This window comes from Stenotrophomonas sp. G106K1, from assembly GCF_037969685.1.
In the GTDB taxonomy this organism is placed as follows: Bacteria; Pseudomonadota; Gammaproteobacteria; order Xanthomonadales; family Xanthomonadaceae; genus Stenotrophomonas; species Stenotrophomonas lactitubi.
Map to the genome: position 1 here is coordinate 1 of NZ_JBBPFR010000016.1, position 105,843 is coordinate 105,843.

General features: G+C 66.0%; 108 protein-coding genes, 13 tRNA genes and 1 other RNA gene. 70 read left to right on the forward strand and 52 right to left on the reverse strand.

Features of this window, described 5'->3' with window-relative positions; all coding sequences use genetic code 11:
- Positions 1 to 506: 506 nt before the first annotated feature.
- The 4 genes from ppk1 to WKB25_RS14300 form a co-directional block, all read right to left on the reverse strand.
- Entirely contained in the window at positions 507 to 2,594 is a 2,088-nt protein-coding gene (ppk1, locus tag WKB25_RS14285; RefSeq protein ID WP_099819168.1) for a polyphosphate kinase 1, read from the reverse strand.
- Between the two features lie 4 nt (positions 2,595 to 2,598).
- The gene (gene phoR / locus WKB25_RS14290) at positions 2,599 to 3,930 is read right to left on the reverse strand and encodes a phosphate regulon sensor histidine kinase PhoR (protein WP_340571328.1); all 1,332 of its coding nucleotides are present in this window, start codon (positions 3,928 to 3,930) and stop codon (positions 2,599 to 2,601) included.
- Between the two features lie 105 nt (positions 3,931 to 4,035).
- Positions 4,036 to 4,725 carry a phosphate regulon transcriptional regulator PhoB gene (phoB, locus tag WKB25_RS14295; RefSeq protein ID WP_089239076.1) on the reverse strand — a complete coding sequence of 230 codons (690 nt, stop codon included), beginning with the start codon at positions 4,723 to 4,725 and terminating at the stop codon, positions 4,036 to 4,038.
- Positions 4,726 to 4,841: 116 nt separating this feature from the next.
- Complete coding sequence (locus WKB25_RS14300; RefSeq protein WP_340571331.1) at positions 4,842 to 6,542, reverse strand: M48 family metalloprotease; 1,701 nt, start codon at positions 6,540 to 6,542, stop codon at positions 4,842 to 4,844.
- 92 nt (positions 6,543 to 6,634) lie between these two features.
- Here WKB25_RS14300 and grxC point away from each other — a divergent pair, with 92 nt between their 5' ends.
- The 6 genes from grxC (at position 6,635) to WKB25_RS14330 (ending at position 11,345) form a co-directional block, all read left to right on the forward strand.
- Entirely contained in the window at positions 6,635 to 6,925 is a 291-nt protein-coding gene (gene grxC / locus WKB25_RS14305; RefSeq protein WP_025878124.1) for a glutaredoxin 3, read from the forward strand.
- On the forward strand, positions 6,922 to 7,314 hold the full coding sequence (locus WKB25_RS14310; RefSeq protein WP_340571333.1) for a carboxymuconolactone decarboxylase family protein: 393 nt from the start codon (positions 6,922 to 6,924) through the stop codon (positions 7,312 to 7,314). Before grxC ends, WKB25_RS14310 begins: the two co-directional genes overlap by 4 nt.
- Before the next feature lie 350 nt (positions 7,315 to 7,664).
- Positions 7,665 to 8,669 (forward strand): isocitrate dehydrogenase, encoded by a 1,005-nt coding sequence (locus tag WKB25_RS14315; RefSeq protein WP_099819170.1) that lies wholly within the window; start codon positions 7,665 to 7,667, stop codon positions 8,667 to 8,669.
- A gap of 182 nt (positions 8,670 to 8,851) precedes the next feature.
- Positions 8,852 to 9,595, forward strand: a complete 744-nt coding sequence (locus WKB25_RS14320) for a cysteine hydrolase (RefSeq protein ID WP_340571335.1) — start codon at positions 8,852 to 8,854, stop codon at positions 9,593 to 9,595.
- A gap of 53 nt (positions 9,596 to 9,648) precedes the next feature.
- The gene (locus WKB25_RS14325) at positions 9,649 to 10,557 is read left to right on the forward strand and encodes a LysR family transcriptional regulator (protein WP_340571336.1); all 909 of its coding nucleotides are present in this window, start codon (positions 9,649 to 9,651) and stop codon (positions 10,555 to 10,557) included.
- A 26-nt stretch (positions 10,558 to 10,583) separates the two neighbouring features.
- Positions 10,584 to 11,345: a sulfite exporter TauE/SafE family protein gene (locus WKB25_RS14330; protein WP_340571337.1), complete on the forward strand. Its 762-nt coding sequence runs from the start codon at positions 10,584 to 10,586 to the stop codon at positions 11,343 to 11,345.
- Between the two features lie 4 nt (positions 11,346 to 11,349).
- On the opposite strand, the gene WKB25_RS14335 is transcribed toward WKB25_RS14330, so the two are convergent.
- On the reverse strand, positions 11,350 to 11,982 hold the full coding sequence (locus WKB25_RS14335) for a flavin reductase family protein (protein WP_340571338.1): 633 nt from the start codon (positions 11,980 to 11,982) through the stop codon (positions 11,350 to 11,352).
- Between the two features lie 95 nt (positions 11,983 to 12,077).
- Positions 12,078 to 12,836, reverse strand: coding sequence for a Bax inhibitor-1/YccA family protein (locus WKB25_RS14340; RefSeq protein WP_089239090.1), 759 nt, complete (start codon positions 12,834 to 12,836; stop codon positions 12,078 to 12,080).
- A 180-nt stretch (positions 12,837 to 13,016) separates the two neighbouring features.
- Between WKB25_RS14340 and WKB25_RS14345 the strand changes: the two genes are divergently transcribed.
- The 17 genes from WKB25_RS14345 to WKB25_RS14425 all read left to right on the forward strand — a co-directional run bounded on the left by WKB25_RS14345 (position 13,017) and on the right by WKB25_RS14425 (position 24,233).
- Positions 13,017 to 13,093 (forward strand) — tRNA-Pro (locus WKB25_RS14345).
- Between the two features lie 38 nt (positions 13,094 to 13,131).
- Positions 13,132 to 13,208, forward strand: a tRNA-Arg gene (locus tag WKB25_RS14350).
- A gap of 177 nt (positions 13,209 to 13,385) precedes the next feature.
- Positions 13,386 to 13,462 (forward strand) — tRNA-His (locus tag WKB25_RS14355).
- Between the two features lie 78 nt (positions 13,463 to 13,540).
- A tRNA-Lys gene (locus WKB25_RS14360) sits at positions 13,541 to 13,616 on the forward strand.
- Positions 13,617 to 13,767: 151 nt separating this feature from the next.
- A tRNA-Lys gene (locus WKB25_RS14365) sits at positions 13,768 to 13,843 on the forward strand.
- A gap of 478 nt (positions 13,844 to 14,321) precedes the next feature.
- Positions 14,322 to 14,654: a hypothetical protein gene (locus WKB25_RS14370; protein ID WP_340571340.1), complete on the forward strand. Its 333-nt coding sequence runs from the start codon at positions 14,322 to 14,324 to the stop codon at positions 14,652 to 14,654.
- Positions 14,655 to 14,777: 123 nt separating this feature from the next.
- Positions 14,778 to 14,862, forward strand: a tRNA-Leu gene (locus tag WKB25_RS14375).
- A gap of 191 nt (positions 14,863 to 15,053) precedes the next feature.
- Positions 15,054 to 16,349 (forward strand): trigger factor, encoded by a 1,296-nt coding sequence (tig, locus tag WKB25_RS14380; protein WP_340571343.1) that lies wholly within the window; start codon positions 15,054 to 15,056, stop codon positions 16,347 to 16,349.
- A 76-nt stretch (positions 16,350 to 16,425) separates the two neighbouring features.
- The gene (gene clpP, locus WKB25_RS14385; RefSeq protein WP_025878142.1) at positions 16,426 to 17,052 is read left to right on the forward strand and encodes an ATP-dependent Clp endopeptidase proteolytic subunit ClpP; all 627 of its coding nucleotides are present in this window, start codon (positions 16,426 to 16,428) and stop codon (positions 17,050 to 17,052) included.
- Between the two features lie 126 nt (positions 17,053 to 17,178).
- Positions 17,179 to 18,468, forward strand: a complete 1,290-nt coding sequence (clpX, locus tag WKB25_RS14390; RefSeq protein ID WP_099819177.1) for an ATP-dependent Clp protease ATP-binding subunit ClpX — start codon at positions 17,179 to 17,181, stop codon at positions 18,466 to 18,468.
- A 142-nt stretch (positions 18,469 to 18,610) separates the two neighbouring features.
- Complete coding sequence (gene lon, locus WKB25_RS14395; RefSeq protein ID WP_340571345.1) at positions 18,611 to 21,064, forward strand: endopeptidase La; 2,454 nt, start codon at positions 18,611 to 18,613, stop codon at positions 21,062 to 21,064.
- A gap of 218 nt (positions 21,065 to 21,282) precedes the next feature.
- Positions 21,283 to 21,555 (forward strand): HU family DNA-binding protein, encoded by a 273-nt coding sequence (locus tag WKB25_RS14400; RefSeq protein ID WP_004146343.1) that lies wholly within the window; start codon positions 21,283 to 21,285, stop codon positions 21,553 to 21,555.
- Between the two features lie 11 nt (positions 21,556 to 21,566).
- A tRNA-Val gene (locus tag WKB25_RS14405) sits at positions 21,567 to 21,641 on the forward strand.
- Between the two features lie 25 nt (positions 21,642 to 21,666).
- A tRNA-Asp gene (locus WKB25_RS14410) sits at positions 21,667 to 21,743 on the forward strand.
- An 89-nt stretch (positions 21,744 to 21,832) separates the two neighbouring features.
- Positions 21,833 to 21,909 (forward strand) — tRNA-Asp (locus WKB25_RS14415).
- Positions 21,910 to 22,016: 107 nt separating this feature from the next.
- Positions 22,017 to 22,093, forward strand: a tRNA-Asp gene (locus WKB25_RS14420).
- A gap of 184 nt (positions 22,094 to 22,277) precedes the next feature.
- On the forward strand, positions 22,278 to 24,233 hold the full coding sequence (locus WKB25_RS14425; RefSeq protein WP_340571348.1) for a peptidyl-prolyl cis-trans isomerase: 1,956 nt from the start codon (positions 22,278 to 22,280) through the stop codon (positions 24,231 to 24,233).
- 364 nt (positions 24,234 to 24,597) lie between these two features.
- Here WKB25_RS14425 and WKB25_RS14430 read toward each other — a convergent pair whose 3' ends face one another.
- Both WKB25_RS14430 and gloB read right to left on the reverse strand, forming a co-directional pair.
- The gene (locus tag WKB25_RS14430; RefSeq protein WP_340571349.1) at positions 24,598 to 25,800 is read right to left on the reverse strand and encodes a transglycosylase SLT domain-containing protein; all 1,203 of its coding nucleotides are present in this window, start codon (positions 25,798 to 25,800) and stop codon (positions 24,598 to 24,600) included.
- Positions 25,797 to 26,561: a hydroxyacylglutathione hydrolase gene (gene gloB / locus WKB25_RS14435; protein WP_340571350.1), complete on the reverse strand. Its 765-nt coding sequence runs from the start codon at positions 26,559 to 26,561 to the stop codon at positions 25,797 to 25,799. Before gloB ends, WKB25_RS14430 begins: the two co-directional genes overlap by 4 nt.
- An 11-nt stretch (positions 26,562 to 26,572) precedes the next feature.
- On the opposite strand from gloB, the gene WKB25_RS14440 reads away from it, so the two are divergent.
- From WKB25_RS14440 to dnaQ, 3 genes are read left to right on the forward strand one after another with little or no spacing between them, the layout of a single operon-like run.
- Positions 26,573 to 27,217 carry a hypothetical protein gene (locus WKB25_RS14440; RefSeq protein WP_340571352.1) on the forward strand — a complete coding sequence of 215 codons (645 nt, stop codon included), beginning with the start codon at positions 26,573 to 26,575 and terminating at the stop codon, positions 27,215 to 27,217.
- Between the two features lie 12 nt (positions 27,218 to 27,229).
- Positions 27,230 to 27,682 (forward strand): ribonuclease HI, encoded by a 453-nt coding sequence (gene rnhA / locus WKB25_RS14445; protein WP_025878155.1) that lies wholly within the window; start codon positions 27,230 to 27,232, stop codon positions 27,680 to 27,682.
- Between the two features lie 4 nt (positions 27,683 to 27,686).
- Positions 27,687 to 28,415 (forward strand): DNA polymerase III subunit epsilon, encoded by a 729-nt coding sequence (gene dnaQ / locus WKB25_RS14450; RefSeq protein WP_340571354.1) that lies wholly within the window; start codon positions 27,687 to 27,689, stop codon positions 28,413 to 28,415.
- Positions 28,416 to 28,515: 100 nt separating this feature from the next.
- On the opposite strand, the gene WKB25_RS14455 is transcribed toward dnaQ, so the two are convergent.
- Entirely contained in the window at positions 28,516 to 29,220 is a 705-nt protein-coding gene (locus WKB25_RS14455; protein ID WP_099819184.1) for a protein phosphatase 2C domain-containing protein, read from the reverse strand.
- A 168-nt stretch (positions 29,221 to 29,388) separates the two neighbouring features.
- Here WKB25_RS14455 and WKB25_RS14460 point away from each other — a divergent pair.
- Positions 29,389 to 29,479 (forward strand) — tRNA-Ser (locus WKB25_RS14460).
- Between the two features lie 222 nt (positions 29,480 to 29,701).
- Complete coding sequence (locus WKB25_RS14465) at positions 29,702 to 30,106, forward strand: DUF6165 family protein (RefSeq protein ID WP_032977378.1); 405 nt, start codon at positions 29,702 to 29,704, stop codon at positions 30,104 to 30,106.
- A gap of 110 nt (positions 30,107 to 30,216) precedes the next feature.
- Here WKB25_RS14465 and WKB25_RS14470 read toward each other — a convergent pair whose 3' ends face one another.
- Positions 30,217 to 31,263, reverse strand: coding sequence for a glycosyltransferase family 9 protein (locus WKB25_RS14470; RefSeq protein ID WP_340571356.1), 1,047 nt, complete (start codon positions 31,261 to 31,263; stop codon positions 30,217 to 30,219).
- Between the two features lie 20 nt (positions 31,264 to 31,283).
- On the opposite strand from WKB25_RS14470, the gene WKB25_RS14475 reads away from it, so the two are divergent.
- From WKB25_RS14475 to WKB25_RS14485, 3 genes are read left to right on the forward strand one after another with little or no spacing between them, the layout of a single operon-like run.
- Positions 31,284 to 32,033 carry a 3-deoxy-D-manno-octulosonic acid kinase gene (locus WKB25_RS14475; RefSeq protein ID WP_089239126.1) on the forward strand — a complete coding sequence of 250 codons (750 nt, stop codon included), beginning with the start codon at positions 31,284 to 31,286 and terminating at the stop codon, positions 32,031 to 32,033.
- Entirely contained in the window at positions 32,033 to 32,800 is a 768-nt protein-coding gene (locus WKB25_RS14480) for an MBL fold metallo-hydrolase (protein ID WP_340571358.1), read from the forward strand. The genes WKB25_RS14475 and WKB25_RS14480 overlap by 1 nt, the downstream gene beginning before the upstream one ends.
- Positions 32,797 to 33,186, forward strand: coding sequence for a nuclear transport factor 2 family protein (locus WKB25_RS14485; protein WP_340571359.1), 390 nt, complete (start codon positions 32,797 to 32,799; stop codon positions 33,184 to 33,186). Before WKB25_RS14480 ends, WKB25_RS14485 begins: the two co-directional genes overlap by 4 nt.
- Before the next feature lie 78 nt (positions 33,187 to 33,264).
- Here WKB25_RS14485 and ffs read toward each other — a convergent pair.
- Positions 33,265 to 33,361: signal recognition particle sRNA small type (gene ffs, locus WKB25_RS14490), an RNA gene on the reverse strand.
- A gap of 299 nt (positions 33,362 to 33,660) precedes the next feature.
- On the opposite strand from ffs, the gene sugE reads away from it, so the two are divergent.
- Complete coding sequence (gene sugE, locus WKB25_RS14495; RefSeq protein WP_208082509.1) at positions 33,661 to 33,978, forward strand: quaternary ammonium compound efflux SMR transporter SugE; 318 nt, start codon at positions 33,661 to 33,663, stop codon at positions 33,976 to 33,978.
- A gap of 25 nt (positions 33,979 to 34,003) precedes the next feature.
- Here sugE and WKB25_RS14500 read toward each other — a convergent pair whose 3' ends face one another.
- Positions 34,004 to 34,447 carry a GNAT family N-acetyltransferase gene (locus WKB25_RS14500; RefSeq protein WP_340571360.1) on the reverse strand — a complete coding sequence of 148 codons (444 nt, stop codon included), beginning with the start codon at positions 34,445 to 34,447 and terminating at the stop codon, positions 34,004 to 34,006.
- 123 nt (positions 34,448 to 34,570) lie between these two features.
- Here WKB25_RS14500 and WKB25_RS14505 point away from each other — a divergent pair, with 123 nt between their 5' ends.
- Complete coding sequence (locus tag WKB25_RS14505; protein WP_340571362.1) at positions 34,571 to 35,365, forward strand: isocitrate lyase/phosphoenolpyruvate mutase family protein; 795 nt, start codon at positions 34,571 to 34,573, stop codon at positions 35,363 to 35,365.
- Positions 35,366 to 35,774: 409 nt separating this feature from the next.
- On the opposite strand, the gene WKB25_RS14510 is transcribed toward WKB25_RS14505, so the two are convergent.
- Positions 35,775 to 35,867 (reverse strand) — tRNA-Ser (locus tag WKB25_RS14510).
- Between the two features lie 122 nt (positions 35,868 to 35,989).
- On the opposite strand from WKB25_RS14510, the gene dnaX reads away from it, so the two are divergent.
- From dnaX to WKB25_RS14530, 4 genes are all read left to right on the forward strand, one after another.
- A complete protein-coding gene (gene dnaX / locus WKB25_RS14515; protein ID WP_340571363.1) occupies positions 35,990 to 38,116 on the forward strand; it encodes a DNA polymerase III subunit gamma/tau in 2,127 nt (708 codons plus the stop codon).
- 6 nt (positions 38,117 to 38,122) lie between these two features.
- Positions 38,123 to 38,443, forward strand: coding sequence for a YbaB/EbfC family nucleoid-associated protein (locus WKB25_RS14520; protein WP_025879376.1), 321 nt, complete (start codon positions 38,123 to 38,125; stop codon positions 38,441 to 38,443).
- A gap of 111 nt (positions 38,444 to 38,554) precedes the next feature.
- Positions 38,555 to 39,154 carry a recombination mediator RecR gene (gene recR, locus WKB25_RS14525; protein ID WP_089239142.1) on the forward strand — a complete coding sequence of 200 codons (600 nt, stop codon included), beginning with the start codon at positions 38,555 to 38,557 and terminating at the stop codon, positions 39,152 to 39,154.
- 65 nt (positions 39,155 to 39,219) lie between these two features.
- A complete protein-coding gene (locus WKB25_RS14530; protein WP_340571366.1) occupies positions 39,220 to 39,579 on the forward strand; it encodes a histidine triad nucleotide-binding protein in 360 nt (119 codons plus the stop codon).
- 175 nt (positions 39,580 to 39,754) lie between these two features.
- Here the strand turns inward: WKB25_RS14530 and WKB25_RS14535 are convergent, their stop codons facing one another.
- The 4 genes from WKB25_RS14535 to WKB25_RS14550 are packed head-to-tail and all read right to left on the reverse strand — an operon-like array spanning position 39,755 to position 44,121.
- Positions 39,755 to 40,282, reverse strand: a complete 528-nt coding sequence (locus tag WKB25_RS14535; protein WP_100551691.1) for a Slp family lipoprotein — start codon at positions 40,280 to 40,282, stop codon at positions 39,755 to 39,757.
- Positions 40,279 to 42,228: a DUF3488 and transglutaminase-like domain-containing protein gene (locus WKB25_RS14540; RefSeq protein WP_340571369.1), complete on the reverse strand. Its 1,950-nt coding sequence runs from the start codon at positions 42,226 to 42,228 to the stop codon at positions 40,279 to 40,281. Before WKB25_RS14540 ends, WKB25_RS14535 begins: the two co-directional genes overlap by 4 nt.
- Positions 42,221 to 43,165 (reverse strand): DUF58 domain-containing protein, encoded by a 945-nt coding sequence (locus WKB25_RS14545; RefSeq protein ID WP_340571370.1) that lies wholly within the window; start codon positions 43,163 to 43,165, stop codon positions 42,221 to 42,223. Before WKB25_RS14545 ends, WKB25_RS14540 begins: the two co-directional genes overlap by 8 nt.
- Positions 43,166 to 43,167: 2 nt before the next feature.
- Entirely contained in the window at positions 43,168 to 44,121 is a 954-nt protein-coding gene (locus WKB25_RS14550; protein WP_340571372.1) for a MoxR family ATPase, read from the reverse strand.
- A 44-nt stretch (positions 44,122 to 44,165) separates the two neighbouring features.
- Here WKB25_RS14550 and WKB25_RS14555 point away from each other — a divergent pair, with 44 nt between their 5' ends.
- On the forward strand, positions 44,166 to 46,007 hold the full coding sequence (locus WKB25_RS14555) for a glycosyltransferase family 39 protein (protein ID WP_340571374.1): 1,842 nt from the start codon (positions 44,166 to 44,168) through the stop codon (positions 46,005 to 46,007).
- Positions 46,008 to 46,036: 29 nt separating this feature from the next.
- Here WKB25_RS14555 and WKB25_RS14560 read toward each other — a convergent pair whose 3' ends face one another.
- On the reverse strand, positions 46,037 to 46,609 hold the full coding sequence (locus tag WKB25_RS14560; RefSeq protein ID WP_340571377.1) for a Maf family nucleotide pyrophosphatase: 573 nt from the start codon (positions 46,607 to 46,609) through the stop codon (positions 46,037 to 46,039).
- A 114-nt stretch (positions 46,610 to 46,723) separates the two neighbouring features.
- On the opposite strand from WKB25_RS14560, the gene WKB25_RS14565 reads away from it, so the two are divergent.
- From WKB25_RS14565 to WKB25_RS14630, 14 genes are all read left to right on the forward strand, one after another.
- Entirely contained in the window at positions 46,724 to 47,233 is a 510-nt protein-coding gene (locus WKB25_RS14565) for a YceD family protein (RefSeq protein ID WP_340571476.1), read from the forward strand.
- 107 nt (positions 47,234 to 47,340) lie between these two features.
- Positions 47,341 to 47,535 carry a 50S ribosomal protein L32 gene (gene rpmF, locus WKB25_RS14570; protein WP_025879386.1) on the forward strand — a complete coding sequence of 65 codons (195 nt, stop codon included), beginning with the start codon at positions 47,341 to 47,343 and terminating at the stop codon, positions 47,533 to 47,535.
- 91 nt (positions 47,536 to 47,626) lie between these two features.
- Positions 47,627 to 48,604, forward strand: coding sequence for a beta-ketoacyl-ACP synthase III (locus WKB25_RS14575; protein ID WP_340571379.1), 978 nt, complete (start codon positions 47,627 to 47,629; stop codon positions 48,602 to 48,604).
- 73 nt (positions 48,605 to 48,677) lie between these two features.
- Entirely contained in the window at positions 48,678 to 49,460 is a 783-nt protein-coding gene (locus WKB25_RS14580) for a serine/threonine protein phosphatase (RefSeq protein WP_340571382.1), read from the forward strand.
- A gap of 164 nt (positions 49,461 to 49,624) precedes the next feature.
- Positions 49,625 to 50,569 (forward strand): ACP S-malonyltransferase, encoded by a 945-nt coding sequence (gene fabD, locus WKB25_RS14585; RefSeq protein ID WP_340571384.1) that lies wholly within the window; start codon positions 49,625 to 49,627, stop codon positions 50,567 to 50,569.
- Between the two features lie 82 nt (positions 50,570 to 50,651).
- Complete coding sequence (gene fabG, locus WKB25_RS14590; RefSeq protein WP_025874078.1) at positions 50,652 to 51,395, forward strand: 3-oxoacyl-ACP reductase FabG; 744 nt, start codon at positions 50,652 to 50,654, stop codon at positions 51,393 to 51,395.
- 152 nt (positions 51,396 to 51,547) lie between these two features.
- Positions 51,548 to 51,787: an acyl carrier protein gene (acpP, locus tag WKB25_RS14595; protein ID WP_025874077.1), complete on the forward strand. Its 240-nt coding sequence runs from the start codon at positions 51,548 to 51,550 to the stop codon at positions 51,785 to 51,787.
- A 145-nt stretch (positions 51,788 to 51,932) separates the two neighbouring features.
- The gene (fabF, locus tag WKB25_RS14600; protein ID WP_099819202.1) at positions 51,933 to 53,195 is read left to right on the forward strand and encodes a beta-ketoacyl-ACP synthase II; all 1,263 of its coding nucleotides are present in this window, start codon (positions 51,933 to 51,935) and stop codon (positions 53,193 to 53,195) included.
- A 93-nt stretch (positions 53,196 to 53,288) separates the two neighbouring features.
- Positions 53,289 to 54,653 (forward strand): aminodeoxychorismate synthase component I, encoded by a 1,365-nt coding sequence (locus WKB25_RS14605; RefSeq protein WP_340571389.1) that lies wholly within the window; start codon positions 53,289 to 53,291, stop codon positions 54,651 to 54,653.
- A gap of 252 nt (positions 54,654 to 54,905) precedes the next feature.
- The gene (gene mltG, locus WKB25_RS14610) at positions 54,906 to 55,967 is read left to right on the forward strand and encodes an endolytic transglycosylase MltG (RefSeq protein WP_340571391.1); all 1,062 of its coding nucleotides are present in this window, start codon (positions 54,906 to 54,908) and stop codon (positions 55,965 to 55,967) included.
- Positions 55,964 to 56,629, forward strand: coding sequence for a dTMP kinase (gene tmk, locus WKB25_RS14615; protein WP_049467276.1), 666 nt, complete (start codon positions 55,964 to 55,966; stop codon positions 56,627 to 56,629). The genes mltG and tmk overlap by 4 nt, the downstream gene beginning before the upstream one ends.
- Positions 56,626 to 57,582 (forward strand): DNA polymerase III subunit delta', encoded by a 957-nt coding sequence (locus WKB25_RS14620; RefSeq protein WP_340571394.1) that lies wholly within the window; start codon positions 56,626 to 56,628, stop codon positions 57,580 to 57,582. Before tmk ends, WKB25_RS14620 begins: the two co-directional genes overlap by 4 nt.
- Positions 57,579 to 57,932, forward strand: coding sequence for a PilZ domain-containing protein (locus WKB25_RS14625; RefSeq protein ID WP_099819207.1), 354 nt, complete (start codon positions 57,579 to 57,581; stop codon positions 57,930 to 57,932). The genes WKB25_RS14620 and WKB25_RS14625 overlap by 4 nt, the downstream gene beginning before the upstream one ends.
- A 133-nt stretch (positions 57,933 to 58,065) precedes the next feature.
- Positions 58,066 to 58,140, forward strand: a tRNA-Val gene (locus tag WKB25_RS14630).
- 54 nt (positions 58,141 to 58,194) lie between these two features.
- Here the strand turns inward: WKB25_RS14630 and WKB25_RS14635 are convergent.
- Positions 58,195 to 58,623 (reverse strand): hypothetical protein, encoded by a 429-nt coding sequence (locus tag WKB25_RS14635; RefSeq protein ID WP_340571396.1) that lies wholly within the window; start codon positions 58,621 to 58,623, stop codon positions 58,195 to 58,197.
- A 566-nt stretch (positions 58,624 to 59,189) separates the two neighbouring features.
- On the opposite strand from WKB25_RS14635, the gene WKB25_RS14640 reads away from it, so the two are divergent.
- A complete protein-coding gene (locus tag WKB25_RS14640; RefSeq protein WP_340571397.1) occupies positions 59,190 to 59,570 on the forward strand; it encodes a tautomerase family protein in 381 nt (126 codons plus the stop codon).
- A 31-nt stretch (positions 59,571 to 59,601) separates the two neighbouring features.
- Here WKB25_RS14640 and WKB25_RS14645 read toward each other — a convergent pair whose 3' ends face one another.
- The 24 genes from WKB25_RS14645 to WKB25_RS14760 form a co-directional block, all read right to left on the reverse strand.
- Positions 59,602 to 60,675 (reverse strand): contractile injection system protein, VgrG/Pvc8 family, encoded by a 1,074-nt coding sequence (locus WKB25_RS14645; RefSeq protein WP_340571399.1) that lies wholly within the window; start codon positions 60,673 to 60,675, stop codon positions 59,602 to 59,604.
- Entirely contained in the window at positions 60,666 to 60,881 is a 216-nt protein-coding gene (locus WKB25_RS14650; RefSeq protein WP_340571400.1) for a tail protein X, read from the reverse strand. The genes WKB25_RS14645 and WKB25_RS14650 overlap by 10 nt, the downstream gene beginning before the upstream one ends.
- A complete protein-coding gene (locus tag WKB25_RS14655; RefSeq protein WP_340571402.1) occupies positions 60,865 to 61,332 on the reverse strand; it encodes a phage tail protein in 468 nt (155 codons plus the stop codon). The genes WKB25_RS14650 and WKB25_RS14655 overlap by 17 nt, the downstream gene beginning before the upstream one ends.
- Positions 61,333 to 61,334: 2 nt before the next feature.
- Positions 61,335 to 63,776 carry a phage tail tape measure protein gene (locus WKB25_RS14660; protein WP_340571403.1) on the reverse strand — a complete coding sequence of 814 codons (2,442 nt, stop codon included), beginning with the start codon at positions 63,774 to 63,776 and terminating at the stop codon, positions 61,335 to 61,337.
- A 120-nt stretch (positions 63,777 to 63,896) separates the two neighbouring features.
- A complete protein-coding gene (locus WKB25_RS14665) occupies positions 63,897 to 64,187 on the reverse strand; it encodes a phage tail assembly protein (RefSeq protein WP_340571405.1) in 291 nt (96 codons plus the stop codon).
- Between the two features lie 83 nt (positions 64,188 to 64,270).
- Positions 64,271 to 64,774, reverse strand: coding sequence for a phage major tail tube protein (locus WKB25_RS14670; RefSeq protein ID WP_093817501.1), 504 nt, complete (start codon positions 64,772 to 64,774; stop codon positions 64,271 to 64,273).
- A 2-nt stretch (positions 64,775 to 64,776) separates the two neighbouring features.
- Complete coding sequence (locus tag WKB25_RS14675; RefSeq protein ID WP_340571409.1) at positions 64,777 to 65,979, reverse strand: phage tail sheath C-terminal domain-containing protein; 1,203 nt, start codon at positions 65,977 to 65,979, stop codon at positions 64,777 to 64,779.
- Positions 65,980 to 66,085: 106 nt separating this feature from the next.
- A complete protein-coding gene (locus WKB25_RS14680; RefSeq protein ID WP_340571411.1) occupies positions 66,086 to 66,745 on the reverse strand; it encodes a hypothetical protein in 660 nt (219 codons plus the stop codon).
- 1 nt (position 66,746) lies between these two features.
- Complete coding sequence (locus WKB25_RS14685) at positions 66,747 to 68,945, reverse strand: tail fiber domain-containing protein (protein ID WP_340571412.1); 2,199 nt, start codon at positions 68,943 to 68,945, stop codon at positions 66,747 to 66,749.
- A 7-nt stretch (positions 68,946 to 68,952) separates the two neighbouring features.
- On the reverse strand, positions 68,953 to 69,732 hold the full coding sequence (locus WKB25_RS14690; RefSeq protein WP_340571415.1) for a phage tail protein I: 780 nt from the start codon (positions 69,730 to 69,732) through the stop codon (positions 68,953 to 68,955).
- Positions 69,725 to 70,621, reverse strand: a complete 897-nt coding sequence (locus WKB25_RS14695) for a baseplate J/gp47 family protein (protein WP_340571416.1) — start codon at positions 70,619 to 70,621, stop codon at positions 69,725 to 69,727. Before WKB25_RS14695 ends, WKB25_RS14690 begins: the two co-directional genes overlap by 8 nt.
- Positions 70,622 to 70,623: 2 nt before the next feature.
- Positions 70,624 to 70,962 carry a GPW/gp25 family protein gene (locus WKB25_RS14700; RefSeq protein WP_089239202.1) on the reverse strand — a complete coding sequence of 113 codons (339 nt, stop codon included), beginning with the start codon at positions 70,960 to 70,962 and terminating at the stop codon, positions 70,624 to 70,626.
- Between the two features lie 51 nt (positions 70,963 to 71,013).
- Entirely contained in the window at positions 71,014 to 71,604 is a 591-nt protein-coding gene (locus tag WKB25_RS14705; protein WP_340571419.1) for a phage baseplate assembly protein V, read from the reverse strand.
- Positions 71,601 to 72,155: a hypothetical protein gene (locus WKB25_RS14710; protein ID WP_340571421.1), complete on the reverse strand. Its 555-nt coding sequence runs from the start codon at positions 72,153 to 72,155 to the stop codon at positions 71,601 to 71,603. The genes WKB25_RS14705 and WKB25_RS14710 overlap by 4 nt, the downstream gene beginning before the upstream one ends.
- Positions 72,156 to 72,274: 119 nt before the next feature.
- Positions 72,275 to 72,553: a hypothetical protein gene (locus WKB25_RS14715; protein WP_340571423.1), complete on the reverse strand. Its 279-nt coding sequence runs from the start codon at positions 72,551 to 72,553 to the stop codon at positions 72,275 to 72,277.
- Positions 72,528 to 72,902: a hypothetical protein gene (locus WKB25_RS14720; protein ID WP_340571425.1), complete on the reverse strand. Its 375-nt coding sequence runs from the start codon at positions 72,900 to 72,902 to the stop codon at positions 72,528 to 72,530. Before WKB25_RS14720 ends, WKB25_RS14715 begins: the two co-directional genes overlap by 26 nt.
- Entirely contained in the window at positions 72,902 to 73,387 is a 486-nt protein-coding gene (locus tag WKB25_RS14725; RefSeq protein ID WP_340571427.1) for a glycoside hydrolase family 104 protein, read from the reverse strand. Before WKB25_RS14725 ends, WKB25_RS14720 begins: the two co-directional genes overlap by 1 nt.
- On the reverse strand, positions 73,384 to 73,734 hold the full coding sequence (locus tag WKB25_RS14730; protein WP_099819223.1) for a hypothetical protein: 351 nt from the start codon (positions 73,732 to 73,734) through the stop codon (positions 73,384 to 73,386). The genes WKB25_RS14725 and WKB25_RS14730 overlap by 4 nt, the downstream gene beginning before the upstream one ends.
- Positions 73,731 to 74,159 carry a Mor transcription activator family protein gene (locus WKB25_RS14735; protein WP_340571430.1) on the reverse strand — a complete coding sequence of 143 codons (429 nt, stop codon included), beginning with the start codon at positions 74,157 to 74,159 and terminating at the stop codon, positions 73,731 to 73,733. Before WKB25_RS14735 ends, WKB25_RS14730 begins: the two co-directional genes overlap by 4 nt.
- Positions 74,160 to 74,520: 361 nt before the next feature.
- Positions 74,521 to 74,904, reverse strand: a complete 384-nt coding sequence (locus WKB25_RS14740) for a hypothetical protein (RefSeq protein WP_340571433.1) — start codon at positions 74,902 to 74,904, stop codon at positions 74,521 to 74,523.
- A 168-nt stretch (positions 74,905 to 75,072) separates the two neighbouring features.
- Positions 75,073 to 75,609 (reverse strand): hypothetical protein, encoded by a 537-nt coding sequence (locus WKB25_RS14745; protein WP_340571435.1) that lies wholly within the window; start codon positions 75,607 to 75,609, stop codon positions 75,073 to 75,075.
- Between the two features lie 41 nt (positions 75,610 to 75,650).
- A complete protein-coding gene (locus tag WKB25_RS14750; RefSeq protein WP_099819227.1) occupies positions 75,651 to 75,878 on the reverse strand; it encodes a hypothetical protein in 228 nt (75 codons plus the stop codon).
- 62 nt (positions 75,879 to 75,940) lie between these two features.
- Positions 75,941 to 76,225 carry a hypothetical protein gene (locus WKB25_RS14755; protein WP_340571437.1) on the reverse strand — a complete coding sequence of 95 codons (285 nt, stop codon included), beginning with the start codon at positions 76,223 to 76,225 and terminating at the stop codon, positions 75,941 to 75,943.
- The gene (locus WKB25_RS14760; RefSeq protein ID WP_340571438.1) at positions 76,225 to 78,561 is read right to left on the reverse strand and encodes a VapE domain-containing protein; all 2,337 of its coding nucleotides are present in this window, start codon (positions 78,559 to 78,561) and stop codon (positions 76,225 to 76,227) included. The genes WKB25_RS14755 and WKB25_RS14760 overlap by 1 nt, the downstream gene beginning before the upstream one ends.
- A 486-nt stretch (positions 78,562 to 79,047) precedes the next feature.
- Between WKB25_RS14760 and WKB25_RS14765 the strand changes: the two genes are divergently transcribed.
- The 6 genes from WKB25_RS14765 to smqnr all read left to right on the forward strand — a co-directional run bounded on the left by WKB25_RS14765 (position 79,048) and on the right by smqnr (position 84,840).
- Positions 79,048 to 79,272: a hypothetical protein gene (locus tag WKB25_RS14765; RefSeq protein ID WP_340571440.1), complete on the forward strand. Its 225-nt coding sequence runs from the start codon at positions 79,048 to 79,050 to the stop codon at positions 79,270 to 79,272.
- Positions 79,273 to 79,283: 11 nt separating this feature from the next.
- On the forward strand, positions 79,284 to 79,538 hold the full coding sequence (locus WKB25_RS14770; RefSeq protein WP_089239227.1) for a hypothetical protein: 255 nt from the start codon (positions 79,284 to 79,286) through the stop codon (positions 79,536 to 79,538).
- Positions 79,539 to 79,767: 229 nt separating this feature from the next.
- Positions 79,768 to 80,154 carry a DUF2946 domain-containing protein gene (locus tag WKB25_RS14775; protein ID WP_340571442.1) on the forward strand — a complete coding sequence of 129 codons (387 nt, stop codon included), beginning with the start codon at positions 79,768 to 79,770 and terminating at the stop codon, positions 80,152 to 80,154.
- 120 nt (positions 80,155 to 80,274) lie between these two features.
- Entirely contained in the window at positions 80,275 to 82,413 is a 2,139-nt protein-coding gene (locus tag WKB25_RS14780) for a TonB-dependent receptor (protein WP_340571443.1), read from the forward strand.
- A gap of 11 nt (positions 82,414 to 82,424) precedes the next feature.
- Positions 82,425 to 83,978, forward strand: a complete 1,554-nt coding sequence (locus WKB25_RS14785) for a PepSY-associated TM helix domain-containing protein (protein WP_340571445.1) — start codon at positions 82,425 to 82,427, stop codon at positions 83,976 to 83,978.
- Between the two features lie 214 nt (positions 83,979 to 84,192).
- Positions 84,193 to 84,840 (forward strand): SmQnr family pentapeptide repeat protein, encoded by a 648-nt coding sequence (gene smqnr / locus WKB25_RS14790; protein WP_100551708.1) that lies wholly within the window; start codon positions 84,193 to 84,195, stop codon positions 84,838 to 84,840.
- 15 nt (positions 84,841 to 84,855) lie between these two features.
- On the opposite strand, the gene WKB25_RS14795 is transcribed toward smqnr, so the two are convergent.
- Entirely contained in the window at positions 84,856 to 85,539 is a 684-nt protein-coding gene (locus WKB25_RS14795; protein WP_340571447.1) for a class I SAM-dependent methyltransferase, read from the reverse strand.
- A gap of 19 nt (positions 85,540 to 85,558) precedes the next feature.
- On the opposite strand from WKB25_RS14795, the gene WKB25_RS14800 reads away from it, so the two are divergent.
- Positions 85,559 to 86,131 carry a hypothetical protein gene (locus WKB25_RS14800; RefSeq protein WP_340571448.1) on the forward strand — a complete coding sequence of 191 codons (573 nt, stop codon included), beginning with the start codon at positions 85,559 to 85,561 and terminating at the stop codon, positions 86,129 to 86,131.
- Between the two features lie 33 nt (positions 86,132 to 86,164).
- Here WKB25_RS14800 and WKB25_RS14805 read toward each other — a convergent pair whose 3' ends face one another.
- Complete coding sequence (locus tag WKB25_RS14805) at positions 86,165 to 87,556, reverse strand: PLP-dependent aminotransferase family protein (RefSeq protein ID WP_340571450.1); 1,392 nt, start codon at positions 87,554 to 87,556, stop codon at positions 86,165 to 86,167.
- Positions 87,557 to 87,689: 133 nt separating this feature from the next.
- Here WKB25_RS14805 and WKB25_RS14810 point away from each other — a divergent pair, with 133 nt between their 5' ends.
- The 3 genes from WKB25_RS14810 to WKB25_RS14820 all read left to right on the forward strand — a co-directional run bounded on the left by WKB25_RS14810 (position 87,690) and on the right by WKB25_RS14820 (position 90,458).
- A complete protein-coding gene (locus tag WKB25_RS14810) occupies positions 87,690 to 88,553 on the forward strand; it encodes a DMT family transporter (protein WP_099819238.1) in 864 nt (287 codons plus the stop codon).
- A 96-nt stretch (positions 88,554 to 88,649) separates the two neighbouring features.
- Entirely contained in the window at positions 88,650 to 89,531 is an 882-nt protein-coding gene (locus WKB25_RS14815; protein ID WP_340571453.1) for an SDR family oxidoreductase, read from the forward strand.
- Between the two features lie 39 nt (positions 89,532 to 89,570).
- A complete protein-coding gene (locus tag WKB25_RS14820) occupies positions 89,571 to 90,458 on the forward strand; it encodes a LysR family transcriptional regulator (protein WP_340571455.1) in 888 nt (295 codons plus the stop codon).
- Positions 90,459 to 91,280: 822 nt separating this feature from the next.
- On the opposite strand, the gene WKB25_RS14825 is transcribed toward WKB25_RS14820, so the two are convergent.
- Both WKB25_RS14825 and WKB25_RS14830 read right to left on the reverse strand, forming a co-directional pair.
- Positions 91,281 to 92,045: a hypothetical protein gene (locus tag WKB25_RS14825; protein WP_340571458.1), complete on the reverse strand. Its 765-nt coding sequence runs from the start codon at positions 92,043 to 92,045 to the stop codon at positions 91,281 to 91,283.
- A gap of 373 nt (positions 92,046 to 92,418) precedes the next feature.
- On the reverse strand, positions 92,419 to 92,823 hold the full coding sequence (locus WKB25_RS14830; protein ID WP_340571460.1) for a GFA family protein: 405 nt from the start codon (positions 92,821 to 92,823) through the stop codon (positions 92,419 to 92,421).
- A 165-nt stretch (positions 92,824 to 92,988) separates the two neighbouring features.
- Between WKB25_RS14830 and WKB25_RS14835 the strand changes: the two genes are divergently transcribed.
- Both WKB25_RS14835 and WKB25_RS14840 read left to right on the forward strand, forming a co-directional pair.
- Positions 92,989 to 93,966: a DUF4105 domain-containing protein gene (locus WKB25_RS14835; RefSeq protein WP_340571479.1), complete on the forward strand. Its 978-nt coding sequence runs from the start codon at positions 92,989 to 92,991 to the stop codon at positions 93,964 to 93,966.
- Positions 93,963 to 96,005: an alpha/beta hydrolase gene (locus WKB25_RS14840; RefSeq protein ID WP_340571462.1), complete on the forward strand. Its 2,043-nt coding sequence runs from the start codon at positions 93,963 to 93,965 to the stop codon at positions 96,003 to 96,005. Before WKB25_RS14835 ends, WKB25_RS14840 begins: the two co-directional genes overlap by 4 nt.
- Positions 96,006 to 96,051: 46 nt before the next feature.
- Here the strand turns inward: WKB25_RS14840 and WKB25_RS14845 are convergent, their stop codons facing one another.
- On the reverse strand, positions 96,052 to 97,473 hold the full coding sequence (locus WKB25_RS14845; RefSeq protein ID WP_340571464.1) for an MFS transporter: 1,422 nt from the start codon (positions 97,471 to 97,473) through the stop codon (positions 96,052 to 96,054).
- A 29-nt stretch (positions 97,474 to 97,502) separates the two neighbouring features.
- On the opposite strand from WKB25_RS14845, the gene soxR reads away from it, so the two are divergent.
- Positions 97,503 to 97,937 carry a redox-sensitive transcriptional activator SoxR gene (soxR, locus tag WKB25_RS14850; RefSeq protein ID WP_230109663.1) on the forward strand — a complete coding sequence of 145 codons (435 nt, stop codon included), beginning with the start codon at positions 97,503 to 97,505 and terminating at the stop codon, positions 97,935 to 97,937.
- Between the two features lie 37 nt (positions 97,938 to 97,974).
- Here the strand turns inward: soxR and WKB25_RS14855 are convergent, their stop codons facing one another.
- Positions 97,975 to 98,577, reverse strand: coding sequence for a short chain dehydrogenase (locus WKB25_RS14855; RefSeq protein WP_340571467.1), 603 nt, complete (start codon positions 98,575 to 98,577; stop codon positions 97,975 to 97,977).
- Between the two features lie 98 nt (positions 98,578 to 98,675).
- On the opposite strand from WKB25_RS14855, the gene WKB25_RS14860 reads away from it, so the two are divergent.
- Positions 98,676 to 99,551: a LysR family transcriptional regulator gene (locus WKB25_RS14860; RefSeq protein WP_340571469.1), complete on the forward strand. Its 876-nt coding sequence runs from the start codon at positions 98,676 to 98,678 to the stop codon at positions 99,549 to 99,551.
- Between the two features lie 55 nt (positions 99,552 to 99,606).
- On the opposite strand, the gene proC is transcribed toward WKB25_RS14860, so the two are convergent.
- Together proC and WKB25_RS14870 are read right to left on the reverse strand one after the other, a co-directional pair.
- Entirely contained in the window at positions 99,607 to 100,428 is an 822-nt protein-coding gene (proC, locus tag WKB25_RS14865; RefSeq protein WP_340571471.1) for a pyrroline-5-carboxylate reductase, read from the reverse strand.
- 16 nt (positions 100,429 to 100,444) lie between these two features.
- Positions 100,445 to 101,122, reverse strand: a complete 678-nt coding sequence (locus WKB25_RS14870; RefSeq protein ID WP_340571472.1) for a YggS family pyridoxal phosphate-dependent enzyme — start codon at positions 101,120 to 101,122, stop codon at positions 100,445 to 100,447.
- Between the two features lie 87 nt (positions 101,123 to 101,209).
- On the opposite strand from WKB25_RS14870, the gene WKB25_RS14875 reads away from it, so the two are divergent.
- The 3 genes from WKB25_RS14875 (at position 101,210) to WKB25_RS14885 (ending at position 104,615) form a co-directional block, all read left to right on the forward strand.
- Positions 101,210 to 102,247, forward strand: coding sequence for a type IV pilus twitching motility protein PilT (locus WKB25_RS14875; protein ID WP_004147099.1), 1,038 nt, complete (start codon positions 101,210 to 101,212; stop codon positions 102,245 to 102,247).
- A 79-nt stretch (positions 102,248 to 102,326) separates the two neighbouring features.
- Complete coding sequence (locus tag WKB25_RS14880; RefSeq protein ID WP_049467229.1) at positions 102,327 to 103,490, forward strand: PilT/PilU family type 4a pilus ATPase; 1,164 nt, start codon at positions 102,327 to 102,329, stop codon at positions 103,488 to 103,490.
- A 141-nt stretch (positions 103,491 to 103,631) separates the two neighbouring features.
- Positions 103,632 to 104,615 (forward strand): aldo/keto reductase, encoded by a 984-nt coding sequence (locus WKB25_RS14885; protein ID WP_340571474.1) that lies wholly within the window; start codon positions 103,632 to 103,634, stop codon positions 104,613 to 104,615.
- Between the two features lie 73 nt (positions 104,616 to 104,688).
- On the opposite strand, the gene WKB25_RS14890 is transcribed toward WKB25_RS14885, so the two are convergent.
- Positions 104,689 to 105,588, reverse strand: a complete 900-nt coding sequence (locus tag WKB25_RS14890) for a LysR family transcriptional regulator (protein ID WP_340571475.1) — start codon at positions 105,586 to 105,588, stop codon at positions 104,689 to 104,691.
- Positions 105,589 to 105,843: the final 255 nt, after the last annotated feature.

The window sequence follows — 105,843 nt, forward strand, 5'->3', positions numbered from 1 at the left end:
CTGCAAGTACGTCCTTGTAAGCTTGGCCGCGGCATCCATGCCGCGGACACCCCCGCAACCGGACCCACCCCGCCTTCGACAGGTCTCCGCGATCTGTCGGAATGGCATTGCCTGCCCCTGGTGGGTGTCGACCTTGGTCGACACAGTAGATCCACGCCATGCGTGGATGAATCCAAACGCGCCGACCAAGGTCGGCACCTGCCGGGTCAGAGTCCCCCCGGCAACCGGACCCACCCTGCCTTCGACAGTTTTCCGCGATCTGCCGGAATGGCATGGCCTGCTCTTGGTAGGTGTCGACCTTGGTCGACACGGTAGATCCACGCCATGCGTGGATGCATCCAAACGTGCCGACCAAGGTCGGCACCTACCGGATCAAAGACCCTGCATCTGTCGACCTTCGACAGGTCGCCGCGGCTGTTGGTAGGTGTCGACCTTGGTCGACACGGTAGATCCACGCCATGCGTGGATGAATCCAAACGTGCCGACCAAGGTCGGCACCTACCAGGTCAGAGTCCCTGCATCAACGCCATCTGTGCCGAATGCGGGGCTTCGTCGTGGGCCGGGGCGCGCTTGTGGTAGATGCCCTCGGCATCCAGCTCCCAGGCGTTGAGGTTGTCGTCCAGGTAGTTCTGCAGCACCTCGCGATAGACCCGCTTGGCCAGTTCCGGGTCGAGGATCGGGAAGCAGGTTTCCACCCGCCGCAGCAGGTTGCGTTCCAGCCAGTCGGCGCTGGCACAGTACAGCTCCGGTGCGCCGTCGTTGCCGAACCAGTAGACCCGGCTGTGTTCCAGGAAGCGGCCGACGATCGAGCGCACGCGGATGTTGTCCGACACGCCGGGTACGCCAGGGCGCAAGGTACAGGCGCCACGGATGATCAGGTCGATCTGCACCCCCGCCTGCGAGGCGGCGTACAGCGCACGGATCACCTGCGCTTCGTTGAGGGCGTTCATCTTGGCGATGATCCGCGCCGGTCGCCCGGCGGCAGCGATGCGCGTCTCGCGCTCGATCCTCGCCAGGATCCCGGTGTGCAGGGTGAAGGGCGACTGCAACAGGCGCTTGAGCTTCATCTTCGAGGCCAGCCCGGACAACTGCTGGAACAGCAGGTGCACGTCGTTGCCGATGTCGGCATCGGCGGTGATCAGGCTCAGGTCGGTGTACGCGCGGGCGGTGCCGCTGTGGTAGTTGCCGGTGCCCAGGTGCACGTAGCGGCGCAGCTTGCGGCCTTCGCGGCGCACGATCAGCAGCATCTTGGCGTGGGTCTTGTAGCCGACCACGCCGTACACCACCTGCACGCCGGCTTCCTGCAGCCGATCGGCCAGGCCGAGGTTGGCTTCTTCATCGAACCGCGCGCGCAGTTCGACCACTACGGTCACGTCCTTGCCGGCACGTGCCGCCTGGATCAGGGCATCGACGATCAAGGAGTCCTTGCCGGTGCGGTACAGGGTCTGCTTGATCGCCAGCACGTTCGGATCCAGCGCGGCCTGGCGGATCAGGTCCAGCACTGCAGCGAACGCGTCGAAGGGGTGGTGCAGCAGCAGATCCTTGCGCGCGGTGGTCTCGAAGATGCCGTCGCTGTCGCGCAGGGTGCGCGGGGTCATCGGCGGATACTTCAGGTCCGGCTGCGCGATCAGGTCGTACAGCTGGATGATGCGGTTGAGATTGACCGGTCCATCGATGCGGTACACCGCGTTCTCGGTCAGGCCGAAGTTCTGCAGCAGGGTGCGCACGATGTCGCGCGGCATGTCGTGGGCGATTTCCAGGCGCACCGCAGGACGGTAGCCACGGTCCACCAGCTCGTCGCGCAGGGCCAGCGCCAGGTTTTCCACTTCCTCCTCGTCCACCACCAGCTCGGAGTTGCGGGTGACACGGAACTGATAGGCGCCCAGCACTTCCAGGCCCGGGAACAACTCGTCCACGAAGGTGGACAGCACCGAGGACAGGAACACGAAGTTCTGCGGGCCGCCGAGTTTTTCCGGCAGCTGGATGATCCGCGGCAGCGAACGCGGTGCGCGCACGATGGCCAGGTGGCCGCTGCGGCCGAACGCATCGGTGCCCTTCAGCACCACCACGATGTTCAGCGACTTGTTGAGGATCTTCGGGAACGGATGCACCGGATCCAGGCCCAGCGGCGACAGCACCGGCATGATCTCGTTGCGGAAGTAGGCACGCAGCCAGCGCTTCTGGCGGTGGGTCCAGGAGTTGCGGCCGAGCACGCCGATGCCGGCCTCCATCAGCGCCGGACGCAGCGTCTGGTTCCAGCAGCGGTACTGCTGGTCCACCAGCTCGGCGGCGCGTTCGTGGATGGCATTGAGAATGGCCTGCGGGCTCATGCCGTCCGGGGCCGGCGGCAGGCCGAACTCCTGCGCATGGCGGACCGCAGCGGCACGGATTTCGAAGAATTCATCCAGGTTGGTGCAGGAGATGCACATGAAGCGCAGGCGCTCCAGCAGCGGCACCTGCGGGTCCATCGCCTGCGCCAGCACGCGGAAGTTGAAATCCAGCTGCGACAGTTCGCGGTTGATGTACAGCGCCGGGTCGCGCAACGGATCGCTGTCCGTGCTCACGGGGAGGGGGAGGGATCCGAGGCTGCTCATGGCGTCATTCTTCGAAGGAGGTCAGGGGGGCGGACTCACGCGGTCGCACGTGGTCGGCATCGAAATGGCAGGCGAACACCGAGCCCTTGCCGACCTCGCTGTCGATTTCCAGGCGTGCGTGGTGCAGACCAAGGATGTGCTTGACGATCGACAGGCCCAGGCCGGTGCCGCCGCTTTCGCGCGAACGGCTGCTGGAGACACGGTAGAAACGTTCGGTCAGCCGCGGCAGGTGCGTGGCGGGAATACCGTAGCCGGTGTCACGCACCGCCAGCACCACGCCGTCGCCCTCGCGGCGGAACTCCACCGCGATGCGGCCACCGGCCGGGGTGTAGCGCACCGCGTTGGTGACCAAGTTGGAGAAGGCGCTGTGCAGTTCCTTGGTCGAGCCCTGCAGGTCCACGCCGGCCAGGTCGTCGATGCTGATCTGGTGCCGGCCCTGGCTGTGCGCTTCGGCTTCGCGGCGCAGGGTGGCCAGCATGGGCTGCATCGCCACCGTCTCGGCCTCGCTGTGTTCCTGCGATTCCAGCCGCGACAGGGTCAGCAGGTCCTCCACCAACTGGGCCATGCGCTGGCTCTGCTTGCGCATTTCATCCAGCATCGGTCCGGTTCCCGGGAAATCCTCCGGGTCCATCATGTCCAGGTAGCCGTGGACCACGGTGAGCGGGGTGCGCAGCTCATGTGAAACGTTGGCCACGAAGTCGCGGCGTACCTGTTCCAGGCGCAGCAGCTTGCTGACGTCGCGGGCGATCAGCAGCCAGTAGTCGGACGAATAGGGAATCAGGCGCAGGTTCAGGCGGATCGCAGGATCGACCGGCGAAGCCACGTCCAGGATCGGTTCGGCGTTGCGGCCACCGGCCAGCCAGTGGGCAAGCGGCATCGGCTGCAGGCGTTCGACCAGGGCCTCACCCAGATCGCCGGGATGGTGCAGGCCGAGCAGCGCCGTGGCCGCTTCGTTGAACCACTGCACGCGCTGGCTGTTGCGGTCCAGCACCACCACGGCGTCGGGCAGCGCGGCGGCGGCGGCGCGATAGCTGCGCAGCATGTCCAGCAGGCGCCGCTTGCGCACGCGCATCTCGACCTGGTTGCGGTACAGCAGGCGGTCCAGTTCGTTCCAGACGCCGGTGCCCTCGGCGGCGGTGTCCCAGCGCTGGCGCGCGGTCAGCCGGCGCAGCACGCGGCGCAGCCGCCAGTAGTGCCAGACCAGCGTCGCCAGTGCCGCCAGCGCGATGCACAGCCACAGGTGGCCAGTGAACCATCCGACCAGACCGGCCAACAGCAACACGGTGGCCACGGTGGCCAGTGTCTTCAACCAGGCAGAGCGGATGTGGCGGGGCATTGCGGTCTCGTCGTGGGTTGCGGCGGTTCACGCAGGTGAACCGAGGGTTATAGCAGAGTTGCCGACGCCGGCACCGTGGGGTGCAAGGCGTCGGCACGACGAGGCTCAGGTTGCGGTGGAGAAGCGGTAACCGGCGCCGCGCACGGTCTGCACCATGTTCTCGGCGTTGAACGGTTCCAGCGTCTTGCGCAGGCGGCGGATATGCACGTCGATGGTGCGTTCTTCCACATACACGCTGCCGCCCCACACATGGTCCAGCAGCTGCGCACGGGTATACACGCGCTCGGGGTGGGTCATGAAGAAGTGCAGCAGGCGGTATTCGGTCGGGCCGATCGGCACCGGCTGGTCGTTGGCGAACACGCGATGGGCGGCGCCATCGATGCGGATCGAGCCGACCGCTACGCTGCCGTCCTCGTCATCGTCGCGGGCGCGGCGCATGACCGCACGGATACGGGCCAGCAGTTCGCGCGCCGAGAACGGCTTGACCACGTAGTCGTCCACACCGGCTTCGAGGCCGCCGACGCGGTCATTCTCTTCGCCGCGTGCGGTCAGCATGATGATCGGCACTTCGCGGGTCAGGGTTTCCTTGCGCCAGCGCCGGGCCAGGTCCAGGCCGCTGGTGCCGGGCAGCATCCAGTCCAGCAGGATCAGGTCGGGGACGCGGTCGGCGATGGCGGTCTGGGCCTCACGGGCGTCACCGGCGTGGACAGGTTCGTAATCGCCCTTGCGAAGGGCGAAGGCGACCATTTCGCGGATCGCGGGCTCGTCATCGACGATCAGGATGCGTTTCTGCACGATGGCACCGTAGGGCTCAGTTACTGAAGTGGTGCCAGTAGACTACGGTTTGATGACATGTTTGTGACTGCCTGGCCGGCATCTGGCATTGCTGCCATCTGCCGGTCATGCCGTGCTCAGCGGCGGTCCAGGTCCGGGTCCTGTATACCCTGCCGGCGCAGCTCGAGCACGGTGGGCGTGATCGATTCGATCCGCGCATCCACGCGGGCCCGGCCGACGTAGTCCAGGGCGGGGTTGCGCTTGAGTGCCTGCAGCTGCATCAGGGCCTGTTCCGGGCGCCCGCCCAGGAACGCTGCCTCGGCATAGGCCTCGCTGGCGCGGACACTATCGCCGGCCAGTTCACTGGCGCGGGCGTAGCGCTGCTGGAAGACCGGATCGTTACCGCTTTGCGACAGCAGCGGACGCAGCATCGCCTGTGCGCGCTGCCCTGCAGCCTGGCCGCCCTGCTCATTCAGGATTTCGGCATAGGTCAGCGCCACCGGCCGGCTGTTGGGGTGCTCGTGCAGCAGTTGCTCGAAGCGCGCATTGGCCTGGGTGGATTGGCCGGTGCGCGATTCCGCCTCGGCCAGGGCCAAGGCGACCCAGAGGCTGTCCGGGTGGGTTTTCAGCAGCTCGGTCAACGTCTGCCGGGCCTCGCTGGCACCGCTACGGCCGCCGCGCATGCTGGCCAGGGCCTGGCCGTAACGCTGGGCGTCGTCCAGGCCGTCCTTCTGCCGCCGCGCAAGATCGGCGTACTCGCGCTGCAGTTCAGCCGGGCTGTCGGCGCTGAGTACGCGCAGGCGTTCGCGGGCCCAGTTGAAATCACCACTGGCGCCGCGGCTGAGCTGGCCGATCGGCACCCGCAGCACGCTGCCGGGCAACAGCGGGTTGATGCCGCGCAGCAGCGGATCGCCCAGGGTCGGGTCGGTCGGATCCACCCGTTCCCTGCGCTCGCCGCTGGGCGTGCGCGTGGTCAGCAGCACCGTGTCCTTCTTCATCTGTTCGGCGCGGGCCTTGGCCTCGCTGATGCGGGTGGTGTTGACCGGGTGGGTGCGCAGGAAGTCGGGAACGCTGTAACCGCCGTCGTTGCCGCGCATCGCCGAGGACATGCGCTCGAAGAAGCCGGCCATCGCGTCCACGTCGTAGCCGCTGCGCGACAGCGTGCGGATGCCCAGCCGGTCGGCCTCCGATTCATTGGAACGGGTGTAGTCGATCTGCCGTTGCTGCATCAGGCCCATGCCCGAGCTGATTGCTGCCATTGTGGCGTTGCCCGAGGAGGAGCTGTTGCTGGCCTGGGCGGCAACCACCGCCGCCAGCATGCCGAGCAGGATCGGGATCTGGTCGCGCTGGGCGCGCTCGACCCCGCGCAGCACGTGCTGCTGGGTGACGTGGGCGATTTCGTGCGACAGCACCGCCGCCACTTCGTCCTCGCGCTCGGCCGTCAGCACCAGGCCGGCATTGACGCCGATGTAGCCGCCGAGGGTGGCGAAGGCGTTGATCTGGCGGTCCTTCATCACGAAGAAAGTGTAGGGCTGGCGTGGCTGGTCGCTGTTGGAACCGAGGCGGGTGCCCATGGTCTGCAGCCAGTCGTTGACCAGTGGATCGTCCAGCAGGTAGCCGTAGTTGCGCAGCTCGCGCAGCATCATCGCGCCGTACTCGGCCTGGCGGGCCGGGGTCAGCAGTTCGCCCGCCGAGGAGCCGATGTCCGGCAGCTTCTCCTGGGCCTGCGCCAGCGGGGCGGCCAGGGCCAGGGTCAGGGCAGCGGTGAGCAGCAGGGGTCGCAAGCGGTCGGTCCTCGGGCAGAGTCTGCCCAGCGTGGCAGGGCAGGGGGCAACCATTCGTTAATCAATCCACAGTGTTGCGGGCGTGGCGTGGAAATTCCAGCGCACCGGTACCATATATGGACCGTCGATCCATCGTGGAGTTTCCCGTGACAGCCCAGTCCGCCGGCGCTACCCCCGCCATCACCATCTATTCCACCGCCGTCTGCCCGTACTGCGTGGCCGCCAAGAACTTCCTCAAGAGCAAGGGCCAGCAATGGACCGAGGTCCGCATCGACCTGGACCCGGTCGAGCGCGAGAAGATGATGGCCAAGACCCGCCGTACCAGCGTGCCGCAGATCTTCGTGGGCGACGTCCACGTGGGCGGCTACGACGACATGATGGCCCTGCACCGTGAAGGCAAGCTCGAGCCGCTGCTGGCCGGGCAGGGCCAGGCATGAGCGCGGCCGACGACGCCAGCAAGGACCGGATCGCCGAGTTCACCGATTTCCGCAAGCGCATGAATGAACGCATCCTGGGCGAGCCGAACCAGGTGGTGCGCCGCTTCTTCGCGCTGGACACGCAGACCTACCAGGCCGGCGCGCTGGACGTGAAGACCAAGGAGCTGCTGGGCCTGGTGGCCTCGATGGTGCTGCGCTGCGACGACTGCATCAGCTACCACGTGGCCCAGTGCAAGGACGTCGGCGTTACCCGTGAAGAGTTCTTCGAGACCTTCTCGGTCGGCCTGGTGGTCGGCGGCTCGATCGTGATCCCGCACCTGCGCCGCGCCGTGGACTTCCTCGACCAGCTGGAAGGTGGCGCCGCCGCCCCGGCCGCGCACGAGCACTGAGCCCGGCCGCTACCGCGAACCAGGCTCTCTGGTAATGCCGGCCGCTGGCCGGCATCCAGTGGACCCGAATTGGCAGAGGTTGCCGGCCAGCGGCCGGCATTACCCGGGCATGCGCCGGGCCTTTCCCGCAACCCAACAGCCCAGGAGCCCCCTTGTTGTTCAAGGGGGCGCGCCGAAGGCGTGGGGATAAGGTGGGATGCGCGGGCAATTCTGCCTTACCCGGCTCGGACTAATTGCCTATTTGGGGTCTCCGAGCCGGGTAAGGCATAATTGCGGGTGAAACTTCCTTTGCGCCGGCGTTTCCGGGCACGTCCGGACGGCGTTTTTCCCCCTGTTCGGAACATCGATCAATGACGCAGAAAATTACGGTCATCCGCGGCGACGGCATTGGCCCGGAAATCATGGACGCCACCCTGTTCGTGCTCGACCAGCTCAAGACTGGCCTGGAGTACGAAGACGCCGACGCCGGCCTGGTGGCCCTGGAGAAGCACGGCGATCTGATGCCGGCGGTGACCCTGGAATCGATCGCGCGCAACAAGGTCGCGCTGAAGAGCCCGCTGACCACGCCGGTCGGTGGTGGCTTCACCTCGATCAACGTCAGCCTGCGCCGCCACTTCGACCTGTACGCCAATGTGCGTCCGGCCCACACCTTCCCGAACACCAAGTCGCGTTTCGAGAACGTCGACCTGATCACCGTTCGTGAGAACACCGAAGGTGCGTACCTGGCCGAAGGCCAGGAAGTGTCGGCCGACGGCGAGACCGCCTTCTCCGGCACGCGCATCACCCGCAAGGGCTCCGAGCGCATCGTGCGTTACGCCTTCGAGCTGGCCAAGAGCACCGGCCGCAAGAAGGTCACCGCCGTGCACAAGGCCAACATCATCAAGTCGACCTCGGGCCTGTTCCTGGCCGTGGCGCGCGAAGTCGCCGCGCAGTACCCGGACATCGAGTTCCAGGAAATGATCGTCGACAACGCCTGCATGCAGCTGGTGATGCGTCCGGAACAGTTCGACATCATCGTCACCACCAACCTGTTCGGCGACATCATTTCCGACCTGTGCGCCGGTCTGGTCGGTGGCCTCGGCCTGGCCCCGGGTGCCAACATCGGCAAGGACGCGGCGATCTTCGAAGCCGTGCACGGCACCGCACCGGACATTGCCGGCCAAGGCAAGGCCAATCCGTGCGCCCTGCTGCTGGCAGCGGCACAGATGCTGGACCATGTCGGCCAGCCGGAAAATGCCGAGCGCCTGCGCAAGGCCATCGTGGCCACGCTGGAAGCCAAGGATTCGCTGACCGGCGACCTCGGCGGCACCGGCAACACGATGGGCTTCGCCAAGGCGATCGCCAGCCGCCTGTAAGCAGCGGCTCGACCCCGGTCGGATCCACAGCGGGGCGCCTTCGGGCGCCCCGTTGCGTTTCACCACCTCCACAAAAATTGATCTGTGCGCGTTTCGCACAGATCATGTGCTCCGATGCAGCTGGTTCGTGCGTTCAATGCTCCTCATCCTGTGCCGACTTTCCCTCGCACAGGAGCTTGACCATGAACCTCGCTGCTTTCGGCCTGGCCAGCCTGATCGGCATGGCGGCCACCACCCCGGCGGCCGCCGCCGAGTCGTCCCATCCCACCATCCGACATATGGTCGGCGCCCCGGCTGCCACCTCGCTCGACGCAGCGAAGACGGCCGTGCTGGTGATCGACTTCCAGAACGAGTATTTCGATGCCAAGGCCGCAGCTGGTTTCGCCGGCGGTCGCATGGTCATTCCCGATGGCATGGCGGCCCTGCGGCAGACGCGCCGCGTGGTCGACTTCGCCGATGCCAACGGCATCCGCGTGATCCATGTCCAGCACGTGTTGCCGCTCGGCGCGCAGCTGTTCGCAGAGGGCAGCGTCAATGCCGCCTTCCACCGTGACATGCAGCCGCGCAAGGGCGAGACTGTGGTGCAGAAGGACAACGTCAGCGTGTTCGCCGGTGCCTCGGCAGCGGTATTGGACAAGGCGCTGAAGGATGCCGGTATCGACACCCTGATCGTCACCGGCCTGCAGACCCATGCCTGCGTTGCCGGTGCTGCACGCGATGCCGCTGCAGCGCCGCGCGGCTATCGGGTGATCGTGGCCTCCGATGCCTCTGCCAGCCGCGATCTGAATCTGGCCAATGGCGGGGCCATCGGCCATCGCGCGTTGCATGAAGCGTCGCTGGCACAGATCGAGGATGCCTTTGGCGAGGTCATGACCACCTCGGCGATCCTGGCGCTGCCGGTGCGCAGGGCCGGCGACGACGCTTGATAAGCTGGCGGGGTCCGCAGCTTGCGGGCCCCGCCCACTGGAGCGCGCTGCCGATGGATCATTTCGCCGCCCTGCGAGCCCTGCGCGTGATCGTCGAGGCCGGCAGTTTCACCGCTGCCGCCGAGCGGGTGGGTACCACCCATTCGGCGATGTCGCGGCAGCTGCGTCAACTTGAAGAGCACCTGCAGGTGCGGCTGCTGGATCGCAACAGCCGGCGGTTGTCGCTGACCGAGGCCGGGCGCGACTACTACCGCGAGGCGGTGGCGCTGCTTGACCGGCTGGAGGCCGCCGATGACCGCGCGCGGGCCGGCCAGGCCCAGCCCAGCGGGCGCGTGCGGGTCAGCGTGCCGCAGGTGGTCGCCAGCCAGGAGTTGCCGCATTGGTTGCCTGGCTTCCTGGCGCGCTATCCGCAGGTGGCACTGGAACTGTCGGCCGACGATCAGCTGGTCGATGTGGTCGGCGGTGGCTTCGATCTCGCCCTGCGCATCGCACCGTCCTTGCCTGACAGCCAACTGGTCGCCCGTGAACTGGCGCGATGCCCGCGCATCCTGGTTGCGGCACCGGCCTACCTCGCCCGGCACGGACTGCCTCGACAGGTGGCCGATCTGCACAGCCACACGCTGTTGGCATTCAACCCGGTTGCGGCGATGACGCCGTGGCAGCTGCACGGGCCGCGTGGTGCCGTCGTCAGCGTGGAAGCAGGCCAACGACTGCGCGTGGACGCTACGCCGGCACTGTATGCGGCCGTGCTGGCCGGCATGGGCATCAGTCTGTTCACCGCGCTCACGGTGCAGGAAGACCTGCGCGCCGGCCGGTTGATCCGCGTGCTGCCCAGCTGGCACGGTGGCACGCGCTGCTATTTCGCGCTGTATCCCCATGCGCGTGCGCTGGCGCCGAAAGTGCGCGCGCTGGTCGATCATCTTGCCGCGCATTACGCTGCAGCGTCGGGTGCGGCAGGGTAATCGCACGGCAGTGGTGAGGAATGGGGATGGAGTCGGTGTATCTGCTGGTCGCGCTGGGCGCGATCGTCGCGGGGTTCGTGCAGGGCCTGTCGGGATTCGCGTTCGGCATGGTCGCGATGTCGTTCTGGGCGTGGGGGCTGGATCCCCGGCTTGCGGCGACGCTGTCGGTGTTCGGCGCGCTGGTCGGCCAGTTGTTGGCGGTGTTCACCGTGCGCCGTGGCTTCAACCTGCGCCTGCTGCTGCCGTTCGTGCTCGGCGGGTTGGCGGGCATTCCGCTGGGCGTGCTGGTGCTGCCACAGCTGGACATGGTGTGGTTCAAGGCGCTGCTGGGAGGATTCCTGGCGCTGTGGTGCCCGGTGATGCTGATGGCGCGTTCGTTGCCGCCGGTCACCGTTGGCGGTCGGTTCGGTGACGCGCTGGCCGGCATGGCTGGCGGTGTGTTCAGCGGCATCGGTGGCTTCGCCGGGCCGGTGCCGACGCTGTGGAGCACGTTGCGTGGCTTCGGCAAGGACGAGCAGCGCGCGGTCATCCAGAACTTCAACCTGGCGATGCTGGCGGTGACCATGGCTACCTATGTCGGTACCGGCATGGTGACCCGGCAGATGCTGCCGTACTTTGCCATCGTCGCGCCGGCAATGCTGGTGCCAACGCTGCTGGGGGCGAAGCTGTATATCGGCATCAGTGAAGCGCGTTTCCGGCAGATCGTGCTGGGTCTGTTGACGGCCTCCGGCGTTGCCATGCTGGCCTCTTCGTTGCCGTTGCTGCTGTCCCGTGGGGTGGCGGGATGAGGGCTCAGGCGGGCCGCAGCATGCGGAAGCGTTGCTCGGCGGTGATCCGGAAATAGTCGGCCGGTCCGCCGCCGCGCAGGATGGTGTCGCTCGCTGCAGTGTCGTAGATGCCGTCGACGAGCAGCCGCGTATCGATATGCACGGCGACCACTTCTCCCAGTACCAGCCAGCCATTGGTGTCGTTACCGGTCGCGTCGCGCAGGCGTACGATCTGCGTGCAGCGGCACTCCATGCTCACCGGGCTCTGCGCCACGCGCGGCGGTGCAACCTGCTCCGAGGCCAGCGGTGTCAGCCCCGCCAGTGCGAACTCGTCCACTTCGGGCGCGACTGCGCGGCAGCTTTCGTTCATTGCCTGGGCCAGATCGAATGTGGCGAGGTTCCAGACGAACTCGCCGGTGGCTTCGATGTTGCGCAGCGAGTCCTTGCGCCCCTGGCTGCTGAAACCAATGATCGGCGGCGTGTAGTTGAAGGCGTTGAAGAAGCTGTAGGGCGCCAGGTTCACATTGCTGTCGGCATCACGACTGGAGATCCAGCCGATGGGGCGCGGGCCGATGATGGCGTTGAACGGATCGTGCGGCAGGCGATGGCCGTCGGCCGGGCGATAGCTGTGGAAGCGGGGAGGGATGGTATCTGCCATGGGTGTGTTTCCGGGGGAGGCGAGCGTGCTCGACGCTACAAAAAAGGCCGCGATCCCGACGGATCGCGGCCTTGTCGTTTACAGCATGGATTGGATCAGCGCTGCTGGATCTTCGACAGCAGGCGCAGGAACTCCACATACAGCCAGACCAGGGTCACCATCAGGCCGAATGCGCCATACCATTCCATGTACTTCGGTGCGCGCTGGGCTGCGCCGGTTTCGATGAAATCGAAGTCCAGCACCAGGTTCAGCGCAGCAACCACCACCACGAACAGGCTGAAGGCGATGCCCCAGCCGCTTGAGGAATGGATCAGCGGCACCTGGATGTTGAAGAACGACAACACGAACGAAGCCAGGTACAGCAGGGCGATGCCGCCTGTGGCAGCGACCACGCCGAGCTTGAAGTTCTCGGTGGCCTTGATCACGCCGCTGCGGTAGGCGATCAGCAATGCGAACAGGGTGCCGAAGGTCAGCAGCACCGCCTGGAAAACGATACCCGGGAAGCGCAGTTCGAACAGCGCGGAAATCGCACCCAGGAACAGGCCTTCGACCAGCGCATACATCGGCGCGGTGACCGGCGACCACTCCTTCTTGAAGATGGTGATCAGGGCCAGGACCAGGCCACCGATCGCGCCGCCCATGGCGTACAGCTTGGCGCCGGCCATCACCTGGCCATAGTCGTCCACGCTCTGGTTCCAGGCGAAGGCGGCGGTCAGCACGGTCAACAGCAGCAGGAGGCCGGTCTTGTTGACGGTGCCGTTGATGGTCATGGCCTGGTCGGGGCTGGTCACCACCGAGCCACTGGCCAGATCGAGGAAGGTCGACTCGGAAAGAGCCGGGTTACCGCTGCGCATGCGAGGTCTCCGTGCGAAAAGGGGGCGATTCGGCCATCCGGCCGATGGCTGCGAGCATAGCCGATGGCTGCGTAATCTGTGGTCATGGCGGGGCGGGCAGGGATTGCGCGTTGACAGTTCGCACGGCGCTTGGCCACAATGGTCAGCTCCCCGGGTTCACGCCCGAGGGGATTGCAACACCGGGGTATAGCGCAGTCTGGTAGCGCGCCTGCTTTGGGAGCAGGATGTCGGGGGTTCGAATCCCTCTACCCCGACCAATCCACATCACGTCGGATTGGACGCCGTTCCGGTTCGGGCGCCCGTAGCTCAACTGGATAGAGCACCGGCCTTCTAAGCCGGCGGTTACAGGTTCGATTCCTGTCGGGCGCGCCATTGGTTGGTGCGACACCGGAACGTAGCTGGCGGATGTGAAGAAGTGCTTGCAAAAGCCTGTCGACTCCACCAGAATGTCGGACTCGCTTCGGCGGACCGGAACTTCGGTGACAGTCCACGGGCAACGTATCAAGCTTCAGCGTCGGCAGCATCGACGGTGAAGCGAAAGTTTCAGTGGTGGCTGTAGCTCAGTTGGTTAGAGTACCGGATTGTGATTCCGGTGGTCGGGGGTTCGAATCCCCTCAGCCACCCCACTGATTCAACCGCATCGGCAACGCCGAAACGGTATTGCAATAAACAGGTCGCCGGCTATAATGTGCGCCTGAGTTTCAGGGCTGTTAGCTCAGTTGGTAGAGCAGTTGACTCTTAATCAATAGGTCCAAGGTTCGAATCCTTGACAGCCCACCAAGACAGAAGCCATCGGGTCCGCCCGGTGGCTTTTTTCTTCAAGATGTAACCCTTCGCGATGGATCGCTGGTTGCAGTGCTTGTTTCAACCAGGTTGAAGAAAGTACTTGCAACGCCCTCGCGGATCGGGGCATAATTTGCCCCCCGATTTCGGGCTGTTAGCTCAGTTGGTAGAGCAGTTGACTCTTAATCAATAGGTCCAAGGTTCGAATCCTTGACAGCCCACCAGACGAAAGCCACTTGGTCCGCCAAGTGGCTTTTTTCTTTATGTCTCCGCTGGCGTGGAGCCGGCTGGAGGATAGCCCCCTTGAGTCAAGGGGGCGCGGCGAAGCCGGGGGGATGTGGGTGTTGGTGAGAGGGGCCCGCGCGGTGCGCAGCAGCGCGTGGGGCGGCAGCGCGAATGCGCAGCCGCGTCCCCAAGGTTCGAATCCTTGACAGCCCACCAGACGAAAGCCACTTGGTCCGTCAAGGGGCTTTTTTCTTGCCTTCGGCAGCATCTGTGGATCCCCGTCATCGTCATGGGTGGATGACGCACGCAGTGATGGATTCATCCACGCACGGCGTGGATCTACTGAAGCGCGGCTGAAATCAGCGTCAAATGCGTCATCGGCATGTTCAATGCTGTGAGCTGCTTCTCACCGGTTGCCGCCGGCATCGCTCCCAATAGGTGTTCCGCGCCGAAGGCGCATGCATGAGGAGTGCTTCGATGGCAGTCAGCAAGAGCGTGGGCGTGATCCTGTCCAGCGTGGTGGTGATCGCCCTGTCGGGCTGCAGGGCGGACGACGCCGCCACTGCCGGGGCCGCACCGGATCACGCGCAGACGGTGGAGCGTGCTGCGGATGTCGAGCATGTTCCCGCGAAACCGGTGGTCGACGCCGCGATGGTGATGCGTCCGGCCCAGGCGACGGGGGAGGGGGCGTCTGCGGATGCGGATGAAATGAAGCGCTCTGAAGACGGCGCGACGCTTGAGGCCCGCAAGCGCGATGCGGCGATGGGCAGCGATGGTGCGGCGTCGGAGCAGGTACAGCCCGCACATTGATCCGATGACCCGGGTCGGCACCCACCGCCCGGGCCGCTTTCCCTATCAAATGGCGTATTAAGCTTTGTGGAAGCCTTCCGCTTTCCGCCCCCGCCTGCAACAATGAACACCTGAGCCGGCCACGCGAAAGTGGCGGAATTGGTAGACGCCCTGGATTTAGGTTCCAGTGCCGCAAGGCGTGGGGGTTCGAGTCCCCCCTTTCGCACCAGGCCGGCCCGTCCCCCGCCCAGTCGGGCATTCCGCGTCAACCCCTGCGCCCGGCCATGCTGGCGGCGCCGCCCGAATTGGGCGAAACTAAAGGGCTGCGGCAAGCAGGCGCGTCATCGACGTCGTGTCCTTACAACCGTTTCATCCATCATCGAGCCGGGGGCCAGGGCGCCACCGGTGGCAGGAGTCAACATGCAAGCTTCGATCGAAACCATCGGCAACCTGGAACGCCGCCTGAGCTTCTCGCTGCCGGAAGACCGTCTGCAGAGCCACATCAACGGCCGCCTGGGCGAAATCGCCCGCACCACCCGCATCAAGGGTTTCCGTCCGGGCAAGGTGCCGGCCAAGGTGATCGAGCAGCGCTTCGGCGCGCAGGTCCGTGGCGAGGCGCTGGACGGCCTGCTGCGCGAAACCTTCGACGCCGCCGTGCGCGAGCATGACCTGCGCATCGTCGGCAGCCCGCGCATCGACAAGGGTGACGAGGGTGAATTCTCCTTCGTGGCCACTGTCGAAGTGGTGCCGGACTTCGGTGACATCGACGTCAGCAAGCTGACCGTCGTGCGCCACACCGCCGAGATCACCGATGCCGACATCGACCAGATGATCGAGAACCTGCAGACCCAGCGTCGCAGCTGGTCGCCGGTCACCCGTGCCGCGCAGGACGGCGACCTGGTCGCACTGGAAACCTGGTCGCAGGCCGGTGACGAGCGCCTGCCCGCGGAAGGCACCGAGAAGGGCAGCATCGTGCTCGGTCAGGGCATGATGTTCGAGGCCATCGAGCAGGGCCTGGTCGGCATGGCCAAGGACGAAGAGAAGGCCCTGGACGTCGAGTTCCCGGCTGACTGGCGCGTGCCGGCGCTGGCGGGCAAGACCGTGCAGGTCACCGTCAAGGTCACCGACATCTCCGAGCCGGTCGTGCCGGCGGTCGATGAAGCCTTCATCAAGAGCTTCGGCGTGAAGGGCGGCGACGTCGAGCAGTTCCGCAGCGACATCCGTGCCAACCTCGAGCGCGAGCTGAAGGGCGCGCTGATGAACCGCCTGCGTCGTGAAGTCGGCGAGCAGCTGATCGCGGCGTACGCTTCGGTGGAAATGCCGCCGCGCCTGGTCGAAAACGAAGCCCGCGCCATGCTGGCCCAGCAGGTCGAGCAGATCCGCCGCAGTGGCCGCAACCCGGGCGAGATCCCGGCCGACGCCCACGAAGGCTTCAAGGACGCTGCTGCCAAGCGCGTGCTGGTCGGCCTGGTGGTCGGCGAAGTGGCCCGCAGCAACGACCTGCGCCTGGAGCCGAAGCGTCTGAATGAAACGATGCGTCTGATCGCTTCGACCTACGAAGAGCCGGAGCAGGTCATTGAGATGTACCGCAACGACCCCCAGCTGATGTCTGGCCTGCAGAACCGCGTGATGGAAGAGCAGGTGATCGACTGGATCGCCGAGCGCGCCCAGCACACTGAAGAAAAGCTGTCGTTCCAGGACGCGATCCGCCAGTAATCCCTGGCCGATTGCCGGATACCCCGCGCCAGCCCTGGCGCGGGGGTGTTTCCCCCCAAGATAGGTACCTCACGAAATGGACAACCGAACCAAAGCCCTGAACATGGTTCCCATGGTGGTCGAGCAGACCAGCCGCGGCGAGCGTGCCTACGACATCTATTCGCGCCTGTTGAAGGAGCGCCTGATCTTCCTGGTTGGCCCGATCGACGATCACATGGCCAACGTGGTGGTGGCGCAGCTGCTGTTCCTGGAAGCGGAAAACCCGGAAAAGGACATCAGCATCTACATCAACTCGCCGGGTGGCGTGGTCACCGCCGGCATGGCGATCTACGACACCATGCAGTACATCAAGCCGGACGTGAGCACCATCTGCGTCGGCCAGGCCGCCTCGATGGGCGCGCTGCTGCTGGCGTCCGGTGCAGCCGGCAAGCGCTATGCGCTGCCGAACTCGCGGGTGATGATCCACCAGCCGCTGGGCGGCTTCCAGGGCCAGGCCACCGACATCGACATCCACGCACGCGAGATCCTGACCCTGCGTGCGCGCCTGAACGAAGTGCTGGCCAAGCACACCGGCCAGTCTCTGGAGACCATCGCGCGCGATACCGAGCGCGACAACTTCAAGAGCGCGGTCGATGCGGTCGCCTACGGCCTGGTCGACCAGGTCCTGGAGCGTCGTCCGGAAGAGTCGATCCAGGCCGGCTGACCGGCACTCACGGGGCCATGGCAGGCCCCGTTCCTGCAGGGTCGGGTGGACTGATGTCCTTCCGGCCCTGTGTTATTCTCGAATCGAACCCCCGTTCAGCGGGTGGCGTAACTGGGTAAGCGAAGCATGAGCGAAGACCGCCAAGGTCGTTCCACGGACACCGGCAAGATCCTCTACTGCTCTTTCTGCGGCAAGAGCCAGCATGAAGTGCGCAAGCTGATTGCCGGTCCGAGCGTGTTCATCTGCGATGAGTGCGTGGAGCTGTGCAACGACATCATCCGTGAGGAGCTTGAGGAAAAGGCGCAGTCGGCGCGCAGTTCGCTGCCCAAGCCGCGCGAGATCCTCGAGGTGCTCGACCAGTACGTGATCGGCCAGAACCGCGCGAAGCGGACCTTGGCCGTGGCCGTGTACAACCACTACAAGCGCATCGAGAGCCGCCAGAAGAACGACGAAGTCGAGCTGGCGAAGTCGAACATCCTGCTGGTCGGTCCGACCGGTTCGGGCAAGACCCTGCTGGCCGAGACCCTGGCCCGCCTGCTCAACGTGCCGTTCACCATGGCCGACGCCACCACGCTGACCGAAGCCGGTTACGTGGGCGAGGACGTAGAGAACATCATCCAGAAGCTGCTGCAGAAGTGCGACTACGACGTCGAGAAGGCACAGCAGGGCATCGTCTACATCGATGAAATCGACAAGATCTCGCGCAAGAGCGAGAACCCGTCGATCACCCGCGATGTGTCCGGCGAAGGCGTGCAGCAGGCCCTGTTGAAGCTGATCGAAGGCACCGTGGCCAGCGTTCCGCCGCAGGGTGGGCGCAAGCATCCGCAGCAGGAATTCCTGCAGGTGGACACCAAGAACATCCTGTTCATCTGCGGCGGCGCGTTCGCCGGGCTGGACAAGGTGATCCAGCAGCGTTCCAACGACGCTGGCGGCATTGGTTTCGGCGCCAAGGTGAAGAGCAGCGAGCGCAAGCAGGAAGTGGGCAAGGTGCTGGCCGAAGTGGAGCCGGAAGACCTGATCAAGTTCGGCCTGATTCCCGAGTTCGTTGGCCGCCTGCCGGTGGTCGCGACCCTGGAGGAGCTGGACGAGCCGGCCCTGATCCGCATCCTGACCGAGCCGAAGAACGCCATCACCAAGCAGTTCAAGAAGCTGTTCGAGATGGAGAACGTCGAGCTGGAGTTCCGTCCGGACGCGTTGTCGGCCATCGCCAAGAAGGCGCTCAAGCGCAAGACCGGCGCCCGTGGCCTGCGTACCATCGTCGAATCGGTCCTGCTGGACACCATGTACGACCTGCCGTCGCAGGAAAACGTCAGCAAGGTTGTCGTGGATGAATCGGTGATCGAGCACAAGTCCGAGCCATACCTGATCTACCAGACCCCGCCGGCCCCTGAACAGAAGGCCGCTGGCGCCGAATGATTCTTCCAACTTGTTGAATAGAAAGAATTTTCTCGGAACGTCTTGCATCTGAAAGCCGATGGCCCCATAACGGGGCCATCGGCTTTTTTTGTCTCCGGAAGATGCCCTCCCGGAGACGGTTTTCCCCTTCCCTGGAGCCCCCATGGCCCGTTCCCCAAGTGAGACCCTCGACCTGCCGGTCCTGCCGCTGCGCGACGTAGTGGTATTCCCGCACATGGTCATCCCCCTGTTCGTCGGCCGCGACAAGTCCATGCATGCGCTGGAACAGGCAATGGAAGCGGACAAGCGCATCCTGCTGCTGGCGCAGAAGTCGGCCGAGACCGATGACCCGCAGGCCGCCGACCTCTATCAGGTCGGCACCCTGGCGCAGGTCCTGCAACTGCTGAAGCTGCCCGACGGCACCATCAAGGTGCTGGTCGAAGGCCTGTCGCGCGTGCAGGTGACCAGCGTCAGCGAACGTGATGGCTCGCTGCACGGCCAGGCCGTCGAAATCGAGGTCACCGACGCACGCGAGCCGCGCGAGATCGAGGCCATCGCCCGCTCGCTGATGTCGCTGTTCGAGCAGTACGTCAAGACCAACCGCAAGCTGCCGCCGGAGCTGCTGCAGACCCTGGCCGGCATCGACGAGCCGACGCGCCTGGCTGACACCATCGCCGCGCATATCAGCGTGCGCTTGTCGGACAAGCAGCGCCTGCTGGAAACGCTGGCCGTGGGCGAACGCCTGGAGATGCTGGTCGGTCTGGTCGATGGCGAGATCGACGTGCAGCAGATGGAAAAGCGCATCCGCGGCCGCGTGAAGTCGCAGATGGAAAAGAGCCAGCGCGAGTACTACCTCAACGAACAGATGAAGGCCATCCAGAAGGAACTGGGTGACCTCGACGACGCGCCGGGCGAACTGGAAGAGCTGGCCCGCAAGATCGCCGAAGCGGGCATGCCCAAGCCGGTGGAAACCAAGGCACGCAACGAGCTCAACAAGCTCAAGCAGATGTCGCCGATGTCTGCCGAAGCGGCGGTCGTGCGCAACTATCTGGAGTGGCTGCTGGGCGTGCCGTGGAAGAAGCGCAGCAAGGTGCGCAAGGACCTGAAGGCCGCGCAGGACACCCTCGATGCCGATCACTACGGCCTGGAGAAGGTCAAGGAACGCATCCTTGAATACCTGGCGGTGCAGTCGCGGGTGAAGCAGATGAAGGGCCCGATCCTGTGCCTGGTCGGGCCGCCGGGCGTGGGCAAGACCTCGCTGGGCCAGTCCATCGCCAAGGCGACCAACCGCAAGTTCGTGCGCATGTCACTGGGTGGCGTGCGCGACGAAGCCGAGATCCGTGGCCACCGTCGCACGTACGTCGGTTCGATGCCGGGCCGCATCGTGCAGAACCTCAACAAGGTCGGCAGCAAGAACCCGCTGTTCGTGCTGGACGAGATCGACAAGATGTCGATGGACTTCCGCGGCGATCCGTCTTCGGCGTTGCTGGAAGTGCTCGACCCCGAGCAGAACAACGCATTCAACGACCACTACCTGGAAGTGGACCTGGACCTGTCCGAAGTGATGTTCGTGGCCACCTCGAACTCGCTCAACATTCCGGGCCCGCTGCTGGACCGCATGGAAGTGATCCGCATCCCCGGCTACACCGAGGATGAGAAGCTCAACATCGCCACCCGTTACCTGGCTCCCAAGCAGATCAAGGCCAACGGCCTGAAGCCGGAAGAGCTGGAGATCGGCAGCGATGCGATCCAGGACATCGTGCGCTACTACACGCGCGAATCCGGCGTGCGCAACCTGGAGCGCGAGATCGCCAAGATCTGCCGCAAGGTAGTGAAGGAGATCGCGCTGGGTGGACCGCAGCCAGTGGCAAAGGTGAAGAAGAGCGCGCGCAAGTCCAAGGCGCTGGTGAGCGTGTCGAGCAAGAACCTGGACAAGTACCTGGGCGTGCGTCGCTTCGACTTCGGCCGTGCCGAAGAAGAGAACGAAATCGGCCTGGTCACGGGCCTGGCGTGGACCGAAGTCGGTGGCGATCTGCTGCAGATCGAATCGACGCTGGTACCGGGCAAGGGCCAGCTGATCCTGACCGGCCAGCTCGGCAACGTGATGAAGGAGTCGGCGTCGGCGGCGTTGTCGGTGGTGCGTTCGCGTGCGGTCGGCTTCGGTATCGATCCGGAGTTCCTGCAGAAGCACGACGTGCATCTGCATGTACCCGATGGTGCGACGCCGAAGGATGGCCCCAGTGCCGGTGCGGCAATGGTGACCTCGCTGGTGTCGATGTTGACCAAGGTGGCCGTGCGCGCCGATGTGGCGATGACCGGCGAAATCACCCTGCGTGGTCGCGTCACTGCGATCGGCGGCCTGAAGGAGAAGTTGTTGGCGGCACTGCGCGGCGGAATCCGCACGGTGATCATCCCCGATGAGAACCGCAAGGATCTTGCCGACATTCCCGCCAACGTCACCCGCGATCTGGAGATCGTGCCGGTGAAGTACATCGAGGAAGTGCTTGATCTGGCCCTGGAACGTCCGCTGGCACCGAAGAAGACGCGCAAGAGTGCGCAGCGCGTCACGGTGCGCAGCAAGGTCAAACCGAGTGGAAACGCCCGCGTCAAGCATTGATGCGTCCTGTCGAAATGCCTGAAACCCGCGTCGTTGCTGGCTTTCCAGCTTGCGTGGGGGTAGGGCCGCTGGTATAAAAGCAGCACTCGCGAATGAGTGATCGCAGTCAGCGCTCACTGAATTCGGCGAACCGTTTCCACATGGCAACCGCATGCAGACGTCGTGCGGTTGCTTCCCTGTCGAATACGCGGAACCCACCGCCAAAGGAGTTGTAAAGAATGAACAAGACCGAATTGATCGATGCCGTTGCTGAAGCTGCCGACCTGACCAAGGCCGAGTCCAGCCGCGCTGTCGATGCCGTCGTTGCTGCCGTCACCAAGGCGCTGAAGGACGGCGATGCGGTCACCCTGGTCGGCTTCGGTACCTTCCAGGTCCGCGACCGTGCTGCCCGCACCGGCCGCAACCCGAAGACCGGCGACACCATCAAGATCGCTGCTTCGAAGAATCCGTCGTTCAAGGCTGGTAAGGCCCTGAAGGATGCTGTAAACTAAGCGGCTCGCTGGGGTGCTTAGCTCAGCGGTAGAGCGTCTCCTTTACACGGAGAGGGTCGGGGGTTCGAAACCCTCAGCACCCACCACAGCACCGCGGTAAGTTTGAAATGTGGAGCGGTAGTTCAGCTGGTTAGAATGCTGGCCTGTCACGCCGGAGGTCGCGGGTTCGAGTCCCGTCCGCTCCGCCATTTTCAACGAGGCCCCCGGCCGAAAAGCTGGGGGCCTTGTTTTCTCTCCAGCCACCCGGTTGCAGAGAAAACAAAGAGGTCTGCAATACGGAGCGGTAGTTCAGCTGGTTAGAATGCTGGCCTGTCACGCCGGAGGTCGCGGGTTCGAGTCCCGTCCGCTCCGCCATTGCATAACTCTTAAATCCTCGTGAAAAAACTTTGAAAAAAGTGTTCAGCGGGGTAGGTTTTCAGGAAGTCTTCGGATATACTGAGCGCCTGCAAAGTTTCAAGCGCGGAGCGGTAGTTCAGCTGGTTAGAATGCTGGCCTGTCACGCCGGAGGTCGCGGGTTCGAGTCCCGTCCGCTCCGCCAACTCTAAGAGCCCTCGACGCAAGTCGGGGGCTTTTTCTTTGCGTCGTTTTCATCTTTTGATGGGCGCGTTCGTGTCGATCGCCTGGCCAGAATGGCGCCAGACCCCGTCGCCACTGCTTTTGGTCCACGCCGCGAAGCGGGTTACACTGCCGGGCTCGCCAATCAAGCCTTGTGATTCCTCACCATGCTGCAGAAACTCCGCGACAAGACCTCAGGCTGGATCGTCACCGTGATCCTGGGGCTGCTGATGATTCCGTTCCTGTTCGTCATCGACAACAGCTACCTCGGTGGCGTCGGCGCACAGAACGTCGCCAAGGTTTCGGCACCGCCGACCTGGTGGCGCTCGGCACCGTCCTGGTGGCCGGTGCGCATGATGTGGCAGCACCATGAGATCAGCGCACAGGACTTCCGCACCCGTTTCGAGCAGGAACGCATGCGCGAACGCCAGCAGCAGGGCGAGAACTTCGACCCGCGCGCGTTCGAAAGCACCGAGAACAAACTGGCCGTGCTCGACCAGTTGATCGACGAGCAGGTCGTGCGCCTGGTCGGTGAGCAGGCCGGTGTCGTGATTGGCGACGGCGCTGTGCGCGAGTACATCACCACCATTCCGGACTTCCTGGGCACCGACGGCAAGTTCAGCGAAAGCAATTACCGCCTGGCCCTGGCCGGTGGCAATCCGCCGCGCACGCCGACCCAGTTCCAGGAACTGGTGCGTGAGAGCCTGCAGCAGTCGGTGATCCCGTCAGGCCTGCAGAATTCCGGCTTTGTCACCCAGGCCGAGACCGAGCGTCTGTTGAAGCTGCTGGGCGAAACCCGCGATGTGGAACTGGCCGCGCTGCCGGAAGTCCCGGCTGATACCGCGCCGGTGACCGACGCGCAGATCAAGCAGTGGTACGACAGCCATGGCAAGGATTTCCGCCAGGCCGAATCGGTGTCGCTTGAATATGTCGAGCTCAATGGTGCGAACCTGCCGGCGCCGACCGCGGCCGACGAGGCGACCCTGCGCAAGCGCTATGAAGACGAGAAGGCCAAGTTCACCACGCCGGAACAGCGCCAGGCGGCGCACATCCTGATCACCGGCGAAGGCGCCGAAGCCAAGGCCGCCAAGCTGGCTGTCGAAGCAAAGGCCGCTGGTGCCGACTTTGCCGCGCTGGCCAAGGCGAACTCGGAGGATCCCGGTTCCAAGGCACAGGGCGGTGACCTGGGTTGGGTCGAACGTGGCGCGATGGTCAAGCCGTTTGAAGACGCACTGTTTGCCGCCAAGGCGGGTGAGGTGATCGGCCCGGTCAAGACCGACTTCGGTTACCACATCATCAAGGTTGCTGCGGTTCGTGGCGGCGAGGGCAAGTCGTTCGAAGAAGTGCGTGACACCCTGGCAGCCGAGCAACTGAAGGCCGACGGTGAGCGTGGCTTCAATGATCTGGCAGGCCGCTTGGTCGATGCCATCAACAAGAGCCCGAGCGACCTGGCCGCAGCCGCCAAGGCGGTCGGCCTGTCGATGCAGACGCTGGGCCCGATCACGCGCACCACCGCCACCGGCATTGCCGCTGATCCGGCCGTGCTGCGTGCTGCCTTCTCCGACGTCCTGGTGCAGGACGGTACCGCCAGCGATCCGATCGCCCTGGGTGGCAGCAGCAACCACAGCGTGGTCATCCGTGTTGCCGCGCATACCCCGGAGCAGGCGCTGCCGCTGGACAAGGCGCGTGAGCAGGTGATCGCCGCGATCCGTGCCGACCGCCAGCGCCAGGCCGGTGACAAGGCTGCTGATGCCCTGCTGGCCAAGCTGAAGGCGGGCGCGACCCTGCAGTCGCTGGCCGCCAGCGAGAAGCTGCAGCTGAGCCCGATGCCGGGCCTGCCGCGCAGCCAGCCGGTGCCGACCCCGGAGATCAACCGCGCGATTTTCAGCGCGCCGCTGCCTGCCGAAGGCAAGCCGAGCTACGGCAAGGTCGATGTCAACGGCCATGCGCTGGTCTTCGCGGTGAACAAGGTCAACCCGGGCGACATCAAGGAAGTGACCGCCGAACAGCAGAAGCAGCTGAAGGACCAGCTGAGCCAGATCGACGGCATGGCTGCGGCCAAGGCCTACATCGAGGCGATGCGCAAGAAGTTCTTGATCCAGACCACCGAAGCGAACCTGTAAGCCCTCTGGCGAGCAGGAACGAAAAGGCCCGGCGTTGCCGGGCCTTTTTTGTTGTCGCAACCTCGATCAAACCGTGACCCGAGCAATGAGTGCCGACCAAGGTCGGCCGCTACCAGAAGCGAAGCAACCCGCGCCTGCTCCCGCTCTTCATCTTCTGATCCGTGGGGGGCCACCGGAAACTGTCTGCGGCCGGGCAGGTGGGCTGCGCAGGGGCGTGAGCCGCATGGATGCGGCGACAGAGCTTGCAGGGATGTACTTGCAGCGGCCCCTGCGCAGCTCATCTGCCTGACCGCACACAAGCGATCCAGGCACCGCGAGGGGCTCCGCCGTTGGCCGGAAACCGCGCGGCAGCGCCGCGCCGGACTCAGTCTTCGACGCGTAGTACCGCGCCTGGCTTCAGCACGCTGCTGCCGCTCAAGCCGTTCAGCGACAACAGTGCCTTCACCGGCATGCCGTAGCGACGGGCGATGGTCCATGCCGATTCGCCGTTGCGCACGGTGTGGCGACGGTTGCGTGGGCGATCAGCAGCCGACGCGACCACCTTTGCCACCTGCGGGCTCGGCGCCGCGCTGGTGGTGCTGGCCAGTGCGGTGGCAACGGCCGTGCTGGCGATGTCGGCAACGTTCGCGTTGGACGCTGAGACCGGGGCCAGTACACGGGCCGTGCCCGACGGACGGTTGCCGGCGGCCAGTGCCGGATTCAAGCGGGCGATCTTCGCCGGGTCCAGGGCGCGCTGTGCGGCCCACTGCTGGACGCTGGTGCCCGCCGGCAGGGTGTGGTCCTTCAGCACCGGTACGGTGCGGTCCAGCGAGGCCATCACGCCCGGCTGGTCTTCCACGTCTTCCAGTACGCAGGCCAGGGCATGCAGCTTTTCGACGTAGGCGTGGGTGACCGGCGACAGCCCGGGCAGGCCGGCCGGCTTGGCGTTCTGCGCGTTCATGCCGGCCTTGCGCATGGACTGCAGCACGCGGTACTCGCCGGCGTTGTAGGCCATGGTGGCCAGGCGCCAGTCACCGCCGAACATGCCATGCAGGGTCTTCAGGTAGCGCACGGCGGCCTGGGTGGACTCCACTGCAGACAGCCGGCCGTCGTAGTTGTTGCTCATCGGCACGCGATGGTTGCGTGCGGTAGTGGCGATGAACTGCCACAGGCCGGTCGGACCGCTGCCGTTGCGGGCATTGGGCCGGTAGCCGCTTTCGACGAACGGAATCAGGGCGAACTCGGTGGGCAGGTTGGCCTTGCGCAGCTCTTCGACCACATAGCCGAACAGCACCAGCGCGTCGTCATCCTGGTTGGCCAGCCGCGAAGGGGCATGGGCGAACTGCTTCTGCCAGCGCGGGCTGGTCGCCTCGGCGTCGCAGGTCGGTTCAGCCAGTCCGTCGCGGAAGCTGGAGAAGATCTCCTGGCCGTTGCGTACCGATGCGGCCGGCAGCGTCGACGGATCCAACGGCAGGGCCGAGGCGGCGGTCAGGTTCTGGCTGATGCCGGCGCCCAGCGATTGTGCGCCGGCAGTTCCGGCCAACCCCAGGACGAGACCCAAGGCCAGCGGCAGACTTCGGCGACTCATGCGCGGAAGCCGTCTTTCCAGTGCCGGAGACCGGCCATGACGTCGACGTCGTCCACGACCTCGCGCCCCAGGTGCGCCGACACGGCCGCGCGGATGGGCGCAGTGTGGGTACGCAGGAACGGATTACAGGCAATTTCATCGGCCAGGGATACTGGCAGGGTGGAACGGTCATCGCGGCGCATGGCCAAAGCCTCCTCTTGGCGCTGCAACAAGGCAGCGTTGGCGGGGTCGACATGCCGCGCGAAGACGGCATTTGACACGGTGTACTCGTGAGCGCAACACAGCATCAGTTGCGCGGGCAGGGCACCCAGCTTGCGCATCGATGCCAGCAGCTGGGACGGCGTACCTTCGAACAGGCGTCCACAGCCCAGGCTGAACAACGAATCTCCGCTGAAAAGCTGTTCAGCGGTGTGAAACGCGATGTGGCTGCGGGTGTGCCCGGGGACGGATAGTACGTGGAACATCTGGCCCAGTGCCTGAACACGTTCACCTTCGCCGACCCGCTCGGTGGCCATCGGGATGCGCTCATCGACTGGGGCGACTACGCGCACGCCGGGGAAACGCGACTGCAGCGACGGTACCCCACCGATGTGATCGTCGTGGTGATGGGTGAGCAGGATGGTGTCCACGCGCACGCCTTGGGCGGCCAGCGCCAGTACCGGCGCAGCATCGCCGGGATCGACGACCACGGCAGCACCGTCGTCGGCGATCAGCATCCAGATGTAATTGTCCGCAAATGCGGGCAGGGCAGTCAGTCGCATAGAATTGGACCATGCCCGCGCTGCAGAGCACCCGTCAAGCGAGCCAGGCCCCGTGGTTCGACAGCGAACCGGCGGAGGCCTTGCGCGTGCTCGAACGGCAACTGCTGCTGCCACAGCTGTCGCTGCTGCCGGCCCGGCCCTGGTTGTGGATCGCTCCCAGCGCCGCCTGGCTGGCTGATGCGCAGCTGGGTGGGCGTGGCCTGCGCCTGCACCGCCAGGGCAATGGTTACGCCGGCGATACCCGCTGCGCACTGCCGTTGCCGCTGCCCAACGAGAGCGTCAACGCCATCGTGCTGCAGCATGTGACCGTCGGTGATGCCGACCATCTGCTGGACGAATGCGAACGCGTGTTGATGCCCGGCGGCCATCTGTGGCTGACCAGCCTCAATCCGTTCAGCCCGTTCCGCACGCGCTGGCGCCAGCACGGGCTGGCGGTGCGCACGCCGCAGCGGATCCGCCAGCTGCTTGAGCGCCATGGGCTGGAATGCGAGGACACGCGTTACCTGGGGCCGATGTGGCAGGGTGCCGGCAGCCGCCGTCGCGGCGGCTGGGCCCCCCTGCGCGCGGCCTGCCTGTTCCACGCCGAAAAACGCACGCTGGCCCTGCCCGGGCCGACCCCGTTGCCCGTGCGCTGGCACGGCACCGTTGCTACCTGATCTGGAGTTGTATTGAAAACCATCGAAATCCACACCGACGGTTCCTGCCTCGGCAATCCTGGCCCCGGTGGCTGGGCGGCGCTGCTGCGCTACAAGGGGCACGAGCGCGAACTGAGCGGTGGTGAAGCGCATACCACCAACAATCGGATGGAGCTGATGGCGGCCATTTCCGGCCTGGAGTCGTTGACCGAGCCCTGCGAGATCGTCCTCTACACCGATTCGCAGTACGTACGGCAGGGCCTGACCCAGTGGCTGCCGGGCTGGATCCGCAAGAACTGGAAGACCGCCGGCGGTGACCCGGTGAAGAACCGTGAACTGTGGGAGCGCCTGCAGGCAGCCACGCTGCGGCACCAGATCGATTGGCGCTGGGTGAAAGGCCATTCCGGCGATCCGGACAATGAACGCGTGGATACCCTGGCCCGCAACGCCGCGATCCAGATCCGCGACGGCAGCCCGGTAAACTGAGCCCATGCGTCAGATCATCCTTGATACCGAAACCACCGGCCTGGAGTGGAAGAAGGGCAACCGCGTCGTCGAAATCGGCTGCGTCGAGTTGTTCAAGCGCCGCCCGACCGGCAACACCTATCACCAGTACCTGAAGCCGGACTGCGAATTCGAACAGGGCGCGCAGGAAGTCACCGGCCTGACCTTGGAATTCCTGGCCGACAAGCCGGAGTTCGCGCAGGTGGTGGAGGAGTTCCTGGCCTTCATCAATGGCGCCGAGCTGATCATCCACAACGCCGCGTTCGATCTGGGCTTCCTCGACAACGAGCTGTCCCTGCTCGGCGAGCAGTACGGCAAGATCACCGATCGCTGCACGGTGATCGATACCCTGGCGCTGGCGCGCGAGCGTTTCCCGGGCCAACGCAACTCGCTCGATGCGCTGTGCAAGCGGCTGGGCGTGGACAACTCGCACCGCGCCCTGCATGGCGGTCTGCTGGATGCGCAGATCCTGGGCGATGTGTACATCGCGCTGACCTCGGGCCAGGAGGAGATCGGCTTTGGGCTGGGCGATGAGGATGCCGGTGGCGCTGCGGCGTTGCAGGCGTTCGATGCATCCAAGCTGCTGCCGCGCCCGCGCGTGGTGGCCACGCCGTCGGAACAGGAAGCGCATGCGGCGCGCCTGGAGCGGCTGCGCAAGAAGGCCGGCCACGCATTGTGGGACGGCCCGAAGGTGGAAGAAGCCGCGAGCGCGTAAGCGACCGCGGCAGCAACGCATGGCGTGGTGATACGGGTGAAATGCAGCCACGCATGGCGTGGCTCTACTGTAGATCCACGCCATGCGTGGATGCTGCTGCTTAGTGGCAACGCACCAGGATCACGGTGATGTTGTCCGAACCACCGCCGTCGAGGGCGGTGGCGACCAGGCTGTCCACGCATTCCTGGGCGCTGGCATCGTCGAAGGCGAGGGTGCGGGCGATGCCGCGGTCATCCACTTCCTCGGTCAGGCCATCACTGCACAGCAGCAACTGCATGCCTGGCCGCAGCTCGCCGCTGGTGGTTGCCACGTTCAGGTGTGCCGGGTCGGTAACGCCCAGTGCCTGGGTGACCACGTTGCGGTGCGGATGGGCGCGCGCCTGCTCGGCGGTCAGGTTGCCCTGCGCGACCAGCTCCTGCACCACGCTGTGGTCCTGGCTGAGCTGGGCAAGTTGGCCGTCGCGCCACAGATAGGCGCGGCTGTCGCCGACCCAGGCCACTTCGTAGCGGTTGCCCTGCACCCGTGCAGCGACCACGGTGGTGCCCATCGGCAGGCTGTCGTTGCGCCGGCGCGAGGCGCGGATGATCTCTTCGTCGGCCGTGCGGATCGCCTGCGCCAACGGCGCGCCACGGCGGATCTCGCGGACGATGGTCTCGCGCGCCAGCGCGCTGGCTACCTCGCCGCAGGCGTGCCCGCCCATGCCGTCGGCCACCAGCCACAGGGCCAGCTCGCCGTCACCGTAATAGGTGTCCTCGTTGAGCTCGCGGCGCAGGCCGGGGTGGGTGAGATGTCCGAATTCGATCATGGTGGCTGCTGGGAACGGGGTAATGCCGGGGAGAACGGCATCATCACGGCCAAGCGGACATCCGGCAAGCCATGCAGTCAGGAAAATTTCACTTCATCGGGCGTAATGACTTGTCGTCAGCCGCGCTTCCTCGTATGATGCGCGTCCCCGGTTCGCCGGGGAACATCTGGAGAGGTGGCAGAGCGGTTGAATGTACCTGACTCGAAATCAGGCAGGCGTTTATAGCGCCTCGGGGGTTCGAATCCCCCCCTCTCCGCCAGATTAAAAAAGAAGGGCTGCCGAAAGGCAGCCCTTCTTTTTTAATCTGGCGCTGGGATGCGACGATGCTGCGCGCGTCGCCCCAAACGTTGCGATGCAACGTTCGGGCCCCTCCCTTTGCCGGGTTCTCCCCGCGGATGCTCCAGTAGATCCACGCCATGCGTGGATGCCGTTCGCATGCGGCGGGTTACCATGTATGTCATCACCTGCTGGAGCTCTCACGATGACCGCTGAAATCCTCGTCCCCGTTTCATTCGGCGAACTGCTGGACAAGATCTCGATCCTGCAGATCAAGTCCGAGCGCATCAGTGACGAAGGCAAGCTGGCCAACGTGCGCAAGGAGCTGTCCGCGCTGGAAACCACCTGGATGGCGCACCCGGCGGCAGTGAAGGACATCGCCAAGCTGCGTGCCGAGCTGAAGGCGGTCAACGAGCAGCTGTGGGAGATCGAGGACGACATCCGCCTGAAGGACAAGGCGCAGGCCTTCGATCAGGGGTTCATCGACCTGGCGCGCAGCGTGTACCTGCGCAACGACGAACGCGCGCGGATCAAGAAGGCGATCAACCTGGCGCTGGGCTCGGCCTATGTGGAAGAGAAGTCCTACCAGGACTACACGCAGCGCGCGTAATCCCAGGCAGCCCGATGCAGTCGATCCACGCCATGCGTGGATGGAGCCACCGGGCTGCGGGACGGTGCGGACCAGGTGCCGCACCCACCAGGTACCGCCCGGTCCGCCACTCAGCCCAGCTGGTCGGCCACGTAGCGTTCGAACGCGGCAATGCCGTCCTCGACGGTGATCAGCTCCATCACGTCGTCGAATTCGATCTTGGTGCCCCACTTCAGGTCGGCGGCCTGCTTGCCCAGGTACTTGCGCGCCGCGTCGTCGTAGCGGTCCGCGCAGTAGCGGCGGTCCGAGTACGGGCCGCTGCGGTTCGGGTTGCTGGCCGCATGCAGGCCCAGCACCTTGGTGCCCATCGCATTGGCGATGTGCATCGGGCCAGAGTCCGGCGTCATCACCAGGTTGGCGCGGGCCAGCAATGCCGGCAACTGCTTGAGCGTGTCCTTGCCGACCAGATCCAGCGCCGGAACATCCAGCTGGGCCAGGATGGCGTCGGCCATGCTGCGCTCCAGTTCGCTGCGGCCGCCGCACAGCACGATCCGCCAACCGCGAGCGACGGCATGGTTGGCGACCTCGGCATAGCGGTCGGCGTACCAGTTGCGGCGCACGTGGCTGGAGCAGGGCGAGATCATCAGCACCGGCCGGCCATCGTCCTGCCATTGCGCAGCGGCCCAGTCATAGGCTGCCTGCGGCACGGCCAGGTCCCAGCTGACGTCGGTCTGGCGCAGGCCCAGCGGCTCGCAGAAGCTGCCGATGGCATCGAGCACATGGATGCCCGGGCGATCAGCGATACGTTCGTTGATGAAGAGGCCGTGCAGGTCCTTGGAGCGGCTGCGGTCGTAACCGATGCGGCGCTCGGCGGGAATGAAGGCGGACAGCACGTTCGCGCGGAACGCCACCTGCATCTGCAACAGCGCCTCGAAACGCCCGGGCGGCAGCTGCTTGCGCAGTTCCTTCACCCCGGCCATGCCGGTCTTCTTGTCGTAGGCATGGAAGGTGACGCCCGGCAGGCCATCAAGCAGCTTCTGCCCGACCTTGTCGATGATCCAGTGGATCGGCGTGTCCGGGCGCGCGGCCTGCAGGGTGCGCACCAGCGGCACTACGTGGGTCACATCGCCAAGAGCGGACAGGCGCAGAAGACACAAGGAGGAGGACGCTGATGCCATGTGTTGTTAGACTCAAAGGAATGGTCGCATTCGACGCCAATGAAGCGCTGACGCCATGCCGCGAGGGTCGCGGCATCGGGGCCATTCTGTTCGACCGCGAGCGGCTGCGGCAAGCCGACATCGGTCTGTTCTCGCCACAGCACTGGGCCGGCAAGGCCCGGCCGGTGGGTGAGGGCGGCCGCGGCAGTGCCTGGTTCGTGGATGCGCCGTTCGGTCCCAGCGTGCTGCGGCACTACCTGCGCGGGGGGCTGGCGGCCCGGATCAGCCACGACCAGTACATCTGGCGGGGGGCGGACCGGACCCGCAGTTTTGCCGAATTCCGGCTGATGCGCGCACTGCGCGAGAAGAAACTGCCGGTGCCCAGGCCGATTGCCGCCTTCTACATGCGTGAGGGGCTGCGCTACCGCGCCGCGATCCTGATGGAACGGATCGAAGGGGTACGCTCGCTGGCCGACCGCGCACTGGTGGCCGGGCGTGGTGCGCCGTGGGAGGAGACCGGGCGGATGATCGCGCGCTTCCACCGTGCCGGGCTGGACCATGCAGATCTCAATGCACACAACATCCTGTTCGACGGCAACGGCCATGGCTGGCTGATCGACTTCGATCGCGGGGTGATCCGCATCCCGGCCACGGCCTGGCGCGAGCGCAATCTCAAGCGCCTGCTGCGCTCGCTGATCAAGCTGCGCGGCGAACGCAGCGTGGAAGACGTTGAAAAAGACTACGCGCGCCTGCGTCGCGCCTATGACATGGCCTGGAACCGGGGCACCTGATGGACTGGTCGTTGCGTTTCCTCGGCGTCGGCAATGCGTCGGCGGTCGAGCTGGGTTCGCCGATGTCGGTGATCGAGCGTGGTGGACGGCCGTGGCTGACCATCGACTGTGGTGGTGAAGGCCTGACAGCGTTCAAGGCGCACTACGGGCATATGCCGCAGGCGCTGTTCGTCACCCATGTGCACCTGGACCACGTGGCGGGTTTCGAGCGCCTGTTCGTGGACACCTTCTTCAGCGCGCAGCGGCGCGGCAAGGTGCGCCTGTATGTGCCGGCCACGGTGGTGCCGCTGCTGCACAAGCGCATCGGCGATTACCCGAACGTGCTGGCCGAGGGCGGCGCCAACTTCTGGGATGCCTTCCAGCTGATCGTGGTGGGCGATGCGTTCTGGCACGAGGGCGTCCGCCTGGAAGTGTTCCCGGTGCGCCACCACTGGCCGGAGACGGCCTATGGCCTGCGCCTGCAGGGCGCGCTGGCCTGGAGTGGTGATACCCGGCCGATTCCGGAAATGCTGGCGCGCTTTGCCAACGACAATGAACTGATCGCCCACGATTGCGGATTGCATGGCAATCCTTCGCACACCGGGGTGGATGACCTGGAGCGCGAGTACAGCGCCGAGCTGCAGGCAAGGATGATGTTGTACCACTACGCCAGCGTGGCCGATGGCCAGGCTCTTGCCGAACGCGGGCACCGGGTCGCACAGCCGGGCCAGTGCGTTGTGCTGGCCACGCCGACTGCCCCGCACGTACTGGTGCAGGATCCGCCGTGAGCAACGCTGGCCACGCCGCAAGGCCGGCGCTGGCTGCCGAGCTGGAGCGGCTGGAACGCGCACTGCACTCCCCGCAGGTGCGCGCAGATCATCAGCGCCTGGCGGCATTGCTGGATGAGGATTTCAGCGAGATCGGCAGCTCCGGCCAGTGCTACGGCCGTGAAGCCGCGCTGGAAGAGATCCCGCTGGAGCGTGCGCAGGTGGTGATCGAGTCGGATCAGTACACCGTGTGGATGCTGGCAGAGGGCCTGGCCCAGGTGCGTTACCGCAGTCGCTATCACGTCGATGGCCAACCACAGCGCTGGGTGCTGCGCAGCTCGCTGTGGCGTCTGCATCCAACGGGCTGGCGGCTGCTGTTCCATCAGGGGACGCCCGAGCCACGGTAGCGCCGGGCCACACCCGGCGAAGGGCGCCAACCAGGGTTGGCATCCATCAGGGGCGGGGTATCGCCTGAAAAGGCGGTGGCCCCGCCGGCTGACCTCGGCGCCCGCGTCGATCGATACCGTTGCTGCCTTCCGGCCCTGGCGGAGTTTTCGACCTAGCGTCGCGAGGGGCCGACGGGGCCACCATAGAGACGTTGGCCGCCCGGAGGCGGCCGATTCACGGATCAGGGGAAGCAGCGCGTCGTGCGCCGGAAACCACGGCCGGACTGCGCATCAGTTGACCGATGGCAGGCGCACATTCTAGCGCAGGCATGGGTGCTGACGCCAGCTTCACGCGCTGAATCCGATGTAACCCGTTGGCTGCGGCATCGGCCCGGGGCTGCCGCCGTTGCTAGAATCCGGGCGCAGGAGGAACGACCTCCCCCACATCGGGATTGAATGACCAGGACGGCCTGGCCCTACCATCGGAGGGCTGTCATGGCCTGGATCTATCTGTTGTTTGCCGGCCTGCTGGAAATCGTCTGGGCCGTGTCGATGAAGCAGTCTGAAGGCTTCACCAAACTCACCCCCACCGCCATCACCATCGTCGGCATGATCGCCAGCTTCTGGTTGCTGGCCGTCGCCATGCGCAGCCTGCCGCTGGGCACCGCCTACACGATCTGGACCGGCATCGGTGCGGTCGGCGCCTTCGTGGTCGGCATCGTGTTCCTGGGCGAGCAGGTCAGCCCGATGCGGATTGGCGCAGCGGTGCTTATCGTCGCCGGCCTGGTGCTGATGAAACTCTCCAGCAGTTGAGGCCGGGCATGGGTGCGGCGGGAGGCTACAGCACCCGCTCCATCTCCACGGCGTCGATCCCGGCGCCGTGGCCGTCGGCCACCACGCGTACCACCCGGAAGCCGAGGCCGGCATAGAAGCCCTGTGTGTGCTGGCTGGTGCTGAGCGTGATGCGCTGGATCGACGGGTCTGCTGCAGCCTGGTGCAAGCGGGCCACTGCCAGCGCGCGTCCCAGCCCCTGTCTGTGGCGACCTCGTTCAACCATGCCCCAGCAGAAGCTGGCGCGGCCTTCGCCGCAGTTCCAGAGGCCGCCACAGGCCACCACCTGGCCCTCGACTTCGATCACCTGGAATGCGCACTGCGCGGCGTGTTCTTGCAGGAAGCGCTCGAAGTCACCTCGCTCCTGGGGGGCGAAGTAGGTGGGCACGTTGCTGTCGAAGATCGACAGGCAGGCGGTGATATCGCTGCAGCGGTAGGCACGGGGTGTCATGAAGGAACGTCATCGTGGTGGCGCACTCATTGTGCGCGACGTCCGCATCATTGATGTCCGAACATGGCGAGCCCGGAAACCGGTTCGGGCGCAGACTGCAGGTTCCCGTCACCAGGAGGTTCCATGTCGAATGCTCATGCCAGTTTTGTACAGCTCCACCAAGGCGCCGGTCTTTACGTGCTGCCCAACGTATGGGATGCCGGTGGCGCCCGCCTGGTCCAGCAGCAGGGGGCGCTCGCGGTCGGAACATCGAGTGCTGCGATGGCGTGGTCCTGCGGCCATGCCGATGGCGGTGCGCTGCCTGATACCGCGCTGCTGCAGCGGGTTTCCGAAATCGTTGGTGTGACCTCGTTGCCGGTCACGGTCGATATCGAAGACGGCTACAGCGATGCCCCCGACGTGGTCGCTGCGCGGGTGTTGCGCCTGGCCGATGCGGGTGTGGTCGGGATCAACATCGAAGACGGCGCAGGCAGCCCTGCGGTGCTGGTGGCGAAGATCAGCGCCATCCGTTCTGCGCTTGGCGGGCGAGCACTGTTCATCAATGCGCGCACCGATGTGTATCTGCGCAGCCTGGCCGAAGGCGATGAGGCGGTCAGGATGAGCATCGATCGGCTGCAGGCCTATGCACGTGCCGGTGCCGACGGCGGCTTTGTGCCGGGACTGCGTGCGCTGGACGAGGCTGCGGCCGTTGCCAGCGCTGTATCGCTGCCTCTCAACCTGATGTGGCTGCCGGGGATGGCGTCGTTTGCTGCGCTGTCGCAGGCCGGCGTGCGGCGGCTGAGCGCTGGGCCGGCGTTGTTCATGCACGCATGGACGGCGATGGCTGCGGCGACCACGGATTTTCTCGGCGACGTGATGGCGATGCCAGAGGGGGCACCAGGGTATGCGGCCTTGAACCAGCTGTTCAGCGAAAGGTGAGGGGGCTTGGGTCGGGGGGGCGGATGGCTGGGGCATGGCTGGGTAGTCGACTTACCGGGCACAGGCATCCACGCATGGCGTGGATCTGCTGATGCAGCTGGAGGAAACATTGGCTCTGTTGAGGGTTGCCCCGCCAGTTAAATAAAAGAGGCCGCTGTCGGGTTCCACTCCTGCAGAACCGTCGAACCCCGATGGGGCACGGCGCCAACGCTCATCCACGCATGGCGTGGCTGGAGGAACAAGCCCCTCTGTTGAGGGGCTGCCCCGACAGGGGCGGGGAGAGGCAGGCAAAGGGAGGGGCCCAAACCTTGCGTAGCAACGTTTGGGGCGAAGCGCGCGCAGCGCACTTCGCGTCCCGCGCCAGATAACTGAAAAAGGCTGCCCTTTCGGGCAGCCTTTTTCAGTTATCTGGCGGAGAGAGGGGGATTCGAACCCCCGAAGCGCGGTTTAGACGCTTACACACTTTCCAGGCGTGCTCCTTCAACCACTCGGACACCTCTCCGGATCCCTGCCATCGGCAAACGCCTCAGCAGGGGCGCAGATTCTAGCGGGCGCAGCGGCAGGACACAAGCACTGGTTTGCAGGGCGAGAGGGCTGGACAGGCGTGGCACAATGGAACATCCGATGGAAGACGGTGGCCTGATGTCCTATCTCGTCCTTGCCCGCAAGTGGCGTCCGAAGCGTTTTGCCGAGCTGGTGGGCCAGGAACACGTGGTCCGTGCGCTCAGCAATGCGCTCGACAGCGGCCGGGTACACCATGCGTTCCTGTTCACCGGTACCCGCGGCGTGGGCAAGACCACGATCGCGCGCATCTTCGCCAAATCGCTGAACTGCGAGCAGGGCACCAGTGCCGATCCCTGCGGCCAGTGTGCGGCTTGCCTGGACATCGACGCCGGTCGTTACATCGACCTGCTGGAAATCGATGCCGCGTCCAATACCGGCGTGGACGATGTGCGCGAGGTGATCGAGAACGCCCAGTACATGCCCTCGCGTGGCAAGTACAAGGTGTACCTGATCGACGAAGTGCACATGCTGTCCAAGGCCGCGTTCAATGCGCTGCTGAAGACGCTGGAAGAACCGCCGGAACATGTGAAGTTCCTGCTGGCCACCACCGACCCGCAGAAGCTGCCGGTCACCGTGCTCAGCCGCTGCCTGCAGTTCAACCTCAAGCGCCTGGACGAAGATCAGATCCAGGGGCAGATGACCCGCATCCTCACCGCCGAGGAGATCGAGTCGGACCCGACCGCCATCGTGCAGCTGGCCAAGGCCGCCGACGGCAGCCTTCGTGACGGCCTGTCGCTGCTCGACCAGGCCATTGCCTACGCCGGCGGTGCGCTGCGTGAGGACGTGGTGCGCACCATGCTGGGGACGGTCGACCGCACCCAGGTGGCGGCCATGCTCGATGCCCTGGCCGAGGGCGATGGCCCGCGTCTGCTGCAGGTCGTTGCGGCTCTGGCCGAGTTCTCGCCGGATTGGAGCGGGGTGCTTGATGCGCTGGCCGAGGGCCTGCACCGCATCCAGGTGCAGCAACTGGTGCCGGGCGCGTCCGCCGCTGCCGAAGGACTGGATGCCAGCGTATTCGCCGAGCGCCTGCGTCCGGAAGTCGTCCAGCTCTGGTATCAGATGGCCTTGAACGGTCGTCGTGATCTGCCATTGGCGCCCAGCCCGCGCGCCGGCTTTGAAATGGCCGTGCTGCGCATGCTGGCGTTCCGGCCAGCGGCTGCCGTGCCGTCGGTGCCGCGTACCCCGGAATCCTCCGGTGGCAGCGCACCGACCGGTACGGGCCAGACCGGGGGCGGCGTTGCTGGCAGCCACGAAGGTGCTGCCCCGGTGGCGGCTGCGGCGCCAGAAGCCGCAGCAGAAGCCACAGCAGAAGCCACAGCGGTCACCCAGGCCATTGCGGCACCGGTGCTCGCAGAGGCCATCGCACAGACGCCGACCCCGGCACCACAGCGCGAACCCGAACCCGAACCAGAACCCGAGCAGGCTCCGGAACCGGATCCGACCCCTGAGCCTGAACCAGTTCCGGTCGAGGAACCCGGGTCACCACTGCCGATGAAGACCCAGCTGGCTCCCGAGGCAGCCACGCCAAAGGCACCCGCCGAAGCAGACGATCTGCCGCCGTGGGCGACCGACGAGGCTGGCGCGCGCGAAGAAGCGCTGGCGGCCGAAATGGCGACGCCCGACGCGGCCATGGTCGCCCCGTGGCACGAGCCGCCAGTGCCGGCGCCGCAGCCGGTTGCAGAGGCTGTTGTGGTGTCGGAGCATCCGTTCCGTGCCGAAGGCATCCCGATCGCCCCGGCCGTCGCCGTTGTCGCTTCCGACCGCGCTGCGGCGGGCAGCATCAGCGAATTGGCCTGCGCCGAGGACTGGCTCGACCTGGTTGCCAACAGCGGCCTGAGCGGTCCATCGCGACAGCTTGCAGCCAATGCGGCCTTCATCAGTTGCCAGCAGGGGGTCTTGAAACTGGGCCTTTCGCCCGGATTTGAATACCTGCGCTCCGAGCGCGCGCTGGCAGCGCTGGGCGAGGTGCTGGAAAATTCCCTCGGCCACGCGCTGAAGATCGTGGTCGAAACCGTGGAAACCGAGCAGGTCCCGGCCGAGACCCTGCACCAGCGCGCCGACCGCCAGCGTGGCGAGCGGCAGCAGGCTGCCGAGGCCATTTTCATGGACGATCCGGAAGTCCAGCTGCTGATCCAGCAGCACGGCGCCCGGGTTGTTTCCGATTCCATCCGTTCTTTTGACGAGTAAGACGACATGCGCGGCAATATCGCCCAACTGATGCAGCAGGCCCAGAAGATGCAGGAAAACCTGCAGAAGGCCCAGGAAGAAATCGCCAAGATCGAAGTGACCGGCAGCGCCGGTGGCGGCATGGTCAGCGTCACCCTGACCGGCGCCAAGGAGTGCCGCAAGGTGCGCATCGATCCGTCGCTGGCCAGCGATCCGGAAATGCTGGAAGACCTGATCGCCGCCGCCTTCAACGATGCGTCCAACAAGATCGACGCCGAGTCGAAGTCGAAGATGGGTTCGGCCACCGCCGGCATGCAGCTGCCTCCGGGCATGAAGATGCCGTTCTGATGTCCAGCGTGGCGCCCGCACTGCCGGGTGCCACGCACTGTGTAGCGTCGAGCGTGCTCGACTGCCCGCAATTTCCAGTCGAGCACGCTCGGCTCTACAGAACACACCGACGTGTCCGCACCGCTGCTTGAACAACTGATCGATGCACTGCGGGTGTTGCCTGGCGTAGGCCAGAAGACGGCACAGCGCATGGCCTACCACCTGCTCGAACGCGAGCGCGAAGGTGGCAAACGCCTTGCCGGCACGCTGGCAGAGGCGGTCGAACGCATCGGTCACTGTGCGCAGTGCCGCGACTTCAGCGAAACCGAGCTGTGCCCGACCTGCGCCAATGGCAGCCGCGAGCGCAGCCAGTTGTGCGTGGTGGAATCGCCGGCTGACCGCCTGGCGATCGAGAACGCCACCGGCTATCGCGGCGTCTACTTCGTGCTGCAGGGGCGCCTGTCGCCGCTGGATGGCATCGGTCCGCGCGAGCTGGGTCTGGAGCAGCTGGAGCAGCGTCTGGCCGAAGCGGAAGTGCAGGAGCTGATCATCGCCACCAGTGCCACCGTCGAAGGCGAAGCCACCGCGCACTACCTCGCGCAGTTGGCGCGCGCCCGCCAAGTGCGGCCGAGTCGACTGGCCCAGGGCCTGCCCCTCGGCGGTGAGCTCGAGTACGTCGATCGCGGCACGCTGTCGCACGCGTTCGGCACCCGCAGCGAAGTGCGCGATTGAGTCGATGCCGGGCATGCACCGGCGTTACCGGCCTACAATGCGGTGACACCCCGCCGAGGCCGACCATGAGCAGCGAAACCCTCTTCAGCAAGATCATCCGTCGCGAGATCCCGGCCACCATCGTCTATGAAGACGAGGACGTGCTGGCGTTCAAGGACATCGCGCCGCAGGCGCCGGTGCACGTGCTGTTCATTCCGAAGAACGAGATCATTCCGACCCTGGATGACCTGCAGCCATCGCAGGCGCACCTGATCGGCAAGCTGGCCCTGGCCGCCGCCGGGTACGCGCGGCAGGAAGGCTTCGCGCAGGACGGCTACCGCATCGTGATGAACTGCCGCGAAGATGCCGGGCAGACCGTGTTCCATATCCACATGCATCTGCTGGCTGGCGCGCCGCTGGGTCACTTCGGTACGCCGGGGCGTTGAGGCAGTCATCCGCGCATGGCGTGGATCTACAACGTACACCAACAGCAGTAGATCCACGCCATGCGTGGATAAAAAACGTCGCAGTGCAGCATCGCCCCGAGCAGACCCACGCCATGCATGGATGAAAAAGGCCGCCCCATGGGCGGCCTTCTGCTTCATGCATACCGGGCCTGGACTACCACCAGCCCCAGCCGCGGTAACCGCCCCAGTACGGGCCATATGGGCCCGGGCCCCACGGTCCGTAGGGGTAGGGCACCACATCGACCTGGCGCTGCTCCGGCCACAGGTAGATCACGTCGGCCGCCAGCTTCGGCAGTCGGTAGTCGTAATCACCGATACGGGTGTTGGCGTAGCCATCGATCTTGCCGATGAAGGTCACGTCGCGGCCGGCTTCGAACACGGCCGGATCGTAGAAGCCGGCGCGGCAGGCAATGAAGCGGCCGTCACTGGCATCGGAGGAGGTCGTGTTCGGGCGGCCGCTACCGTTGAGCGGGCGCGAGATGATCTGGAAACAGGTCTCGCCCTGAGCGGGCTTGGTTTCGATGATCCGGCCACCCCAGCGCACCGGCGTGCCGACCTGCTGGGTGGCAACCGAGTCGCGCGGGGAAACCAGGCTGAACTGTCCCTGCAGCGGCTTGGGAGCCGTGGCGCAGGCCGACAGGGCCAGGGCGGCCACGGCGGTGAGGAGGAACTTGGTATTCATGGGGAGGCTCCGGAAGTCGGGCGATGCCTGCGCAGGTCCCGCAATAATGGGGCGAGCTCGGTACAAGTGCCAGCGTAGCGTGCATCAGCGAAACGCTGGCTGAGTGTGATGAGGCCCGGGTCGGGACGCTGCGCGTTGACCCGGCGCGCCCAGTGCAGGGCGGGTTCGTGCGGTTCGCGGCCCAGCCCAACCCGCGCATAGCGCTGCCCCAGCCGGTGCCAGGCGCGCAGCAGCGGGTCGCGCTCGCGTTCGCCACGGGCCAGCAGCCATGCCATCCACGTCAGCGCCAGCAACGCGGCCATCACGAAGCCGGCCAGCAGCTGTCCCGGCTGCAGGTCGTCCAGCCCGAACGGTTGCAGCAGTTGCTGCTGGCGGCGCGCGTCGAAGGACAGCACCAGTTCGTTCCAGCCCCTGCGCATCCAGTCGCGGACCTGGCCCAACTGCAGCCAGCGCTGCTGTAGGCCGGTATCGGCCCCGGCCTGCAGACGGTCGTCGAGCGTGTCCAGGATGCGCTCGGGTGCTACTGCCGCTGTCGGGTCGATGCGCACCCAGCCGCGTTGCGGCAGCCACACCTCGGCCCAGGCGTGGGCGTCCATCCGCCGCAGTATCCAGTAGTCGCCGATCCGGTTGCGGGTGCCGCCGGCGAACCCGGTGACCACCCGCGCCGGAATGCCAGCGTTGCGCATCAGCACCACGAAGGCAGAGCTGAAATGCTGGCAGTAGCCGGCCTTGTAGTCGAACAGGAATGCATCGACGGGATCGCGGCCGGCGGCCGGTGTCTCCAGCGTGTACGAGAAGTCTGCGGTTATCCACGCGAGGGCGCGATGGACCACGGCGGCGTCATCGTTTCCTGCGTCCTGCCGCCACTGTCGGGCCAGGGTTGCCGTGCGGGGGTTGAAGCCTTCCGGCAACTGCAGCGCAGCGCGGCGCTGATACGACGACAAGTCGGCATCAAAGCGCAGCGGCGGGGCCGAGTGCAGGCGCCACCGGCTCAGCGCGGACAAGGTGCGGTCGCTGCTCAGGCTCAGGGCTGCATCAAGCCGGCTGCCTTCCGGTGCGGCGGTCGGGAGATCCAGCGTGACCAGCTGGCGACGGTCGGTGGGCTCGTAGTCGATCTGGTAATCCCAGCCCTCCGTGCCGTGCTCGACCACTGCGGGCAGCAAACGCTCGGTACGGCGGTCGCGTCGCCAGACATGCCCGTCGAACTGCGTCAGCACCGGCCCGCGCCAGTAGCGCTGTGCCGGCTCCGGAACCGCGCCGAAGAACTGCGCCCGCAGGGCCGGGGTGTCATCGGCCATCAGATCCAGCCACTTGTCCGGCTCCATCGTGTCCGATAGCCCGGGTGTGCCGACGGCGCGATCGGGAATGCCCCACAGCGGCGTGGCCAATCGTGGGAACAGCCAGAAGCAGGCCAGCGCCAGCGGCAGGCCGATCAGCAGCAGGCGACCGACGCCGCGAAGCTGCGCGGACAGCGGTGGTGGCGTACTACGGCCTTCACCCTGTGCCAGTCGCTGCAGTGCAATCAGGGTGCTGATGCCTGCCAGCACGGCGAGCACGGTGGTCAGTGGCCCCTGGTCGAGCAGGAAGGCAGCGAACGGTGAAAACAGGGCAAAGCCGAGCAGGCTGCGTGCATCGCGCAGGGTGCGCAGCTCGCTGGACTTGATCGCCAGCATCGCCGCCAGCAGTGCACAACCGGTATCCCGGCCCGGGCGCACCGCTCCCATCTGCCAGACGATGGCGGCCAGCATGCCCAGCACCAGCAGTACGCGCACCGGCATCGGCAGCATGCCGCGTTGCGACAGTGCTGCAGTGACCAGCGCTGCCACGGCGATCAATGCGGCCAGCGTGGTGGGCAGCTGCAGCAGCAGCGGCAACAGGGCCAGTGCGGCGCTGGCCAGCGTCCACGTGCGGGAGTTGCGGTCCAGCAGCAGGGCAGACTCAGTCATGGGGAAGCAACGCCAGCGCGCGCAGGCACAGATGGTGGTGGCTGGCACCCTGGCCGGGGCCGATCGGTGGGTGCATCGGCAGCAGCAGCGTGTAGCGGCGGCCTTCGCGCTCGGCGCTGTCCACCCAGCGTGCCAGCCGCGCGATGCGGGCCTCCTGGCCCAAGGGTGCCAGCGCGCGCCAGTCCAGCACCACTTCGATGCCTATCGGCTTCTCGTATTCGCGTACCAGCAGCGTGTCGCGGCGCGCGGAGTGTTTCCAGGCAATGCTGCGCGGTGGATCTCCAGCGCGATACGGGCGCAGCTGATGCAGTTCCTCGCCGTTGGCGTGGGCGCGGGTGTGCAGTGGATCGCTGCCCTGCTGTGGCAACGGCGACGCCTTCGCTTCGGCCAGCGGGTAGACCAGCAGGGGTTCTTCCGGCCACACCCATGACCACGCCCTGACCAGGCCAAGTGGTTGTGTGGTGGACAGGCGGATCCGCGGCAGTTCCAGCCAGCCACGGCGTTCGCTGGGCACTTCCAGCTCGGCTTCACCGCGGCCGTGTGCGGCCAGGTCGAGCCACGCCTCGCTGTCGCCCAGTTGCAGGTGCAGGCCATGGCGCGCTCGCGGGTCGCGCAGCGACAGGTCCACGCGCAGGCGCAATGGTTGCCCGGCCGGCAGCGGTTCGGCGGAGATCGCGTCGATCTGCACACCCGACAACTGCAGGTGCGCGGCGATGGCGCTGGCGATCGCTGCCGCGGCCAGCAGCAGTGCCAGCAACAGCGCAGGGTTGTTGTTGTAGTTCAGCGCGCCCAGCAACATCGCGACCAGCAGGCAGGCCACAAACAGGCCGAAGCGGGTGGGCAGCACATAGATGCGCCGTCGGTCCAGCCGCTGCGGCAACGACTCCGGCGTGCGCGGGCGCGCCAGCTGCAACAGTCGCCGGGCATGCGATGCCATCTTCAATCGACCGCGACGGTCTGCAGGATCGCGCGAGCCAGCGCCGGCCCCGAGCTCGACTCGGCTTCACCCACCAGGCGATGGCCAGCCACCGCTACGAACAGCGTCTGCACGTCTTCGGGTACCACGTGGCCACGGCCGAGCAGCAGTGCATGTGCCTTGGCTGCGCGCAGCAGGGCCAGGCCGGCGCGCGGCGACAATCCCACGCGCACGCCGGCGTGCTGGCGGCTGCGGGTCAGCAGTGCCTGCACGTAGTCCACCAGCGCGTCGCTGACATGCACCTGGCCGACGGCCCCGCGCAGTGCACGTACCTGGGTGTCGTCCAGCTGGGGCAGCGCGCGGGCGATCAGGTCGCGACGATCGGTGCCGCGCAGCAGCTCACGTTCCGCCTGCGCGCTGGGGTAGCCCATCGCCAGCCGCAGCAGGAAACGATCCAGCTGCGAATCGGGCAGTGGGAACGTGCCTGACAGATCCACCGGGTTCTGCGTGGCGATCACGAAGAACGGATCGGGCAGGGCATGGGTTTGACCGTCGAGGGTGACCTGCTGCTCGGCCATCGCTTCCAGCAGGGCGCTCTGCGTGCGCGGCGGCGCCCGGTTGATTTCGTCGGCCAGCAGCACGTGGCTGAAGACCGGCCCGGGATGGAACTGGAACTGGCGGCTGCCAGCGTCATACACCGATACGCCGAGTACGTCGGCCGGCAGCAGGTCGGAGGTGAACTGCACGCGCTGGAAGCTCAGCCCCAGGCTGCTGGCCAGGGCATGGGCCAATGTGGTCTTGCCGAGACCGGGCAGGTCTTCGATCAGCAGATGGCCGCCAGAGAGCAGGGCCACAAAGGCCAGTCGAACCTCCTGCACCTTGCCCAGCACCAGTGCATTGACCTGGTCCTGCGCGTTGCGCAGGGACTGACGCAGTTGATCGGTTAGCATGCTGGGCATGGGGGACGAAGCTGTCATGGTCGTCTCAAGTTCGGTAACCGGTCGATTCTATCCATAGAGCAATGCAGGGCGAACAACGCGCACGTACGATTTTTCTCTGGTTATGGACGCTCGTCACAGCGGCCAAGCTGGTCGTGGCCGCACGCCTGCCGTTGTTCGTCGATGAGGCGTTCTACTGGCAGGAGGGCCAGCATCTGGCTGCGGCCTATTCGGATCTGCCAGGGCTGACGGCCTGGTTGACCCGGTTGGGTGTGGAGCTTGGCGGCCAGCACGTGCTGGCGCTGCGCCTGCCATTCCTGGCCATCGGGGCACTGCTGCCGCTGCTGGTATCGCGCATTGCGGCGCGCTGGTTCGGCAACGTTGCAGGTTGGCAGGCCGGCAGCTTGACGCTGTTGATGCCGTTGTCGGCCACGCTGGGTCTGCTGGCCGTGCCCGATGTGCCGATGGCACTGGCGGCAGTGCTGTGCCTGGACGCCGGCGCACGCCTGCTGCGCAACGTAGATGCATCCTCGGCGGTGAAACTGGCGCTGGGCCTGCTGATCGGCGCGCTCAGCCACTATCGCTTCATCGGTGTCATCGGCGTCGGCTTCATCGCTTTGCTGGCGCTGCCGCCGGGCCGGCGCATGCTGGCCGATCCGCGCGTCTGGGTGGCCCTGGCCGTTGGCGTACTGGCATGGCTGCCGCTGCTGGCCTGGAATGCCGACAATCACGATGCCGGTCTGAAGTTCCAGGTGGTCGAGCGTCATCCGTGGGCATTCGAGTGGCGCGGACTGTGGTTCCTGGTGATCCAGCCGATGCTGGTCACGCCCATCCTGTGCATCGCGATGTGGAAGGTGGCGCTGGCGGGTACCCGCAGTGGCGGCGGTGCGCGCGTGCAGTGGCGTTATTTCGGTCTGGTCGGCGGTGTGTCGACATTGGGCATCTTCGCACTGGGCTTCTTCACCGACGTCGAGCGCATCAGCTTCCATTGGCCGCTGCCGGGCTACCTGGCCCTGCTGGTGGCGGTGCCGGTGATCCTCAACGGCTGGCCGCGCTGGTTGCGGCGTACCGGCTGGTGGCTGGCCGGGCTGGGCATGGTGCTGGCCTTCGGCTATTACCTGATGGCGTCCTCGTCATCGCTGCGCGAGCAGTTGGCCGGCGACAAGTACTACCCGCGCAACTTCGCCGGCTGGCAGCCGCTGGCTGCTGCGGTCCGCGAAGAACTGCAGCAGATGCCTGAAGGCAGCCGTGTACTGGCCGGCAACTTCAAGGTGGGCGCCGAGCTGGGCTTCCAGCTGGGCCGCGGTGACATCGACGTGCTGCCGCATCCGCTCAACGACAAGCACGGCCGCACCGCGCAGCTGGCGCAATGGAATCAGGTGCATGAGGGCGAGCGCGACGTGCCGATGCTGCTGGTGCTGTCGCCCAGCGATCAGCGTTTCCGCGATCTGCTCACCCGCTATCACGCCCTCTGCGAACAGGTCGGGCCACTGCCGCCGCCGCGCGTGGTCAGCAACGATCATGGATTCCAGCGCTTCCTGCTGTTCCGCCTGCCGGTGCAGCGCGCGCAGGGTCCATGCGTAGCCCCCGCACTGGCCTGGCTGGACACCCCTTCCAACGGCGACGTGGTGAGCGGCACGCTGGCGATCAAGGGCTGGGCGTTCAAGGAAGGTGTTGGCCTGTCGCGGGTTGAAGTGCTGGTGGATGGTCGTTCGATCGGCGACGCCAGCTACGGGCGGGTGTTCGATATCCGACATGCCTGGCCAGACAGTACCGACCCGCAACATCCTGCTGTCGGTTTCGATGCAACGCTCGATACGGGTACGTTGTCACCGGGAAAACACTGGTTGGGCCTGCGTCTGCATGGTCGCGATGGCAGCGTGGAGCAGTGGCAGGAACAGCCATTTGTGGTGAAGAAGCGCTGAGGTGTCGTGCCTCGTGTCACGGGCCGGGGTCAGGGCACCGAGAATCCGGCCCTGCGCAGCAATCCGCACAGTGCGATCAGCGGCAGCCCGATCAGCGCCGTAGGGTCGTGATTGTCGATGGCGTCGAACAGGCTGATGCCCAGGCCCTCGCACTTGAAGCTGCCAGCGCAGTCCAGCGGTTGTTCGATGGCCACGTAGCGGGCGATCTCCGGCGCCTGCAGCGCGCGGAAGCGCACCTGGGTCAGATCCATTGCCGTGAAAGATTCTCCGTCACGGGTGAGACGGATCGCAGTGTGGAAGCGCACCGTCTGCCCGGACATGGCCGCCAGCTGCGCGCACGCCGCCTCGACCGTACCCGGCTTGCCCAGCGGCTGACCGTTCAGATCCGCCACCTGGTCCGAGCCGATCACCCAGCTGCCGGGATGGCGGGCGGCCACGTCGGCCGCCTTGGCGCTGGCCAGGCGTGCCGCCAGCGCCAGTGGGGCCTCGTTGGCTTGCGGGGTCTCATCCACCTCCGGGCGTGCGCAGCCGAAGGGCAACCCCAGCCGTTCCAGCAGGTCGCGGCGGTAGCGGGAGGTGGAGGCCAGGACCAGGGCAGGCATGCGGGAATTCCGGGGGCGGGGCGCGGCAGTCTGGCCCGGCACAGCCAGCCACAGCAAGCCTTTCGTGGCAGTCATTTGACACGCGACCTGCCGATCCTTAATATTCGGCGGCTTATGTCCGCGAACGTACCCGAAACGCTGGATGCCTGGCGGATGGTCGTGGCGCGAAGGCGCTTCGACGGTCAGGTCTCCCTGGCTGAATTGACTCGCCTGCAGGGGCTTGTCGCAGATACCGAAGGCGAGTGTAATTACTCGCTCGAGTTCGGTCGCGACGAGATCTTGCGGGTATCCTATGTGGAACTCAGCATCGATACCGCGTTGCCGCTGACCTGTCAGCGCAGCATGCAGCGCTTCCTGCTGCCGGTGAAGATGACCCAGAGGCTTGGCCTGATCCGCGACGAAGACGAAGAATCGTCTTTGCCGGAGGAATACGAGCCGTTGCTGGTGCCGGAAGATGGCCAGCTGCGTCCGTTGGACCTGGTCGAGGACGAACTGGTGCTGGCGGTACCGGTGGTACCCCTGTCGCCGGATGGTGAGGCAGTCGACAAGGACTGGGCACCGACCGAAGCAGAAATTGAAAAGGCCAACCCGTTTGCGGCGTTGGCGGCATTGAAGAAACAATAGCAGCCGGTTGTCGTCGGCGGCTGCGGCGAAAGTGAAAAGTGTGCTGGACGCTGGCGTCCTGTGCGACGAAACGACGAAGCAAAACGAACCGAGTTTGGAGCAATCCCATGGCTGTCCAGAAATCCCGTGTTACCCCGTCCCGTCGTGGCCAGCGTCGTTCGCATGACGCCCTGAGCGCCAAGCAGCTGTCGACCGACCCGACCACCGGCGAAGTGCATCTGCGTCACCACATCACTGCTGACGGTTTCTACCGCGGCAAGAAGGTCATCCAGACCAAGTCTTCGGCTGTCCAGGAAGACTGATGTGCCGGAAGGTCGCTGCCCTATGGGCAGCGGCCTTCGCCTTCTTTCCCGGGCACGCCGGTGAACGGCGGCTCGTGCAACAGGAAACATGATGAGCAAGCGGATCTACTCGAGGATCGCGGGCACCGGCAGCTATTTGCCGGAAAAAGTCCTGACCAACGCCGACCTGGAAAAAATGGTCGAGACCTCGGACGAGTGGATCCAGACGCGCACCGGTATCCGTGAACGGCACATCGCTGCCGAAGGCGAAACCACCAGCGATCTCGGCTACCAGGCCGCGCTGCGTGCGATCGAAGCGGCCGGTATCGACGCCTCACAGCTCGACATGATCGTGGTCGGCACGACCACTCCTGATCTGATCTTTCCCTCCACCGCGTGCCTGATCCAGGCCAAGCTCGGTGTGAGCGGCTGCCCCGCTTTCGACGTCAACGCGGCCTGTTCGGGCTTCGTGTTCGCGCTCAGCGTGGCTGACAAATTCATCCGTTCCGGTGATGCCCGCCATGTGCTGGTGATCGGCGCGGAAACCCTGACCCGCATCGTCGACTGGGAAGACCGCACCACCTGCGTGCTGTTCGGCGATGGCGCGGGTGCGGTCGTGCTCAAGGCCGACGAAGAAACCGGCATCCTCAGCACCCACCTGCATTCGGATGGCAGCAAGAAAGAGCTGCTGTGGAATCCAGTTGGCGTTTCGGTCGGTTTCGGTGAAGGCAACAACGGCGGCGGCACCATCAACATGAAGGGCAACGACGTGTTCAAGTACGCCGTCAAGGCGCTGGACTCGGTCGTGGACGAAACCCTGGAGGCCAATGGCCTGACCAAGTCCGACCTGGACTGGCTGATCCCGCACCAGGCCAACCTGCGCATCATCGAAGCCACCGCCAAGCGGCTGGACATGTCGATGGACCAGGTCGTGGTCACTGTCGACAAGCATGGCAATACCTCGTCCGCCTCGGTGCCGCTGGCGCTGGATGCGGCTGTGCGTTCCGGCAGGGTGGAGCGCGGCCAGCTGCTGCTGCTGGAAGCTTTCGGTGGTGGCTTCACGTGGGGTTCGGCACTGCTGCGCTATTGATAGTGCCAGTTACGACAACGTGAAACCGTCGTTACGGCCCCTCTGGGGCCGTAATGCGTTAAAGGAGACTGTCATGGTTGAGCCCATCGTCATCGAAGGGCAGCGCGCCTGGCTGAAGCAGTACGGCGAAGGAAGCCGAGCAGTGGCCCTGGGCCTGCTCAATTTTGTTGCCCGCCGGTTCCATCTGGACGCCCTGCGCCCGCCGCCGCACCGCGGTGGCGACGCCGCGCGCGAAACCGAAGCCCGCCGTCTGGCGGAACTGCAGGCGCAGGGCGTGAACGTGCCCGCGGTGATCGGCAGTGGTCATGCCGCGCTGGTGATCGGCGACAACGGCAGCTCGTTCAATACCTGCCTGCGCGAGGCCGACGATTCCGGCCGCGATCGCCTCGTGGCTGCGGCGATGCAGGCCATTGCCGAAGCGCACGCGCGTGGCGCCTATTTCGGCCAGCCGCTGCCGCGCAACCTCACCTGGGATGGGCAGAATGTCGGTTTCATCGACTTCGAAGAAGATCCGCTGGAAGTCATGGACCTGGCCGAGGCACAGGCGCGTGACTGGCTGATGTTCGGCTACGGCGTGGCCAAGTACTACGCCGACCGCCCCGAATGCCTGCAGGCGATGATGGCCGAGGCGATGAACGGGGTGCAGGCACCGGTGCGTGCGCACGTACATGCCGTCAGTGGCCGTCTGCAGCGCCTGGCGCGAGTGTGCATGAAGCTGGGGCGCTCGGCGCGTGCGCTGGCCCACTCCATCTTCATCACCCACGGTGCCACCACGCTGGGCCTGCTGATGGTGGTCGGCCTGTGCATGGACTGGTTTGCCGACGGCGAGCTGGACATCCTGCAGCTGCTCTGCTGACAGCGGGGCAGCTTGCAGCATCGGTAGTGCCGGCCGCTGGCCGGCATCACCCGGTGGCGGACCCGGCAGGCCGCCTCCATACGCGTGCATACGCGCACGTACAGACGACACGGCATGTTCCCCCTTATCATGGCCCGCTTCGATTGCAACAAGCGGATGACCGCGTGACCCTATCCACCCTCGCTTTTGTCTTCCCCGGTCAGGGCTCGCAGTCTGTGGGCATGCTGGCCGAGCTGGCCGAACTGCACCCGCAGGTGCGTGAGGCCTTCACCGAGGCATCCGATGGTGCCGGCGTCGACCTGTGGGCGTTGTCCCAGGGTGGCCCGGAGGAAATGCTCAACCGTACCGAATACACCCAGCCGGCCCTGCTGGCCGCCAGCATCGGCGCGTGGCGCGCCTGGAACGCCGTTGGCGGTCCGCGTCCGTCGGTTCTGGCTGGCCACAGCCTGGGCGAGTACACCGCCCTGGTCGCCGCTGGCGCCCTCAGCCTGCACGACGGTGCGCACCTGGTGCGCCTGCGCGGGCAGCTGATGCAGGACGCCGCTCCGGCGGGTGTCGGCGCCATGGCCGCCGTACTCGGTGCCGACGACCAGCTGGTGCTGGACGTCTGTGCGGAAGCCGCCGGCAGCCAAGTGGTCGTTCCGGCCAACTTCAATTCGCCGGGCCAGATCGTGATCGGCGGCGACGCTGCCGCGGTCGACCGTGCGCTGGCGCTGCTGGCCGAGAAGGGCGTGCGCAAGGCGGTCAAGCTGGCCGTCAGCGTGCCCTCGCATACCCCGCTGATGCGCGAAGCCGCCAACCGTCTGGCCGAAGTGATGGCCGGCCTGTCCTGGCAGCTGCCGCAGCTGCCGGTGGTGCAGAACGTCGACGCCAAGGTGCACGACGGCGTGGACGCGATCCGCACCGCGCTGGTGCAGCAGCTGTACCAGCCCGTGCAGTGGACCGGCTGCGTGCAGGCGCTGGCCGCCCGTGGCGTCACCCGGATTGCCGAGTGCGGTCCGGGCAAGGTGCTGACCGGCCTGGTCAAGCGCATCGACAAGGCCATCGACGGCCGTTCCCTGGCCACCCCGGGCGACTTCGAAACCGCCCGCGAGACGTGGTCGGCCTGATTGCCCCTGTTCCTGCCGACCGTGCCGGTGGCCGCTGCAAGCGGCACGGGTGCGGCGGCCGCCCAAGCCTGAGGAAAACATCATGAGCAAGCCCCTGCAGGGTGAAATCGCACTGGTCACCGGTGCAAGCCGTGGCATTGGTGCCGCCATCGCCGATCTGCTGGCCGCCCAGGGCGCCACCGTCATCGGCACCGCCACCACCGATTCCGGCGCTGCCGCGATCGGCGAGCGCCTGGCCGCCCACGGCGGTCACGGCCGCGCGCTGAACGTCACCGACGCTGCCGCGCTCGACGCCGTGCTTGACGGCATCGCCAAGGAATTCGGCCCGATCTCGATCCTGGTCAACAACGCCGGCATCACCCGCGACAACCTGCTGATGCGCATGAAGGAAGACGATTGGGCGTCGATCATCGACACCAACCTGACCAGCGTGTTCCGCACCAGCAAGGCCGTCATGCGCGGCATGATGAAGGCGCGCAAGGGCCGCATCATCAACATCGCCTCGGTGGTGGGCGTGACCGGCAACGCCGGCCAGGCCAACTACGCCGCTGCCAAGGCCGGCATCATCGGTTTCTCCAAGTCGCTGGCCAAGGAAATCGGCTCGCGCGGCGTCACCGTCAACGTGGTCGCGCCGGGCTTCATCGACACCGACATGACCAAGGCGCTGCCGGAAGAAGCGCGTACCGCGCTGATCGGCGACATCGCCCTCGAACGCCTGGGTTCGCCGGAGGACATCGCCCACGCGGTGGCCTTCCTGGCCAGCCCGGCTGCCGGCTACATCACCGGCGAAACTCTCCATGTGAACGGCGGCATGTACATGCCGTAAGCAAGGGGCGCAGGGATCGCGCCGCAAGTGGTTGATCTGCGAGGATTTTTGCTGCAATGCAAGGTCACGCCGGTTTCCACTACACTATCCCACGGCCATCGCCTTTGATGGCGACCACTTTTGAACCACTACTCCATCTGGAGCGATATCCCATGAGCACCATCGAAGAACGCGTCAAGAAAATCGTCATCGAACAGCTTGGCGTCAAGGAAGAAGAAGTCACCAACAGCGCATCGTTCGTCGATGACCTGGGCGCTGACTCGCTGGACACCGTCGAGCTGGTGATGGCGCTGGAAGAAGAATTCGAGTGCGAGATCCCGGACGAAGAAGCCGAGAAGATCAGCACCGTGCAGGCTGCGATCACCTACATCACGGCCCACGTCAAGGCCTGATGCAGGACGTCAGTGCGCGCGCGGGCGTTGAGCTCGCCGCGCACGACACCCCATGGGGCCGCTGTTTGCGGCCCCGTGTGTTTGCGTACCACACCGAAGTAAACCGCGTTACCCGCAAAGAACGTTCGGGTCAGGAGAATCAGCAATGAAGCGTCGCGTCGTCGTAACCGGCCTGGGTATGGTCTCGCCGTTGGGCAATGATCTGGCCAGCAGCTGGGAAGGCATCACCCACGGTCGTTCGGGCATCGGTCCGCTGACCAACGTTTCTGATGCCTACCTGGAACGGTTCACCACCAAGATCGCAGGTGAGGTCAAAGGCTTTGACATCACCGCCGACAACGAACTGTTCGGCAAGTACCGGGTCAGCGGCAAGGATGCCAAGAAGATGGACCCGTTCATCCATTACGGCCTCGGTGCCGCCTTCATGGCCCTGCATGATTCCGGCCTGGAGATCACCGATGCCAACGCCGACCGCATTGGCGCCATTGTTGGCGCCGGCATCGGCGGCCTGCTCGGTATCGAAGAGCAGACCATCGAGTTCCACGAAGGCAAGAAGATTTCTCCCTTCTACGTGCCCAAGACCATCATCAACATGCTGCCGGGCCAGCTGAGCATCATCAGCGGCCTGAAGGGCCCGTCGTTCTCGGCGGTCTCGGCGTGCGCCACCTCCAACCATTCCATCGGCACTGCCATGCGCATGATCCAGTACGGCGATGCGGACGTGATGGTGGCCGGCGGTGCCGAACGCGGTTCCTCGCCGACGGCGCTGGGCGGCTTCTGCGCGATGAAGGCGATGAGCACCCGCAACGACGCTCCGGAACAGGCCTCGCGCCCGTGGGACAAGGACCGTGACGGCTTCGTGCTGGGCGACGGCGCAGGCATCCTGATCCTGGAAGAGTACGAGCACGCCAAGGCCCGTGGCGCGAAGATCTACTGCGAGCTGGCCGGTTTCGGCGCCAGCTCCGACGCGTACCACATGACCGCGCCGAGCGAGAACGGCGAAGGCGCTGCACGCTGCATGGCCATGGCCATGAAGGATGCGGGTGTCACCCCCGAGCAGGTCGGCTACCTCAACGCGCATGGCACCTCGACCCCGCTGGGCGACCTCGGTGAGACCATGGCGATGAAGACCGCCTTCGGCGACCACGCCTACAAGATGATGGTCAGCTCCACCAAGTCGATGACCGGCCACCTGCTCGGCGCTGCCGGCGGCGTGGAAGCGATCTTCTCGGTGCTGGCAATGCGCGACAACGTGATTCCGCCAACCATCAACCTGCAGCAGCCGGGCGAAGGCTGCGATCTGGACTACGTGCCCAACGAAGCACGCCAGGCCAAGGTCGACGTGGTGATGTCCAATGGCTTCGGCTTCGGCGGCACCAACGGCACGCTGATCTTCAAGCGCGTCTGATCGCACCGGTAGCGTCGAGCCAGGCTCGACTCCGCCAACCACGAGGCCGCCGCAAGGCGGCTTCCGTGTATCCGTCTCCCAGAACTGGCCGCCATGACCCACGCCCCGCTGATCCACCCGCTGCCGCACCCGATCGACCTGCTGGCCCTGCAGCAGCGCGACCCGGCGCGTTTTCCGCTGCTGATGGAGTCCACCGCCTCGGGTACCGCCCAGGGCCGCTGGAGCCTGCTGCTGGCCGCGCAGGGCGACACCCTGCAGCTGGACGCCGATGGCCAGGTGCGCGACCGGCACGGTGCGCCGCAGCCCGGCAGTTTCCTGCAGGCGCTGGACCGCGCATGGCAGGCGCAGCGGCTGCCGCATGACGGCGGCCACGCGCTGCCGTTCCGGGGTGGCTGGGCGCTGATGCTGGATTACGAAGTGGCCAGCCAGGTCGAACCGGTGCTGCCGGCGCGCGCGCGCGATGACGGTCATCCGACCGCGCTCGCCCTGCGCTGCCCGGCCGCCGTGCTGCATGACCACCAGGCCGACACCAGTTTCCTCATTGCCGAGGCGGGCGAGCAGGCATTGCTGGACACACTGGTCGCCTTGGTGGCCGGCGAACTGCCGCAGGCCGGGCAGGGCTGGCAACCGCCGCAGTCGGTCAGCGAAGACGAGCCACAGCGCTTCACCGAGGGTGTGCGCCGGGTGATCGAGTACCTGCGCGCCGGCGACGTGTTCCAGGTGAACCTGTCGCGGCGCTGGAGCGCGCAGTTCGCAGCACCGGTCAGCCCGCAGGCGCTGTATGCGCAGCTGCGGTGCGCCAATCCGGCGCCGTTTGCCGGCCTGTTCAGTGCGCACGGCCGGCATGTGGTCAGTTCGTCGCCGGAACGGCTGGTGTCGGTGCATGGCGGCCACGCGCAGACCCGCCCGATCGCCGGCACCCGCCCGCGCTTCGAGGGCGACGACGATGCCGCACGCATCCAGGAGCTGGTCGGCCATCCCAAGGAGCGCGCCGAGCACGTGATGCTGATCGACCTGGAGCGCAACGACCTGGGCCGCATCTGCCTGCCCGGCACAGTCGTCGTGGACGAGCTGATGACCGTGGAAAGCTACGCGCACGTGCACCACATCGTCAGCAACGTCAGTGGCCACCTGCGCGCGGACGTGACCCCGGGCGAAGTGATCGCCGCCACCTTCCCCGGCGGCACCATCACCGGCTGCCCGAAGGTGCGCTGCATGCAGATCATCAGCGAGCTGGAGCAGGTGCCACGTGGCGCGTATACCGGTGCGTTCGGCTGGCTGAACCGCGATGGCGACCTGGACCTGAACATCCTGATCCGCACTGCCGAAGTGGATGGCAACGAGGTCAGCTTCCGTACCGGTGCCGGCATCGTGGTCGACTCGGACCCGGACAAGGAACTGGACGAAACCCGGGCCAAGGCCCGCGGCCTGCTGCGGGCGCTGGGGCAGCAGGGGTAGCGCCGGCCGCTGCCAGGGCCGTTCATCCACGCATGGCGTGGATCTACTGGTGATGGTGGGTGGGTGCCGACCGTTGGTCGGTACGGATGCTCTCTATGGTTGTTCATCCACGCATGGCGTGGATCTACTGGGCATGGTCGGCCCCGGCAGTAGATCCACGCCATGCGTGGATGCTCGCCCGGTGGCCCCGGTCATGACCCCACACCGGCGGCACGGTATCCTGCACGACGGAATCGAGTTCAGAGGTAGTCCATGGCGGGAGCCAAGCGCGGGTGTCTGTGGGTGGTAACGCTGCTGCTGGTGCTGGTCGCCATCGTGGCCGGCGCGGGCGCGTGGTTCTTCTACAAGCAAAGCCAGTTTGCCGACGTACCGTTGACCCCCAGTGCGGACAGCATGGTCATCGCCAGCGGCGATGGCATGAACAGCGTGCTGCGCAAGCTGCGCGAGGCCGGCGTGGACGAGGGCCAGGACACCCAGTGGCAGCTGCTGGCGCGCCAGCTGGACGCGGCCGGCAAACTGAAGGTGGGCGAGTACGCACTGAGCAAGGACCTGACCCCCCGCGAACTGCTGCTGCGCATGCGCGCCGGCAAGGTGCTGCAGCACCGTGTAACCATCATCGAAGGCTGGAACATCCGCCAGCTGCGCGCCGCGCTCAAGCGTGCCGATCCGCTGCTGCATACCACCGACACCCTCGATGACGCAGCGCTGATGGACCGCCTCGGTTTCGCCGGCCAGCATCCGGAAGGCCGCTTCCTGCCAGAAACCTATGTCTACCAGCGCGGTGACAGCGACCTGGACGTGCTCAAGCGTGCCCACGGCGCGATGGAGAAGGCGCTGGACGAAGCCTGGGAAAGCCGCGCCCCGGATCTGCCGATCAATACGCCGTACGAGCTGCTGACGATGGCGTCGATCATCGAAAAGGAAACCGCGCTGGCCAGCGAGCGACCGCAGATTGCCGGCGTGTTCATGCGCCGCCTGAAGATCGGCATGCGCCTGCAGACCGATCCGACCGTGATCTACGGCATCGGTGCGGCGTACGACGGCAACATCCGCCGCCGTGACCTGACCACCGATACGCCCTACAACACCTACACCCGGTCTGGCCTGACCCCGACCCCGATCGCCATGCCCAGCCGTGACGCGCTGATGGCTGCCGCGCAACCTGCACCGGGCGATGCGCTGTACTTCGTCGCCGTCGGCGATGGCAGCGGCGCACACGTGTTCTCGCCCAGCCTGGACAAACACAACGCCGCCGTAGCCCGCTACCTCCAGCAGCTGCGCCAGCAACGCACCCAGGAGACCCCGGCGCAATGAGTTCCGCGCTGCTTCGCCATCCCCGTTTCGTCAGCCTGGAAGGCGGCGAGGGCGCGGGCAAGACCACGGCCATCAACGCCATCCGCGAGTGCCTGCGCCGCCACGGCCATGAGGTCGTACTGACCCGCGAACCCGGTGGCACGCCGCTGGCCGAGCGCATCCGCGGCCTGGTGCTGAAGCCCGATGCCGAGATCGCTGCCGAACCGCTCAGTGCCGAGGCCGAACTGCTGCTGGTGTTCGCCGCGCGTGCGCAGCATGTGCGCCAGGTGATCCAGCCGGCGCTGCAGCGCGGCGCCTATGTGCTCAGCGATCGCTTCACCGATTCCAGTTACGCCTACCAGGGCGGTGGCCGCGGCCTGGACCCGCAGTGGATTGCCGACCTGGAGCGCCGCGCCGTCGGCCTGCTGCCCGGCCTGACCTTGCTGCTGGACGTGGACGTGGCCGTTGGCCGTGCGCGTGCCAATGGCCGCGATCTGTGGCCGGACCGCATCGAAAGCGAGCAGGACGATTTCTTCCAGCGCGTGCGCGAGGTGTTCCGCAGCCGCGCACAGCAGGACCCGCAGCGCTTCGCGCTGGTCGATGCCGGCCAGGTGCAGGAACGCGTGGCGGCTGATGTGGTCGCGCGTGTCGAGCGCTGGCTGCAGCAGGGGGAGGGCGCGTGAGTACGTTTTCGCCCTGGCAGCAGCGTGCGTTCGACCAGACCGTGGCCGCGCTGGATGCGGATCGGCTGGGCCACGGCCTGCTGATCTGTGGCCCGGCCGGGCTGGGCAAGCGGGAGGTGGCGCTCGCGCTGGCCGACCATGTGCTGGCACGTGGTGATGCCGTGCATGCCACCCGCACCCGGCAGCTGATTGCTGCTGGCACGCATCCCGACCTGCAGCTGATCAGCTTCATTCCGAACAAGAGCGGCGACAAGCTGCGCACCGAGATCGTGATCGAGCAGGTGCGCGAGATCACCAACAAGCTGGCGCTGACCCCGCAGTACGGCGTGGCGCAGGTGGTGATCGTCGACCCGGCCGATGCCATCAACCGTTCGGCCGCCAACGCGCTGCTGAAGACGCTGGAAGAACCGCAACCCGGCCGCTACCTGTGGTTGATCAGCAGTGACCCGGCGCGCCTGCCGCAGACCGTACGCAGCCGCTGCCAGCGCCTGGAATTCAAGCTGCCGCCGCGCGAGGAAGCGCTGGCCTGGCTGCAGCAGCAGGGGCACAGCGAGGCGGCCGCGCGCGAGGCGCTGGATGCAGCCCGTGGCCATCCCGGGCAGGCCGACAACTGGCTGCGCGAAGATGGCCTGAGCCTGCGTCGCGATGTTGGCCGCGAGCTGGAACAGTTGGCCGCTGGCAAGACCGGTGCGGTGGAACTGGCGCAGAAGTGGTGCGCCGATGACAACGCGGCGCTGCGCCTGCGCTTCGCCGCCGACCTGGCGCTGGCCCAGGCCAGCACCGATGCCTTGACCACGCCGGAGCGATTGCACAAGCTTGCAGCTTGGTTCGATGCGGCCAACCGCACCCGCGACCTGCTGCGCACCACCGTGCGCGCAGACCTTGCGGTGGTCGAGTTGCTGCTGGCCTGGAACAAGGTGAACGAGCGGCCTGCCGCAAGGGGAAATCGATGAGTGCCAGCAACGCCCGCCAGGGCATCCTGTCCCTGGCTGTGAAGGACAAGGCCGCGCTGTACAGCGCGTACATGCCGTTCGTGAAGAATGGCGGCATCTTCGTGCCCACGCCCAAGCGTTACTTCCTGGGCGATGAGGTGTTCCTGCTGCTGACCCTGCCCGATTCCAGCGAGCGCCTGCCGGTGGCCGGCAAGGTGATCTGGGTGACCCCGGCCGGCGCGCAGGGCAACCGCGCGGCCGGCATCGGCGTGCAGCTGGCAGACGGACAGGAAGGCGAGACCGTGCGGCACAAGATCGAGACGATCCTCGCCGGCCTGACCGGTTCGGACAAGCCGACGCATACGATGTGAGGGGTGCGAATTGCCCTCCTGGTAGAGCCAGGCCATGCCTGGCTGATTCGGGGAAATGCGCCGGGAAACACGATGTGAAAAGGTGTTGACGCCCTGAAAAACCGCCCTATAATGAGCGGCTCAGCAACACACCGGGCGGTTAGCTCAGCGGTAGAGCATTGCCTTCACACGGCAAGGGTCACAGGTTCGATCCCTGTACCGCCCACCATGTTGCAGAACGAAAAGAGCCTCCAGCGATGGGGGCTTTTTTGTTGCCCGTGATTCAACCGGGCTTCTTTTCCACGGCTGTGATCGCCTCGCCGAGGCCTGTCTGCGCGGCATGCGCGATCTGGCGTGCGGCCAGCAGCAGCCCGTTTCGATGGAAGTCGCCAATCTGCTCGTCGGTACCTCCGTCCACGCGCGTGTGCTCTGCCGCGTGCAGAAGATCGAGCACGGCATTCAGTGCGGACAGTGAACGGCCGAGGGAGGCGAGGGTGTGCGGGGTGAGGATCTGCGTGGTGCAGGGCTGGCCGTCTTCGCCATCTCCCCTGCGTATCGCATCAAGGAAGGTGAAGAACATCGGCTGTGAGGGCGGGAGCTGCTGCTCCTTGAGCGCGCACTCGATCTCGCGTGCGAGGTCTTCGGGAACATCGGTGGCGATGTCGCCGATCAGGGCGTGCAGGTGGGGATGGATGGCGGTGCGGTCGGTCATGGCGGAACCCTCACTGGCGTAGGGCAACCCTTCAAAGAGAGGGTGGCGGACGGTGCGGGTTGGCGTGCCGGGGCAAACACAACGGAGTGAGAAATCACCCGGCGGATCGAGTGATCCCCACGCACCGCCCGCCATTGAGGGCCGTCGGTGCATTCTTGCGGCTACGCACTGCTGCGCAACCAATCCGTCAGGTTTGCTTTTTCGAGACGCCAATCCCGGCCAAGGCAACTTGCCTCGGCCCGGCGATCATCACGTCGAACAATCACGTCGGTCTGTAAGGAAAGTTCTCAACTGCCCCTAAGCAGGCCAAGCGTGTTCTGTTCTGTGCCGTCGAGCACCAGCCCGCTGGGCAGCCCATCACTGATGGCGTAAATCGCCGCCCCTGCCAGGCGCGCACATGACGACTCCGCAGGAACGCCACCACGGCGATCGCGTCACCTCGCGCAGTTCTGGCGGGAACATGTCACGGATGGAGGCAGAGGGTTCCATCTAAGCGCTGTTCCGGCGCCCTTGGCGGGCGTAATCTCGGGCCATTGTTGTGTCCCTCCCATCCTTGGAATGCCACCATGCCGCTCGCCCGCATCGATCTTCGCAAAGGTAAATCCGTGGAGTACCGCCAGCGTGTCGGCGAGGCGATCTACCAGGCCATGCGCGCGGTGGGCGTGCCGGAGAACGATCGCTTCCAGATCTTCCAGGAGCACGACGCCAGCACGCTCGTGTACGACCCGGGCTACCTGGGCATCGCCCGCAGCGAGGACTTCATCTGTATCCAGATCACCTGGAATGAAGGGCGCACGCTGGAGCAGAAGAAGGCGCTGTATGCCGGTATTGCCGACGGCCTGCATGCGACGGTGGGGATCCGTCGCGAGGATGTGTTCATCAATCTGGTGGAAGTGAAGAAGGAGAACTGGTCGTTCGGTAACGGCCAGGCGCAGTACGTGAGTTGATGCGCGAAGCGCATCCACGCGTGGCGTGGATCTACACTTCGCTGCCCACCTGCGGGGTCTGCTTCACCGCTGCGCTGCTGGCGGCCTTCACTGATTCGGCGCTGTTGGGCTGTTCGCACTCGATGCTGGTGCGGTAACCGTCGCTGCCGATGCTGTGCTCGGCGCGCTTGACCAGCCACTCGCCGTCCACGCCATCGCGGAAGCCCTGCATCACCACCGTGGCTTCGGCCATCAGTGACTCGCGCCCTGGAAGGCTGTAGCTCAGCGTGCGCGTCTGCCGCGCCTGCTCGCGATGCTTGGCGCGCGCGGCGGCTTCGGCGGTTTCGCGGTCGGCATAGGCCATGCGCAGGCGCACGATCGGCTCGCCGCTGCCCACCTTCACTTCCTGGCGCTGCGCGCCACGCACATCGCGGTAGTAGGCGATGGTGGTGCCGGCATCGTCGCGGGCGGCGATGGTGACGCGGTAGCTGCTGCCATCGGCCGGGGTGAGGGTCACGTCCGGAATGCGTTCGCCGCTGGCGGTGGTCGATTCACCACGCTTGACCAGCACCAGTCGACCGCCGCCCGGTTTGGCGATGGCGTCGTGCTGCTTGGCCAGGCGCAGCAGCAGGTTCATGTCCGATTCCTGTGACTGCACGGTCAGCGGCAGCACGATGGATGCCAGCGACGCACTCACCGCCGCGGTCAGTCCATGCTCGGCCGCCATCCGCTGGACCATGTCGCCGATCGTCGTGCCCTTCTTCCAGCTGCGCGTTTTCTGCGTCTGCAGATCGTTCTTGCCGCCTTTGCTGGTTTCGAACGGCGCGGCGCGGGCGCGCAGGGTCATGCTGCCGGGATAGCCGGAAATCTCCACCTCATCGCAGATGTACAGGCCCATGCGCCGCACTTCGCCGTCGTAGCCGATGAAGGCCTCCAGCTCCGCGCCCACCGGCGGCAGCTGGATCGGATCGTTCGGATCATGGTCGGCCAGCTGCAGCTCCAGCGTGTCGGCGCTGTTGCCGGTCTCGTCGGTGATGCGCAACGACTTGAAGCGCGACATGATCTTGTCGGTGATGTCCTGGCTGTTGGCCACCACGCGGAATGCGGGTGCGATGTTCAATCCCACAGCGATACTCCCTTGCGTTCATTGGCAGGACGCTGCACGTCCGGCAGGACAATCGCCACGCCTGCAGTGAGCACAGGCCCGCGCGCGGCTAGGCCGGGGTTGGCATCGAGCACCGCGCGCAGGATCGCCGGTGACTGTTCGCCATAGTGCGCGTAGGCAATACGGTCGACGACGTCGCCGTCGCGGGTGTTATACGTTCGTGCCATCGCTGTATTTCCGCAGAGTGAGTGTGAAGTCCTGCTTCTGGATCTGGCTGTCGACGGTGAATTCGCTGGAGGTGACGTCGATTTTCTCGATGACCCACAGACCCAGGTTGCCGCCCTTGCCGGTCAGCAGACGCTGCGGCTTTCCCTGGCTGGCCAGCTTGCGCAGTTGCGACATCTCGTTGCCGGCGCCACGGAACAGCGGGTAGACAACGCCTGGCAGTGTCATGGTGGCCGAGCCCGGGCCGGTGTACTGCAGTGCAGCCATCTGCCCGACGCGATCCTGTGCCTGCCAGCGGAAATCGTTGGACTGCTGGATCTGCTGGAATACAGCCGTGTTGAGGCTGAACTTGAATCCACCCAGCATCAGCAGTACCGGTGCGTTGCCGGAATCGTTGCTCTTGAATTGCGACAGCAGCTTGTCCACTGCGCCGGTTACGAACTCGCGCTTCATGCTTAGTTCCTGTCTCCCAGGGTGGCGCGGGCCTGCACGGCCTGCTGGTGCTGCAGCGCGTTGGCGGTCCGCCGTGCCAAAGCCTCGCTGGATTCACCCGGTTGCTGGTGGATGGTGATGTTGTTGGTCTGTTGCTGTTGCACGGTGGTGGGTGTGCGTGCGGTGGAAGAGGAGGGCATCGGCGGTGCAGTGCGGCCCTGGGACGGCGCGGGCAATCCAGGTGTACGTCGCTCCACCACGCCGCTGTGCAAGCCGCCTACGGTAAAGCGCACGGGCGGCATCGCGACCTTGCCATCCCTGACGGCGGCGTAGCCGGCGGCCGCGCCGTTGGCTGCACCCACTGCGATGCGAGCACCATCCACGGCTTTGTCTTTGGCCATTCCAAGTGCGCTGCCGACCTTGTCCATCACCCCGCCGACGAAGTTCATCAGCGGAGCCAGCTCGGCCATGATGTAGCCGATAGCTGCAGTGGCCTTCTCGGAGATCCAGTCCCATACGCCGCCCAACGTGACGGAGATGAATCCAGCGACCGTACCGATGACATCACCGAGGAGGGAGATGGCTTCAACCACAACCCCGACGACCTGGATGACCAGACGGAAATTGGCCAGCAATGCCGTGCCCACCAGCGAGCCGATCTCCGCGACGCGCGAAAGTTCGTTGCCGGTGTACTGCGCGGGAGCGAGCATTTTGGAAAGCCAGTCCCACGCCTGGCTCAGCAGTCCACCGACTGCTTCCCATGCCGGGCGCAGCGGCTCGACGGCGCGCATAAGTTCGCCCATGGCGGCGGTTCCGGCGCCGCTGAGGCCATCCCAGACGCCACCGAGGAAGGCCTTGATCGGCTCCCAGTACTTGCGCACCAGCAGTGCACCGGCGGTGATGGCGGCGACCGCGATGGCGATGGGACCACCACCGATGGCACCCACGGCGGTCGCGACCACGCGGAAGCCCGATGCCAGGCGCATGGCGGTGGGGCCGAACTGCCCCATCTGCGCAAGCAGGCTGCCGCCGCGGAACAGCTCGAAGGCCTTCTGCACCGCCAGGATCGGGCCCTGCAGGAATGTCCAGGCGTAGCGCACGCCGAGCACAGCGGTACGCATGCCCATCAGGCCGACCACAACCTGGGTGGTATTGGCGATCAGCTTCGGGTTTTCCTGCACGAACGACGCAACGCCGTTCAGCAGTTCGGTCAGCTTCACTGCCGCTTCGCCAACGGCTGGCAGCAGTGCGGCACCGAAGGCCTTGGACAGGTTGTCCACGGCGATCTTCGCGCCTTCGATCTTCTCCGGGTCGGTCTGCAGTTTGGCCGCAAAGCCACTGTCGGTGGTGCCTGCTGACGTGTTCAGTGCCTTGTCGCGGATGCGGATGTACTCATCCCAGTCCTGGATCATCGGGCGTACGAAGTTCTGCGCCTGTGCATCGCCGAACAGCTTGCCGATCTTCGTCTGGTCACCGGCGGTGGCCTGGATGATCGCCTGCATGGCGGCGTCGAACGGATTGCCGCCGCTGCTCTGTGCTTCGCTGATGATCCTGCGCAGATCCAGCTTGAAGCCCTTCTTGGCACGGGCTTGCAGGTCGGGCGAGAGGATGCTGGCCATGAAGCGCTGCATGTTGCCGGCCGCCTCGTCCGCGCCGCCGGCCCCTTGCCGCGCGACATCCAGGGCAGCGCCCATGGTGGCCGCGGCCGCATTGCCGTGCATCTGCAGCGACTGGAATGCGCTGCCGAGCACCGGGAGTGCACCGGCCATGTCCTTCAGGCCCAGGCCGCCGTTTTTGCCTGCCACGACCAGCACATCCAGTGCCGACTGCAGGCCGGCCGGGTTGATCTTCAATGCCTGCTGCAGGCCCGACGCCGCCAACGTGACGTCGTCGATGCTCTCGCCGGTAGCGGTGGTGGTGCGGCCGATCGCGCCCAGGCTGGACTGCGCGGTCTGCGCATCCAGGCCTGCAGCGACCAGCCGGCCGACCGCACGCTGCAGTTCGCCCGCGCCCTGGTGAGTGCGGCCGGACTCGGCAAGGATGGTCTGGCCCAGTGCCGCGACCTGCGCGCGGGTCAGGTTGGCGGCGTTGCCGATGGCCTGGTTCTCGCGCGCGAAGCTGGCGGCGTTCTCCACCGGTTTTGCCAGCGTGGTGATGGCGCTGCCGAGCATGCCGCGTGCAGCGCCGAACGCCGAACCCAGCTTCTCGCGCTTCTCCAGATTCGCGGTGCGCTTGTCTTCGATCCGCTGCAACGCTTCCTGTGAAGCACGCAGTGCATCGGCTTCGGAGCGCATGCGGGTGAACGCGTTGCTCTGCCTGCCCATCACGCTCAGCTTGCGCTCGAGCTTGTCAGCTTCATCGCCGAGGCGTTTCAGGCCATCGTTGCTGAAGGACAGTGCGTCCTGCAACGACCGGGAAACCGAGCCGCCGATCGTGATCGTTGTCGTTTGAACGTTACTCGCCATGTACCGGCAATCCCTGTATCCACCAGATGAACTTCGACACCCGCAGCGTCATGATCTCGCGCAGGCCCCAGCCGGTGTGGCCGGCCAAGGCGAGCGCTCCCTGCCTGATCTGCGGCAGGGTCAGGTGGTAAAAAGCGCGACGCCGGCCTGCAGGCGGGCGTAGTCGCGCAGCGGCATCTTGCGCACGTCATCCGGTGCGATCTCGCACAGGTTGGCGATCATGCGCACTTCGCGCTGGGCGTCAGTACCCTTGTCGTCCTGGTAGCGCTCCATGTCTTCCACGGTCGGTTCGCGCATGCGCAGCACGGCGGTGTCCACGCCGTTGACCTGGCGCGGGCGGGAGAGGATGATTTCGGCATAGCCGTCGCGTTCGATGACGGTGTCGGCGCTGGGCTTGGTCTTGCTGGACATGGATGTGTTCCCGGATGTCGATGGAGATGCGGTGGATCCGGGGGCGCTGTGCGCCCCCGTGTACGTCGAGGCGGTGGCGAGGATCAGATGCCCAGGGCGCCGCGGATGCCGGCGAGTGCGTCCACGCCGCCCTGGCGGGCGATCATGTTGGTCACGTCGATCTCCTGCACGACCTGCACGCCATGGGTCAGCTTGTAGTAGCTCAGCGCCAGGGAGACCTTGACCGTGCCCTTTTCGCCGACCTTGGTCTCGCCGCGGTCGAGGGTCTTCACCTTGCCGCGCATGTTGTGCACGACCGAAGTGACCGAGCCATCGTCGGCTTCCAGCGCCTCGCGGGCGGTGAAGCCGTACTCCTTGCTCTCGATGACGTGGAACTTGGACATGATCTCCGCGTCATCGGAGGCGAAGGTGACCTCGGCGGTCAGCTTGTCGTGGCCCAGCACGATCTCCGTCGGGGCAAGCATGCCGCCGGCCTGGAAGTCCTCGGTCTTCAGCGACAGCTTGGGGGCGGTGAAGGACATCACGCTGCCGGCAAAACCCTTGCCGTCGACGTAGAAGTTGAAGTTCTTGCGGATCTTGCGCGCCATGCTTAGAAGATCTCCGAGACGTAGTTGTTGTTCATGTGCATGCGGAAGGTCAGCTGCTCACCCGGGTAGGTCGGGGTGAAGTCGAAGTCCCAGTAGAAGCGGCCCTGGGCTACGCTGTCCGCTGCGTTCAGTTCGGGGTCGATCCAGCAGTTGCCGCCGAGGATCGCGCCCTGCGTCTTCAGGCCGCGCAGGAAGGCATTGACGCCCTCGCGCACGTCATCGACGTAGGTCTTGCTGATGCCGCGGTCGACGGCCCACAGATGGGCAGCCTCCAGGCTGTCGGCGATGATGTCGGCGGTGCGCACCACGCACAGGAACTGCCACTTCGGATCGATGCTGGCGGTGCGGTTGCCCCACAGGCGGAAGCCACCTTCGCGGATGATCGTCGCCACGTTGGCCTGGTTCAGCAGGTTCGCGCGGCTGGTCGCATCGGACAGGCCGAAATCGATCGCACGCGCAGTGCCGACGATGCCGTACAGCTCCTGGTTGGACGGCGACGCCCACCAGCCGCGTTCGTTGTCGCTTCGGGCGATGGCGCCGGCCACGGCACCGGAGGCATAGCGGCTGACGATCGCTTCACCCTGCTGCACCAGCACGGCCGGGTCGACCACGTAGACACGCTTGGAACCGGTCAGTGCGGTGGTGGTCTTGGCTGCATCGTCGTTGCTGTTCGGGCCATCCTTGATGATGATCGCGCGCAGCTTGTCGGCGATGCCGAGCAGTTCGGCCACGACCGGGTTGGCCAGCACGGTATCCGGGCTGGCCGGGTCGGCGGGATGCACATGGGTGAAGCCCGGTGCCACCAGGATGCGCGGCTTCACACCGACGATGGACTTGGCGGCGAGCAGTGCGTGCACGCCAGAGTAAGCGCCGGTCTGTGCGTTCACGCCGCCCAGGACATTGGCCAGGGTGGCACTGTCGGAGGCGCCGCTCTCGACACGGATCACGACCACGACGGCCGACGACTGGTCGAAGATCGCGTCCAGTGCGCCTGGCAGGGTGCCGGCTTCGGTGCCGGCCTTGGCCGACAGCTTGGCCGCCTGCGACGGCGAGGTCACCAGGACGGGAGTGTTGATGGGGAATGCATCGGCGTCAGCCAGCGGTGCGGTGCCGACGATGCCGATCACGCTGGTGGAGGCGACGGCGATCGAGCGGGCACCGGTGTCGATGTTGACGACCTGTACGCCATGGAGAAATTCGGTCATTCGGAGAGGTTCCTCGGTGTGGTGGTGTGCCTGCAGATGCAGGCGACGTGTATATCTTCGGGAAAGGCGGCGGCGGCGATAATTGCAGCCGTGGCCCGGTGATCGATCAGACCCAGCCGGAGGCGCTGACGCTTGCGCTGAAGCTGGAGACCTGCGGGTTGCCGCCGGCACGACGCAGGTGGACGTTGATGCTGGTGGAGGCGCTTTCAAAACTGGTGGACCTGGCGGGCACGCTGATGGAGACGCCTGCAGATTGCGAAGATGCCAGCGAGGCGAACGACGGTGCGCTGTTGCTGAAGTACGCGGCTCCCTGGTTGCTTACGCTGAACTGCACGTCGTACTCGGAGGCGCTGGCGCCTGCCGGAAGCCAACGACCGGAGGCAACGACCGTGTTGCTGTTGTTGCCACCGCCGGTGACACTTCGACGGATGCTGTAGTTGCCATCGGACAGCATGTCGATCGAGACCGATGCCGATGCCGAGCCGGTCGAGTTGGTCTTGGCACCGTTGCTTGCCGAATAGCCCTGGCCATGGAACGGCAGGCGATAGCTGGCGCTGCCACGCGCAGCCCACAGGTTGGATACGTCCATGCCGCCAACGCGATAGCCGACGTCACCGCGTTTGCTGCCGTACTGGATGTGGGCGTAGCGGCGGCTGAGGTCGGTGCCGCCTACACGCAGGCCGCAATCCTGCGCGACGGGGCCCTCCACGTAGGGATCGAACAGGTCGTCGAAGTCGACGCCTGCCGAGCGGTATCCGCTGGCCATGTCAGCGCTCCGCCTTCAGCGCGCGCACTTCGGCGGCCAGTTCCTGGATGGCTTTGGCCATGACCGGAAGCAGCTGGTCGAGCTTGATCGAGGCAACGCGTTCGCCGTTGAACTCGACGCCTTCCAGGTTGACGGCTTCGGGCACCAGCTCCGCGAGCTGCTCGGCGACGAAGAACAGGCGGCGACGGCCGTCGCTGTTGTACTCCGGTTTGTAATGGCCCGTAGCCAGTTCCATGCGCTCGACGGCGGCCAGGCCGTAGGGCACGGGGCCATCGATATCCTTCAGTTTGCGCGAGGAGCCGAAGTCAAAACCGCCACCTGCGGTACAACTGCCCTTGATCGTGGCGTTGCCCCAGGTCTTGTTGATCTGGAACAGCCACTGGTTGAGACCTTCCTGCCACCATCCGATGTTGCCGGATGACTGATTGACTACCAGTCGAATCGTCTCTGTGCCTGGCCACTCGTATCGAATCTGGTTGTCGATGCCTTGAAGAATCAATCCGCCGGGAAGTTCCAGGAACGAGTCATCGCGCAAGCGCATCGTCCGCCGATGGTTCGTGCCCTGGCTGGAGTAGAAGACATGACCGCCAGTACCGCCGCCTTTGAAGTTGTAGTACTCCGAACAGCCGTAGCCGTTCTCACCGCCGTTCTGGTTCCAGGCTATGCGAGCGCCATCAGCGTTGTGCGGGATATGCAGGCTGGTCGGGCGGAACTCGCCAGAGCCGTTCATGGCCGCGCAGATAGCGCCGGTCTTGTTGGCCCATGTGAACGCATCAGCCCGCATACGCATGTGTGCGTCTGGGTTCTGCGAACTGTTCAGGCGCGCATCCATGTAGACCACATCCGGGCCCGTGCCGATCCAACCGTTGGCATTGCTGCCATTCTTCAACCACAGTTCGGTAGTCGTCAGAGAGCCGGACATCACGTCGCCGGCCTTGTTTACCTTCGCCGCGGGATCGAAGTTGCCGCTGGTCCAGATCGAGCCCCCAGCATTCAACGTGGCGGTGTAACCACCCGCCGAATTGGCGAAGGTGAAGTTCGGGCCGTTCTTGAACAGGTACGAACTGGTGTCGCCCAGGACCAACACGCCATCATTGGCGACACCAGCCCAGCCATACGAGCGCAGCGAGTTTCCGTTCACTGCGACGTGGCCGGTAAACGTGCCTCCGGTCTTGTCCATTTTGGTGTCGGGCGCAAAGTTGCCGGCATGCCACATCGCCGAGCCATTCCAGCGAGGCGCGTCGTTGTGCTTGATGGTCAATTCAGCGTTGGCAGTGCGGTCGGTGTTGTAGACGCGCCAGATGCCGGTGTTGGCCCATCCACCGATAAACGATTGTTCCGCGCCCGCTGAGCCGAAGCCTATCAGGGGCGCGCTACCACCCACGAACTGTTGGTCGGTGAAACTGTTGGTTCCCTTGACCGCCTTCGCATCCAACACCCCCTGCAGCCCGGTCACATCTGCGATGACATGCTTGTGGCCGACCGTAGCGAAGTCACCCGCCAGGGCGAACGCGGATGCGTGCTTGCCGTCCAGGGTATCGGCATCCAGGCCATTGCCATGACCGGTGTCCTTCAGCGCGGCCCCCTTCAGCTCCAACGCGGTGCGTGCGGCGGCCGTGGTTGCGGCAGACAGCAGGGTCCTGGCCAGTGCCGTCGGTGCGGCCGCGCCAAAGCGCTTGTCGGTGAATGCACGCACGCCGCGCGGGGTCACCGCGCGCTGGGTGTCGGCCGCGTCTTCCGCCTCGGTGTTGGTGGCCAGCTCGACCACGCCCAGCACCTCGGTGGTGGCCGGCGGGTAGATGAATTCGGCGTTGCCGAACTGGATCTGGGTGATGTCCACGTCGGTGAAGCGTGCATCCGTGGCCAGCAACAGCATCGAGGCCGCCGTCTTTTCCATGATCGGATCGGTCTGGCCGTAAGTGGCGAACAGCGTGCCATCGGCCAGGTACAGGCCGAAGCCGCGCAGCGAATAGGCGGTCGTGCTGTCGTCGCGGATGGTCACGTGCAGCGTGTCATCGCCCACGGCCTGGCCACCGAAGGTGGCGACCCGCTTGATCTCGCCTGGCAGCGCGGTCAGGCCGGCCGAAGGGGTGAACGCAGTGGACGTCAGTCCGATCTGGGTAACCAGAACGGCATTGGTGCCGGTGTTCGGCGGATTGACCAGCTTGGCGAAGCCGGCGTCGGTGATTTTCAAGCGCATGCGGGGTTTACTCTCCGATCAGTTGGATGCGGCGGAAGGCCGTGGCGTGTGCGGCTGCAAGCGCGCCGATTGCTGCGTCGGCCTGCATGCCCTGGGTGAAGGTGAAGTGCGAGCGCACCGGCTTGGTGCGGGTGATCTCGCCGATGACGTCCTCGACGAACATCGCGGTGGCTGGGGTGCCGACCTGGTTGGCAATGGTCATCACCGCTTCGAAGGTGTGCGGCGGTCCCTTCGGCTGCAGCTGCCACCATTCGCGGATCAGTACCGAACCCCCAAATGCAGCGACCACGTCGCGCACGCTGCCGGCCGTGCCCTTGCGCCGCTGGATGGCGATCGCTGCGCGTACCCGCGCGCGTTTCACCGGTTCGGGCCAGTAGGCCTTCCATTCGTCCACCGAGAGCGCCCATGCCAGCCAAGGCAGCAACGCGGCCGGACAGCGATCGGCATCCCACAGGGCGGTGATGTCCACCGGCAGCGGGCGGGCAACGATCACCCGCGACAGTGCGCGCTCGGCATGGGTGGCATTGGGCGGCAGCAGGTTGGCTGACGACGGCACCCGGACCTGTGCGTCGGCGTCGATGGTCACACCGGGCACAGGCGCGGCTGCGAGGGTGACCACGCTGCCGATGATGGACACATCGTTCAGGCGTCGGCGTCCCTGCGGATCCGTGCGATACACGGCCTGCACCGTTGCCAGCACGCCGCCGGGATGGCGGAACACCTGGTTCTTCCCATCAATCGCGCCACGCAGGCGCGCATTGACCAGGCGCATGGTGGCCTCACTCATCGTTGCCACCGTGGGCCAGCGTCACGGCGGTGCAGTACGTGGCCTGGGTGCGGTCCACCACCACGTCCGCGGCGGGGCTGTCGATCACCACGCGCTGTACGCCTTCGGCATGCAATGCAGCGAACAACCCGGAACGGGTCACGTCGCGGCCGAGGCGATGCGATTCGACGATGTAGCGGTCCAGACGCATGCGCGCTTCGGCCAGCACAACCTGCGAGTCGGGGCCAGCGAAGGTGTACAGCATGGCGGTGACGGCGTAGTTGATGATGCTCGCCGGTTTCACCAGCACGTGATCGGTCAACGGGCGCACATCATCCGCGCTCAGCTTCGCCTCGACCGCATCGAGCAGGGCCTGGCTGGCGGTGCCATCGGCTTCACGCGACAGCACCGACACCACCACTTCGCCAGGCGTGCTGCTGGTGGCACTGGCGTCCAGCACGCGCGGATCCGCGCTCAGCGCATGGAAGACGTAGGCGCCTTCGGGGCCGGCGACGCTGAAGCCCTCCGGCCCCAGCTGGATGCGGCGACGGAAGTCGTCGTCGTTTTCATAGCGGGGAAGGATGCCCTCCTGCGGCTTGCCCGGATCGAGTACCAGGCGTGCAATGCCGAAGATCGCCGCCAGCTGATCCAGGTCGCTGCCCATCGCATAGGCGAGCATCACACCGCGCGCGGCATCGTTGACGCGCTGTCGGTCGAGCAGGCGCAGGTAGGTGCAGACTTCAAGGATCTTGAAGGCGGGATCCGACGGCAGCAGCGCGTCGAACGTGGGGTCCAGCGCCTGCAATGCAGTCAGCGACTCATCGAACATGGCTTCGAAATCGAGCACTTCGATGACCGCCGGGGCCGGCAGCTGGGAGAGATTGACACTGGTGAACGAGCCGGATGCCACGGTTAGCGAACCTCGATTCCTTCGATGGTGATGGCCTCGCCGTCCGGAAGGTGGATCCCGGTTACTGCCAGGATCATCACGCCGGGGGCGGGGAGGGAAACGTCGACGTTCTCGACGTGAAGCCGCGGTTCCCATCGTGCGAGTGCGTCGACGGTGGCCGCGATCAGGTCCATGCGCAGCGAGCGGTTGGTTGGCGCATCGATCAGTTCGAAGATGCGCGAGCCGTACTCGCGACGCAGGACCCGGGAGCCAAGGGGCGTGGTGAGAACGTCACGCACGGACTGGTGCAGATGGGCCAGCCCATCCAGTGATTTGCCGGTGTTGGCGTCGATTCCTCGCATGTCTCTATCGTCGTGGAGTACGGGTTTTCAGGGCATTGCAGCGATGGCCCATCACGGCTGTGCCGGCGTGGTCGGAGCGGTCGGGCCCTGGGCGGTGTGTTTGTGTGACTTCAGGCTGATGGCACCGGCCTTGACGTCTGCCGACGTACTGATGTCCTTGCCCGCGGTGATCGCACCCGCGACGTCCAGATCACCGGTGGCCTTGATCGCCGGCGTGTCGAGCAGTACCGATTCACTGGCATGCACTTCTGCATTGGCGCAGTTGACGATGACCTTGCCGGTGCCGACGCTGATGGTCAGCGTGGTGGTTTGGCGGTCGTACTCGACGAGGCTGCCGTCGGCGTACTGCGTGCGCTGCAGCAGGCGTGCATCGGCCGGTGCGGGAAAGCGATCCTGGTACAGGCTGCCGAGCACCAACGCCTGGCCTGGGTCGCCATATGGGCACGCCAGCACCACCTGTTCGCCGGGCTCCGGTGCGCACCAGCTGCGCATGCCCGGTCCAGCACGGCGTTCCAGCCAGGGAATCCAGTCGGTGAGCATGCCGTCGGCATCGACGCGCACGCGGCTGCCGGCTTCATCGAGCTCGCGCACGACGCCGATCATCAACAGGTTGCCGATCAACCGGGCATGTTCAGCGCTCATGGTGCGTCCTCCGCGAGCGGTTGGTAGTGCGACTCATGGGCCCGACCGATCTCCGGTGCGAAGCTGTAGGACGCCTGCGGTACCACGCCATCGGCGTCCTCCCAGGCATTGCAGCCCAGCGCGATGGGCACTGACCATTCGACGATCCACGTGCGCAGATCGGGTTGTGCCGCCGCGGCATCCTCGGGCAGTGCGGCGATCACCTCGATCGCGCCGCTGGGCGCACCGGGAAAGCGGCCGAGCTGATGCAGCCAGGTAGCCAGGGTTACGGCGGCCCTGCGCAGCTGCAGTGCAGAGCCGGCTGCCGCGGACTGCATGGAGATGCGTGCTTCAAAGCGCAGCAATGCCTGCAGTTGGCCGCTGCCATTATCGCTGTCCTTGCCACGGTCACAGCGGGTCATCGCCAACAGGCACGCGGGTGTGGCCAGGCTGCCGCTGTTGGCGTCGCGATAGAACTGGACGGTGGCGAAGTCGGCGAAGCGTGCCCGGATCACTGCTTCAATGGCAGCGTGCAGCGCATCGAGGGTGGAGGAGGGAGTGTCGGTTGCCATGTCAGCTCATGCGATGAATGGAGGGAAGAACGCGGCTGGCCGCGGCACGCGCTTTCTGCGTGCAGTGTTGCCATTGGCAGGGGCGCGGGGCATTGCACGCGTGGCCGTGACTGGCTCGATCAGGGCCGGTGCGGTCCGTGAGCGCTGGCATTGCCATCGGGGATGCAGCCCGCAGGCATCCGTGGTGGTGCACCATTGACGGTGAAACCTTGCTGGCTGCCGAGGCTGCACAGCAGCGCGCGCATCTGGTCGGCCAGTTCGTGGTACTGGCGCGCCACGGCAACGTGGTTGCGCAGCAGCGCATCGTCATCGGCGGCCTGCAGATCGGGCAGTTCCTGCGGCGCGCGCAGTTGTGCCGGTGCAATACTGATATCAGGGATGACGAGGGCGGCCGGCATTGGCTTCGCGCCAGATGCGCACGAACTCAGCATCAGCATCGCCGCGGTCGCGGCCAGGAGTCTTGGCATGGGTGTCGATGTCCTGTTGCAGTGTGTTGAACTGGCGGGTGCGCGCGGACTGCGTGGCCAGGCGCTGTGATTCGGCCTGTGCACCGGCCTGCGTGTTGGTGTGGTCCTGCTGGCGCGCGACCAGCGCGGTGTCGGCACGTGTGGTCTGCTGCGCGACCTGTGCACTGGCGGCTGTGAGATCCGCGCTGCGGTCACGCAGCTCCCAGCCCAGCCAGGTGCAACAGACATGGCTGGCAACCAGGCCCAGCAGCACGATGCGCAGCCTCAGCGGTATCGGCATCACTGCAGGTGCCCCCCAGCAGCGCGATAGGCGGCGCGCAGCGTTTCCAGCGCCTGTTCTTTCTGCCCGTAACCGGCGCCCGGCAGCGATGCCCAGATGCGGCGGGCGGCAGCTACTGCGGCATCGAAGCGGCCCAGGCGGATCAGGTCGTAGGCACCGCATTGTTTGAGCAGCGCTACTGCCGCGCGATCCTGCGAGACCGGGCCGAAGTCCGGCAGGTCCAGGCGTGCACGCAGGTTGTCCCAGGTGCTGCGCAGGAACTGGTAGCGGCCGGCGGCGCTGGACTTGATGCCGTAGCGCGGTAGCGACACCAGTACGCGCGGATGGTCGCGGGAATCGTTGAAACGCTGGCCGCCGACGATCACGTCGTAGCCGCGATTGCGGGAGCGCTGGCCGGGAATATCGGTGCCTTCGGATACGGCCAGCATGTCCAGGAACGCGGCCACGTTGGCGCCACCGAGGGCGCTGGCTGCGGCGGCGGTCATGCAGTCGCTCCCGAACGCTTGCGCACCAGGTCCAGCAGCGCATCGATCTGCACGCTCTGCTGGGCGATCTGCGCGCGCAGGGCGCTGACTTCACCGCGAAGCTGGCCAATCTCCTGGGCCATGGCCTCGCGTTCGTGCATCAGTCCATCGGCGCGTGTGCGTTCGGCGGCCAGCTGTTCCTGCAGGGTGCGCAGGGTGTTGCTGGTGGCTTCATCGGCGGTGCGGTCGACCTTGGCCGACGACAGCCATTGCCGCAGCCACAACGACACTGCGATCAGTACCCCGGAGGTGCCGCCCAGGTATTTGGCCCAGTCCGGCACACCGGCCAGCAGGTCGCTCTCGTTCATGCGCGTGCGTACCCCTTCAGCAGGGCCGGATGGACGGCAGGGGGCGGCGCAGCGCGGGCACCGCGGAGGGCGCGCTTGATGGTGGTCTGCGATACACCGAATTCCTGCGCGACGTGCTCGCGGGGCATGCCGCTGGCCACCGCGCGTGCGATCTGCTCGCGACGCTCATGCGCGCTGGCGGCGAAGCAGGACGCCAGGAACAGCAGTTCACCGCCGAAGTGGGCGACCAGGCGCTGGGCCATCTCCAGGCCAAGAATGTCGATCAGTCGATGCTGATCGGGCAGGGTGGAGGGGACGTAGACGATGACTCGGTGGCGTCCGGTGGTGTTGGAGGTGGTCGGCGGCCATGCACGCACCAGCGTGAGGGCTGCGGGTTCGCCGATGACCTCGGCAAGGGTCTGGATGCTGTCGGGCAGGGCGTTCATGGCGGGGTTGGTCAGTGGCATTGGTATCCACTGTTGCCATCCCGCCGATCACGTCAACACCTTTCATCTACTTTAGAAGCTGGCGACTGAAGGCGTTCAGATGCGTGCGCGAGGATCGCCGAGGACCTGCATGCGCAGGTTTGCGAGTCGCCATGCTTTGCCGTCCAGCCTTGCCTGCCCTTTTTGCTGGTTCTGTAGTACTCCTTGTCCTCATGTGCTGAAAACAGACGCAGGACAAGGGAAGGTGGCAGGTACAGGGTGAGGACGGCCACAGGGTAGGTCCTCGTGCCGGGCGCGCCGGGCCCTGAAACGAAAAAGCCCCGGACGATGCCGGGGCTTCAGGACTGCAGGTGGCGCTGGGTCAAAGGTCGAACACCAGGTTGCCGCCGGTCTTGCGCGGGATATGGCCGGCATCTCGCAGCCAGCGGGCTGCATTGACCTGGTCCATGCGCTTGACCGGGAAACGGTTGGCGAACATCAGGAAGCGTGCCACGGTGATCGACTCGCCCTTGCCCTTGAGCGCGGCCAGCGTCTCGATGAACCACGGCGCGGGCGGCTGCTGGTTGCCGGGGCGGGCGGCGGTACGCGCCTGTTTGGCGGCAGCGGCCTCGGGCTGGGCGCCGGCCAGCGAGCACAGCGAAATGAAGATCGCATCCAGACTCACGATGTCCTTGCCACCCTTGGGCTGCGACTTGAACAACGCGATGGCCTTCTGGCGTGTCGACGTGAACTGTTCGACCTCCATGACATTTCCTCTCTGCGAAAGCGGTTGGGGATGCAGGGTGACGGCAGGTGCCGTCATTGATGGGGGACGACCTTACATCATTTTCGCCGATGATGCGCCGCAACCTGCGTTCTGGATGAAGTACGGACCGGTCATGTCCGGCGGACGGGGGCGGTTCCGGCAGGATGTTCAGACCACGCCACGGCCCATCAGCCGGTCCAGTGCCGTGCGCACCAGATCGGCCGCGCTGCGGTCGTTGTGCAGCTCGATATCGATCAGCGCGGCGGGCAGCGGCTGACCGCCGGCATGCAGGTCCACGCTGTCGTGGCCGGGGCGGGTGATGCGGATGACAACGCCGCCCTGGCGACGGATGGCGCGTGCCTCGTCATCGAAATGGACATCGGGAACCAGGCCACCTGTGGGCAGGCGTGAGAACAGTGAGCGTACCCACAGCTCCGGATGAACGTGTTCGCGGCCCCTTTCGGCGCCGGTGCTTTGCCGTAGCCGGGAAGCGAATGTGTCACAGGGCAGTGCCAGCGCAGAGGCCAGCCCGTTGGCGAGGGTGTCCTTGCCAACGCCCTTGCCACCGGCGATGCCGATGTAGAGCGGTGGCCGCGTCAACGGGACCGAGTGCAGCGGCACGCTGGTAAAGGCGGAGCCGCAGCGGAATGCGGCCAGTGTGTCGGCGATCATGCGCTGGCTGCTGTCGAGCGAGGCGGGGATCATGCGGTGTCTACTCCTGGGGGAATGCACAGGTGCGGCGGCAGTCAGCAATCGCTGCCGGTGCTGCTGCGGGCGCGCAGGATGCGCTGGGTGATGCGGCCACCGCGTGCTGCGGCGGCGATCGGGTCGAAGCACAGCATCGCCGTGGACGTGCGGCGGCCGGCGGCGAGGTGGTCGCGGATGGTCCGTTGCGACAGAACCGGTACGCGTTGATGGATCTGCTGCACGGTCAACTGTTCGCCTTCAAAGGCGTGCAGGCGGGCGCGAGGCATGGCTGGGCTCCTGGAAGGTGGCGTGGCCGTTGCCGGTATCTTGCCTTTGCCTACCTTTCAAGTCAACACCTTTCATCCACTTGCATCCAGTCTTCGGCGCGCGGGGCTGTTGCGTCCCATATCCGCAGCGCGGCCGCTGCCAGCCGATCGCGCTCGGCATGGCCGCGTGCCACCTGCACGCGCTGGAGGTACTGCCGGCGATGTCGGCGCGGACCGATCCTGATCCTGCGTCCGCGCGCATCGATGCAGTGGTAGCCGTCCAGCCCCAGCAAGTGCCGTGCCTCGCAGTCCAAACGCCACTCGACGCTGCCGCTGCAGACATCATGTTCGTCGTGGGTTCGCGGCATCAGAACGGTCCGGCGGCGTGCTCGGCGATGCTGCGGCTGCGCGGTGGCATCAGCCACACCTTCGCCCGTTCCTTGCCGATCAGCCTGGTGCGCACGCCATGGCGCTTGACCACGTAGGCTGCTGCCTCGTTGACGTCTCGGCGGTTGGGCTTGTCGATGCCCACTGCAATGGCGATCTCGGTAGCACGATAGGGCGTGCTCCGGAGCTCGGCGGGCAATGACCAGTCGAAGTGACGGTCGATCAGCTCGGCAATCGGCGAGATCGGTTCGTGTTCGCTGTTGGTGGCGTTCAACGCGTCCAGCTCATCGCTGGCCAGATGCCAGGTTTCGCCGCTGCAATAGAGCGCATGGGCCTCGGCCCAGACCTGCTGCATGTTGATCCGTGCCGGTTCGCCCAGCGCTACCGCGTGCACGGTCCACCAGCGTGTATTGCCGGTGGCATCGCGCAGGAAGCGTTCGTCGTTGACACTGGCAAACAGGATCGTGCGCCGCGCGTAGCGTGATTCGGTGCGCGCATAGGGGCGCCGGATCTCATCATGGCTGCGGGAGATGAACGATTTCAACGCGGCGATATCGGTGCGGCGGAACGTGGCATCGACCTCGCCCAGCTCGACGATCCACTTGGAGATGACCTGCTTGACGCTGTCCTTGTTGGCGGGATCGAGCACCACGCCATCGGCGATCAGCTGCAGCTCGGCCGGCGCCAGCTGCCGCGCCCAGCGCGTCTTGCCCAGGTTCTGCTTCGACACGAAGGTCAGTACGCCGCGGGCGACCACGCCATCAGGCTCGAATGCGGCGGCGACGCCGGAGATCAACCAGCGTCGCATCAGGATCTCCTTCAGCACGCGGCCGTCGGCCATGCGTGTGGGCTGGGCTTCCTGCACCGTATCGAAGAACGCCTGCAGGCGTGATTGCCCATCCCACGGCCGTGAGGTTATCCAGCTGGCGACCGGGTTGTACGGATTGGCTTCGGCCACCTGGCACAGGTTGGTCTCGAAGCTGGCGACGGCCATGCCGGCACGGTGCATGCAGTCCATCACTTCGCCGGCGGCCACCTCCTTGGCGTTATCCACCGTGGTCTGCAGGCCGGGAACGAGGATTTCCAGATCCTTGCGGATGACGTTGTAGCGCACGGTCACGCCGGTGCGGCGGCACAGCTCGGCCAGGTTGCGTGCGGTCGGCAACGGCCGGCCACGTGCGCTGCAGTCGGGGAACGGGGTGAAGGTGTCGAAGGCGCAGAGGTTGCCAGGCACCAGATAGCGCGCGGCGGCCGTTGCCGGTGCGTCATCCTCTGTGGCGGCTTCATCCCCGGTGGCGGCAGCGGCGGGCATCAACTGCGCACGCAGAACTTCCAATCCTTCGCGCAGATGCAGGTCGTTGAAGTCGGTGGGGCGGTCATTCTCGTCGTGCAGAACGGCGAACTCGGGCCATACCACGCGTGCGTCGATGTCCGCAGCGGCATGCGTCGCCTGGGTGACGCCGGGATTGTCCAGCGGCTGCCGGGTCCATTGGTCGTTGTCGGCACAGATCACGAAGCTTGCCTCGGGCATGGCGGTTCGCCATGCACGGGCGACCGAGGCCAGGTTGCCGGCGTCCCAGGCCACCACCACGCACCAGCCGGTCGCCTGATGGATGGATTCCGCCGTGGCATAGCCCTCGGCGATGGCGATGGGCTGGCTGGACAGCGGCTTGCCGAGCACATGGAAGCAGCCCTGTTTGCGGCCGCCAGCCAGGAAGTCCTTGTCGCGACCAAGCGCCAGATCCATGCGTGGAAAGATCGCCTGTAGCGAGACGATGCGGCCTGTGGCATTCATCACCGGCACCAGCAGTGTGTTGTCGATGTGCCGAAACACCAGGCCATCGCCGTTGCGCACCGGCCACGCCGCCACGCGCAGCCCGTGCGGCTGGATGCCCTTGCGCACAAGATACGGATGGCTGGCATCGGCAGGCACGGCACGGTTCCACAGGACATTGGCCGCCTTGGCTGCCACGTCCTCGCGCTCGCGCTGCAGTCTTTCCCGGTCGGCGCGGGCCGTTTCCTGGCGCTGCCGGATCGCACGCTGCTCGGCGGCGGTCAACGAGGTTGGCGATTTCGCGCACCACCCATGGCGCAGGCCGGTACGCCAGCTGCCGAACTCGCCGGCCGGCACGTCGTCGCCGAACAGCACGGCCCAGCCATTGCGGGTGCCGCGCCGATCCCCCTCGACGTGGAAGCGCACCAGCGTGCCGTCCGCATTGAGTGCATCGCGGCCACGCGCATCAGGCACGATGCCGTGTGCGTGCATGGCCTGCAGGAATGCCGGAACGATGTCCTGCACTGGGTGCGGTGTCTGCATTCGGCGGGGCCCCCTTGAAGCATGGTTCGGTTCACCGCGGCCGGTTGCGGCCATGGTGCTGTCTGCTGCCCGCAGTACGCGGGACATACGGCGGCGGACCGACGCAACGTGGTCAGCGGGTGATGGAAGGTGGTGACGCCGCCATGGTGTCGGAATGAACTTGCTTTTGCAACACCTTTTAACACCTTGCATCCCTGGCTTTGCAGCGCGTGTTTGTCCGCGAGGGATCTGCGATGTCAGTCGCAGATCGCGGTCATTGCGACGATGCGTCGCAGCCGGCGAGAACGCATTTTCCGATGATGTCGGTGCCGTTCGACACGGCCTTCGCTCTCTCTCATTGCCCGGCCCGGGCGCCATGCACAAGGAGTCCGCATGCCTGAAAACGAACCCGATGAAATACGCCTGTCCGACGCCGCGCTCATGCCGCGCATGATCGTCGCGACGTTCTCAATCGGTGCGACCACCTCCCGATAAAATACGACTGGCATGACGGACACCATCGACGAAGCGCAGGAACTGGAAGCGCGCCACCTGCAACGCGCCTTGGCCCAGCACGCAGTGCGGGCCAGCAACGTTGCCCCTCTCACAGCCATTGGGGAGTGCCACAACCCGGACTGCAGCGAAGACTTCGAAAACGATCCGGCCAGACTGTTCTGTGGGCCTGCCTGCGCCGAGCGCTTCGAAGCCATCCATCAACACCGCAACGCATAGGAACAGGGGACATGTCTCTGAACAGCAACGACGCTGGCTTCACCGAACGCATCGCCGGAGTATCGGCCGAGCTCGCCGTATTGATGAGCCTGGTGGAGCACCATATCCATCTGCAGTTGGCCGACCTGGCTGACTCCGGGGATGTGGATGCACAGGAGCGATTCGCGGTAGCCGATCCGGAGCGCTGGTTGGAGAACGCCCGCAACAGCCTGCAGGCGGGCGTCATGTTCCTGGAACGTGCTGTGCAGCAACCGGCGCGGTTCTAGCGTTGCCGCCAAGGGACGGAAGGGGTCAGTCACACCAAGCGCCCGTCCGTCCCTTTCCGGCGATATCGGCGCATGGCGTGGATCTACACGAGGAGAGCCCTGCGTCACGATGTCGCAGGGTCGAAATGGAAACCCTGAGCGTGGTCCAAGGTTGGCCTCACCCTCGTAGAATGGCCGAGTGCGTCGCTCTGTTCTCCACCGCCGGTTCCAGACCCTGGCATGGCTTGCCATGCTGTTGATGCTGCTTGCCCCACTGGTGAGCCGCTGGCTGGCGCATGCGCACGTTGCTGTTGCTGCACCGGTGGCGGTCATGGATCACACCCTGCACGCGCAGCACGCGATGGAAGGGCACCACGACCACCACGCGATGGCAATGCAGCATGGCGAAGCGGCACCGAAGCCGCTGGCCGATCCACATGCCGACCACGAGATGGGCGTGGACTGCGACTACTGCCTGATTTCCGCACGGCTGATCACCCTGCTGGTGGCGGCGCTGCTGTTGATGATGCCGCTGGCACCGGTATGCCGCGCGCTGTGTGGTGCGGTGCAGACCTTGCCGCAACGGATCAGCGGCACGTTGGGCGCGCGTGGGCCACCGGCGGCATTCGCTGGCTGAGCCGCGCACGCGGCCATTCATTCAATGTGGTTGAAGCCGCCAGGCATGGCCTGGCGCTACTGCGTGCGCTTTTCTTCCTGCTACCCCGCAATGCGGGGCGGCCTTGCATGCCGTGAACACATGAAAACCACCCCCAACTTCGCCCCGCTGCGCTGGGCGACGCTGCCTGCGCTGTGCGCATCCTTCCTGCAGGCGACGCCTGCGCTTGCCGCAGATGCCCTGCTGCCGACCACCCTGGATACCGTCCGCGTGGTGGATACCCGCAGCGGTGCGCTGTCCTCCACCGCCAGCACCGGCTCGGCCCTCGGCCTGAGCGTGCTGCAGACCCCGGCCAGCCTGACCGTGATTTCGCGCGCGCAGTTGGAGCAGCGCGGTGATTCCACTCTCAACGATGCGATCACCCGCGCCGGCGCGATCAGTGCAATGCCGCATCCGGGCAACGGCCTGAGTGCATTGTCCAGCCGTGGCTTCACCGATGGCGCTTCGGTGATGCGCCTGTACGACGGCCTGCGCCAGTACGGCGGTGTGGGCATCACCTTTCCGTTCGATACCTGGTCGATCGAGCGCATCGAGGTGCTGCGTGGGCCGGCCTCGGTAATCCATGGTGATGGCGCCATCGGCGGCGTGGTCAACATCGTGCCGAAGAAGCCTTCGCGCGGTGCCATCGAGAACGAGGTCAGCGTGACCCTGGGCAGCGAAGACACCGCGCGACTCGGATTCGGCAGCGGCGGTGCGCTCACGCCGGCGCTGGCCTACCGCGTGGACGTCAGCGGCAACTACAGCAGCGGGTGGGTCGATCGCGGCTACAACGGCGATGCCACGTTTTCCGGTGCGCTGCTATGGCAGCCACGGTCGGATCTGCAGTTCACGCTGACCCATGCGCAGGGCTACCAGAAGCCGATGCGCTATTTCGGTACGCCGTTGATCGATGGCAGGCAGCTGGATGCACTGCGCCACGAGAACTACAACGTGGCCGACAGCGTGATCCGATTCCGCGATCGCTGGACCCAGCTCGATGCGCTGTGGACGCCGAACGAGAACGTGGAGTGGCGCACGCGCGTCTACCAGATCGACAGCCAGCGCGACTGGCGCAATGCCGAGGCCTACGTCTACAACGACCGCACCGGTCTGGTCGACCGCTCCGGCAACACCCAGATCACCCACAACCAGGACCAGACCGGCCTGACCTCCACGCTGCGCCTGCTGGGGAATGCGGGTGGTCTGCCCAACAGTTTCGCCGTCGGCCTCGATGCCAACCGTGCGCATTTCAAGCACACCAACAACACCTATGCGGGCAGCTCCGGGCCGGTGGATCCCTTCAACCCGGTGCCTGGTGGGTTCATCAGCGATGCACCCAACCTGCCGCGCTACCGTAACAGCGCAGAGCAGGTCGCGCTGTTCGTGGAAGACCGGCTGGAACTGGGCGAGCGCTGGTCGGTGCTTGCTGGCGTGCGCCACGATCGCGCCACGATAGACCGCAACGACCTGGTCAGCGGCCAGCGTGCGTTCTCGAAGACCTACAACAGCACCGGCTGGCGCGCGGGCACGGTGTTCGCGGTACAACCGTCGATGACCCTCTATGCGCAGTACTCGCAGGCGGCAGACCCGGTCAGCGGTCTGTTGATGATCAGCCCGGCCAATGGCGTGTTCGATCTGGCCAAGGGCAAGCAGATCGAGGTCGGCATGAAGCAGGCCTTCGATGGGGGTGAGTGGACGCTGGCGGCCTATCGCATCCGCAAGACCGGGCTGCTCAGCCGTGACCCGTTGCAACCGGACCGTCGCGTGCAGGTGGGTGCACAGGCCTCGAAGGGAATCGAAGCCTCGTTGAACTGGTCCTTCGCGCCGCAGTGGTCGCTGGATGCCAACGCGACCGTGCTCAAGGCCGAGTTCGAGGACTTCCTGGAAGCTACCGGCACGCCGGCGGTGATCGTCTCGCGTGATGGCAACGTGCCGCCGAACGTGGCCGAGCGCCTGGCCAACGTCTGGTTGAGCTGGCAGTTCCTGCCCGACTGGAGCGTGGCCGGTGGCGTGCGCTACGTGGGCAAGCGCTACGCCGACAACGCCAACACGCTGCAGCTGCCGGGCTACACAACCACCGATCTGGCCCTGACCTGGCAGGCCGCGCCGCGTACACGGGTGACCGCGCGCGTATTCAACGTGTTCGACAAGGCGTACTACGCCACGGCCTACTACACCAGTACGCAGTGGCTGCTGGGCGCCGACCGGCGCGTCGAATTCACCTTCGACCATCGCTTCTGAGGAAGGCCGCCATGTCGCTGCGATCCACTGCCAAGCGCTGGACCTACCTGGTGCACCGTTGGCTGGGCATCGGTGGGTGCCTGCTGATGGTGCTGTGGTTCGTCAGCGGCATGGTGATGCTGTTCATCGGTTACCCGAAGCTGACGCCGGGAGAACGCTTGGCTGCGCTGCCCGCTTTGGCCGATACGCGCGGCTGGCAGGCGCTTTCCGTGCTGCCGGATGCGGTGCGACAGGAGCCTGAGCGGGTCGTGTTGACGACGCTGCGTGGCGAGCCCGCCTACGTGGTGCGCTCCGGGGCGAACATGGGCGCATGGTCGGCGCTTACCGGGCAGGCATTGCCGCCTGTATCGGCGCAGCTGGCCGAAGTCTCCGCCGCGCAGTTCGCCGGTGGGCCGGCTTTCGTTGGTGCCACGCCGCTGGACGAGGATCGCTGGACGCATTCGCGCGGCCTTGATCCGCATCGGCCGCTGTACCGCGTCGGCGTGGGTGGCGCAGAGCCTGGTGATGTCTACGTGTCCTCGCGCACCGGCGAAGTGGTGCTGGATGCACCGCGCCTGCAGCAGCGCTGGAACTATATGGGTGCGTGGCTGCACTGGCTGTATTTCCTGCGCATGCAGTCGGTGGACCCGGTGTGGACCTGGGCGGTGATCGTGCTGTCGGCGCTGTGCACGGTGGCCGCGATCAGCGGGATCGTGGTCGGCATCTGGCGCTGGCGATTTCGCGGGCAGTACCGGTCAGGGTCGAAGACGCCGTACCAGGAACCGTGGATGCGCTGGCATCACCTGATCGGGTTGATGGCGAGCGCATTCGTGTTCACCTGGATCTTCAGTGGATTGATGTCGATGAATCCCTTGGGGGTCTTCAGCAGCGCACGCGCTTCGCTCGACGTTGCGCGCTATCAGGGGGAAGCGCCGGCGGATACAGGCGCCATCGCGCAACCGGCGGCGGTACTGGCTGCAGTGCACACGCCGCAGTTCGTGCCGGTGGAGATCCAGTGGCGACGGATCGGCGGTGACTTGTTCGCGGTGGTGCTGGATGGTACTGCCGATTCACGCGTGGTCACGGAGCGTGACGGCGCACTGCAGGTGTCCACTGCATTCGGTGCAGACTGGTTGCAGGGCAGGGTAGAGGCGATGTCCGACGCATGCCTGCGCAGATTCACCATTCTGCAGGCGCCCGATGCCTACTTCTACCCGCGCGCTGCGGAGGCGATGAATGGCGCCGCGGTACGTCGCTTTCCGGTGGCGGTGGCCGACTTCGATGATGCTGAGGCTACCCGCGTCTATGTCGACCTGGCTACCGGCGATCCGCTGTTGACGATGGGCAGGCGCGAGCGGGTTGGGCGCTGGCTGTTTTCCTTCCTGCACAGCTGGGATCTGCCCGCGCTGCTGCGGCAGCCGAACAGCCGCCTGGTCGTGCTGCTGTTGCTCAGCGTGGCAGGTACCGCGCTGTGCGCGACGGCGACCGTCATCGGCTATCGGCGCTTGCGGATGACACTCCGACGCAAGCGTCATCGGCATGCTCCGTTCTCTGAGCGCAGTCGCAGGGATCTGCCTCGCCTCTGATGGCGTACGCTCGCGGCGTCCATGGCATGACAAGGACGTCAGCCGCGCTCGGGTGCATGAAGGCGTGCAGTTGCCGATCGGGCCGGACCGCTGGAGAGCCCGCCTTGGCGCTGTACACATCCCGACTGCAGCAGCCATGAACCGCGATGGCCACGCTCTACCGCCGCCCGGCCGGACGCGGCATCATGGCGAGGCACCCGGCACGGAACCCCGCATGTCCTCCACCGTTCACCACAAGCTGCGCATTGGCGCCGATCAGTTCACCGGCCAGAAGGTGGTCGACCAGCAGTTCCACGAGTGCGATTTCTCCGGCGCGGACCTCACCGCCACCGAGTTCGTGAACTGCGGTTTCTACGACGCCGACACGCGCACCGGGTGCCGTTTCAGTGGCGCCACGTTGAAGGAAGCCAGCTTCCGCCAGTGCGACATCAGCATGTGCAACTTCAACTTCATCAAGGCGCTGGGGCTGGAAATCAGCGAGTGCCGCGCGCAGGGCGCCGATTTCAGCAACGCCAGTTTCATGAACCAGATCACCACGCGCAGCTGGTTCTGCAGCGCCTTCATCAAGAAGACCAACCTGCGCTATGCCAACTTCTCGCGGGTGACGCTGGAGAAGTGCGAGCTGTGGGAAAACCGCTGGGAAGGGGCCAACGTCAGTGGCGCCAGTTTTGCAGGGTCGGACCTGTCCGGTGGCCAGTTCGATGGCATCGACTGGAACACGGCCAACTTCACCGATTGCGACCTGACCAACTCCGAACTGGGTGAGCTGGACGTGCGCAGCACCAACCTGCGTGGCGCCACGCTGGATGTGCAGCAGGTGGCGCTGCTGATGCAGCGGATCGGCATCACCGTGGTGCCTTGAGCGTGCGTGGCGGCGCTATGCCGGCGCGGTCGGCGCATGGGCCACCCAGCCCTTGAAGCTGAAGCCGGCGTAGAACAGTTCCACGTTGTCGAAGCCAGCCTCCTGCAGCAACGCCACTTCCTGCTCGGGCGACAACAGCGGTAGACGCTCGGCGATGGCGGCGGCTGCGCGCTGCGCATCGACACGTGGAATGCCGGAGGCCTCGCCGAATGCGGCGTAGCGTTGCAGCCAGCGATGCTTGCCGGCCGCGTCCTGTGGCACGCTGTGGTGGGCCACCACCAGCGGTGCACCCGGCCGCAGCCGTTGCCGCAGTTCGCGCAGGGTGTGCAGGCGCTGTTCAACGGTGAGGAAATGCAGGGTCAGCAGGCAGGTGGCGCCGTCGAAGACGGTGTGCGGGGCATCGTCGATGTAGCCTTCCAGCAGCGTGACCTGTGCCATCAAAGGCCCCAGGGTCTGTTCGGCCAGCGCGAGCATGGGTGCGGCCGGGTCGATACCGAGCATCCGCCAGTGCGGGTGCGCTTCGGCGAAGGCCTTGAGCTCCAGGCCGCCACCCGCGCCGAGCACCAGCACCTGACCATCGTCGGGCACATGTTCGGCCAGCAGCAGGTGGGCCATCTGCTGCAGTCCGAGGAAACCCGGCACCTGCCGCAGCGGGCCGTCGGCGTAGCGGGCGACGGCGTGGGGATCGGAGAAGGACATCGGAAGCATTCCTGCAGCAATGGCGAACGTCCACTCTACCGTGCTCCGCAAGTGTCGATTGCACGAACGCCCGCCTTTGCTTAAGGTCGGCGCCTGCCTGTATTCCAGAGATCGCGAATGGACCTTCGCCCCCCCCCCGATGCCATCGGCGGAAGCCTTCGAACTGGCGCTGACATTGCTCGGACGCGGGGACGTGGATGAGGAGCAGGCCGAGCGGGCACTGCTCGCGCTCGGTAGCGAACATGTGCAGATGCGCCGCCTGCTGGTGTGGTTGCCTGAGGCATTCGCCATGGCCTTGATCGGGCACATGGAACTGGGCGTGCTGCTGCCGCGTACATTCACCGCCCCTGACGCGCAGGGTGAGCTGCATGAACTGCCGCTCGACCGTGAACCGGTATTCGCCGCGGGCCTGCAGCGCGCCCTGGCCATGTACCACGAAGGCCCGCGCGCTGCGTTCAAGGCGATCTGCCAGCGGAGTTCTTCGCTCAACGCGATCGACAACGCCTTGAACGCCGGCGCCGATCTGCAGGGCGCGACGCTTTCAGGTCCGGAGCTGCTGGACATTCCCGCAGAGACCTACCTCGCCGATTGAGTCCGAGGTATTCAACAGCCGGTCAATCGCCAGTCATCCCTCTCGCGTCTGCAACGCCTTCCCCAATACCTGCCAGATCTTCGGGTCCTGGCACTGCGACACATTGAAGCGTACGTAGTCGGCAGCCCGCTGCGACTGGCTGAAGGCATTGCCCGGCGCCAGCACCACGCCCTCGCGCAGGCACTGCCGTGCCACTGCCGATGCATCGCGGCCATCGGGCAGCTGGCACCATAGGAACAGCCCTGCATCCGGCTGCAGCCACGGCGTGATGCCCAGTTTCTGCACCTGCCGCAGCGTGTGCTTGCGCGCATCGGCCAGGCGCGTGCGCACCGCCTGCATGTGCCGTCGGTAGCCACTGTCGGTCAGTGCGATCTGCATGAAGTGCGCGGCCAGGTGCCCACCGCCGAAGCTGGTGGCCAGCTTCAGATCGGTCAGTGCTTCGATCCAGTCAGGGCGCGCGGCGATGTAGCCGCAGCGCGATGCCGCCGAGATGGCCTTGGAGAAACTGCCGACATGGATCACCCGCGACAGTCCATCCAGCGCCGCCAGCCGCGGCGCCGGGCGCAGCTCGAAGTCGGCGAAGATGTCATCCTCGATGATGATCAGTTCGCTGCGCTCGGCCAGGCCCAGCAGGCGATGCGCGGTGGTCGCCGACAGCACAGCACCGGTCGGGTTGTGCAGCCCGGCGTTGGTGATGTACAGGCGCGGCGCGTATTCCTGCAGCGCGCTGGCAAACACCTGCAGATCCGGCCCGGTATGTGTGTACGGTATGCCGATGGCCTGCACCTGATGAGCCTTCAACATCGCGTGGTAATTGAAATAGCTGGGGTCGTCGACCAGCACGCAGTCGCCGGGCTTCAGCAGGAAGCGGCAGATCAGGTCGACCGCGTGCGTCCCCGATTCGGCCAGCAGCAGCTGCTCCATCGATGCTTCGATGCCCAGCGTGGCCGCGCGTCGCTGCAGCGTCTGCCGCAATGCCGGCAGGCCGAGCGGCCCCGCGTAGTCGACCAGGTGTGCGGCGTCGGCTCGGGCCATGCGGCGCAGGCCACGGCGCAGGCCATCGTGGTACAGCCAGTCGCTGGGCATCCAGCCGCAGCCCGGCTTGAGGTGGCCGGACGGGGTTTCCAGTGATTGCCGCGATACCCACAGCGGGTCCACCGCGCGATCAAGGCGCGGTTCCATCTCGGCCAGCGCCAGCGGTGCTGCCGGACCGGCCACGTAGAAGCCGGAGCCGGCGCGCGCGGCGATCACGCCCTCGGCCGCCAATCGTTCGTAGGCCTCGACCACGGTGGACACGGAAACGCCCATCGCCGCCGCCTGCGCGCGCACCGAAGGCAGGCGGCTGCCAGGGCCATCCAGGCGCGAGCTGATGCGGGAGCGGACGGCGTGGATGACGCTGTCGATGCGGCTGGACGGTCGGGACATGAGGGCGACTGTAAGGGGATTGTTGGCAGTACAGTTACTTGTGACTGTACTGGATTGTAGCTGTGTATCGCCGATGCCAGGTGGCCCAATGACAGGCACCGCCGGCCATTGCCCGGCACGTCTGGAGCAGGGTGTGGAACGGTCGGCAAGCGGGTGGATCAATGGCTTCATCGGTGTGGTGATCTTCGCCGGCTCATTGCCGGCCACCCGGCTGGCGGTGATGGAGCTGGACGCCAGCTTCGTTACTGCCGCACGCGCCAGCATCGCCGCGTTGCTGGGGCTGGTGCTGCTGCTGGCATTGCGCCAGCCGCGCCCGGTCAGAAGCGATCTGCCTGGCCTGGCGCTGGTCAGCCTTGGCGTGGTGGTGGGCTTCCCGTTGCTGACCGCGCTCGCCCTGCGCCACGCCTCCTCGGCACACACCATCGTGTTCCTCGGCCTGTTGCCGCTGAGCACGGCGGTGTTCGGCGTCCTGCGCGGCGGCGACCGGCCACGCCCTGCATTCTGGGTGTTCTCGCTGCTGGGCAGCGCCTGTGTCGTCGGCTATGCCGCACGCAACGGCATCGAGGCTTCCCTGCAGGCCGACCTGCTGATGCTGGCGGCAATCGTGGTGTGCGGGCTCGGCTATGCAGAGGGCGGCCGCCTTGCCCGACATCTTGGCGGTTGGCAGGTGATCAGCTGGGCACTGCTGTTGGCATTGCCGGTGATGCTGCCGCTGATGGTGGCGATGCGCCCGGTCTCGTTCACGGCGGTCGCTGCTTCCGCATGGTGGGCGCTGGGGTATGTAGCGGTGTTCAGCATGCTGATCGGGTTCCTGTTCTGGTATCGCGGTCTGGCCCAGGGAGGCATTGCCGCGGTCGGCCAGCTGCAGTTGCTGCAGCCGTTCTTCGGCCTGGCGCTGGCGGCGATGCTGCTGCATGAGACCGTCAGCGCGGGCATGCTGCTGGTGACCGTGGCAGCGGTGATCTGTGTGGCCGGTGCCCGTCGCTTCAGCCGCTGACCGCGCAGCCCCATCGCCGCGCGATACCGTTGGCGTATCACGCGGGTGTGCAAACAGTATTGGCCGAGCACGATGGTGCTCGCCGATGCTGGCCGTATGAAACCCGATTCCAGTATCTCGTTCGAAGGCCAGGTGGGCCTGGTGACCGGTGCCGCCGGTGGCCTGGGCCTGGCCTACAGCCGCCTGCTGGCGCAACGTGGCGCGCATGTGGTGATGCATGACGTGGGCGCTGCAACGGACGGCACGGGCGCCGATCCGCAGCGCATCGCTACGGCGGTGGCGGCACTGCACAGCCAGGGCCTGCCGGTCGAGGCCGTCAGCGGCCCCATCAACCAGCGCAGCGGGTGCCATGCGCTCGTGCAGGACATCCTGCAGCGCCACGGTCGCTTGGACTTCATCATCCACAACGCCGGCTGGGTGGCCTATGCCGGTATCGAAGCGGTGGAAGACGATGCGCTGGAGCAGATGCTGTGCCTGGCCGCGAAGACACCGCTGTGGCTGGCACAGGCGGCATGGCCGGCGATGCGTGCTGCCGGCGGCGGACGCATCGTGCTGACCACCTCCGATCGTGCGCTGTACCCGCAGTATGCGCAGCGTGGCCTGTGCGGCTACGCGATGGCCAAGCTGGCTGCGCAAGGGCTGGTCAATGTGCTGGCGTTGGAAGGCACCGAACACGGCATCGTGGTCAACGCGGTGTCGCCGGTGGCCAAGACCCGCATGTGGGGCATCGACGGAGAGCCGGATGAACTGCATCCCGGTGCCGTGGCTACCGGGGTGGCCTTCCTGGTTTCCACGCGCTGCCGGCAGGGTGGCTGGATTCTGCGTGCCAGCAACGGCCAGTTCCATGCACTGAGGCTGCAGGAAGCAGAGAACGTGGACTATCCACGCGACCTGCGCGCCGTGGCCGCCGACAGCATCGAATCGGTGGCCCTGCAGTGGCCGGTCATTGCACGGCCGAGTGTCGACGCGCGCGGCTGAGCGCGTACCCTAGGCGGGTCTCCACCTGCCTACGATGAAATGATCGATCTGCGCCTGCTCCGCCAGTTCGTGGCGGTGGCCGAAGAACTGCACTTCCATCGCGCCGCTGCACGCCTGCACATGTCGCAGCCGCCATTGACGGCGGCCATGCGGCGCCTGGAAGACGAAGTGGGCACGGGATTGATCGTGCGCGGCAACCGTACGCTGGGCTTGACCGCGGCGGGGCAGACGCTGCTGGTGGAGGCGCGCGCAACCCTGCAACAGGCCGAACAGGCGCTGCAGCGCACGCGCGAATCGGCGGCAGGGCACACCGGCAGCCTGCGCGTAGGCTACGTCGGCAGCGCATTGTATGGGCGCCTGCCGGCACTGATCCGCCAGTTCCGCCATGCGTTTGCGCAGGTGCAGCTGCATCTGCACGAAGCCACCTCGCGGCAGCAGCAACAGTGGCTGCGCGAGGGGCGCATCGACCTGGGCATCCTGATTCCGCCGATCATTTCCGCAGAGTTGAGTCTGCAGGCATTCGACCATGATCGACTGGCCATTGCCCTGCCGCGCGCGCATCGCCTGGTTGCACGGCAACGGCTGGACGTCGCAGACCTGATGGACGAGCCCTTCGTTTCATGGCCGTCGGCCGAAGGTATCGGCTTCCATGCACAGGTACTGGGCCTGTGTACGGCTGCCGGCTTCACACCACCGGTCGTGCAGGAAGCGCAAGGCATGCACGCAGTATTGTCGCTGGTGGCCGTGGAAGCGGGCGTGGCGATCGTGCCGGCAAGCATGAGCGGGTTCCGTCCCGAAGAAATCGTCTACCGGCCACTGGACGGCGGCAATGCTGCGTTCGAACTGCAGTTCTGCATGCGCCCGGAATCGCCCACGCCGGTGCTGCAGAATTTCCTGGCGATGGCAGCACAACCGGCAATGTCGTGATTGCCGGTTGAGCATCCGTGCTGCAGGCGCGGGTAGGGAGTTGGCCCGCGTCGTGCGCGCCTCTGGAATGTGATCCAGCCTGCAGTTCTGCCGCTGGGAATCGTGCCTGCAGCAAGCCTGAGGCACAGGCGCGGGTAACCCCTACATACCGCCTCGGCGGCAACGACCAGCATGTCCCCGTCGGCCATCATCGGTCGGCTGGGATTGGCGTCCCACAATCAACTCTGGCACGTGATCGGCAGGCGCACGGATGGCGCCTTCGGATCACGTGACCCGCTGTCCGTGGTGGGCGATGTGTGGGGGTCGCGATGACCCGCCGGTCAGTCCCAGAGTTGTCCGGTACGCCAACCCGCATCGCCCGCCGCCTGTGCGTGGTCAGCCACGAATGCGTTGATCGCGCTTGCCTCGGGGGTGGCAATGCGCGTCGTGCATGGGGAGCGGCGGCGGGCGATGCATCTCTGTGTGTGGGGGGCAGCCTCTTGCGCGATGTCGATGACCAACACGGGGACTTATGGCGGGGGCTGGGTTGCCGCCGCAGCACCCGCAGCGGTGCCGGCCAAGGTAGTTTCGACCGTCATCCGGGTGATTGCTGCAGGACGTGTGCCCTGCAATGCCTCCTGCGTGATGGGGTGGTCGGGCTCTGGTCTTTCCGTTGGTGATTGAGGCGGACTACCAGCTCCCAGCGCTCAGTTCTTCAATGCCGAGGGACGCTGGAAATTTGTCGCTGCCACGGTGTCGAGGCGGGGTGCGGTGCAGTGCGGCGCTGCGCCCTGGCCCGGCCAAGCGTGGCCATGTAAGGCATCGCCGCAGGACACGTCGTGGTCAGGGCACAGTCGGCGCCCGTTGGCCCAGCACCTTGCAACTGGCCGTGCAATCGGCTTGCCGCAGCGCAGCCTCCAGTCGTGCACGTGCTTCGCGATCAATGTGGCCGTCGCTTTCAGGCTTCTGCAACGCCCGCTCAATCGCATCCAGAGCCTTCTGCCGCATGTCAGGAGGCAGGCCGGGGGCCACTTCGCGGAGGATCGGCAGGGCGCTGGCCAAGGTCATCGCCCTATCGTTGGGGGAGTAGCGATCGGTCTGCGTCGCAGCCAGCGCCAGCAAGGCAATGCGCGTGATCATCCCGTCGACCATCTGCTGCATGCCTTCCAGGACCGCTGCGGTGTTGGAGCCTGCGCCACGCCTGAGCAGTTCGTGGCCCATCATGTCCAATTGCCGCGCTGAACAGGCAACGGACATGATTGCGACGTTGTCCACGGCCACGGACAGGAATGCAATCGTTTCTTCCGGATCCGGGGTGGCCAGAGCCAGGCGGAACAGTTGTTCGCCTGCCGATTGGCCGTTGCTGCAGACCGAAAGTGATTCCTCCATAGCCCCCATGCCCGCGCTGCCGGCAGGTACAAGCGCCGGGTCGGTGGCGGACATCGCCAGTAGCTTGCCAGCGCTCAGGGTAGTGTAATTGGGGACGTTGTGCGGCGAGGCTTCGTTGGCCATTGCGGTCAGTGCCCGCAGGCTTCGGTTCTGCAATTCCAGGCTGCTGCCTGCGGTCTGAGGTCCGGCCAGTGCGCTGGCAGCCGCAGTCAGCAGCAAGGCCAGCCAAAGCGGGCGCTTGCGCAGAAGGGCATCGTCCATGCAGATCCTTGATGGTCGCCAGTCATCGGCAGGATGTTGTCGAGTGTAACGGGCCGTGCGTCTACACGTCGTGTCATCGACATGTCGCGGGAGACTCACGCGGCCTATGCCAAGGCGGGCCTAGAGTTGATCGTCCCCGTCCCCCACGGAGACCTGCCATGTGGTTGCTTGACCGACTCTGGCCCCCGCGCCCTGCGCTGCCCGCCGAAACGCTGCCGCCTGCAGCGGACATGCCCGCGCGTCGAACGCCGTTGAAGCGTCCGTTGCGCGTCGGCCGGGCCAGCATGGCGCCGTGGCAGAAGGTCGCGCCGCCGCCCCGGCGCAGCCGCCACTAGCCGGTGCGATCAGAGGGGTGGTTGACCCCGTCGCTGACTGCAACGGTTCCCAGCGCGAACGGATCGATGCCTTCCAGGCAGGCCACGTTGTAGCCGTACTGTTCCGGGTTGGAGCGGCGGCGGTGGTGCGTGTAGATGCCACAGACGCCGCAGAAATAGTGCTCGGCCACGTGGGTGTTGAACTGGTACAGGCGCAGATGAGCCTGCCCGCGCACGATCTGCAGCCCGTTCCGTGCCACGCTGGCGGCGATGGCGCCGCGGCGCCGGCACATCGAACAATCGCAGCGGCGCGGGTCAACGATGCCCTCGGGCAGGTCCAGCAGCAGCTCGACCGTGCCGCAATGACAACTGGCGCGGTGCTGCGCCTGCACGGCTACACCGGCCACGGTGGTGATGCCCATCTCTGCTCCCTGCGCGCCCTTGGTGGGTGCCAGTATGGCCCCGGCCGGGCCAGCCTGAACCGGTTGTAGATGTCGCCGTGAGGCAGCTTGTGGCTAACTATGCCGCCCCGGGACCTCGACAGGACGCCAGTGAAAGCCGCAGGACGATGGATGACAGGATGTGTGATGGTGCTGCTGGCGCTGTGGGTGGCCGGCCTGTTGACCTACCAGATGCCCGGGCCGGGCTGGCTGGGCGGTGCCGTGGCGTTGCTGTGGCTGCTGGGTGCCGGTTGGGCGGCCTGGCAGGTGGCGCGCGGCTGTGGCACGCGCAGGCTGTGGGCGGCCTTTGCCGGCGCTCTGGCGCTGGCGGGGCTGTGGTGGCTGCTGCTGACCCCGCGGCAGGACCGCGACTGGGCCGATGACGTGGCGCAGCGCCTGCACGTGCAATCCTTCGATGGCCGCCACGTGGTGCTGGACAACGTGCGCGATTTCACCTGGCGCACCGAGACCGACTACGACGCGCGCTGGGTGCGCCGCAGCTACGACCTGGACCAGCTGCGTTCGGCCGATCTGGTGCTGTCGTACTGGATGGGGCCGGCGATCGCCCACACCCTGGTCTCGTTCGGATTCGAGGACGGGCGCCACCTGGTGTTCTCGCTTGAAATCCGCAAGGAGCGCGGTGAATCGTTCTCGGCACTGGGTGGCTTCTTCCGCAAGTTCGAGATGACCCTGGTCGCGTCCGAAGAAACCGACATCATCCGCACCCGCACCAACGCGCGCGGCGAGGATGTCTACCTGTACCGCCTGCACGGGATGGACCGCAACCAGCTCAAGACCCTGTTCGCTGCCTACATCGACCAGGCACGGCAACTTGATGCTACGCCCGGCTTCTACAACACGTTGACCAGCAACTGCACCACGATCGTCTTCGATCTGGCGCGGCACATCGCCCCGCGCCTGCCGCTGGACTACCGGTTGCTGGCCTCGGGTTACCTGGCCGAGTACGCGCAGGAGGTGGGCGCGCTCACGCCTGGCGTGCCATACGACGAACTGCATGCCAAGGGCCGCATCACCGAGCGCGCGCTGAAGATGGCCCCCGACGATGATTTCTCCACCGTGATCCGCCAGGGCATCCCCGGCACCGAGCAGGACCCGCAGCAATGACCCCGATGATCCTGTTCCGCTGGCAGCGCGTGCTGCCGGCGCTGTTGGCTGCCTTCCTGCTGCTGGGTGGCAGCGGCTGCGCGATGGTCACCGTCAAACAGGTGGCATCCAGCGATTACCTGGTCAACAAGCGTGCCGACGTGCTCAATACCGGCAAGCTCAGCCCCGCCTCGCGCGAGACGCTGAGTGCGGCCGGGCTGGACGAATCGCAGTGCGAGAAGGACTTCCTGGTCTGCCGCAGCACGCTGTTGATGACCGATGAACTCAACGTCGAACAGCGGTTGTCGACGCTGTCCGAGTTGTGGGTGAAGGCTGCTCTGGCACTGACGCCGAAGAAGCAGGCGGCCAACGAGCCGCCGATGAGCGATGCAGCCCTGGATGCATGGCTGGAGGCAGCGCGCTATGGCTACGCCTATCTGTTCTACAGCGGGCGCTCACCCTCCGATCGCGCATTCGAGGACCGGCAGACGCAGGTGCGCGATTACTACAACTACGCTGCCGAGAAGGCCGCCGTGGTGTTGTTCGCGCGCGCCCGTGCCGCTGCGCTGGCCGGCGAGGACTACACCAAGCCGGTGTCGGCGGGCAGCTGGACGCTGGCTTCCGATTTCCAGCGGCTGTCGCTGAAGAGCATCCCCAAGCAGCTGGTGCCGGCGGGCACCGTCAGCTTCGTCGGCATGCGCAGCACCTATCGCCGCGATGGTTTCGGCGCCGAGTTGGTGATGGTGATGGACCCGCCGAAGCTGGTGGTGCCGGCAGTCGCCGCAGAGGGGGCCAAGGCCGATACGGCACAGGCGCAGGCCACCAAGGACGAGCAGGAGGAGGGCGGCCGTCGCGGACGTCGCCACCAGCACGACGATTCGGTGCCCGAGTACAGCGAGATGTCCTCGATCAACGTCACCGCATTGCTGCGTTTTGAAGGCAACACGCTGGAAGACGTGATGCGCACCCGCCAGGTGCTGCTGGATGGCTATTCGCCGGAGGCGACCGAGCGCATCAGCCTGCATGGCGAAGAGGTGCCGCTGGCGGGCAACTTCACTGCCGCCTACGGCCTGTGGCTGGCGCAGAGCGGGTTCGCCACGCAGTCGCTGCGTACCCTGTTCGGCATGAGCGAGGGCATCGGCGAGCCGCACATCTACCTGATGCAGCCGTGGGATCCGAACCGCCGCATCATCTTCATGCTGCATGGCCTGGGCAGCAGCCCGGAAGCGTGGGTGAACCTGGCCAACGAGATCATGGGTGACCCCGAACTGCGTCAGCAGTTCCAGGTGTGGCAGGTGTACTACCCGACCAATGCGCCGATCGCGCTGAACCGCTATGAGATCGCCAGCGCGTTCAACGACACGCTGAAGCACTTCGACCCGAATGGCAGCACGCGTGCTTCCAAGGACATGGTCTACATCGGCCACAGCATGGGCGGCGTGCTGGCGCGGCTGCTGGTCAGCGACTCGGGTGATGTACTGTGGAACGATCTGCTGGCCAACTACAACCTGAAGGGCGAACGCCTGAAGCGGGTGCAGTCCAAGCTGGGTCCGCTGCTGCACTTCAAGGCCGAACCGAACGTGGAGCGTGCGATCTTCATCGCAGCCCCGCACCAGGGCACGGACATCGCCGGCAACAAGGTCGGTCGCCTGATCGGCCGCCTTGTTCGCCTGCCGCTGACCATCCTCGGCAAGTTCGAGGATGTATTCCTGGCGCTGGCGCAGGCCGAGCAGCAGGTGGATGGCACGGCCAAGCCGAAGATCCCCAACAGCATCGACAACCTCAAGGCCAGCGACCCGTTCGTGAAAGCCGCTGCGCAGCTGCCGATCACGCCAGGCCTGAAGTACCACTCGATCATCGCCCAGCGCAAACCGGAACTGCCGGTGGAGAAGTCCGACGATGGGCTGGTGCCGTACTGGAGCTCGCACCTGCCGGGCGCGCTGTCGGAGAAGGTGATCATTTCCGGCCACAGTGTGCAGGAAACCCCGCAGGCGGTGCTGGAAGTGCGCCGCATCCTGCACCAGGACATCGATGAAGTGGGCACGGTGGCGCGCCCCTGATCGCGGCGTCCGCCGGGCGTGCCCCCGGCGGAACCTGCACCCCCGCTTACACGCGACGTGCGATCACCGTGGCGAGCGCGGCCAGACCCAGGGTGATGGCCAGGCACAGGACGTAACCGGTATGCGGGGCGCGTTCCACGAACAGTGCGAACAGCGCGCCGGATACCGCCAGTGCGGCGGTCACCGACAACGCTTCGCTCAACTGCAGTGCCGAGGTGTTCGCGCCCTGCTCGTGTGGCGGTGACAGTGACAAGGTCAGTACCGACAGGCTGGCGTAGATCATGCCCATGCCGAAGCCGGTCAGCGTCCAGCCGACCAGTGCGACCGGCAGGGGCACCGCAGTGAACAGCACCGCCAGCGTCGCGGCGATGCCCACGGTCATCAGCGGCGTGCCGACGCGCAGCAGTTGCTGGCGCGACCAGCCGCGCTGTTGGTGACCCTGCAGCCACGAGCCGGTGAACCAGCCCAGCGCGCCCAGACTCAGCACGGCACCGGCCCAGCTGGGCGACAGCCCGCGCTCGCGTTGCAGCAGCAGGGGCAGGTAGGCCTCGCAGGCGAAGAACGCCGCAGCGGCCACACCACGCAGTGCGATCACGCTGGGCAGGCCGCGGCGCAGGCGCAGGGTCCCGGCGGGCAACAGGCGATGCACGCAGAACAGCAGCGCCAGCATCGCCACGCCGATGCACACCAGCGCTGGCACGCCCTGTTGCTGCCCACCCAGGTACAGCAGCAGGGCAGCCAGGGACGCGCCGGTGGCCCAGCGTACGATGCTGCCGCGGCCATCATTGGCGACACCGGTCGCTGGAGCCTGCATGCGTGCCAGCGCCGGTCGCAGCAACAGGCCGGCCGGTATCGCCAGCAGCGGTACCGCCAGGAACACCCAGCGCCAGCCCAGGTGCTGCACGATCACCCCGCTCAGTGCCGGGCCGATCATCGAGGGCACCACCCAACCAGCAGAGAACGCGGCGAATACCTTCGGCCGCAGATGTTCGGGATAGGTGCGGCCGACCATCACATACAACGAGACCGAAATGGCACCGGCGCCGAGGCCCTGCAGCAGACGGCCGGCCACCAGCATGCCCATGCGCATCGCGAAGCCGGCCAGCAGCAGGCCCAGCACGAAGCAGGCCAGGCCCCACCACAACGCCCGTGCCGGCCCGTGGCGGTCGGCCCAGCGGCCGGCCAGGGTCATGCCGATCACGCTGGTGGCCAGCGTGCCACCGAAGGCCAGTGCATACAGGCGCAGGCCGTCCAGCGCCTCGGCTACGGTAGGCATCGCGGCGGCTACCGCCAGCGCCTCGAAGGCATGCAGTGAGACCAGAGCGACCATGCCCAGGGTGGTGGCGCGGTAGCGCGCGGACAGGATGGAGGAATCGACCGGATCGGCCGTGGCAGCGGGGGAGGGCATCGGGTTCCTGCGGATGGCGGACGGGCCGCGCTTGTCATCTGGCGGCGATGGTAGCAGCATGCCACCTCAACCAAAGTTGAGGTCAATCGATGCTGGCACAGGACATGAGCGTCGGCGATGTCGCCCGCCGCAGTGGCGTGGCGGTCTCTGCGCTGCATTTCTACGAGCGCAAGGGGTTGATCAGCAGCCTGCGCACCTCGGGCAACCAGCGCCGCTACGCCCGCGACGTGCTGCGGCGGCTGGCGGTGATCCGGGTGGCGCAACGCGTGGGCATGCCGCTGGAGGCGGTGGCGCGTGCGTTCGAGAGCCTGCCGCAGGGGCGGGCGCCGACCAAGGCCGACTGGGCCAAGCTGTCGGCACGCTGGCAGGTGGAGCTGGAGGAACGCATCCACATGCTGCAACTGCTGCGCGACGAGCTGACCGGCTGCATCGGCTGCGGCTGCCTGTCACTGAAGCGTTGCCGCCTGGCCAACCCGGAGGACGTGCTCGGCGAACGCGGCGACGGCCCGATGCGCTGGGGCTGACCGTGCTGGTGGGTGCCGACCCTGGTCGGCGCGCCCGTCACCAGACAGTGATCGTTTCGCCGCTCTGGATGCCTTCCACCGCGCGCTGGAAGGCCAGCGCCGCGCGCTGTGCGGTGACTGCTTCAAAGCCGGGGAAGTACGGGCCATAGGCTTCCATCGATTCCACCAGCACATTCGGGCTGACCACGTTGATGCGCAGCCCGCGCGGCAGCAGTTCCAGCGCCGCCGCGCGCACGAAACCTTCCAGTGCATGGTTGACGGCGGTGGCGTTGGCACCATCGCGGATCGGCTGCGCGCTGACGATGCCACTGGTCAGGGTGATCGAGCCGCCCGCGTTCAGATGGTGCTGCGCGGCCAGTGCAAGACGCACCTGGCCGAGCAGCTTGTCCTGCAGGCCGATGTTGAACTGTTCGGGTGTCATCTGCTGCAGCGGGCCGAAATGCAGCTTGCCGGTGGTGGAGATCACTGCATCGACCGGGCCGGTCTGCGCGAACAGCTCGCGCACGCTGGCGTCGTCGGTGAGGTCCACGCGCAGGCTGCCGCTGCGGCGGCCGGCTGCGAGGATCTCGTGCTGCTGGCCCAGGTGGCGGGCAACGGCCTGGCCGAGGGTGCCGCTGGCACCGACGAGAAGAATCTTCATGACAGCTCCTTGCGAGAGGGGATGGAGGCAGTCTGCGCCGTCGCAGGCCGGTTTGGTAATAGGCGTATGATTCGCATATTCCCAACCATGGGTTTGCAATGGATACCTTGCGCTGCATGCAGGCCTTCGTCGCCGTGGCCGAGCACGGCAGTTTTTCCGCCGCCGCCAGCCAGCTGCAGGTCTCGGCGGTGATGGTCGGCAAGTACATCCAGAAGCTGGAAGCGCACCTGGGCACCGCGCTGCTGCAGCGGAACACCCGGCGCCAACGCCTGACCGAGGCCGGCAACGCCTATCTGGCCGGTTGCCGGCAGGTGCTGGAACAGGTGCAGCAGGCCGAGGCGGACGTGGCCGGGCTGCAGGTGCAGCCACGCGGACTGTTGCGGGTCAGTGCGCCGACCACCTGGGGCAGTTGTGTGCTCGCACCGCTGCTGGCCGAGCTGCTGCGGGCACAGCCGCTGCTGAACCTCGAACTGGACCTGAGCAATCGCCGCATCGATCTAATCGAGGATGGCTTCGATGCAGCGATACGCGTCGGTCCGCTGCCGTCGCAGGAACTGGTGGCGCGGCCGCTGCCGCCGTATGCGATGAGCCTGTGCGCATCACCGTCGTACCTGCGCCGCCGCGGTACGCCGCGCACGCCTGCCGATCTTGAAGGGCATGATTGTCTGAGCCACCTGGCCTGGCGGGGCGGTCACGGTTGGCAGTTGGCCAACGGCGAACAGGTGGACTGGGAAGCGCGGCTGACCAGCAATGACGGTTACGCGCTGCGCGAAGCAGCCGTGGCGGGTGCGGGCCTGGTGCTGCAGCCGACCGCGCTGCTTGCCGGTGAAATCGCGGCAGGACGATTGAAGCCACTGCTGCGTGACCATCTGCCCGAACCACGGCCGATGCACCTGATCTACCTGCCCGACCGTCGCTCTCGACCGCGGCTGCAGTGTTTCGTCGATTTCGTCATGACGAAGCTGGGGACGTAGATCCACGCATGGTGTGGATGGCGGTGGGTGCCGACCGTTGGTCGGCACACCTGTTTCAATCATTCGCTGCAGAGAGCTCCTGCCCACGCACCTGCGCCGCACGCAGTGCCTTTTCCACCAGCGTTTCAAACCCGCCGGCCTGGAAACTCTCGATCGCCGCCTGCGTGGTGCCGTTGGGCGAGGTCACCCGGCGACGCAGTTCGGCCGGGCTTTCACCGGCTTCGTCCAGCATGCGCGAGGCGCCCAGCAGCGTCTGCACCACAAGCGTGCGCGCCGCCTCTGCAGGCAGGCCCTGTGCGATACCCGCCGCTTCCATCGCTTCTGCCAGCAGGAACACATAGGCCGGGCCACTGCCGGATACGGCGGTGACCGAGTCCATCTGCGCTTCGTCGTCGATCCACACCGTGCGTCCTGCGCTGGCCAGAACGCGTTCGGCCTGCGCATGCTGCTGCGCATCCACCGAGGGCGTTGCATACAGACCGGTAACCCCTGCACCGAGCAGCGCCGGCGTGTTGGGCATCGCGCGCACCACCGGCAGCGAACCACCCAACCAGCGCTGCAGCTGCGGGCTGGTGATGCCGGCGGCGATCGAGATGACCAAGGGTTTGTGCGCCTGCGCCAGCACCTGCAGTGACTGGCAGACATCGCGCAGCACCTGCGGTTTCACTGCCAGCAGCCACGTATCGCCCTGTGCCGCCGCGTCGGTCGCGTTGTCATGGGTCTGCACGCCGAAATCAGCAGCGAGTGCTTCTCGCAGTTCGGCCACCGGTTCGGCCACGTGGATGTGCGTGGCCGGCACGCCCTGCCGGATCAGGCCGGCGATCAGGCTGCGGGCCATGTTGCCGCCGCCAATGAAGGTGATGGAATCAGCTGCCATGGGAATCTCCTTGGAATCAGGCAGGGCGCGGACGCGCGCCGAACAGGGCGGTGCCGATGCGCACCAGGGTGGCACCTTCGGCAATGGCTTCAGCGTAGTCGCTGCTCATGCCCATCGACAGGGTGTCCACCTGCGGATGACGGACCGCCAGTGTCTCGAAAAGTGTGCGCATGCGCACGAACGCATCGCGTCGGCGCTCGGCCTCGGGCCACGGCGCAGGAATCGCCATCAGGCCGCGCAACCGCAGCTTGGGTTCGGCGAGGATGGCCGCGGCCAACGCCTCCACGTCCTCCGGCACGCAGCCGTGCTTGCTCGATTCGTCATCGATGTTGACCTGGATGAGCACGTTCAGCGGGCCACGTTCAGCGGGGCGGTAGCGGGCCAGGGCGGTGACCAGCTTGGGCCGGTCCACGCTCTGCACCCAGTCGAAGTGCGTGGCCACCGGCTCGGCCTTGTTCGACTGCAGGTGGCCGATCAGGTGCCATTCCAGGCCCAGGTGATGCAGTTCCTGCATCTTGGCCAGCGCCTCCTGCACGTAGTTCTCGCCGAAGGCGGTCTGGCCCTGCGCGGCAAGGGCCGCGACGGCCTCGGCCGGCTGGGTCTTGGACACCGCCAGCAGGCGCGGCGGTGGCCGCCCGGCGGCATCGGCGGCGTTGTGCAGGTTGCTCAGGATCTGGGGCAGGGGAGTGGCCACGTAACGCGTTCCGTTCAATCAGGAGGCTATACTGCCGCCCGGGGAAAGATCCTTCCAGTCGAAGCCGTTATTGGGGAGTAGCCGCTCATGGATATCGCCGAGCTGTTGGCGTTTTCCGTAAAGAACAAAGCGTCCGACCTGCATCTGTCCGCAGGCCTGCCGCCGATGATCCGTGTGGACGGCGATGTTCGCCGGATCAACATTCCAGCCCTGGACCACAAGCAGGTCCATGCGCTGGTGTACGACATCATGTCCGACAAGCAGCGCCGCGATTACGAGGAGTTCCTCGAAGTCGACTTCTCCTTCGAGATTCCGTCGCTGGCGCGCTTCCGTGTCAATGCGTTCAACCAGAACCGTGGCGCCGGTGCGGTGTTCCGTACCATTCCGTCCGAAGTGCTGACCCTGGAAGACCTGGCCTGCCCGCCGCTGTTCCGCGAGGTGATTCAGCAGCCGCAGGGGCTGATCCTGGTGACCGGCCCGACCGGTTCGGGCAAGTCGACCACGCTGGCGGCGATGATCGACTACATCAACAAGAACGAATACGGCCATATCCTCACTGTCGAGGATCCGATCGAATTCGTGCACACCTCGCAGAAGTGCCTGATCAACCAGCGCGAAGTGCATCGCGATACGCACGGCTTCAACGAGGCGCTGCGCTCGGCATTGCGTGAGGACCCGGACATCATCCTGGTCGGCGAACTGCGTGACCTGGAAACCATCCGCCTGGCGCTGACCGCCGCGGAAACCGGCCACCTGGTGTTCGGCACCCTGCACACCAGTTCGGCGGCCAAGACCATCGACCGCATCATCGACGTGTTCCCGGCCGGCGAGAAGCCGATGGTGCGCTCGATGCTGTCCGAATCGCTGCGCGCGGTCATTTCGCAGGCGCTGCTGAAGAAGGTCGGTGGCGGTCGTACCGCCGCGTGGGAAATCATGGTCGGCACCCCGGCCATCCGCAACCTGATCCGCGAAGACAAGGTGGCGCAGATGTATTCGGCCATCCAGACCGGCCAGCAGTACGGCATGATGACCCTGGACCAGCACCTGCAGGACCTGGTCAAGCGCAGCCTGATCACCCGCAACCAGGCCCGCGAATACGCCAAGGACAAGCGTCTGTTCGAGTAAGGCGAGGCAATGACGGGGCAGGGCGCAGCACTACGCCATCGGCCCCGCGCTGTTTCCTCCACCGACCGATTCCTGGTACATGCCCCATTGGGAGCCCGCCGTGAACACCACCGCGACCACCATCGATTTCACCTCGTTCCTCAAGCTGATGGCGCACCAGCGCGCCTCGGACCTGTTCATCACCGCTGGCATGCCGCCGGCGATCAAGGTCAACGGCAAGATCTCGCCGATCACCCAGACCCCGCTCACGCCCCAGCAGAGCCGCGACCTGGTGCTGAACGTGATGACGCCGGCGCAGCGCGAGGAATTCGAAAAGACCCACGAATGCAACTTCGCCATCGGCCTGTCCGGTGTCGGCCGCTTCCGTGTGAGCTGCTTCTACCAGCGCAACCAGGTCGGCATGGTGCTGCGTCGCATCGAGACGCGCATCCCGACCGTGGAAGAGCTGAGCCTGCCGCCGATCATCAAGACCCTGGCGATGACCAAGCGCGGCATCATCCTGTTCGTCGGCGCTACCGGTACCGGTAAATCCACGTCGCTGGCAGCGATGATCGGTTACCGCAACCAGAATTCGACCGGGCACATCATCACCATCGAAGACCCGATCGAATTCGTGCACAAGCACGAGGGCTGCATCATCACCCAGCGCGAAGTCGGTATCGATACCGACAGCTGGGAAGCCGCGCTGAAGAACACCCTGCGCCAGGCCCCGGATGTGATCATGATCGGCGAGGTGCGTACCCGCGAGGGCATGGACCACGCCATCGCCTTCGCCGAAACCGGCCATCTGGTGCTGTGCACGCTGCACGCCAACAACGCCAACCAGGCGATGGACCGCATCGTCAATTTCTTCCCGGAAGATCGCCGCAACCAGCTGTTGATGGATCTGTCGCTGAACCTCAAGGGCGTGGTCGCGCAGCAGTTGATTCCTTCGCCGGATGGCCGCTCGCGCAAGGTGGCGATGGAGATCCTGCTGGGCACGCCGCTGGTGCAGGACTACATCCGCGACGGCGAGATCCACAAGCTGAAGGAACTGATGAAGGAATCGGTCCAGCTGGGCATGAAGACCTTCGACCAGAGCCTGTTCGAGCTGTACCAGGCCGGTGAGATCAGCTACGAGGACGCACTGCGCTACGCCGATTCGCAGAACGAAGTGCGCCTGCGCATCAAGCTCAGCCAGGGCGGCGATGCCCGCACCCTGTCGCAGGGGCTGGATGGCGTGGAGATTTCAGAGGTCCGGTAACAAGCGCGCCGGCCACCGGCGCCAGTGCGATGGATGGCAGGACGGATTCATGAAATCCAGTCATGACCGACTGCCATCCAGGTCGTTCAATCCGCCGGCCCTGCAGGCGTATCGTCATCGCTCCCCTACTGGAGCACGACGATGCAGACACGTGAACTCGGCCGCAGCGGCCTGAAAGTCTCCGCCCTGGGCCTGGGCTGCATGGGCCTGAGCCACGGCTACGGTCCCGCCGTCGAGCAGAGCCAGGGCATCGCCCTGCTGCATGCGGCGGTTGAACGCGGCGTTACCTTCTTCGACACCGCCGAAGTCTATGGGCCGTATACCAACGAAGATCTGCTCGGCAAAGCGCTGGCGCCGCACCGCGACAAGCTGGTGATCGCCACCAAGTTCGGCTTCAAGGACGCACGGGTCGACACTGGCCTGGACAGTCGCCCTGAGAACATCCGAGCGGTGGCCGAGGCCAGCCTCAAACGCCTGCGCACGGACCATATCGACCTGTTCTACCAGCACCGTGTGGATCCGAACGTGCCGATCGAGGACGTCGCCGGTACCGTGCGTGACCTGATCGCCGAGGGCAAGGTGCGCCACTTCGGCTTGTCCGAAGCCAGTGCGGCCACGGTGCGTCGTGCCCATGCCGTGCAACCGGTGGCTGCAGTGCAGAGCGAGTATTCGCTGTGGTGGCGCGAACCGGAACGCGAACTGCTGCCGGCGCTGCAGGAACTGGGCATCGGCTTCGTTCCGTTCAGTCCGCTGGGTCGCGGTTTCCTGACCGGCGCGATCAACGCCGACACCACCTTCGCCGACAATGATTTCCGCAACACCGTGCCTCGCTTCGAAGTGGAAGCACGCCGCGCCAATCAAGCGCTGGTTGACCGCATCGCCACGATCGCGGCGGCGCGGGGTGCCACCCCGGCACAGGTCGCGCTGGCCTGGCTGCTGGCGCAGGCGCCCTGGATCGTGCCGATTCCGGGTACGACCAAGATCCATCGCCTGGAAGAGAACCTGGCCGCCGCCGACCTGCAGTTGTCGCCGGCCGAGCTGGAGCGTATCGCGCAGACACTGCAGGAGATCGCCATCGTCGGCGAGCGCTACAACGCGCAGCGTGCGGCACAGGCCAAGGGCTGATTGCGCCGGGTGCGTTCTGCGGTGGGTGCGGACTCTCGCCCCGTGGTGGGTGCGGACCGTTGGTCCGCACGCCTCACCCCGCCATCGGCCCGCGCAATGCATCAAGCACGGTGCGCATCGCCACGGTGACGTGCCGGCGCGACGGGTAGTACGCGTAGTAGCCGTCGAAGTGCGGGCACCAGTCATCCAGTGTTGATTGCAGCCGGCCCTCCTGCAGGGCCGCCTGCACCTGGTCCTCGGGCAGCCAGGCCAGGCCACTGCCGGCCAGTGCTGCCGCCCGCGTCATGCCCATGGTGTTGAAGGTCCATTGGCCGGAGACGCGGATGCTCAGTTCGTTGCCGTCCTGGCCGAAATCCCACGGCATCAGGCCGCCATGGGTGGGCAGGCGCAGGGTGATGCAGTTGTGCGTGGCCAGATCGTGCGGATGCACCGGCGCCACGTGCTGGCGGAAGTATGACGGCGCGCCCACCACGCGCATGCGTAGCGGCGGGCTGATCGGCAGCGCCACCATGTCGCGTGCCAGGCGCTCACCGAGACGGATGCCGATGTCGTAGCGCTCGGCGACGATGTCGGCCAGGCCGTAATCGGTGGTCAGCTCGACCTTCAGGTCGGGGTACTGCTGCAGCAGCGGCGCCAGTCTTGGCCACGCCAGGTATTCGGCGGCGTGGCCGGTGGCATTGATGCGGATGGTGCCTGCGGGCCGCTCGCGGTATTCGGCCAGTGCGGCCAGTTCGTCTTCGATCTCGGCCAGGCGCGGGGCCAGGGTTTCCAGCAGGCGGGCACCGGCCTCGGTGGTGGCGACGCTGCGGGTGGTGCGGGTCAGCAGGCGCACGCTCAGTCGTTCTTCCAGCGCGCGCATGGCGTGGCTGAGGGCGGACTGGGAGACGCCCAGCTGGGCGGCGGCCTTGGTGAAGCTGCCTTCGCGGGCGACGTGGACGAAGGCTTGCAGGTCGTTGAGGTTTTCACGCGGCATGAGGGAATGATACGGCCGGGCTGCGCCCGGCGCCCGCGGAGGCCGGAGCAACGGCAACGGCAAAAGCGAGCTTCCTGTGGGATTGCGGGGTGGGTCCGGTTGCGGGGGACGCTGCAAGTACGTCCACATGTAAGCTCGGTCGCGCCTTGCTCGTGTGCGCTGTCCTGCGCACACGGCAAGACCGGGGTTGGGCGTCCTGCCCAACCCGCCCGAGGCATGCCTCGGGCCCATGGCGCTCACGCCCCCGCAACCGGA

Excerpts from the sequence above, each read along its gene's own strand:
- WKB25_RS14530 (WP_340571366.1), top strand. The coding sequence starts at position 39,220 with ATGAGCAGCGAAACCCTCTTCAGCAAGATCATCCGTCGCGAGATCCCG.
- sugE (WP_208082509.1), top strand. The coding sequence starts at position 33,661 with ATGGCCTGGATCTATCTGTTGTTTGCCGGCCTGCTGGAAATCGTCTGG.
- clpX (WP_099819177.1), top strand. The coding sequence starts at position 17,179 with ATGAGCGAAGACCGCCAAGGTCGTTCCACGGACACCGGCAAGATCCTC.
- WKB25_RS14320 (WP_340571335.1), top strand. The coding sequence starts at position 8,852 with ATGAACCTCGCTGCTTTCGGCCTGGCCAGCCTGATCGGCATGGCGGCC.
- fabG (WP_025874078.1), top strand. The coding sequence starts at position 50,652 with ATGAGCAAGCCCCTGCAGGGTGAAATCGCACTGGTCACCGGTGCAAGC.
- WKB25_RS14565 (WP_340571476.1), top strand. The coding sequence starts at position 46,724 with ATGTCCGCGAACGTACCCGAAACGCTGGATGCCTGGCGGATGGTCGTG.
- WKB25_RS14330 (WP_340571337.1), top strand. The coding sequence starts at position 10,584 with ATGGAGTCGGTGTATCTGCTGGTCGCGCTGGGCGCGATCGTCGCGGGG.
- WKB25_RS14780 (WP_340571443.1), top strand. The coding sequence starts at position 80,275 with ATGAAAACCACCCCCAACTTCGCCCCGCTGCGCTGGGCGACGCTGCCT.
- WKB25_RS14725 (WP_340571427.1), bottom strand. The coding sequence starts at position 73,387 with ATGACCGCCGCCGCAGCCAGCGCCCTCGGTGGCGCCAACGTGGCCGCG.
- WKB25_RS14455 (WP_099819184.1), bottom strand. The coding sequence starts at position 29,220 with ATGATCGAATTCGGACATCTCACCCACCCCGGCCTGCGCCGCGAGCTC.
- WKB25_RS14335 (WP_340571338.1), bottom strand. The coding sequence starts at position 11,982 with ATGGCAGATACCATCCCTCCCCGCTTCCACAGCTATCGCCCGGCCGAC.
- proC (WP_340571471.1), bottom strand. The coding sequence starts at position 100,428 with ATGGCAGCTGATTCCATCACCTTCATTGGCGGCGGCAACATGGCCCGC.
- WKB25_RS14340 (WP_089239090.1), bottom strand. The coding sequence starts at position 12,836 with ATGCGCAGCGGTAACCCGGCTCTTTCCGAGTCGACCTTCCTCGATCTG.
- WKB25_RS14760 (WP_340571438.1), bottom strand. The coding sequence starts at position 78,561 with ATGCAGACACCGCACCCAGTGCAGGACATCGTTCCGGCATTCCTGCAG.
- WKB25_RS14540 (WP_340571369.1), bottom strand. The coding sequence starts at position 42,228 with ATGACTGAGTCTGCCCTGCTGCTGGACCGCAACTCCCGCACGTGGACG.
- WKB25_RS14465 (WP_032977378.1), top strand. The coding sequence starts at position 29,702 with ATGACCGCTGAAATCCTCGTCCCCGTTTCATTCGGCGAACTGCTGGAC.
- WKB25_RS14665 (WP_340571405.1), bottom strand. The coding sequence starts at position 64,187 with ATGTCCAGCAAGACCAAGCCCAGCGCCGACACCGTCATCGAACGCGAC.
- WKB25_RS14685 (WP_340571412.1), bottom strand. The coding sequence starts at position 68,945 with ATGCGCTTGAAAATCACCGACGCCGGCTTCGCCAAGCTGGTCAATCCG.
- dnaQ (WP_340571354.1), top strand. The coding sequence starts at position 27,687 with ATGCGTCAGATCATCCTTGATACCGAAACCACCGGCCTGGAGTGGAAG.
- ppk1 (WP_099819168.1), bottom strand. The coding sequence starts at position 2,594 with ATGAGCAGCCTCGGATCCCTCCCCCTCCCCGTGAGCACGGACAGCGAT.
- WKB25_RS14795 (WP_340571447.1), bottom strand. The coding sequence starts at position 85,539 with ATGTCCTTCTCCGATCCCCACGCCGTCGCCCGCTACGCCGACGGCCCG.
- WKB25_RS14680 (WP_340571411.1), bottom strand. The coding sequence starts at position 66,745 with ATGGCCAGCGGATACCGCTCGGCAGGCGTCGACTTCGACGACCTGTTC.
- WKB25_RS14580 (WP_340571382.1), top strand. The coding sequence starts at position 48,678 with ATGGTTGAGCCCATCGTCATCGAAGGGCAGCGCGCCTGGCTGAAGCAG.
- WKB25_RS14655 (WP_340571402.1), bottom strand. The coding sequence starts at position 61,332 with ATGAAGCGCGAGTTCGTAACCGGCGCAGTGGACAAGCTGCTGTCGCAA.
- WKB25_RS14800 (WP_340571448.1), top strand. The coding sequence starts at position 85,559 with ATGGCGAACGTCCACTCTACCGTGCTCCGCAAGTGTCGATTGCACGAA.
- WKB25_RS14890 (WP_340571475.1), bottom strand. The coding sequence starts at position 105,588 with ATGCCGCGTGAAAACCTCAACGACCTGCAAGCCTTCGTCCACGTCGCC.
- WKB25_RS14710 (WP_340571421.1), bottom strand. The coding sequence starts at position 72,155 with ATGGCAACCGACACTCCCTCCTCCACCCTCGATGCGCTGCACGCTGCC.
- WKB25_RS14370 (WP_340571340.1), top strand. The coding sequence starts at position 14,322 with ATGGCAGTCAGCAAGAGCGTGGGCGTGATCCTGTCCAGCGTGGTGGTG.
- WKB25_RS14520 (WP_025879376.1), top strand. The coding sequence starts at position 38,123 with ATGCGCGGCAATATCGCCCAACTGATGCAGCAGGCCCAGAAGATGCAG.
- WKB25_RS14830 (WP_340571460.1), bottom strand. The coding sequence starts at position 92,823 with ATGGGCATCACCACCGTGGCCGGTGTAGCCGTGCAGGCGCAGCACCGC.
- WKB25_RS14815 (WP_340571453.1), top strand. The coding sequence starts at position 88,650 with ATGAAACCCGATTCCAGTATCTCGTTCGAAGGCCAGGTGGGCCTGGTG.
- WKB25_RS14745 (WP_340571435.1), bottom strand. The coding sequence starts at position 75,609 with ATGATCCCCGCCTCGCTCGACAGCAGCCAGCGCATGATCGCCGACACA.
- clpP (WP_025878142.1), top strand. The coding sequence starts at position 16,426 with ATGGACAACCGAACCAAAGCCCTGAACATGGTTCCCATGGTGGTCGAG.
- WKB25_RS14860 (WP_340571469.1), top strand. The coding sequence starts at position 98,676 with ATGGATACCTTGCGCTGCATGCAGGCCTTCGTCGCCGTGGCCGAGCAC.
- WKB25_RS14430 (WP_340571349.1), bottom strand. The coding sequence starts at position 25,800 with ATGAGTCGCCGAAGTCTGCCGCTGGCCTTGGGTCTCGTCCTGGGGTTG.
- dnaX (WP_340571363.1), top strand. The coding sequence starts at position 35,990 with ATGGAAGACGGTGGCCTGATGTCCTATCTCGTCCTTGCCCGCAAGTGG.
- WKB25_RS14700 (WP_089239202.1), bottom strand. The coding sequence starts at position 70,962 with ATGCGAGGAATCGACGCCAACACCGGCAAATCACTGGATGGGCTGGCC.
- WKB25_RS14715 (WP_340571423.1), bottom strand. The coding sequence starts at position 72,553 with ATGCCGGCCGCCCTCGTCATCCCTGATATCAGTATTGCACCGGCACAA.
- WKB25_RS14505 (WP_340571362.1), top strand. The coding sequence starts at position 34,571 with ATGTCGAATGCTCATGCCAGTTTTGTACAGCTCCACCAAGGCGCCGGT.
- WKB25_RS14605 (WP_340571389.1), top strand. The coding sequence starts at position 53,289 with ATGACCCACGCCCCGCTGATCCACCCGCTGCCGCACCCGATCGACCTG.
- WKB25_RS14785 (WP_340571445.1), top strand. The coding sequence starts at position 82,425 with ATGTCGCTGCGATCCACTGCCAAGCGCTGGACCTACCTGGTGCACCGT.
- WKB25_RS14545 (WP_340571370.1), bottom strand. The coding sequence starts at position 43,165 with ATGGCATCGCATGCCCGGCGACTGTTGCAGCTGGCGCGCCCGCGCACG.
- acpP (WP_025874077.1), top strand. The coding sequence starts at position 51,548 with ATGAGCACCATCGAAGAACGCGTCAAGAAAATCGTCATCGAACAGCTT.
- tig (WP_340571343.1), top strand. The coding sequence starts at position 15,054 with ATGCAAGCTTCGATCGAAACCATCGGCAACCTGGAACGCCGCCTGAGC.
- WKB25_RS14705 (WP_340571419.1), bottom strand. The coding sequence starts at position 71,604 with ATGAGCGCTGAACATGCCCGGTTGATCGGCAACCTGTTGATGATCGGC.
- mltG (WP_340571391.1), top strand. The coding sequence starts at position 54,906 with ATGGCGGGAGCCAAGCGCGGGTGTCTGTGGGTGGTAACGCTGCTGCTG.
- WKB25_RS14315 (WP_099819170.1), top strand. The coding sequence starts at position 7,665 with ATGACGCAGAAAATTACGGTCATCCGCGGCGACGGCATTGGCCCGGAA.
- WKB25_RS14560 (WP_340571377.1), bottom strand. The coding sequence starts at position 46,609 with ATGCCTGCCCTGGTCCTGGCCTCCACCTCCCGCTACCGCCGCGACCTG.
- WKB25_RS14770 (WP_089239227.1), top strand. The coding sequence starts at position 79,284 with ATGTCTCTGAACAGCAACGACGCTGGCTTCACCGAACGCATCGCCGGA.
- WKB25_RS14635 (WP_340571396.1), bottom strand. The coding sequence starts at position 58,623 with ATGACCGACCGCACCGCCATCCATCCCCACCTGCACGCCCTGATCGGC.
- WKB25_RS14765 (WP_340571440.1), top strand. The coding sequence starts at position 79,048 with ATGACGGACACCATCGACGAAGCGCAGGAACTGGAAGCGCGCCACCTG.
- WKB25_RS14690 (WP_340571415.1), bottom strand. The coding sequence starts at position 69,732 with ATGAGTGAGGCCACCATGCGCCTGGTCAATGCGCGCCTGCGTGGCGCG.
- WKB25_RS14310 (WP_340571333.1), top strand. The coding sequence starts at position 6,922 with ATGAGCGCGGCCGACGACGCCAGCAAGGACCGGATCGCCGAGTTCACC.
- WKB25_RS14475 (WP_089239126.1), top strand. The coding sequence starts at position 31,284 with ATGGTCGCATTCGACGCCAATGAAGCGCTGACGCCATGCCGCGAGGGT.
- WKB25_RS14670 (WP_093817501.1), bottom strand. The coding sequence starts at position 64,774 with ATGGCGCGCAAGATCCGCAAGAACTTCAACTTCTACGTCGACGGCAAG.
- fabF (WP_099819202.1), top strand. The coding sequence starts at position 51,933 with ATGAAGCGTCGCGTCGTCGTAACCGGCCTGGGTATGGTCTCGCCGTTG.
- lon (WP_340571345.1), top strand. The coding sequence starts at position 18,611 with ATGGCCCGTTCCCCAAGTGAGACCCTCGACCTGCCGGTCCTGCCGCTG.
- WKB25_RS14855 (WP_340571467.1), bottom strand. The coding sequence starts at position 98,577 with ATGAAGATTCTTCTCGTCGGTGCCAGCGGCACCCTCGGCCAGGCCGTT.
- smqnr (WP_100551708.1), top strand. The coding sequence starts at position 84,193 with ATGTCCTCCACCGTTCACCACAAGCTGCGCATTGGCGCCGATCAGTTC.
- rpmF (WP_025879386.1), top strand. The coding sequence starts at position 47,341 with ATGGCTGTCCAGAAATCCCGTGTTACCCCGTCCCGTCGTGGCCAGCGT.
- WKB25_RS14740 (WP_340571433.1), bottom strand. The coding sequence starts at position 74,904 with ATGGAGGTCGAACAGTTCACGTCGACACGCCAGAAGGCCATCGCGTTG.
- WKB25_RS14640 (WP_340571397.1), top strand. The coding sequence starts at position 59,190 with ATGCCGCTCGCCCGCATCGATCTTCGCAAAGGTAAATCCGTGGAGTAC.
- tmk (WP_049467276.1), top strand. The coding sequence starts at position 55,964 with ATGAGTTCCGCGCTGCTTCGCCATCCCCGTTTCGTCAGCCTGGAAGGC.
- WKB25_RS14880 (WP_049467229.1), top strand. The coding sequence starts at position 102,327 with ATGCCCCATTGGGAGCCCGCCGTGAACACCACCGCGACCACCATCGAT.
- WKB25_RS14675 (WP_340571409.1), bottom strand. The coding sequence starts at position 65,979 with ATGACCGAATTTCTCCATGGCGTACAGGTCGTCAACATCGACACCGGT.
- WKB25_RS14660 (WP_340571403.1), bottom strand. The coding sequence starts at position 63,776 with ATGGCGAGTAACGTTCAAACGACAACGATCACGATCGGCGGCTCGGTT.
- WKB25_RS14885 (WP_340571474.1), top strand. The coding sequence starts at position 103,632 with ATGCAGACACGTGAACTCGGCCGCAGCGGCCTGAAAGTCTCCGCCCTG.
- WKB25_RS14555 (WP_340571374.1), top strand. The coding sequence starts at position 44,166 with ATGCAGGGCGAACAACGCGCACGTACGATTTTTCTCTGGTTATGGACG.
- WKB25_RS14845 (WP_340571464.1), bottom strand. The coding sequence starts at position 97,473 with ATGCTGCTACCATCGCCGCCAGATGACAAGCGCGGCCCGTCCGCCATC.
- WKB25_RS14730 (WP_099819223.1), bottom strand. The coding sequence starts at position 73,734 with ATGAACGAGAGCGACCTGCTGGCCGGTGTGCCGGACTGGGCCAAATAC.
- phoR (WP_340571328.1), bottom strand. The coding sequence starts at position 3,930 with ATGCCCCGCCACATCCGCTCTGCCTGGTTGAAGACACTGGCCACCGTG.
- WKB25_RS14750 (WP_099819227.1), bottom strand. The coding sequence starts at position 75,878 with ATGCCTCGCGCCCGCCTGCACGCCTTTGAAGGCGAACAGTTGACCGTG.
- WKB25_RS14300 (WP_340571331.1), bottom strand. The coding sequence starts at position 6,542 with ATGGTTGCCCCCTGCCCTGCCACGCTGGGCAGACTCTGCCCGAGGACC.
- WKB25_RS14840 (WP_340571462.1), top strand. The coding sequence starts at position 93,963 with ATGACCCCGATGATCCTGTTCCGCTGGCAGCGCGTGCTGCCGGCGCTG.
- WKB25_RS14325 (WP_340571336.1), top strand. The coding sequence starts at position 9,649 with ATGGATCATTTCGCCGCCCTGCGAGCCCTGCGCGTGATCGTCGAGGCC.
- WKB25_RS14575 (WP_340571379.1), top strand. The coding sequence starts at position 47,627 with ATGAGCAAGCGGATCTACTCGAGGATCGCGGGCACCGGCAGCTATTTG.
- WKB25_RS14625 (WP_099819207.1), top strand. The coding sequence starts at position 57,579 with ATGAGTGCCAGCAACGCCCGCCAGGGCATCCTGTCCCTGGCTGTGAAG.
- WKB25_RS14425 (WP_340571348.1), top strand. The coding sequence starts at position 22,278 with ATGCTGCAGAAACTCCGCGACAAGACCTCAGGCTGGATCGTCACCGTG.
- WKB25_RS14440 (WP_340571352.1), top strand. The coding sequence starts at position 26,573 with ATGCCCGCGCTGCAGAGCACCCGTCAAGCGAGCCAGGCCCCGTGGTTC.
- WKB25_RS14400 (WP_004146343.1), top strand. The coding sequence starts at position 21,283 with ATGAACAAGACCGAATTGATCGATGCCGTTGCTGAAGCTGCCGACCTG.
- WKB25_RS14820 (WP_340571455.1), top strand. The coding sequence starts at position 89,571 with ATGATCGATCTGCGCCTGCTCCGCCAGTTCGTGGCGGTGGCCGAAGAA.
- WKB25_RS14550 (WP_340571372.1), bottom strand. The coding sequence starts at position 44,121 with ATGACAGCTTCGTCCCCCATGCCCAGCATGCTAACCGATCAACTGCGT.
- WKB25_RS14535 (WP_100551691.1), bottom strand. The coding sequence starts at position 40,282 with ATGAATACCAAGTTCCTCCTCACCGCCGTGGCCGCCCTGGCCCTGTCG.
- WKB25_RS14500 (WP_340571360.1), bottom strand. The coding sequence starts at position 34,447 with ATGACACCCCGTGCCTACCGCTGCAGCGATATCACCGCCTGCCTGTCG.
- WKB25_RS14755 (WP_340571437.1), bottom strand. The coding sequence starts at position 76,225 with ATGCCGCGAACCCACGACGAACATGATGTCTGCAGCGGCAGCGTCGAG.
- WKB25_RS14805 (WP_340571450.1), bottom strand. The coding sequence starts at position 87,556 with ATGTCCCGACCGTCCAGCCGCATCGACAGCGTCATCCACGCCGTCCGC.
- WKB25_RS14480 (WP_340571358.1), top strand. The coding sequence starts at position 32,033 with ATGGACTGGTCGTTGCGTTTCCTCGGCGTCGGCAATGCGTCGGCGGTC.
- WKB25_RS14735 (WP_340571430.1), bottom strand. The coding sequence starts at position 74,159 with ATGAACGCCCTGCCCGACAGCATCCAGACCCTTGCCGAGGTCATCGGC.
- WKB25_RS14835 (WP_340571479.1), top strand. The coding sequence starts at position 92,989 with ATGGTGCTGCTGGCGCTGTGGGTGGCCGGCCTGTTGACCTACCAGATG.
- WKB25_RS14875 (WP_004147099.1), top strand. The coding sequence starts at position 101,210 with ATGGATATCGCCGAGCTGTTGGCGTTTTCCGTAAAGAACAAAGCGTCC.
- WKB25_RS14470 (WP_340571356.1), bottom strand. The coding sequence starts at position 31,263 with ATGGCATCAGCGTCCTCCTCCTTGTGTCTTCTGCGCCTGTCCGCTCTT.
- soxR (WP_230109663.1), top strand. The coding sequence starts at position 97,503 with ATGCTGGCACAGGACATGAGCGTCGGCGATGTCGCCCGCCGCAGTGGC.
- WKB25_RS14720 (WP_340571425.1), bottom strand. The coding sequence starts at position 72,902 with ATGCCGATACCGCTGAGGCTGCGCATCGTGCTGCTGGGCCTGGTTGCC.
- WKB25_RS14650 (WP_340571400.1), bottom strand. The coding sequence starts at position 60,881 with ATGGCACGAACGTATAACACCCGCGACGGCGACGTCGTCGACCGTATT.
- WKB25_RS14775 (WP_340571442.1), top strand. The coding sequence starts at position 79,768 with ATGCTGTTGATGCTGCTTGCCCCACTGGTGAGCCGCTGGCTGGCGCAT.
- gloB (WP_340571350.1), bottom strand. The coding sequence starts at position 26,561 with ATGCGACTGACTGCCCTGCCCGCATTTGCGGACAATTACATCTGGATG.